The sequence below is a fragment of the Pseudomonas koreensis genome, from assembly GCF_024169245.1.
Taxonomy (GTDB): Bacteria; Pseudomonadota; Gammaproteobacteria; order Pseudomonadales; family Pseudomonadaceae; genus Aquipseudomonas; species Aquipseudomonas koreensis_F.
Genome location: NZ_JALJWP010000001.1, coordinates 1190473 through 1305815, shown reverse-complemented (window position 1 = coordinate 1305815; position 115343 = coordinate 1190473). Strand labels below are relative to the sequence as shown.

The following is a 115343-nucleotide window of genomic DNA, read 5'->3' as shown; positions in this document are numbered from 1 at the left end:
CAGGTCTGAGGCGTAGACCCGAAGAATCATAGCGGACGTCGACCACCGACGGGCCGCTTCTTTCATCGCGGCTGTAGAGTGGTTATTGTCGACATCCCAGCCCCAGCGACAAGGAACACCGCCGATGCGCGTTGCCATTCTGGACGACGAACCCGCCGAACTGCGCCGGGTTGAGCAAACCCTGGAACAAATGGCCGAAGCCGGCGAGCAGCCATGGTCACTGCACAGCTTCGAGCGCGGCGAAGACTTGTTGCGCCAGCTGCGTCGGGAGACTTTCGACCTGCTGATCCTCGACTGGCAACTACCGGACCTGACCGGCCTGGCGCTGCTGCGCTGGACCCGCGAACACATGGACGCGCCACCCGCTGCAATCATGCTCACCAGTCGCGATGGCGAGAACGATATCGTTCAAGCCTTGAATGCCGGCGCCGATGACTATGTCAGCAAGCCGTTTCGCCCCAATGAATTGAAGGCGCGGGTGGCAGCGGTATTGCGTCGGCACAGCCAACCGCGCAGCGCGGCGGGTGAAGTGCAGACGTTCCACGATCTGACTTTCGACGACGCCGAACTGACCGTCACCCGTGAAGGCAAACCGATTCTCATGACCGAGCGCGAATATCGCCTGGCGCGATGTCTGTTCAGCAACCTGGGTCGGCCGCTGTCGCGGGATTATCTGTATGAGCGCTTCTGGCCGAACGAAGAGACCACTTCCTCGCGACCGCTGGATACGCACATCTACCGGCTGCGCAACAAGCTCGGGCTGACGGCGGATCGGGGTTGGCAACTGCTGACGATCTATGGATATGGGTATCGGTTGGAGAGCGTGGCGACCGGGAATGAGTGAGCCACGACGGCCGGAAAATTATCAAAGATGAAAAAGGTCTGAGGGAATTGACTGCGTATTCCGAACAATCAAAAACCGCCGCCTCTATTGTAGTGTTCGAGGCCACCGTCATTTCGGGCGACTGTGCCGAGGCATTGCAGACTCTGGGTCTGCGCGTGACAACGCTCGCGCTGAACGAAGACAACGTCATGGGGCTGATGAGTTCGCGACCCGACTATGTGCTCACGATCAACTTCAATCAGTACATCAGTGAAGTCTGCGAGCTGCTGAAAATCCCTGACCTGGCCTGGGTGATCGATACCCCGTGTTACCCGATCTACGACAAGGCCATCAATCATTCCCACAGCTTTACCTTCATTTACGACGCGGCAGTGGCCCGGCGGCTGAGGCAGAGCGGGGTTCGTCAGGTCTACCATTTGCCGGTCGCGGCTAACCTGGAGCGCATCGGTCGGATCGATTTTGAAACGCCGGATTCACTGGCGGAATATGACATCAGTTTCGTTGCCAACCTGACCCGCACTGAGTATCGAACCTCGATATTGCCGCATCTGTCGGCGCAGACGCGCGAAGGTTGCAAGCGCCTGATCGACTCGCTGGATCGGCCCGACGGTTTCGCGAACCTGTCGACGCAGCTGGGTGATGAATTCATCAGCACCCTCAAGCTGGAGTCCAACTACCCGCTCGCGGGCGATCGCTATTTGTCGGTGGCGGAAAAACTGGCTTACCTGCTGGGCAGAGAGCATTCGTGGCAGGAACGCATTGACGTTATCCAACAGCTCGAAGAACGCTTTTGCGTTGCAGTCTACGGTAACGAGGAATGGCAGGCTCAGACAGGCAGCTACGTCGGACATGCCGACCACTTCACTGAGATGCCAAGAATCTTCCAGCGCTCGAAAATCAACCTCAACATCATTCGCTCGTTCGTCGAATCCGGCCTGCCGATGCGCGTGTTCGATGTGCTCAGCTGTGGCGGTTTCCTCGTCACCAACGACAAGGAGGATCTGCACAGGCTGTTCACCGACGGCAAAGATCTGGTGATCTACCGCGACATTCGGGATCTGATCGAAATCTGCGGCTATTACCTTGAGCATGATGAAGAGCGTAGAGCGATTGCCCAGCAGGGCAGGGCGACACTGGCGCAAAACCATACCTTCGTGCAGCGCATGAGCGACATGCTGTCCACGGTGCAGAGTGAGCTGCGCGGTGAGCCGGGGGCATTCAGCCGGTGGTATCGCTGAACTCGTTGCCTCAGGCATAAAAAAACCCCGGCGCACTGGCCGGGGTTTTTCATGAGCGAGCAAACAACCGGGATCAGAAATCCAGATTGGAAACCGCCAACGCGTTGCTTTCGATGAAGTCTCGGCGAGGTTCGACCGCATCACCCATCAGGGTGTTGAAGATCTGGTCTGCACCGATGGCGTCTTCGATGGTGACTTTCAGCATGCGCCGCACGCTCGGGTCCATGGTGGTTTCCCACAGCTGATCCGGGTTCATTTCGCCCAGACCTTTGTAGCGCTGGATGGTGTGGCGCTTGGTGCTTTCGGCCATCAGCCAGTCCAGGGCTTCCTTGAACTCGGTAACGGCTTTCTTGCGTTCGCCACGCTGAATGTATGCGCCTTCGTCGAGCAGGGTACTCAGTTGCGCGCCCAGGGTGACCACGGTTTTGTAATCATTGCTGCCGAAGAAGTCGCGGTTGAAGGTGACGTAGTTCGACAGGCCGTGGGAGATCAGCTCGACCTCTGGCAGCCAGACGCCACGTTCACGGTCTTCACGCAGGCTGGCCTTGTAGACCAGGCCGGACTTCTCGTTGGTACGCAGGCGAACTTCGTACTGGGCCAGCCACTCTTGCATCGCTGCGTGGTCGCCGAGGGTTTCGAGGCTGACGGCCGGCAGGTAGATGAAGTGCTCGGTCAGCTCCTGCGGGTACAGGCGCGACAGACGCTTGAGGGTCTTCATGACCATGCGGAAGTCATTCACCAGACGCTCGAGCGCTTCACCGGAAATGCCCGGGGCTTCTTCGTTCAGGTGCAGGCTTGCATCTTCCAGGGCCGACTGCGTCATGTACTCTTCCATGGCGTCGTCGTCTTTGATGTATTGCTCTTGCTTGCCTTTCTTGACCTTGTACAGCGGCGGCTGGGCAATGTAGATGTAGCCGCGCTCGATCAGCTCGGGCAACTGACGGAAGAAGAAGGTCAGCAGCAGGGTACGGATGTGCGAACCGTCGACGTCAGCATCGGTCATGATGATGATGTTGTGATAGCGCAGCTTGTCGATGTTGTACTCTTCGCGCCCGATGCCGCAGCCCAGCGCGGTGATCAGCGTGCCCACTTCCTGGGACGAGATCATCTTGTCGAAACGGGCCTTCTCGACGTTGAGGATCTTGCCCTTCAACGGCAAAATGGCCTGGGTCTTGCGGTTACGTCCCTGCTTGGCAGAGCCGCCCGCGGAGTCACCTTCCACCAGATAGAGTTCGGACAGCGCCGGGTCTTTTTCCTGGCAGTCAGCAAGCTTGCCCGGCAGGCCGGCGATGTCCAGCGCGCCCTTGCGGCGGGTCATCTCACGGGCCTTGCGCGCGGCTTCCCGGGCACGGGCGGCGTCAATCATCTTGCCGACCACCAGCTTGGCTTCGTTGGGGTTTTCCAGCAGGAAGTCGGAGAAGTACTTGCCCATTTCCTGTTCGACCGCGGTCTTCACTTCGGAAGATACGAGCTTGTCTTTGGTCTGCGAGCTGAACTTCGGATCCGGCACTTTCACCGAGATGATCGCGGTCAGGCCTTCACGGGCGTCGTCACCGGTGGTGGCGACTTTGTGCTTCTTCGCCAGACCTTCCTGCTCGATGTAGTTGTTCAGGTTACGCGTCAGCGCCGAGCGGAAGCCCACCAGGTGGGTGCCGCCGTCGCGCTGCGGAATGTTGTTGGTGAAGCACAACAGGTTCTCGTTGAAGCTGTCGTTCCACTGCAGGGCGATTTCCACGCCGATGCCGTCTTCGCGCTGGATGTTGAAGTGGAACACCTGGTTGACCGCAGTCTTGTTGGTGTTCAGGTATTCAACGAATGCTCGCAGGCCGCCTTCGTACTTGAACAGTTCTTCCTTGCCGCTGCGCTCATCCTTGAGGACGATGCCGACACCGGAGTTGAGGAAGGACAGTTCACGAATGCGCTTGGCGAGGATGTCCCAGCTGAAGTGAATGTTCTTGAAGGTTTCGCTGGAAGCCTTGAAGTGGATCTGGGTACCGGTTGTTTCGCTGTCGCCAACAATGGCCATCGGTGCCTGAGGCACGCCGTGGACGTAGGTCTGTTCCCAGATCTTGCCGCTGCGGCGAACGGTCAGCACCAGTTCTTCGGACAATGCGTTCACTACCGACACACCTACACCGTGCAGACCGCCGGAGACCTTGTAGGAGTTGTCATCGAACTTACCGCCAGCATGGAGGACGGTCATGATGACCTCGGCGGCGGAAACGCCTTCCTCTTTATGCACGTCTACCGGGATGCCACGACCGTTGTCTTTAACGGTGATGGACTCGTCCGGGTGGATGATGATGCTGATGTCGTCGCAATGGCCGGCGAGGGCTTCGTCGATCGAGTTGTCGACCACCTCGAACACCATGTGGTGCAGACCGCTGCCATCGTCGGTGTCACCAATGTACATACCGGGACGTTTGCGTACGGCATCCAGGCCTTTCAGCACTTTAATGCTCGTTGAGTCGTACGTATTTTCTTCGCTCAATGCCTTCACTCCCGGTGGTCGTGGGTCTGGGTGATACGGCCCTGTTCCACGTGGAACAAAGCGACTGGCGTTTCAGTCTGCCAGCCTTCCCTCAGTAATTCGTGATCTACACAGGTGATGAACACCTGGCAGCGTAAGTCTTCCAGCAAGCGGCACAGCGCGTGACGGTGACTCTCGTCCAGCTCGGACGGCAAGTCATCCACCAGATAAATACACTGACCGCGGCGGGCCTGGCTGACCAGGTGCCCCTGGGCAATCCGTAGCGCACAGACCACCAGCTTCTGCTGACCCCGAGACAAGATGTCCGCGGCATTGTGTGCGCCCAATCTGAGACGCAAATCAGCGCGTTGCGGGCCGGCCTGGGTATGCCCCATCTGCTGGTCCCGTTGCACGGATCCAGCCAGTACGGCGCTCAAATCGCGGTCCTTGTCCCAGCCTCGGTAATAGCTGAGCGTCAAACCCTCGAGCTCAACCAGTTCGCTCAAGGTCTGTTCGAAGACCGGTTTCAAGGCTGTGATGTAAGCGCGACGGTATTCATCGATTTCAGCGCTGGCCTGGCACAGTTCCCTGTCCCAAACCGCTTGCGAAACGGCGTCAAGTGTACCATGCCGCAGCCAGGAGTTTCTCTGGCGCAAGGCCTTCTGCAAACGCTGCCATGTCGCCATGAAACGCGGTTCGACGTGAAACACACCCCAGTCGAGAAACTGCCGGCGAATCTTCGGCGCACCTTCCAGCAGGCGGAAGCTGTCGGGGTTGATCAACTGCAGTGGCAGGATCTCCGCCAGCTGCGCGGCGCTGCGGGCGTTCTGGCCGTCGATGCGAATCTGGAACTCGCCCTGACGATCGCGGGAAATACCCAAGGCACTGTGCCCGCCTTCAGCCAGTTCAACCTGACCAAACACGGTACACGCGAGCTGTTCGTACTGAATCACCGGCAAAAGCCGCGTGCTGCGAAACGAACGGGCGAGCCCCAGCAGATGAATGGCTTCCAGAACACTGGTTTTGCCGCTGCCGTTGGCGCCGTAAAGAATGTTGATGCGGGGGGAGGGGGAGAAGGTCACCGGGTGCAGATTGCGCACCGCGGTGACCGAAACACGACTTAACGACATTCAGGATCAGCTGATTACAGACGCATCGGCATGACAACGTAAGCCGAGTCGTCATTGTCGGACTCTTGCACCAGCGCGCTGCTGTTGGAGTCGGACAGGATCAGGCGAACCTGCTCGGTGGTCATCACGCCCAGCACGTCGAGCAGGTAGCTGACGTTAAAGCCGATTTCCAGGGAGCCGCCGTTGTATTCAACGCCCACTTCTTCTTCCGCTTCTTCCTGTTCCGGGTTATTGGCTTGAATCTTCAACTGACCGCTGGCCAATTGCAGACGGATACCACGGTACTTTTCGTTGGACAGAATCGCGGTACGGCTGAACGCTTCGCGCAAGGCCTGGCGATCGCCCAATACCAGCTTGTCGCCGCCCTTCGGCAGCACGCGCTCGTAATCCGGGAATTTGCCGTCGACCAGTTTCGAGGTGAAAGTGAACTCGCCCGTGGTGGCGCGGATGTGGTGTTGGCCCAGCACGATGCTGACGTTGCCGTCCGGCTCGGTGAGCAGACGTGCCAGCTCAAGGATACCTTTGCGCGGTACGATCACCTGATGGCGATCAGGCTGGCCGATATCGGCTTTCATCGAGCACATGGCCAGACGGTGACCGTCGGTGGCTACCGCGCGAATGATGCCTTCAGACACTTCCAGCAGCATGCCGTTGAGGTAATAACGCACGTCCTGCTGGGCCATGGCGAAGCTGGTGCGTTCAATCAGACGACGCAGTTTGCTTTGTTCAAGGCTGCAAGTCAGCGAGCCCGGACCTTCTTCTACAGTCGGGAAATCGTTGGCCGGCAGAGTCGACAGGGTGAAGCGGCTACGGCCTGCCTTCACCACCAGCTTCTGCTCGTCGACCTTGATGTCGATCAGTGCATCGTTGGGCAGGCTTTTGCAGATATCCATCAGCTTGCGCGCAGGCACGGTGATGGAACCTGTTTCAGCCGGCTCTTCGAGTTGCACACGACCAACCAGTTCGACTTCAAGGTCGGTACCGGTCAGCGACAGTTGCTGGCCTTCGACAACCAGCAGCACGTTGGAGAGTACCGGCAAGGTCTGTCGGCGCTCGACGACGCCTGCGACCAGTTGCAGGGGTTTCAACAGGGCTTCGCGTTGAATGGTGAAATGCATGGTCTAGTCCCTTGCCTTAATAAGCTGCGCTGGTGTTCATCAAGTGGTCAGTGTACGCAGCAGGTTCTTGTAGTCCTCGCGGATGTCCGCGTCGGATTCCTTAAGTTCATTGATCTTGCGGCAGGCGTGCAACACGGTGGTGTGGTCGCGGCCGCCAAACACATCGCCGATTTCCGGCAGGCTATGGTTGGTCAGTTCCTTGGACAACGCCATGGCCACCTGACGCGGACGAGCCACCGAGCGCGAACGACGCTTGGACAGCAAGTCAGAGATCTTGATCTTGTAGTACTCGGCGACGGTGCGCTGAATGTTATCCACAGAGACCAGTTTGTCCTGCAATGCCAACAGGTCTTTCAGGGATTCGCGAATCAGCTCGATGGTGATGTCGCGGCCCATGAAGTGCGAGTGGGCGATCACGCGTTTGAGCGCACCTTCCAGCTCACGAACGTTGGAGCGAATGCGCTGGGCGATGAAGAACGCGGCGTCATGGGGCAACTCGACTTTGGCCTGATCGGCCTTCTTCATCAGGATCGCCACACGGGTTTCCAGCTCCGGCGGCTCGACGGCAACCGTCAGGCCCCAGCCGAAGCGGGATTTCAGGCGCTCTTCAAGGCCTTCGATTTCTTTCGGATAGCGGTCACTAGTCAGAATGACCTGCTGGCCACCTTCAAGCAGGGCGTTGAAGGTGTGGAAAAACTCTTCCTGGGAACGCTCCTTGCGGGCGAAGAACTGAATGTCATCGATCAGCAGGGCGTCCACCGAACGGTAGAAACGCTTGAATTCATTGATCGCGTTCAGTTGCAACGCCTTGACCATGTCGGCCACGAAACGCTCGGAATGCAGGTACACGACCTTGGCATTCGGATTCTTCTTTAATAGATGGTTGCCCACCGCGTGCATCAAGTGGGTCTTACCCAGACCAACGCCACCATAAAGGAAGAGTGGGTTGTAGCCGTGCTTGGGATTGTCGGCCACCTGCCAGGCCGCCGCACGGGCGAGCTGGTTGGATTTACCCTCAACGAAATTTTCGAAGGTGAACGTGCGGTTCAGGTAACTGGTGTGCTTGAGCGCACCCTCAACCTGCACAGTGCGTTGCTCGGCGCGAACCGGGGCCTGCTGCGAAGCGGCGCCGGCCATCGGATCGAAGCTGTCGCGGGACGGCTCTTCGCTGACTTCAGCGGTTTTCTGCGTGGAGCGCTTGGCCGGCGCAGGGGCCGGGTTGCTCGCCGGTACGTTATTGGCCTGCGCCTGGGAGACCTGCGCGGCCGCCAGTGGCGCATTCGGTGCGGCACGGGGTGCCGAGCTGCGCTTGCTGCCTATTAATAAGGACAGCGCCGGCGTCGAGCCATTGCCATGCTCATCCAGCAGTTCAAGGACGCGACCCAGGTACTTTTCGTTGACCCAGTCCAGCACGAAACGATTCGGTGCGTAGACGCGCAACTCGTCGCCTTCGGCTTCGACCTGTAGTGGACGGATCCAGGTGTTGAATTGTTGGGCAGGCAGCTCCTCGCGCAAAAGCTCCACGCACTGCTGCCAAAGTTCCACTGACACGGATATCCCCTAAGTTGAAAGCCGGTGAGGCAAAAACAAGCGGCCATTGTAGCGGCGAGCCGTTCACTTATCCACATGCAGGTAGAGCCATCACCATCATTTATCAATGCATTAACGCCTTTAAAGGCGACCAACGGCATGTGAATAAGCCCTGTGGATAACCGCCTGTGAGGGCACTGGACAACCGGGGGCGAAACTCGGTGGATAACCTGCCTGTGGATAACAGACCATTCCACACACAGCTTATCCGACAGCGCAGCACAGGCTGAACACGGTTTTCCACTGTAGTTGTCATTCTCTGTACACCACACAGAATAAGGCCTGGTAGCAGTTATCCACAGAAGATGGTGGGTCTAGCTTTTACAAGCTTTACAGAAAAGCTTTAAATAATTCCCTTCTTTATTTTTATATCTGGCTGACAGGCTTTCGAGCTCAGACCCTGTGCAGATCTATTTATAAGGAAACGCTGGTTGGAAATTGACCTGAGGGCTTGCTTTCTCTAGAATCCCCGGTCTCTTAAAACGGGGGCCATTCCGGCCCGTTGTGGACGAACCAGGTAACACGACATGAAACGTACTTTCCAACCAAGCACTATCAAACGCGCTCGTACCCACGGTTTCCGTGCTCGCATGGCTACCAAGAACGGCCGCGCAGTCCTGTCGCGTCGTCGCGCCAAAGGTCGTGCGCGTCTGGCAGTTTGATAATCCGGTACTGGAGGTGAGTCAGGACTTCAGTCGGGAAAAGCGTCTGCTTACTCCCCGGCATTTCAAGGCAGTCTTTGACTCCCCTACCGGCAAGGTTCCGGGGAAAAATCTCCTGCTCCTTGCACGCAACAACGATCTTGATCACCCCCGTCTCGGGTTGGTTATCGGGAAAAAGAGCGTAAAGCTCTCCGTTGAGCGCAATCGCCTCAAACGTCTGATGCGCGAATCGTTCCGTCTGCACCAGGATTCACTGGTCGGCTGGGACATCGTTATCGTCGCGCGCAAAGGTTTGGGTGATGTAGAAAACCCCGAATTGATTCAGCATTTCGGCAAGCTCTGGAAACGTCTGGCGCGCAACAAGCCAGTTCCGGCAGTCAAACCCGAAACTGTAGGGGTAGACAGTACCGATGCGTAAACTGGCCCTCGTTCCGATCCAGTTTTATCGCTATGCCATTAGTCCTTTAATGGCCAGCCACTGTCGCTTCTACCCCAGTTGTTCCTGCTACGCGTATGAAGCCATTGAAAATCATGGCCTTCTGCGCGGTGGCTGGCTGACCTTTCGTCGTTTAGGTCGCTGTCATCCGTGGAATCCCGGTGGTTATGACCCGGTTCCACCTGTCCCTACCTCCCGTTCTTCTTCGATGGCCGAGTAATCATGGATATCAAACGCACGATCCTGATCGTCGCCCTGGCAATCGTGTCCTACGTCATGGTTCTTAAATGGAACCAGGATTATGGTCAGGCTGCCCTGCCGACTCAGAATGTTGCTTCCAGTACGACTACATCCGGTTTGCCGGACACCGCCACTGGCACAAATGCCGCCAGTGACGATATTCCACGCGCCGCCAGCGATACCAGCGCACCTGCCGAAACGCCGGTCGCCGCCAGCAAGGACCTGATTCAGGTCAAGACCGATGTGCTCGATCTGGCGATCGATCCACAGGGTGGCGACGTTGCGCAACTGACTCTGCCTCTGTATCCACGTCGTCAGGATCGTCCTGATGTGCCGTTCCAGCTGTTCGATAATGGCGGCGAACGTGTGTATCTGGCGCAAAGCGGTCTGATCGGTACCAACGGCCCGGATGCAAACCCGGCCGGTCGTCCGGTTTATTCCTCGGAGAAGAAGGTTTACCAACTGGCTGACGGTCAGGATCAACTCGTCGTTGACCTGAAATTCAGCAAAGACGACGTCAACTACATCAAGCGTTTCACCGTGAAACGTGGCCTGTACGATGTTGCCGTTTCCTACATTGTGGATAACCAGAGCGCTCAGCCCTGGAACGGGGCAATGTTTGCCCAACTGAAGCGCGACGCCAGCGCTGATCCATCGTCGACAACTGCTACCGGCACCGCGACTTACCTGGGCGCCGCCCTGTGGACAAGTTCCGAGCCGTACAAGAAAGTGTCGATGAAGGACATGGACAAGGCGCAGCTCAAGGAAACCGTCACCGGTGGTTGGGTGGCCTGGCTGCAGCACTACTTCGTGACTGCGTGGATTCCGGCGAAGGGCGAAAACAATATCGTCCAGACCCGTAAAGACAGCAAAGGCAACTACATCATCGGTTACACCGGTCCTACCTTGACCGCTGCTCCGGGCGCCAAGGTTGAAACCAGCGCTGTGCTGTATGCCGGTCCGAAAAGTCAGGCGGTACTGAAAGAGTTGTCCCCAGGTCTGGAACTGACCGTCGACTACGGCATCCTGTGGTTCATTGCCCAGCCGATCTTCTGGTTGCTGCAACACATCCATGCCATCGTTGGCAACTGGGGCTGGTCGATCATCTTCCTGACCATGCTGATCAAAGGGATTTTCTTCCCCCTGTCGGCCGCCAGCTACAAATCGATGGCGCGCATGCGTGCAGTAGCCCCGAAACTGGCCGCGCTGAAAGAGCAACATGGCGATGACCGGCAGAAAATGTCGCAAGCCATGATGGAGCTGTACAAGAAAGAGAAGATCAATCCACTGGGCGGCTGCTTGCCGATCCTCGTGCAGATGCCGGTCTTCCTGTCGCTGTACTGGGTTCTGCTGGAAAGCGTGGAAATGCGCCAGGCGCCGTTCATGCTGTGGATCACCGACCTGTCGATCAAGGATCCGTTCTTCATTCTGCCGATCATCATGGGCGCGACCATGTTCATCCAGCAGCAGTTGAACCCGACGCCTCCGGATCCGATGCAGGCGAAAGTGATGAAAATGATGCCAATCATCTTCACCTTCTTCTTCCTGTGGTTCCCGGCGGGTCTGGTGCTGTACTGGGTTGTGAACAACTGCCTGTCCATTGCACAACAGTGGTACATCACGCGTAAGATCGAAGCGGCGACGAAAAAAGCCGAGGCGTAACTTGCACTGTGGATAACACCACTCAAAACGCCCCCTAGTGGGGCGTTTTGCTATCTGCCACTTTTGTCTGGATGCCGCTTTATGAGCACACCCCGTGAAACAATCGCCGCTGTCGCCACCGCTCAAGGTCGCGGCGGTGTGGGCATCGTCCGTATTTCCGGGCCGTTGGCCAGCGTGGCAGCAAAAGCCATCAGCGGCCGCGAACTGAAACCGCGTTACGCCCACTACGGGCCGTTTTTCAGTGACGATCAGCAGGTGCTGGATGAAGGTCTGGCCCTGTATTTCCCGGGTCCGAACTCGTTCACCGGCGAAGACGTTCTGGAATTGCAGGGCCACGGCGGGCCAATCGTGCTGGACATGTTGCTCAAGCGTTGTCTGGAACTGGGTTGCCGCCTCGCTCGGCCAGGTGAATTCAGCGAACGTGCTTTTCTCAATGACAAGCTCGATCTGGCCCAGGCCGAGGCGATTGCCGATTTGATCGAAGCCAGTTCTGCACAAGCTGCGCGCAATGCCTTGCGTTCATTACAGGGAGCGTTTTCCCAGCGTGTGCATAACTTGACCGAACAACTGATTGGTCTACGCATTTACGTCGAAGCCGCAATCGACTTTCCGGAAGAAGAAATCGACTTTCTCGCCGATGGCCATGTGCTGAGCATGCTCGACAAAGTGCGTAACGAGTTATCCACAGTGCTTCGCGAAGCCGGGCAGGGTGCGTTGTTGCGCGATGGTATGACCGTGGTTATCGCCGGTCGGCCGAATGCCGGCAAATCCAGCCTATTGAATGCGTTGGCGGGGCGCGAAGCCGCCATCGTCACCGAGATTGCCGGTACCACGCGGGACATTCTGCGCGAGCATATCCACATCGACGGCATGCCGTTGCACGTGGTCGATACCGCAGGACTGCGTGACACCGATGATCATGTGGAAAAGATCGGTGTGGAACGGGCGTTGAAAGCCATTGGTGAAGCGGATCGGGTCCTGCTTGTCGTCGATGCGACGGCACAGGAGGCACTCGACCCGTTTGCCCTGTGGCCGGAATTCCTCGAAACCCGACCGGACCCGGCAAAAGTGACGCTGATCCGTAACAAGTCCGACCTCTCTGGCGAAGCGATCGCTTTGGAAACCAGTGACGACGGTCACGTGACGATCAGTCTCAGCGCCAAGTCCGCCGAAGGCCTTGACCTGCTGCGTGATCACCTCAAGGCGTGCATGGGTTACGAGCAGACGTCGGAGAGCAGCTTCAGCGCGCGACGCCGACATCTGGAAGCACTGCGCCACGCCAGCGCGGCATTGGAACATGGCCGCGCGCAACTGACCCTGGCGGGCGCTGGCGAGTTGCTCGCCGAGGATTTGCGCCAGGCTCAGCATTCCTTGGGTGAAATTACCGGGGCGTTCAGTTCTGATGATTTGCTCGGAAGGATTTTCTCCAGCTTCTGCATCGGAAAATAAACAAAAGGGGCTGTGGATAATTCATCCACAGCCCCTTTTTTTGTTCACCAGTTATAAGAGACCGTACCGAGCAGGGTGCGGTCTTCACCCCAAGAACAGCGGCCTGCGTCGTTGCAGCCCGACACATATTCCTTGTCGAACAGGTTTTTTGCATTCAGATCGACACTCCAATGTGTATCGATCTGGTAACCGACGGCCGCGTCCACCAATGTCACGTCACCGGCATCCAGCTTTCCGTAAAGTGAAGGCGAGGTGTAGGCAAAGGCACTGTCGAAGTAACGCACGCCACCGGCAACATACAAGCCTTTCAGATCTCCATCGAGAAAGCGATATTTTGCCCATGCCGAAGCCTGGTTGCGCGGCACGCCGGTCATTTGATGACCTTTGACCAGCGACGTCGCCGCATCCTTGGTGATTTTTGCGTCGGTATAGGTATAAGCCGCCGTGACATTGAGGTTCTGCGTCAGATTACTGTTGAGTTCCAGTTCCACCCCTTTTGCGCGGCTTTCGCCCACCTGGCGATAGGTCGACGTCGTTGCGTCGAAATAGGTGTCGTCCTTCTTGCGCAGGTCATACACCGAAGCGGTGAAGGCAGTATCCCAGCCGATCGGCTCGTATTTGAGACCCACTTCGTACTGGCTGCTGGTAATCGGATCAAGTGGGGCGCCGGCATTGGAAATCTGCTGCACCGGCACGAACGCCGTGGAATAGCTGACATACGGCGTCATGCCGTTGTCGAACTGATACATCACGCCGCCCTGATAGGTGAACTTCTTGTCCTCGGAGCTGATGTTGCTGCCTCGGGCCACCTTGTCGCGGAAGTCACTGTCGACCCAGTCCTGGCGCCCGCCGAGCAGGAACAGCCAGTTGTCGTACTTGCTCTGAATCTGTGCATAAACGCCCTTCATCTGCTGCTCAAGCAAAGTGTTTTGTACGGCAATCGGCGTGGTCGGATCACGCAGGTAAACCGGGTTGTAGATGTCGATCGGCCCGACAATGCCGGCATTCCAGTCCTGGTTGAACGAGGTGCGATCGTAGCTGGCGCCAAACAGCACGGTGTTTTCCAGATCCCCCGCCTGGAACTTGCCTTCGAGCTGGTTATCCAGCGAATACACCATGGATTTGTTGAAGCGATCGTAGGCGGTCACGTTCAACCGCGTGCCGAAACCGGCGTTGTTCAGATTGCCCGGCCAGGTTTCGTGGCGAGTGATGCGCGACTGCATGTAGCGCGAGTTCTGGCGGAACTGCCAGTCATCGTTGAACGAGTGGCTGAACTCGTAGCCGGTGCTCCAGGTTTCCCGTTCGAAGGTATTCCAGTCCGGGTCACCGAGCATGGTGTCTTTGGATAGCTGGCCGTTGGGATTGCTCAGCAACGTGCCGGCGGCCGGCAGACCGAGCTCCATATTCGTATGGTCTTTCTGGTAGTTGGCCAGCAGCGTCAGCGTATTGAAATCGTCGAAATTCAGGGTCAGCGAAGGGGCGATATAAATGCGGTCGTCAGGAACGTGATCGGTCTGGGTATCGGATTTGCGTCCCAGCATCACCACGCGCCCGAGGACATTACCGCTGTCATTGAGCGGGCCGGAGACATCGACGCCGATCTGCCGGCGGTTGTTCGAGCCGTAGCCCAATTGCACTTCACCTCGAGGCGAGGCAGTCGGGCGCTTGCTGACCAGATTGACCAAGCCGCCCGGCGCGTTTTCGCCATACAACAGCGAAGAAGGGCCACGGAACACCTCGACCCGTTCAAGTCCGTACGGCTCGGTGCTGGTGTCATAGCGATTGCCCTGCACGCGCAGTCCATCCCGGAGCAGACCATAACCGTAATCGGTGGCGTTGAAACCGCGGATGTAAAACAGATCGCCGGCCAGACTGTCGCCGGCGGCGAAGGGCGGGGCGAAGATCCCCGGCACGTAGCCGAGGACGTCGGTGAGTGTCTGGGATTTCTGATCCTTGATGCGTTGTCCGGTTACCACTGACACCGAACGCGGCGTTTCCGACAGCGGTGTGCTGGTTTTCGTACCGATCCGGCTGTTTTGCGCTTTGTAGCCAACGTCGGCGTAATCCAGATCCATTGGATTGGCCAACTGTGCATTGATGTTGGTCGGTGCCAATTCCAGGGTATCTCCCTCGGGCAAGGGCTGCAGGATGTAGCTGCCGGGTGCTTGCGGCACCGCCTGTAAACCAGAACCTTGCAGCAACTGGGCGAAGCCTTGTTCGACGCTGAAGTCACCGCTCAACCCGGCGCTGCGCAGGCGGCTGGTCTGTTGCGGCGAGAACGACAGAATCACGTTCGCGGTGGAGGCGAACTGGCTCAACGCATTGTCCAGCGGGCCGGCAGCGATGGCATAGCGCTGGGATGCCGTCGCCGCGAAGGCGCTATGGCTGACCAGACAGGACGCAGCGCTGGCCAGCAATAAGCTGTAGGCAATGCAGTGAGGAGATAAACGCTGACGGAACGTGGGAAGACGCATGTGTGGATTAGCCCTGAAGTTGGCGAAGAGCCGCGTTGATCGCGATTACTTGTAGGGCCGGGTCAGGACGAAAAAAGATAACCCTGTGCGCAATTATTTTTCCCCGGGCCTTGTTTCAGTCAAACGCTGTGGCTGATCGACACCCAGTAACGGCTGAAATAGCGCACTTTGATTGGCAACGAAGCCTGAAGATTGGCCAGCACTGCGTCGGTCGAATCGAGTCGGAAGGTTCCGGAGACCCGCAGATCCCTTGCGCGGCGATCGCAGTACAATACGCCGCTGCGATAGCGACTCAATTCTTCGATGACTTCGCCCAAGCGTGCATCGAGAACGATCAACTGGCCGTTGGTCCAGGCCACTTCTGCTGGTTGGAAAGGATGAATGAGGCCGATATGCCGACTATCGAAATCCCCACCTTCGCCTGCTTTCAGGATGAGCGGGCCAGTGGATGACCGCGCAGGTTGAACGCTGACTCGATCTTCCAGCACCCCGACCCGTGTTGAGCTCGACATTTGATGCACCGAGAACCGGGTGCCCAATGCTTGAATCCGCCCGTCACGGGTTTGCACATAAAACGGCCGCTGATCACCGAGCTTGCCGGTTTGAACAAGAATTTCCCCCCCGCGCAGTCGAATCAGGCGTTGCGCTGCGTCGTAAGAAACATCGATCGCGGAGTCGGTGTTGAGCTGGATCTGACTGCCATCGGCCAGGCTGATGGTGCGACGCTGGCCCACCCCGGTTTTATAGTCGGCCCAGACGTTGCCAAGGGATGTGTGTCGTTGAGTATGCCAGCCAACGAAGCCTGTACCTGCGGCAAGCAGCAACAGCTTGAGTACCTGGCGTCGGTGCTGACCACTGTTGAGCGCACGTCGTTTCAGATCCTGCGGCAGCGTACCGAGTTGGCGCTGCAATTGTTCCATCTGGTTCCACGCCGCCAGATGCGCCGGATCGCTATCTATCCACAGCTGCCAGGCCTTTTGTTCGGCAAGGCTTGGTGGCTGGGATTGAAACTGCACATACCAACTGGCGGCAGTTTCGAATATCTGACGGTTTGAAGCGATGGCCATCATTGCTGCGCCATGATCAAGGCGCATTCAGTCAGGGCGCGGATCATGTGCTTTTTTACCGTGGTCAGCGAAACCTTCAATTGCACAGCAATCTGTTGATAAGTCAGTCCGTCGACCTGCGAGAGGATGAATATCTTTCGGGTTCGCGTTCCAAGATCCGCCAAGGCTTTGTCCACAGCGACCAGAGTTTCGATGATCAGCGCCTTGTCCTCTTCGCTGATAACCGCGGCTTCGGGCCGGCTTGCCAATGTCTGCAGGTAAGCAGTTTCAACGGCGCGCCTTCTATAGCGGTCGACGACCAGGCCGCGCGCCACGGTAGCCAGATAATCCCGTGGCTCACGAATCTGCGTAGCGTTACGCGCCGCGAGGATCCGCAAGAACGTGTCATGCGCAACATCGGCTGCATCGCAGGCGTTGTGCAGTTTGCCCTTGAGCCAGCCATACAGCCACGAATGGTGTTGCTCGTAGATTTGCTCGATCGCAGCGGTATGGGCGAGTAGGGGCATGGGGAAAACTGGTGGGTTAATGATAATGGCTATTATTAGCCTCTGTTACGTTCTCTCACAATAGCCTTTTGATGTCCTGCCGCAGGCTTTCCAAGCGTTACCGATCCTTCGGTGACGTTTTTTTTGCGCCTGGAAACATCCATCTAGCGGTTTTTTGCGGGTTAAGCCCTGTGAATAACTGGCGCTAAGGCCAGTTGATAACAGGGCCTGAAAACTGGATATAACCCGCCCTGTGGATAAGCAGCACATTAATCCACAGGCTTAAACCGGTTATCCAAGGGCCTCATCGCCACGTGGACACAGGGTTTTGAATCTCTGTACACAGCGTGAAATATGGTTTGCAGAGATCTATCCACAGAAAAGTTGCTCAGTAAGAATAAACATAAAAACAAGGTTTTATAAATTTCTCTCTTTTTTATTCTTTTAACCTCGAGTTCTCCACAGCTGGTTAAATTTTGTGCAGAGGGTTCTTTAGAAAGGGCGAAGTCCCTATACTTGCCGACCAGGTCCATAAACCTGATTTCAATATTTCCTGAATGACCTACTTAAGCAGGCACGAGGTGCGTGGTGGATTTCCCTTCCCGTTTTGAAGTGATCGTCATCGGCGGCGGTCATGCCGGTACCGAGGCAGCACTGGCGTCAGCACGCATGGGGGCAAAAACCCTGTTGCTGACGCATAACGTGGAAACCCTCGGTGCAATGAGTTGCAACCCGGCCATCGGTGGCATCGGCAAAAGCCATCTGGTCAAGGAAATCGATGCCCTCGGCGGCGCGATGGCTACGGCCACAGATTTGGGCGGCATCCAGTTCCGTGTGTTGAACAGTCGTAAAGGCCCGGCGGTACGGGCCACCCGTGCGCAAGCCGACCGGATTCTTTACAAAGCCGCTGTCCGCGAAATCCTGGAAAATCAGCCGAACCTGTGGATATTTCAACAGGCCGCTGACGACCTGATCGTCGAGCAGGAACAGGTCCGCGGTGTTGTCACGCAAATGGGTCTGCGGTTCTTCGCCGATTCCGTGGTGTTGACCACCGGTACGTTCCTCGGCGGACTTATCCACATTGGTTTGCAGAATTTTTCCGGCGGTCGTGCCGGTGATCCGCCGTCAATCGCGCTGGCTCATCGTTTGCGTGAACTGCCACTGCGTGTCGGTCGCCTGAAAACCGGTACGCCACCGCGTATCGACGGCAAGTCTGTGGATTTCTCGGTGATGACCGAACAACCAGGTGATACGCCGATTCCAGTGATGTCGTTCATGGGCAACAAGGAACAGCATCCGCGGCAAGTCAGTTGCTGGATCACTCACACCAATGCCCGCACTCACGAAATCATCGCGGCGAACCTTGATCGTTCGCCGATGTATTCCGCTGCCGGTGAAATCGAAGGCGTCGGCCCGCGCTATTGCCCGTCGATCGAAGACAAGATCCACCGCTTTGCCGACAAGGAAAGCCATCAGGTGTTCATCGAACCGGAAGGTCTGACCACCCATGAGCTGTATCCGAACGGGATATCCACAAGCCTGCCGTTCGACGTGCAATTGCAGATCGTGCAATCGATCCGCGGCATGGAAAACGCGCATATCGTGCGCCCGGGTTATGCCATCGAGTACGACTACTTCGATCCGCGCGATCTGAAGTACAGCCTGGAAACCAAGGTCATCGGCGGTCTGTTCTTCGCCGGGCAAATCAACGGCACTACCGGCTACGAAGAAGCCGGCGCCCAAGGTTTGCTCGCTGGTGCCAATGCAGCACTGCGCGCCAAGGGCAAAGAAGCCTGGTGCCCGCGTCGCGATGAAGCGTATATCGGCGTGTTGGTTGACGACCTGATCACCCTCGGTACCCAGGAGCCGTACCGCATGTTCACTTCCCGTGCCGAGTACCGCCTGATTCTGCGCGAGGACAACGCCGACCTGCGTCTGACCGAAAAAGGTCGCGAGCTCGGTCTGGTCGATGACGCGCGTTGGGCGGCCTTCTGCAAAAAGCGCGAAAGCATCGAATTGGAAGAACAGCGCCTGAAAAGCACTTGGGTTCGTCCGAATACCCCTCAGGGCGATGCGATTGCCGAGAAATTCGGCACGCCACTGACTCACGAATACAATTTGCTCAACCTGTTGAGCCGTCCGGAAATCGACTACGCCGGGCTGGTCGAAGTGACCGGGCAGGGCGCGGAAGATTCACAAGTCGCCGAGCAGGTCGAAATCAAGACCAAATACGCCGGTTACATCGACCGTCAACAGGACGAAATCGCTCGTCTGCGCGCGAGCGAAGATACAAAATTGCCTGTGGATATCGATTACACCAACATTTCCGGTCTGTCCAAGGAGATCCAGAGCAAGCTCGGCGCCACGCGTCCCGAAACTCTGGGCCAGGCCTCGCGGATTCCAGGCGTAACCCCGGCGGCGATCTCGCTGTTGATGATTCATTTGAAAAAACGCGGCGCGGGCCGTCAGTTGGAGCAAAGCGCTTGAGTGCCAAGGTCACTTCGCAACACGCCGAAGAGTTATCCACAGGAGCCCGCGCGCTCGGTGTCGAGCTCACTGAAACCCAGCACGAGTTGCTGCTGAGTTATCTGGCCCTGTTGATCAAATGGAATCAGGCCTACAACCTGACCGCCGTGCGTGATCCGGACGAAATGGTTTCCCGCCACCTGCTCGACAGTCTCAGCGTGATGTCGTTTATCGAAAACGGCCGCTGGCTCGACGTTGGCAGTGGCGGCGGCATGCCGGGGATTCCGTTGGCAATCCTGTATCCGGATTCGCAAGTGACCTGTCTGGACAGCAACGGCAAGAAAACCCGTTTCCTGACTCAGGTCAAACTCGAACTCAAACTGAATAACCTGCAAGTTATCCACAGTCGCGTCGAAGCGTTCCAGCCTGCCCAGCCTTTCAACGGGATCATTTCCCGGGCATTCAGCAGCATGGAAAACTTCACCAACTGGACTCGCCACCTCGGCGATGCCGATACACGCTGGCTGGCAATGAAGGGCGTTCATCCGGCCGATGAGCTGGTAGCATTGCCGGCAGATTTCAAACTCGATAGCGAACACGCCCTGGCCGTCCCCGGTTGCCAAGGCCAACGCCATCTGCTGATACTGCGCCGCACGGCATGATTGGGAACACAAGCAAGAATGGCTAAGGTATTCGCGATAGCGAACCAGAAGGGTGGTGTGGGCAAGACCACCACCTGCATCAACCTCGCAGCATCCCTGGTCGCGACCAAGCGCCGGGTGCTGTTGATCGATCTCGATCCACAGGGCAACGCCACCATGGGTAGCGGTGTGGATAAACATGGCCTGGAAAACTCGGTTTACGATCTGCTGATCGGCGAATGCGACCTGGGCCAAGCCATGCACTTTTCCGAGCACGGCGGTTACCAGCTGCTGCCGGCCAACCGCGACCTGACTGCCGCGGAAGTGGTATTGCTGGAAATGCAGATGAAGGAAAGCCGTCTGCGCAGTGCGTTGGCGCCAATCCGCGACAACTACGATTACATTCTGATCGACTGCCCACCGTCGCTGTCGATGCTCACGCTTAACGCACTGGTCGCCGCTGACGGCGTAATTATCCCCATGCAGTGCGAATACTTTGCACTGGAAGGTTTGAGCGACCTTGTGGATAACATCAAGCGCATCGCCGAGCTGCTCAATCCGAACCTGAAAGTCGAAGGCCTGCTGCGGACCATGTATGACCCGCGCCTGAGCCTGATGAACGATGTCTCGGCGCAGCTCAAGGAACACTTCGGCGATCAGTTGTACGACACGGTGATCCCGCGCAACATTCGCCTGGCCGAAGCACCAAGCTACGGCATGCCGGCGCTGGCTTACGACAAGCAATCGCGTGGCGCCCTGGCCTATCTGGCTCTGGCGGGCGAAATGGTTCGCCGTCAGCGCAAAAATTCACGCATTGCTGCTGCTCAGCCAACTTAAGGAATCCCCATGGCCGTCAAGAAAAGAGGTCTCGGACGTGGACTGGATGCTCTGCTGAGTGGTCCGACGGTCAGCGCGCTGGAAGAACAGGCCGCGCAGGCTGACACCCGTGAACTGCAACACCTGCCACTGGACCTGCTGCAGCGCGGCAAATATCAGCCGCGCCGGGACATGGACCCACAGGCACTGGAAGAGCTGGCGCAATCGATCAAGGCGCAAGGTGTGATGCAGCCGATCGTGGTGCGCCCAATAGGTGGCGGCCGCTTCGAGATCATCGCCGGTGAACGCCGCTGGCGCGCCAGTCAGCAGGCCGGGCAGGAAACCATCCCGGCAATGGTCCGCGATGTGCCGGATGAAACCGCCATTGCGATCGCACTGATCGAGAACATCCAGCGTGAAGACCTCAATCCGATCGAAGAAGCGGTGGCTTTGCAGCGCTTGCAGCAGGAATTCCAGCTGACCCAACAGCAGGTCGCCGAGGCTGTGGGTAAGTCGCGAGTGACTGTGGCTAACCTGTTGCGACTTATTGCACTGCCGGAAGTCATCAAAACCATGCTGTCGCACGGTGATCTGGAAATGGGTCATGCGCGTGCCTTGCTCGGTCTGCCGGACAATCAGCAGGTTGAAGGGGCGCGACATGTTGTCGCACGCGGGCTGACCGTGCGCCAAACCGAGGCACTGGTTCGCCAGTGGTTGAGTGGCAAACCGGAGCCTGTGGAAGCTGCAAAACCCGACCCGGACATCGCTCGCCTCGAGCAGCGCCTGGCCGAGCGCTTAGGCTCTGCAGTGCAGATTCGCCACGGCAAGAAGGGCAAAGGCCAACTGGTGATCGGTTATAACTCGCTCGACGAGCTTCAAGGTGTGCTCGCACACATCCGCTGAAACATTTCCTCATGTAGCGCGCAGTCGGAAATCACTACCTGACAGTTGAATAGGGGCAGAACCGCCCCTATACTCTGCGCGCATTTTGTCGGCACAAATTATGCCAAGTTATTGAATTCTGGCAGCCGACCATTGGAGAGCAAACGTGATGGAAACCCGCAAGCCAAACCGCCTGCCCTTCCATCGCCTGGCAGTTTTTCCGGTGTTGATGGCTCAATTTGTCATTTTGCTCATTGCCGCTTTGGCGCTCTGGCAATGGCATGGAGTCGTTGCCGGATACTCGGGACTTTGCGGAGGCCTGATAGCCTTGCTGCCCAATGTTTATTTCGCTCACAAGGCATTTCGGTTTTCCGGCGCCCGAGCAGCCCAGTCCATCGTCCGGTCTTTTTATGCCGGCGAGGCAGGCAAACTTATTTTGACGGCAGTGCTGTTTGCACTGGTGTTCGCAGGTGTGAAGCCACTGGCGCCGATCGCAGTATTCGGCGTGTTCGTGCTGACTCAGTCGGTCAGCTGGTTCGCTCCCCTGCTGATGAGAACAAGACTTTCGAGACCTTAGGGCGTTTGAGGCAACCATGGCAGAAACAACCGCTTCGGGCTATATCCAGCACCACTTGCAGAACCTGACTTTCGGTCAGCTACCCAACGGCGGCTGGGGCTTTGCCCACACCGCAGCAGAGGCCAAGGAAATGGGCTTCTGGGCTTTCCACGTCGATACCCTCGGCTGGTCGGTCGCGCTGGGTCTGATCTTCGTTCTTCTTTTCCGCATGGCGGCAAAGAAAGCGACTTCGGGTCAGCCGGGTGCCTTGCAGAACTTCGTTGAAGTATTGGTCGAATTCGTCGATGGCAGCGTGAAAGACAGCTTCCATGGCCGTAGCCCGGTGATCGCGCCGCTGGCACTGACCATCTTCGTCTGGGTGTTCCTGATGAACGCCGTCGACCTGGTACCGGTCGACTGGATTCCTCAGCTGGCCATCCTGATCTCCGGCGATGCACACATCCCGTTCCGCGCCGTGTCGACCACCGACCCGAACGCGACCCTGGGTATGGCGTTCTCGGTGTTCGCACTGATCATCTTCTACAGCATCAAGGTCAAGGGCATCGGCGGCTTCATCGGCGAACTGACCCTGCACCCGTTCGGCAGCAAGAACATCTTCGTTCAGGCGCTGCTGATCCCGGTGAACTTCCTGCTGGAATTCGTCACCCTGATCGCCAAGCCGATCTCTCTGGCTCTGCGTCTGTTCGGCAACATGTATGCCGGCGAGCTGGTGTTCATTCTGATCGCTGTGATGTTCGGCAGCGGCCTGCTCTGGCTCAGCGGCCTGGGCGTTGTTCTGCAGTGGGCGTGGGCTGTGTTCCACATCCTGATCATCACCCTGCAGGCGTTCATCTTCATGATGCTGACCATCGTCTACCTGTCGATGGCGCACGAAGAAAACCATTAAGACCAGTCTCGACTAGTCTGATGTTCCTCCCGGTCAAACGGGAGGGAGCTCCTTGCGGGGCAACTGAAACGATTTGTTTTACCGCTTTAATCTAAAAAACCTAAACCATACGACGTAAAAGTCGGGAGGAAAGATGGAAACTGTAGTTGGTCTAACCGCTATCGCTGTTGCACTGTTGATCGGCCTGGGCGCACTGGGTACCGCAATTGGTTTCGGCCTGTTGGGCGGCAAGTTCCTGGAAGGCGCAGCGCGTCAGCCAGAAATGGTTCCAATGCTGCAAGTTAAAATGTTCATCGTTGCCGGTCTGCTCGACGCCGTAACCATGATCGGTGTTGGTATCGCTCTGTTCTTCACCTTTGCGAACCCGTTCGTTGGTCAGATCGCTGGCTGATTACTCGGATCTTCCGGGTAATTTGGTGTGATGGACAACGTAACTGCGAGGTGTTGGCGTGAACATTAATGCGACCCTGATTGGCCAGTCCGTTGCGTTCCTGATTTTTGTACTGTTCTGCATGAAGTATGTATGGCCTCCGGTCATCGCTGCTCTGCACGAACGTCAAAAGAAGATCGCTGATGGTCTGGACGCTGCCAGCCGTGCAGCTCGCGACCTGGAGTTGGCCCAAGAGAAAGCGGGTCAGCAACTGCGCGAAGCGAAAGCTCAGGCAGCTGAAATCATCGAGCAAGCCAAGAAACGCGGTAACCAGATCGTCGAAGAGGCTGTTGAAAAAGCCCGTATCGACGCTGACCGTGTGAAGGTTCAGGCTCAAGCCGAGATCGAACAGGAACTGAACAGCGTCAAAGACAAGCTGCGTGCCCAAGTGGGCTTGCTGGCTGTCGGCGGCGCCGAGAAGATCCTGGGTGCCACAATCGATCAAAACGCGCACGCAGAGCTGGTTAACCAACTGGCTGCTGAAATCTAAGCGAGGGCGATCATGGCAGAACTGACCACGTTGGCCCGACCTTACGCTAAGGCGGCCTTCGAGCACGCTCAGGCCCACCAGCAACTGGCCAATTGGTCAGCCATGCTCGGCCTGGCAGCAGCGGTGTCGCAAGACGACACCCTGCAGCGCGTGCTCAAGGCCCCGCGACTGACGAGCGCAGAAAAGGCCGCCACGTTCATTGACGTGTGCGGCGACAAGTTTGATGAAAAGGCACGCAACTTCATCAACGTCGTTGCCGAAAACGACCGTCTCCTGCTTCTGCCGGAGATCGCCGCTCTGTTCGACCTGTACAAGGCCGAACAAGAGAAATCGGTAGACGTTGAAGTAACCAGTGCATTTGCATTGAACCAAGAACAGCAAGACAAACTCGCCAAGGTTCTCAGTGCACGACTCAACCGGGAAGTGCGCCTGCAAGTTGCGGAGGACGCTGCCTTGATTGGTGGTGTCGTGATCCGCGCCGGCGACCTGGTTATCGATGGCTCGATTCGCGGCAAAATCGCGAAACTTGCCGAAGCATTGAAATCTTGAGTTTGAAGGGGCAGCAGAGCAATGCAGCAACTCAATCCTTCCGAAATAAGTGAAATTATCAAGGGCCGCATCGACAAGCTCGATGTGACCTCCCAAGCCCGTAACGAAGGCACTGTCGTCAGCGTATCTGACGGCATCGTGCGGATTCACGGTCTGGCCGACGTCATGTACGGCGAGATGATCGAGTTTCCGGGCGGCGTCTACGGTATGGCCCTCAACCTGGAGCAGGACTCCGTAGGTGCCGTGGTATTGGGCTCCTACCAGTCGCTGGCTGAAGGCATGAGCGCCAAGTGCACCGGCCGCATCCTCGAAGTTCCTGTTGGTAAGGAATTGCTGGGCCGCGTAGTCGATGCTCTGGGTAACCCTGTTGACGGCAAAGGTCCACTGGGCAACACCTTGACCGACGCGGTCGAGAAAGTTGCTCCAGGCGTGATCTGGCGTAAGTCGGTAGACCAGCCTGTACAGACTGGCTACAAGGCTGTCGATGCCATGATCCCTGTCGGCCGTGGCCAGCGTGAGCTGATCATCGGTGACCGTCAGATCGGTAAGACCGCTCTGGCGATCGACGCGATCATCAACCAGAAAGACAGCGGCATTTTCTGCGTCTACGTAGCCATCGGTCAGAAGCAATCGACCATCGCCAACGTGGTTCGCAAGCTGGAAGAAAACGGCGCCCTGGCCAACACGATCATCGTGGCTGCCAGTGCTTCGGAATCTCCTGCGCTGCAATTCCTGGCTCCGTACTCCGGTTGCACCATGGGTGAATTCTTCCGCGACCGCGGTGAAGACGCGCTGATCGTTTATGACGATCTGTCCAAGCAGGCAGTGGCTTACCGCCAGATCTCCCTGCTGCTGCGCCGTCCACCGGGCCGTGAAGCCTACCCAGGCGACGTGTTCTATCTCCACTCCCGTCTGCTGGAGCGCGCATCCCGCGTTTCGGAAGAATACGTAGAGAAGTTCACCAACGGCGCAGTGACCGGCAAAACCGGTTCCCTGACCGCACTGCCGATCATCGAAACCCAGGCTGGCGACGTTTCCGCGTTCGTTCCGACCAACGTGATTTCCATCACCGACGGTCAGATCTTCCTGGAATCGGCCATGTTCAACTCGGGCATCCGCCCTGCAGTGAACGCCGGTGTTTCGGTATCCCGTGTGGGTGGTGCCGCTCAGACCAAGATCATCAAGAAGCTCTCCGGTGGTATCCGTACCGCTCTGGCTCAGTACCGTGAACTGGCGGCATTCGCCCAGTTCGCTTCTGACCTGGACGAAGCGACCCGCAAGCAACTTGAGCATGGTCAGCGCGTTACCGAGCTGATGAAGCAGAAGCAATACGCACCAATGTCGATCGCTGACATGGCGCTGTCGCTGTATGCCGCTGAGCGTGGGTTCCTGACTGACATTGAAATCGCCAAGGTCGGCAGCTTCGAACAAGCGCTGATCGCTTTCTTCAACCGCGATCACGCCGATTTGATGGCCAAGATCAACGTTAAAGGTGACTTCAATGACGAAATCGACGCTGGCATGAAAGCCGGTATCGAGAAGTTCAAGGCCACCCAAACCTGGTAAGCCGCAGCGGGAGCCGCGAGGCTCCCGCTTGCTAACCTGATAGGTGTTACATGGCAGGCGCAAAAGAGATTCGCAGTAAGATTGCGAGCATCAAAAGCACGCAAAAGATTACCAGCGCCATGGAAAAAGTGGCGGTCAGCAAAATGCGCAAGGCACAAATGCGCATGGCTGCTAGCCGTCCTTATGCGGAGCGTATCCGCCAGGTAATTGGGCATCTGGCCAACGCCAACCCGGAATACCGCCACCCGTTCATGATCGACCGTGCAATCAAGCGCGTCGGTTATGTCGTCGTGAGCAGTGACCGTGGTCTGTGCGGCGGCTTGAACACCAACCTGTTCAAGGCCCTGGTCAAGGACATGGCGGTAAACCGCGAAAACGGCGTCGAGATCGATCTGTGTGTAGTCGGTAGCAAGGGTGCGGCCTTTTTCCGCAACTTCGGCGGTAACGTCGTTGCAGCTATCAGCCACCTGGGTGAAGAGCCGTCGATCAATGATCTGATCGGCAGCGTGAAGGTGATGCTGGATGCCTACCTGGACGGCCGTATCGACCGCCTGTCCGTGGTGTCCAACAAGTTCATCAACACCATGACGCAACAGCCTACCGTGGAGCAGTTGATTCCACTGGTGGCAACCCCGGATCAGGATCTCAAGCACCACTGGGACTATCTCTACGAACCGGACGCCAAAGAGCTGCTTGACGGCTTGATGGTCCGTTACGTCGAGTCGCAGGTCTACCAGGCGGTGGTCGAGAACAACGCGGCTGAACAGGCTGCGCGGATGATCGCGATGAAGAACGCTACCGACAACGCCGGTGATTTGATCAGCGATTTGCAGCTGATCTACAACAAGGCGCGTCAGGCTGCGATCACCCAAGAGATCTCGGAAATCGTCGGCGGCGCTGCCGCGGTTTAACGGTTCAAATATTCAGAGGATCCAGCTATGAGTAGCGGACGTATCGTTCAAATCATCGGCGCCGTTATCGACGTGGAATTTCCACGCGACAGCGTACCGAGCATCTACAACGCGCTGAAAGTAGTGAGCGCGGCTGAAACCACCCTGGAAGTTCAGCAGCAGCTGGGCGACGGCGTGGTTCGTACCATTGCGATGGGTTCCACCGAGGGCTTGAAGCGCGGTCTGGAAGTCACCGACTCTGGCGCAGCCATTTCCGTACCGGTCGGTAAAGCGACCCTGGGCCGGATCATGGACGTCCTCGGTAACCCGATCGACGAAGCTGGCCCGATCGACACCGAAGAGCGCTGGGGCATTCACCGTCCGGCTCCTTCGTTCGCTGAGCAAGCAGGCGGCAACGACCTGCTGGAAACCGGCATCAAGGTTATCGACCTGGTTTGCCCGTTTGCCAAAGGCGGTAAAGTCGGTCTGTTCGGTGGTGCCGGTGTAGGCAAAACCGTAAACATGATGGAACTGATCCGTAACATCGCCATCGAGCACAGCGGTTATTCCGTGTTCGCCGGTGTGGGTGAGCGTACTCGTGAGGGTAACGACTTCTACCACGAGATGAAGGACTCCAACGTTCTGGACAAAGTGGCACTGGTTTACGGTCAGATGAACGAGCCGCCGGGAAACCGTCTGCGCGTAGCACTGACCGGCCTGACCATGGCCGAGAAGTTCCGTGACGAAGGTAACGACGTTCTGCTGTTCGTCGACAACATCTATCGTTACACCCTGGCCGGTACCGAAGTGTCCGCACTGCTGGGCCGTATGCCTTCGGCAGTAGGTTACCAGCCGACCCTGGCCGAAGAGATGGGCGTTCTGCAAGAACGTATCACTTCGACCAAGGAAGGTTCGATCACCTCGATCCAGGCGGTATACGTACCGGCGGACGACTTGACCGACCCGTCGCCAGCGACCACCTTCGCCCACTTGGACGCCACCGTCGTTCTGTCCCGTGACATCGCTTCCCTGGGTATCTACCCGGCGGTAGATCCACTGGATTCGACTTCGCGCCAGCTGGACCCGAACGTGATCGGCCAGGACCACTACGACACCGCTCGCGGCGTCCAGTATGTTCTGCAGCGTTACAAAGAGCTGAAAGACATCATCGCGATCCTGGGTATGGACGAGCTGTCGGAAGCCGACAAGCAGTTGGTTAACCGTGCTCGTAAGATCCAGCGCTTCTTGTCGCAGCCGTTCTTCGTGGCTGAAGTCTTCACCGGTGCTTCGGGTAAATACGTTTCCCTGAAAGACACCATTGCTGGCTTCAAAGGTATCCTCAACGGTGACTACGACCACCTGCCAGAACAAGCGTTCTACATGGTTGGCGGCATCGAAGAAGCGATCGAGAAAGCCAAGAAACTGTAATCCCGGCGCCCGGCAACGGGCGCTAATTTAGGTTGAGGCAATCAGATGGCTATGACAGTCCATTGCGATATCGTCAGCGCGGAAGGGGAAATCTTTTCCGGCCTGGTCGAGATGGTGATTGCGCACGGTGCACTGGGTGATCTTGGTATCGCTCTGGGTCACGCGCCGCTGATCACTAATCTCAAGCCGGGTCCGATCCGCCTGATCAAGCAAGGCGGGGAAGCCGAGGTGTTCTACATCTCCGGTGGTTTCCTCGAGGTTCAGCCGAACATGGTCAAGGTACTTGCCGATACCGTGCAACGTGCCGCCGACCTGGATGAAGCTCAGGCTCAGGCAGCTCTCAAGGCTGCCGAGAATGCCCTGAACGAAAAAGGCGCGGACTTCGATTACGGCGCCGCTGCCACACGTCTGGCCGAGGCTGCAGCCCAGCTGCGCACCGTCCAGCAGATCCGCAAGAAGTTTGGCGGTTAATCCGTCAGCCGCTTGTTGTGCGATTGATAAAAAAGGGTAGCCTCGGCTACCCTTTTTTCTTTTCCGAATTCAAACCCCGGTCGCAGTCGCTGACCACCCAGGATTGGTAGCCAGTCATGTCTCTCGAAATCGTTATCCTCGCGGCCGGTCAAGGCACTCGTATGCGCTCGGCGCTGCCCAAGGTCCTGCACCCGATTGCCGGCAACTCCATGCTCGGCCATGTTATCCACAGCGCTCGTCAACTTGATCCCCAGCGCATTCATGTGGTGATCGGTCACGGCGCTGAAGTGGTGCGTGAGCGCTTGGCGGCCGATGACTTGAATTTCGTGCTTCAGGACAAGCAACTGGGCACCGGCCACGCCACCGCTCAGGCCGTGCCGTTCATCGATGCCGACACCGTGCTGATCCTTTACGGTGACGTGCCACTGATCGAAGTCGAAACGCTGCAGCGCCTGCTCAAGCATGTGGTGCCGGGACAAATGGGCCTGCTCACCGTAGAGCTGGATGACCCGACCGGTTATGGCCGCATTGTCCGCGATGCCGACGGCAAGGTTGCTGCGATCGTCGAGCACAAAGACGCCAGCGAAGCACAACGTGCGATCACCGAAGGCAACACCGGCATCCTCGCCGTGCCGGCCAGTCGACTGGCGGACTGGATGAGTCGCCTGTCGAACAACAACGCGCAGGGCGAGTATTACCTCACCGACGTGATCGAAATGGCGGTCAGCGATGGTCTGGTGGTTGCCACCGAACAACCGCATGATCCGATGGAAGTGCAGGGCGCCAATGATCGCAAGCAATTGGCCGAACTCGAACGTCATTACCAGTTACGTGCCGGACGTCGACTGATGGCTCAAGGCGTAACCCTGCGTGATCCGGCGCGTTTCGATGTGCGCGGCGAAGTTACCGTGGGGCGCGATGTACTGATCGATATCAACGTGATCCTTGAGGGCAAGGTGGTCATCGAAGACGACGTAGAGATCGGTCCGAACTGCGTGATCAAGGACAGCACCCTGCGCAAAGGCGTGGTGATCAAGGCCAACAGTCATATCGAAGGCGCAATTCTCGGTGAAGGCAGCGATGCCGGTCCTTTCGCACGATTGCGCCCGGGTACTGTGCTCGAGGCACGTGCGCATGTGGGTAACTTCGTCGAGCTGAAAAATGCGCACATGGGCGAAGGGGCCAAGGCTGGCCACCTGACTTATCTGGGCGATGCCGAGATTGGCGCACGCACCAACATCGGCGCCGGCACCATCACCTGCAATTACGACGGCGCCAACAAGTGGAAAACCGTGTTGGGTGCCGACGTGTTCATCGGCTCGAACAATTCGCTGGTGGCGCCTGTGGATATCTCCAACGGTGCGACCACCGCAGCCGGCTCGACCATTACCCAGAATGTGGATAACGCTCAATTGGCGGTAGGTCGTGCGCGGCAGAAGAATATCGATGGCTGGAAACGGCCGGAGAAGATCAAGAAATCCTGACTTATCCACAGTCCCCCAGTAGGAGTGAGCCTGCTCGCGAATGCTCTATCTCAGTGACGTTGCCACTCACTGACACACCGCTTTCGCAAGCTCGCTCGCTCCCACAATAATTTCAACCTTTCTGAATTTTTCTCCTCGCGTCTTGACGGCAACCTTTCGATAGAGTTTCATTGCTTCACGTTATCTTTCGAATCGAAACTTAAGCCGCCATGTCCAAGCGCAATACACCCCAGCGTCGCCATAACATCCTCGCCTTGCTCAATGAGCAGGGCGAAGTCAGTGTGGATGAGCTGGCCAAACGCTTCGAAACTTCGGAAGTTACGATTCGCAAGGATCTCGCTGCGTTGGAAACCCATGGTTTATTGTTGCGTCGCTATGGTGGTGCGATCACCATGCCGCAAGAGCTGGTCGCGGACACTGCGCAGAGTATCTCCAAATACAAGCAGGCGATCGCCCGCGCGGCGGTCCAACGTATCCGCGAGCACGCACGCATCATCATCGACAGCGGCAGCACCACCGCCGCGATGATTCCCGAACTGGGCCAGCAACCCGGCCTCGTGGTGATGACCAACTCGCTGCACGTCGCCAACGCCTTGAGCGAACTCGAACACGAGCCGGTGCTGCTGATGACCGGCGGCACCTGGGATCCGCATTCTGAATCCTTTCAAGGCCAGGTCGCCGAGCAGGTACTGCGCTCTTACGACTTCGATCAGTTGTTCATCGGCGCCGACGGCATCGATCTGGTTCGCGGCACCACGACTTTCAACGAATTGCTCGGCCTTAGCCGGGTGATGGCCGATGTCGCGCGGGAAGTCATCGTGATGGTCGAGGCCGACAAGATCGGCCGCAAGATTCCCAACCTGGAGCTGCCCTGGAGCAGCATCCATACCCTCATTACCGATGATCGCCTGCCAGTCGAGGCGCGCGATCAGCTTCAGGCCCGCGGGATCACTTTGATCTGTGCGGCTGTCAGTCAGGAGAAATAACCATGTGTGGCATTGTTGGCGCTGTAGCTGAACGTAATATCACCGCCATCCTCCTCGAAGGCCTGAAGCGCCTCGAATACCGCGGCTACGACAGCGCCGGTGTGGCGGTTTACACCAACGACGAAACCCTGGAGCGCATGCGCCGTCCGGGCAAGGTCAGCGAGCTGGAAACTGCGTTGGCCGAACACCCGCTGGCCGGCCGTCTCGGTATTGCCCACACCCGTTGGGCGACCCATGGTGCGCCTTGCGAACGCAACGCCCACCCGCATTTTTCCGGTGATATCGCGGTGGTGCACAACGGCATCATCGAGAATCACGAGGCCCTGCGCGAACAACTGAAAGCATTGGGTTATGCGTTCAGCTCGGACACCGACACCGAGGTCATCGCCCATCTGCTGACGCACAAGCTCAAGGAACAACCGGACCTTACGGCCGCCCTCAAGGCTACGGTGAAGGAGCTGCATGGCGCTTACGGTCTGGCGGTGATCAATGTGCAGCAACCGGATCGACTGGTCGCCGCGCGCAGTGGCAGTCCATTGGTGATCGGCCTGGGGCTGGGCGAGAACTTCCTCGCCTCCGACCAATTGGCCCTGCGTCAGGTCACTGACCGTTTCATGTATCTGGAAGAGGGCGATATCGCTGAGATCCGCCGCGACAGCGTGCAGATCTGGGACGTCAACGGCAACGCCGTCGAGCGCCAGACTGTGCAGTACACCGATGGTGCCGAAGCCGCCGACAAGGGCGAGTTCCGCCACTACATGCTCAAGGAAATCCACGAGCAACCGACCGTGGTTCAGCGCACCCTCGAAGGTCGTCTGGGCAACAATCAGGTGCTCGTTGAGGCCTTCGGTCCGCAAGCCGCCGAACTGTTTGCCAAAGTGCGCAATGTGCAGATCGTCGCCTGCGGCACCAGCTATCACGCCGGCATGGTCGCGCGGTATTGGCTTGAAGAACTGGCCGGTATTCCGTGCCAGGTCGAAGTCGCGAGTGAATTCCGTTATCGCAAAGTGGTAGTGCAGCCGGACACGCTGTTCGTGACCATCTCGCAGTCCGGTGAAACCGCTGACACCCTCGCGGCCTTGCGCAATGCCAAAGAGCTGGGTTTCCTCGCCAGCCTGGCGATCTGCAACGTTGGCATCAGCTCGCTGGTACGCGAATCCGATCTCACCTTGCTGACCCAGGCCGGTCGCGAAATCGGCGTGGCCTCGACCAAAGCCTTCACCACGCAATTGGTCGGTCTGTTGCTGCTGACGTTGTCGCTGGGTCAGGTCCGCGGGACTTTGACTGACGGCGTCGAGGCGACGCTGGTCGAAGAGCTGCGTCGCCTGCCGACCCGTCTGGGCGAAGCGCTGGCGATGGACAGCACCGTGGAGAAAATCGCCGAGCTGTTCGCCGAGAAAAACCACACTCTTTTCCTCGGCCGTGGCGCGCAATTCCCGGTAGCAATGGAAGGGGCCTTGAAGCTCAAGGAAATCTCCTACATTCACGCCGAAGCCTACCCGGCCGGTGAGCTGAAACACGGCCCACTGGCCCTTGTGGATAACGACATGCCGGTGGTTACTGTCGCGCCGAATAACGAACTGCTGGAAAAGCTCAAATCCAACCTGCAGGAAGTCCGCGCCCGGGGCGGTGAATTGATCGTGTTTGCGGATGAGAAGGCCGGAATGACTAACGGCGAAGGCACCCACGTGGTGCAGATGCCGCACATCCACGACATTCTCTCGCCGATCCTTTATACGATCCCGTTGCAACTGCTGTCGTACTACGTGGCCGTGCTCAAAGGCACTGACGTCGATCAGCCGCGCAACCTGGCGAAATCGGTGACCGTGGAATAAGTTATCCACAGTTGATCTACGCTTCCCCAATCGCAGCCTCGGCTGCGATTGTCGTATCCGCCGCCGAGGAATCCCATGGACCGCTTTCAGGAAATGCAGATCTTCGTTGTCGTCGCCCAGGAGCAAGGCTTTTCGGCGGCGTCGCGGCGTCTGGGTTTGTCGGCGGCGAGTGTCACCCGCGCGGTGGCGGCGCTGGAACAGCACATCGGTACGCAATTGCTCGTGCGTACTACGCGCACCGTGCATCTCACCGAAGCCGGGCAACGTTACTGCGATGACTGCCGGCGGATTCTCGCCGAAGTGCAGGAGGCCGAGGATTCGGCGGCAGGCAGCCACGCCTTGCCGCGCGGGCAGTTAACGATTACTGCGCCGGTGTTGTTCGGCGATCTGTTCGTGACGCCAGTGATGGCCGATTACCTTTGTCGTTATCCGGATGTGTCGATCAACGCGCTGTTGCTGGACCGGGTCGTCAACATGGTCGAGGAGGGCATTGATGTCGCGGTGCGTATCGGTGAGCTGCCGGACAGCAATCAGCATGCGATCCGTGTCGGCGAAGTGCGGCGAGTGATCTGCGCCTCGCCGGATTTTCTCGCCAGGCATGGCCGACCGGATCATCCACAGGCGTTGGCCGGGCTGCCGGTGGTGGCGACATCGGCGATCGGGCAACAACGCAACTGGCCGTTTCTCGATGGCGATGAAGCACTCAGCGTGCGCACCGAACCGCGCTTGACGGTCACGGCCAATCAGTCGGCGATCACCGCCGCGCGCAAAGGCCTGGGCCTGACGCGAGTGCTGTCCTACCAGGTGGCGGACAAGGTCGCGGCGGGCGAACTGGAAATCGTCCTCGCCGAGTTCGAACTGCCGCCGCTGCCGATCCATGTGGTCTACCAGGGCGGGCGCAAGGCGCCGGCGCGGATCCGCAGTTTTGTCGACTTCGCCGTCAAAGCACTGCGCGAGCATCCGGCCTTGAACGCAGCGGCGTTATTGCACGAGATGAAATAATCGATTGCAGCGGCAGGTGATTCTGTTGTTTTCGCGATCCGTGGATGATGACTCCATCGGCGCGCTCATCCCCGAGCGACGTCATTGTTCAGCGGAGTCGACCATGCAAGCGATCAAACTCTACAACTTCCCCCGTTCCGGCCACGCCCACCGCGTCGAGTTGATGCTGTCTTTGCTGCAACTGCCGACCGAGCTGATCTTCATCGATCTGGCCAAGGGCGAGCACAAGCAACCGCAGTACCTGGCGATCAACAGTTTCGGCCAGGTGCCGGCGATTGATGACAACGGCGTAGTGCTGGCCGATTCCAATGCGATTCTGGTGTATCTGGCGCAGAAGTATGGCAACGGTCGCTGGCTACCCAGCGACCCGGTGGGTGCCGCGCAGGTGCAGCGCTGGTTGTCGGCAGCGGCGGGGCCGATTGCTTTTGGCCCGGCGGCAGCACGCTTGATCACGGTGTTTGGTGCGCAACTGAACGCTGAGGAAGTCATTGGCCGTGCGCATAATCTGCTCAAGGTCATGGAGCTGGAGTTGGGCAAGACAGCCTATCTGGCAGGCGATGAGCCAACCATCGCTGACGTGTCTGCCTACAGCTACATCGCGCATGCGCCGGAGGGCAATGTCTCGCTGGATGACTACGCCAACGTTCGCGCCTGGCTGGCGCGAATCGAAGCCTTGCCCGGTTTTGTCGCGATGCCGCGCACGGTGGCGGGGTTGCAGAAGACGGCGTGATGTCCCGCGTTCAAGCGTAGGACAGCGCCTTCTCTGCCAACAGTTCCTGATACAACTCGGTCCACTTGCGGCCCATTTCATCGGCAGTGAATAACTGCCGATAGCGCGCTTCGGCTTTGACGCCCATGGCGGCGGCACGCTCTGGGTTCTCCCACAAGGTGCGCATGGCTTCGCGGAACGCTTGTGGATTGCTCGGCGGCACCACCAACCCGGTTTCATTGTGAATATTGATGAAACTCGTACCGGTGCCGATTTCGCTGGAGATCATCGGTTTACCGTACATCGCGCCTTCGAGCAACGAAATGCCGAAGGCCTCCGAACGCAGGTGTGAAGGGAACACGATCGCGTAGCTCAATTGCAGCAACGCCACCTTGTCTTCGTCACTCAGGCGTCCGAGGAAATGGATATTGCGCAGGCCCAGCGCGGCGGCCTGTGCATGCAGTTCCTGCTCCAGGGGACCAGCGCCGACGATCACTACCGGATAATCGACGTCTTTCAGTGCGTCGAGCAGGATGTGCAAGCCCTTGTAATAGCGCATGACTCCAACGAAGAGAAAGAACTTATCCCCAAGCTGTTTGCGCCAGCGGTTCATCCGTTCGGCATCGGGCTGTGGATAACCTGCTTTGTTCAACCCGTACGGAATAACCCGAGTCTTGTCCTGAAACTGCTGCAGCACATCACTGGTGTGCAGATAGTTCGGCGATGCGGCGACGATGCGGTCGGCGCTGGCGAGGAAGCGGTTCATCAGGGGCCGGTACAGCTTGAGCAAATGCTTCTGACGAATGATGTCCGAGTGATAGGTAACCACCGTCGGTTTATCAAGGGCGCTGGCGAAATGCACCAGATCCATGAACGGCCACGGGAAGTGGTAGTTGATCACGTCGGCCTCGGCAGCCAGCGCGCGGAACTGCTTGAACACACTCCAGGAAAACCCGGTGGAGGCGAACTGGATATCCAGTTTCGCCCGGTGCACTTCATGCTGGCCCAGCTGCATCACCGGCGGTGTCGGGTCCGTGCTGAGGGTCAGCACCTGCGCGTCGATGCCATGCTGGGCACCGCTTTCGCACAACTGGAAAATGACTTGTTCGATGCCGCCGACCGAATCGGGCAGGTATGTCTTGAAGAAATGAAGAACGCGCATTCAACCTCCCATCGCCTGGCGGTAGGCACCGGCCGTAGCCTGTGCACAACGCTTCCAGGAAAAAAGCCTTGCCCGCAGCAATCCTGCGTCGCGGCATGCCTGCCAATGCTGCCGGTCGTCGATCAGACGAATCAGCGCATCGCGCAGTCCCTCGGCATCGTCCGCATCAATATAGTTGCCCGCGTCGCCAGCCACCTCCGGCATCGCCGAAGAGCGAGTAGTCACCACCGGCGTGCCACTGGCCATGGCTTCCAGCACCGGCAAGCCAAAGCCCTCATACAGCGATGGAAATATCAGTGCCCGGGCGCCGGCCAGCAGTTGCGCCAATTGCTCATCGGGCAGATAGCCGAGCAGACACACATGGCCGCTCGCCAAGGCCTGGCGCAGTGGCTCGTTGAACTGCTCGCGCTGCCAGCCGGCCATCCCCGCAATCAACAAGGGAAAGCGCTGGCGCACAGCGTCGGGCAGCAGGGCGTGGGCCTGTAATGCCAGACTCAGGTTCTTGCGCGGCTCAAGGGTGCCGACACAGAGCAAATATTCCCCTGCCTGGACGGCGTGAGCCTTGAGCACACTGTCGATTTCATGGGGTTGCCGAGGACGAAATCGCTCGGCCACACCTAACGGCGCCACCACGAAACGATGCGCAGGAAGATTGAAATATGCCTGCGCCTCGTCGGCGATTGCCTGTGAGTCGGTGAGAATTACCCGCGCTTGCTCCATGCCGGCGGCCAGACGACGTTCGATCTCCCTCAGACGCGCCGGCGGCTGGGTTTGCGGAAAGTGCAGGTGTGTCAGGTCATGCAGGGTGATCACGGTCGGGCCGTCGAAGGCCAGCGGCCACAGGCTCGGCTCGTGATAAAGATCGATTCCTTGCGCACGCCCCTGATCGAAGCGTTTCTGCTCCAGCCAGCGCCGGGCCTGATAAGCCCCGGGAATTTGCCGCAGCAGCGGCGTCATGCGCGAATAGCCGGGTACTGCGGCTTCCGGCAGGGCCGAACTCCAGCCCCAGCCGTGAAACAGGCTCACGTCCAAGTCGGATTCGCCGCGCAAGGCTTTGACCAATTCGGCGACGTAGTGGCCGATACCGGTGCGCGGCGCTTGCAGGATGCGGGCGTTAAGAGCAATGCGCATGCGGCCTCGCTTGCAGGCGCGGGGCCTGCAGAACATGGTGCAGGCTGCGTGTCGCCAGTTGCTCGCTGGCCTCGCGCCAGCCGATCCAGCGCCAGTCGGCGACATCGCGGGCGGCGGGAAAATGCCCGCTGCGCTGATACGTCTCGATCAGATCGACGAGGCTCTGCGGATCGTGCAGATCAAAATAAGCCATGAACTCGCCGCCAATCTCGCGAAACACGGCGATGTCGCTGCCCATCGCCGGCAAGCCACGCTGCATGGCTTCTACCAGCGGCAGGCCGAAGCCTTCGACAAACGAGGGAAACACCAGTGCACTGGCGTGGGCGTAGGCGTATTCCAGGCTGGTATCGCTCAGGTCGTTGAACATGAACAGGCGCCGGTTCAATTGCGGGTGATTGCGGATGCGGGCGAGCAGGGCGTCGCATTTCCAGCCAATGCGCCCGGCGATGCACAAGCGTGCCGTTGAGCCAGCGGTCCAGGCACGTTCGAAGGCGTCCAGCAGGTACGCGTGGTTCTTGCGCGGCTCGATGGTGCTGACCATCAGAAAAACCGCTTCGGGCGCAGCGAACACATCTTTCAGGCGCGGTTCGACCGTTGCTGTGCTGTGATGCAGATCGAGCTCGGAACCCAGATGGAAGAAATCGAACCAGCGCTTGTCGGTCTGCGCTGCACCGATTCTGCGCTGCAATTCGTCACGCACCTGATCACGCACCGTGGCGGAGATCGCCATGTAGCCGTCGGCCGTGCGGGTGACCCAGTCGAACCATTCGTTGAAAACCTCGACCAGACGCGTGTCGTAAAACTGCGCATGCGTCAGGGGAATCAGGTCGTAGATCACCGCGATCACGCCCACGCCCTCGCGTTTGAGCTGTTCGACGTGGGCGAAGAAATCCGAATGCCAGGACGAATCCAGCAGCACCAGTTGATCGCCGGGCTGGTGCTGCAGCGGCGAACAGCGTTTAAGCAGCTGCCTGCGATTGATTCGCCGGATCAGCCGAATCGGCAAGCCGAACACTGCAAACTGGGTCAATCGATAGCCCACATAAAGCACCCGACGCGCCAGTTTCGAAGCGCACTGTGCATCGCGGCGCTGATGCCATTGCCAGAAACGGTGAGCAAGGCGCTGCAAGCGTTCGCCAAAGGTTTCCAGGGTGTTCCAGAACGGTGTATCGAACGGCGCCAGGCGCAGAACGCGGTACAGCTCGCCATTGAGCACGACCACCGGCATGCATTCGACACCTTCAGCGCTGGCGGGCAGTTGCTTGATGACGTTGCGCACCACGCGCTGGATACCCGAATTGACCGTCGGGTGTTTGAACACGTGGGTACATTCGACCAGCAGGCGGGTCATGGCGCGCGCTCGACAGTCCGGGCCTCGGTGTCGCGGGTGACCGTGGTTTTCGCGCCCAGCCAGGCGCAGCCGACGAAGTCTTCCTGGCGGTTGTTGATCACGTGGAACACCAGCCCGTAGTCACGCCATTCGAAGTTTCGATCCAGATGCGAGTCCAGACGCGACAGGCTCAGCGACACCGAATAATTGCCCTTGCCCAGGCCCATGACGAAGGCAAAGCGGTAGGTGATGCGCTCGCCGGCGTTCAGGTCGGTCAGCGCCTTGTCCAGGCGGTGGGTGTTGATGCCGTACATCATCTGGCCCAGACGATCCTTGAGAATAAAGCCCAGTACCAGCCGTTCGATGTCCTTGCGCACTTCCACCTGTACTTCGAGGACCACCGGTTGGCCGACTTCGACGGCATCGATGCTGCGCTCGTTCTCATCGAGCAGGCGTACGCTCAGAATCGCCGCTTCGCCGGTGCCAGACACCGTTTGCACCTCGCCGCCGGCAAGCATTTGCTGGCGCACGACTTGCCCTTCGCGTTCGGCCATCAGCGCGTTGTAGTAGTCGAGCACCGGTTCCGGTTTGCCGCGCATGGCCATGCGGCCATCCTTGAGCAGGATCGCCGAATCGCAGATCGACTGAATGGCCGAGCGGTCGTGGGAGACAATCAGCAACGTCGTGCCGGATTTGCGGAAGCTACGGATGCGTTCGAAGCTCTTGTGCTGGAAATAGGCATCGCCCACCGACAGCGCTTCGTCGACGATAAGAATGTCCGGGCGCCGCGCCGTAGCGACGCTGAAGGCCAGGCGCATCTGCATGCCGCTGGAATAGGTCCGCACCGGGTGGTCAATGGCATCGCCGATTTCGGCGAAGTGCTCGATGTCGGGCATCAGGGCTTCGATTTCTTCGAGCTGCATGCCCAGCAACTGACCGGCCATGATTGCGTTCTGCCGACCAGTGAAGTCCGGATGAAAACCCATGCCCAGTTCCAATAGCGCCGCAACGCGCCCCTGCAGTTCGATCTTGCCGCTGGTGGGTTGGGTGGTGCCGGTAATCATCTTCAGCAAGGTGCTTTTCCCGGCACCGTTGGCGCCAACGATGCCCACCGCTTCACCGGGGGCGACCTCGAATTCGACATCTTGCAGGACCCAGTGCTGGTGATGGCGGATCGGCGCAAAGGGGATCAGCCACTCGGCCAGGCGGGCCCAACGGTTGGGGTATTGCTTATAGGCCTTGCTCAGACCGGTGACGCGAATATGTCCCATCAGAGTTCATCCACCATTTCGCCGACGCGCTGACGAAACAGCCTTAGCCCGATCAGACAAAACACCACGCCGGTGATGAAAATCGGCAACAGCGAACTCCAGAGCGGCCACTGACCGTAGAGAAACAGGTTCTGATAACTGCTGAACAGGTTGGTCAGCGGGTTGAGTTGCAGCAGGCGCTGTACCCATTCCGGGAGGATGGCGATCGGGTACACGATGGGGGTCAGCCAGAACCAGAATTGCAGGCAAATGCCGAACAACTGACCGACGTCGCGAAAGAACACATTCAACACGCCGAGCACCATGCCCAACCCGGCGCAGAACATCATTTGCAGAGCAATCAGTGGAATCAGCCCCAGCAAGGCCATGCCCGGCCAGCGCCCGGTGATCAGCAGAAAGCCGAGAAACAGGCTGATGATGATCGCGAAATTGATCGCGGCGTTGATCAACACGATCACCGGCAGGCAGATCCTCGGGAAGCTGATTTTCTTCAGCAGGTTGGCGTTTTCCAGAAACATGTTCTGGCTGCGCAGGGTGATTTCCGAAAACAGTCCCCACGCCAGCAGGCCAGCGCACAGATAGACGCTGTAGGCCATGCTGTCGTCCACACCCGGCAGGCGCGCGCGCATGATCTGCGAAAAGATCACCGTGTAAACGATGATCATCGACAGCGGATTGAAGATCGGCCACAGCGCGCCGAACAACGAATTGCGATACCGCGCTTGAAACTCTCGCTGCACGCTGCCGAGGATGAATCCACGGTAGCTGCGCAGCGAGCGGTACAGGGAAAGCAGCATTCAAACCGTCCTGCCGTATTGATCTTCGAAGCGAACGATATCGTCCTCGCCCAGGTATTCGCCGCTTTGCACTTCGATGATCACCAGATCGATCACTCCGGGGTTCTCCAGGCGATGCTTGTGGCCGGCAGCAATGAACGTCGATTCGTTCTTCGCCACCAGTGTCGTGCCGGAGCCATTGTTGGTGACCTTGGCCATGCCTTCGACCACCACCCAGTGTTCGTTGCGGTGATGGTGCATTTGCAGCGAGAGCTTGCCACCGGGTTTGACCACGATGCGTTTGATCTTGAAGCGCGGGCCTTCTTCCAGAACGGTGTAGGTGCCCCACGGACGACTGACCGTACGATGCAGGCGATAGGCTTCGTGGGACTTGTCCTTGAGTTGCCTGGCCACCCGGCGTACGTCTTGTGCACGGTCGGCATGGGCCACCAGCACCGCGTCGGCGGTGTCGACAATGATCAGGTTATCCACACCGACGGTCGCCACCAGCCGGCCTTCGCTCTGCACGAAGTTGTTATGGCTGTCGATGAAAATCGCTTCGCCGCTGGCGCGGTTGTTGTCGGCATCGGCGGGGATCAGCGCAGCGACCGCGCTCCACGAACCGATGTCGCTCCAGTCGAAACCAGCGGGTACCACGACGACTTTTTCCGAGCGTTCCATCAATGCGTAATCAATGGAGATGTCAGTGATTTCGGCAAACAGCGTCGGCGACAACTCCTGTTGCAGGCAGCCAACCGTTTCGACCGGCGCGCTGACGGCCATGCAGGCTCGAGTCTGCTCCAACAACTCGGGCGCATGCAGTTGCAGTTCGGCGATAAGCGTAGCGGTGGTGAAGCAGAACATCCCCGAATTCCACAGGAAATTGCCGCTCTCCAGATAATGCGTGGCGGTCTGCAGATCGGGTTTCTCGACGAAGCGCTGCACCTTGGCCGCGCCTTTGGCGTCCAGTGGTGCCCCGGTTTCGATATAGCCGAAGCCGGTTTCCGGTGCGTTGGGGACCACGCCGAAGGTCACCAGATAGCCATCCTTCGCCAGATTGACTGCGTGTTCGACGGCACTTTTCAGCGCGTCCTGATCGACGATCAGGTGATCGGCCGGCATCACCACCATGATCGCGTCGTCGCCATGCAGTGCCTGCAACGACAGGGCCGCAGCCGTGATCGCCGGTGCGGTATTGCGCCCGGTCGGCTCGAGCAGGAAGTGTCCGCGATGACGCGAGACCTGCGCTGCGCAATAGTGATCCTTGCTCTGGAAGTAGTACTCGCGATTGGTCACTGTGACGATGTCGCCCCAGCCGTCGAGCAAGGCTGCCGCGCGCTGGTAGGTCTTGCCCAGCAACGACTCGCCATCGGGCAAGGTCATGAACGGTTTGGGGTGGCCCTCGCGGGACACCGGCCACAAACGGGTGCCGGCACCGCCGGACAGGATCACTGGAATCAGCATGGCCTACTCCTTGGCGACGCGTTTCATGTCCGCATCCATCATCATGCGGATCAGGCTGTCCAGATCGGTTTTCGGTTTCCAGCCGAGCACGCGCTGGGCCTTGGCCGGGTTGCCGAGCAGCACTTCGACTTCGGCAGGGCGGAAGAACGCCGGGTCGATCTTCACGTAATCACGATAATTGAGGCCGACGTGATCGAAGGCGATGCGGCACATCTCGCGTACGGTGGTGGTGACGCCGGTGGCCACCACGAAATCGTCCGGTTTGTCCTGTTGCAGCATCAGCCACATGGCTTCGACGTAATCGCCGGCAAAACCCCAATCGCGCTTGGCGTCGATGTTGCCCAGCGCCAGCTCCTGCTGTTTGCCCTGTTTGATCCGGGCAGCAGCGTCGGTGACCTTGCGCGTGACGAACTCGATGCCGCGCAGCGGGGATTCGTGGTTGAAGAGGATGCCGCTGTTGGCGTGCAGGTTGAAACTTTCGCGGTAGTTGACGGTGATCCAGTGGCCGTAGAGTTTGGCTACACCGTAAGGACTGCGTGGGTAGAACGGCGTGTTCTCGTCCTGCTGCTCGGCCTGGATCAGACCGAACATTTCGCTGGTCGAGGCCTGATAAAAGCGCGTGTGCGGGCTGAATTGGCGAATGGCTTCGAGCAGATGTGTCACGCCCAGACCATCGACGATCCCGGTGGTCACCGGCTGGTCCCAGGACGCGGCGACAAAACTCTGTGCGGCGAGGTTATAGACCTCGTCCGGTGCCGATTTGATTACCGCGCGCTGCACCGAGCAGGCGTCAGCCATGTCACCGTCGAGGTAGACGATATCGGCTTCGACACCCATCTCGCGCAGGCGCCAGCGTGAATCGCTGCTGCGTCGGGCGACGAGGCCGTGAACCTTGTAGCCCTTGTCCAGCAGCAGTTTGGCCAGATAGGCGCCGTCCTGGCCCGTAATCCCGGTAATCAGTGCACTTTTTGTCATTATTGTCGTACTCGCGTCTCCCAGTCGGACAGGATCGCCCGCAGGGATTGTTGTGTGGTGGTGACTGGCGCCCATCCTGTGGCGTTGGCCAGTTTTGCGTGGCTGCCGCAGACGCGGCGCTGGTCGGCGCGGCGCATGCGCGCCGGGTCCTGCACCAGCTCTACGTCGACCTCGGCCAGATCGGCCAATTGCTCGATCAGGCTGCGGATGCTTTGCTCGCGGCCCGAGCAAATGTTGTAGACCTGCCCCGGTGTGCCGTTTTCCAGCAGCGCGAAGTAGGCCGAAATTACATCGCCGACATCGAGAAAATCCCGTGTCACGTCGATATCGCCGACTTGCAGTTGCGGCGCTTGCAGGCCCTGTTTGATGCGGCAGATCTGCCGGGCGGCACTGGCGATGACGAAGCTGTCTTTCTGCGCCGTGCCGATGTGGTTGAAGGGGCGGGCGACCAGTACCGGCCAGCCTTCGCTCAAGCCCCACTGCAGACTGAGAAATTCTGCCGAGAGTTTGCTCACCGCATAAGGATTGCGCGGCAGCGGCGGTTGTTGCTCGGTGATCGGCAAATCCTGTTCGCCGACCTGACCGTAGACGTCGCCTGAGCTGACGTACACAAACGTGCCGGCAAAGCCGCGGGCTTTCAAAGCCTGCAGCAGATTGAGGGTGCCCCGCAGATTGATGTCGAAGGTGCGCGCCGGGTCACGAAAGGCTTCCGGCACGAATGTCTGACCGGCCAGATGAATCACCGCATCGGGTAATTGTGGCCACAGATCGATGAGGCTGTCCGCGTCAGTGAGGTCGTAGCCCGAAGCGGCAGGCATCAGCGCCCACGGCGAATCCGGCATGGCCAGACGCGATTGAATGTGTTGTCCCACGAAGCCATTGAGGCCGGTGACGAACAGACGTTTTTTCAAACAGCGACCCCTTGGTCTGTGACTTGCGCCTTTTTCCCACATGCGTTGGGGGATAAGTCTGTCAGACCGGGGCGAATATCCGGAGAAACAGCAGGCGTAGCCGTTGTTGTAGTTGTTTGGTTGCCAATCTGTGCCAATTGCTCGGCAATTTCAACCGGGCAAACCGTGACCGGTGAGTTCTCATCAGCTTAGCCCTGTTTATTATCGCCGGGCGGTTCCCGGAGTCGCGACGGATGTGTTTAGAATGGCCTTCGTCGCGAGTTGGCCGGTTATTTTCAGGGAGCCGCGACGCAGGGTGAAACTGACCACTAAAACAAGAACGAAGACGTGCCCGATGATGAAGGACGAGTGCCGGCCCTGCCGCGCCGATCCGACGCCGGCCGTCATAGCATGGAGTAGCCGGGACGGCGCTTCATCGTGGGATGCCATGAATTTCATTCTTTACTCGGACGTCAACGACCATTCCATCTGCGCCAGCCTCGGGCGTCCGGAATACAGCTATTACTTTGTCCTCAAAGCCTATCGCCCGGTGATGGAAAGCCTGGGGCGCGTGCACGTGGCAGCTGCTGTCGCCGACGTCGATGTGCTTTACCGGCAATTGCTCGCCGCGGGTGAAGACAGCGTATTCCTGTCCTTCACCCCACCGCAGAAAACCCCGGTTGACCTGGAATGCCCGACGATTTGTGTGGTGGCGTGGGAATTTGATTCGATCCCGGATGAACAATGGGACGACGATCCGCGTCACGACTGGACGCAGATGCTCGCTCGTCATGGCCGGGTGATCACGTTGTCGAGCCATACAGCCCGGGCGATTCGTCGGGCCATGGGCGAGGAATTTCCGGTGCTGGTGCTGCCCACACCGCTGTGGGAAAACTTCACGGCGATTCGTCAGCAACATGTATCGATGCCGATCAATGCGGGAACCACGCTGACGATCAAGGGTTGCATTTTCGATTCACGCACCTTGGAGCTGTCCGCCGATGCGCTGATTCCGACGCCGATTACGCCTGAAGAGGAGGCCGCGCTGGCTGCAGCGATCGAAGCCGCGCGCCCGCCACCGCTGACGCTCAAACGCCGATGGGTTATTGCTCGACATTACCTGCGTTTGTGGGCGCTCAATCCCCGGCACTCGCAGACGGAAGCGGTGCCACGGGTCAGATTTCTCTACAACTGGTACTGGGAGGGCATTCGCGATCTGGTTCCGGACGTGTTGCATGGCTGGCTTGAAAAACGTCTGCCTGCCGTGTGCGGCGCATTGCCGGTGCCGATGGTCGAACCGCTGGAAGTGGAGCTGCCGGACACTTCATCGGTCGTTGAAACCACGGTCGACGGCGTGGTTTACGTCAGCGTGTTCAACCCTCGGGATGGGCGCAAGAACTGGCATCACCTGGTAACCGCATTCTGCTGGGCATTTCGCGAAACGCCCGACGCGACGCTGGTGCTGAAGATTACCCAGAATGATCTGGCGTCCTATTACAGCGAGTTGATGACGCTGCTGGCGCAACTCACGCCGTTCGCCTGCCGGGTGGTGGTGATGCACGGTTACCTCGACGACGCGCAGTACGCCAGGCTCTATCAGGCAGCCAGTTTTTATGTGAACGCGTCACGCTGCGAAGGGCTGTGCCTGCCGTTGATGGAGTTCATGTCCAGCGGCAAACCGGCGATCGCTCCCGATCACACAGCGATGCAAGATTACATCGATGAATCGGTGGCGTTCGTGGTCAAGTCCAGTGAAGAACTGACGATCTGGCCGCAGGACACGCGGATCATTTACCGCACGTTGCGTCACCGTCCCGATTGGGGCTCGCTGAAAAACGCTTACGAAGACAGCTATCGGATGGCCAGGACCCAGCCGCAGCAATATCGGCAGATGTCGGACGCTGCCGTCGAGCGCATGCGCGAGTACTGCGCGTTCGCGCCGGTGCAAAAACGCCTGGCGGATTTCTTTGCCCTGGCCCCACGCGCTGCGGACGCTGCACCCGTGACGGATAACGCCTCATGCTGATCATCATTCATTCGGAAACCAACCAGCACACCATCGCGCAGAATCTCGGACGTTCGGAGTACAGCTACTACTTCGTGCTCAAGGAGTATCGTCCGGTACTGGAACGCATTGGTCGCGTGGTGGAAGTGGCCGATCCGCAGACCGAAGTCGATGCGCTGTACCTGGAATGCCTGAGCCGAGGCGAGGCTTGTGTATTTCTGTCGTTCTCACCGCCGCACCGCACCCCGGTGCACCTGGCGTGTCCGACGTTGCCGGTGTTCGCGTGGGAGTTCAGCACCATTCCCAACGAACCGTTTGCGGGTGAACCGCGCAATGACTGGCGCACCGTGCTGGCGGCCTGCGGGGCGGCGGTGACTCATTCCAGTTACACGGTCAATGCCGTGCGCGAGGCGATGGGGGCCGATTACCCGATTGTCGCGGTGCCGGCACCGGTCTGGGACCGCTTTGCCGCCCGTGGCGCGCTGTTGCCTGAGCAGCCGCTGTCTGCCGCCTACAGTCTGACCATCAAGGGTCTGGTCGCGGACAGTCGTACCTTGAACCTCAACGCGTTCGGACCTGCTCACCTGCGTAGCGGCGAGGGCATCGACTTCGCCGCGCCCGCCAGCGAGCAGACGCTGTTGCTCGATGGCGTGGTGTACACCTCGGTGTTCAACCCCGGTGACGGGCGCAAAAACTGGGAAGACATGCTCAGCGCGTTTTGCGTGAGTTTTCGTGACATCGAAGATGCGACTCTGGTGCTCAAGCTCACGCACCATGACGCCGAAGAGGCACTCAGCGACATCCTCCATCATTTGTACAAAAACCAGTCCTATCGCTGCCGCATCGTCCTGATCTACGGTTACCTCGCCGATCCGGACTACGAGCAGTTGGTGCAGGCTACGCGCTATGTGGTGAATACCTCCTACGGCGAAGGCCAGTGTCTGCCGTTGATGGAGTTCATGTCCTGTGGCAAACCGGCGGTGGCACCGCGCACCACGGCGATGATCGATTACCTGAGCGCCGATAATGCTTTCCTGATCGAGTCTACCGACGAGCTCACGGCATGGCCGCACGACCCGCGCCGGGCATTTCGCACCTTGCGTTACGTCACTGACTGGGCATCGTTGTGCCAAGCCTACAAAGCCAGCTATGAGGTAGCGAAAAACCATCCAGCGCGTTATGCGCAGATGTCAGCACAGGCAGTTCGCAGCTTGCAGGGCTTCTGCAGTCAGGCCGTGGCCGAGCAGCGGTTGCGGCTGTTCATCGCGCAGTTGTTCGAACAGCGCGGGGTTGCCATGGACGTCCCGCAAGCATGAGCAACAAACGGATCATGGACATTGAGGTCCTGCGCGCGGTTGCCGTGCTGGGCGTGCTGTTCCATCACCTGCAAGGCAGTCTGTTCACCGATCCGGTGCCGTTGCTGGAGAACATTCATTGCTGGGCGCAGCCGTGGTGGGGCGTCGATCTGTTTTTTGCGATTTCCGGATTTGTTATCGCTCGCAGCCTGATCCCGACACTGCAAGGCTGTACGACCCGCCAGGAGTATTGGCAGCAGACGCGCAACTTCTGGCTGCGACGGGCCTTTCGTCTGCTGCCCTCGGCGTGGCTATGGCTGGCGCTGATGCTGTTGGCCTGCCTGTTTCTCAACCGCTCCGGGGCCTTCGGCACTTTATCCGCCAACCTGCAGGCGACGTTGGCCGGGGTGTTGCAGTATGCCAATTTCCGCTTTGCCGACAGCTTCTTTCATTACGAGTACGGCAGCAGTTTCGTCTACTGGAGCCTGGCGCTGGAGGAGCAGTTTTATCTGCTGTTTCCGCTGCTGATCCTGCTGTTGCGCCGGCGTCTGGTCTGGGCGTTGCTGGCCCTGGTTGCGGTGCAGATTCTGACCGTGCGTACACCGTGGCTGATGGTGGTGCGCACCGACGCGCTGGCCCTCGGCGTGCTGTTGGCAATGTGGAGCCAGCAGCCGGATTATCAGCGCTGGCAGCCAGGATTTCTGCGGCGGCCGTGGGCCGGGGTCGCAACATTGATTGCCATCGGAGCATTGCTGAGTTTCATGGCCACCGACCGCTTCACCTTTGCCCCTTACCGCATCGGCTCGATCGCCGTGCTCAGTGCGGTGCTGGTGTGGATCGCTTCATACAACCGCAACTACCTGATGCCTGCCGGTGCCGTGCAACGTTGGCTGGCATGGGTCGGCAGCCGCTCGTACGGCATTTATCTGATCCACATTCCAGCCTATCAACTGGTGCGTGAACTGATCTTTCGCTTGCAGAGCAGTGGCTTGCCCAGTCCGGCGGGGCATCCGATCGTCACGCTGTTGCTGGCGTTCGGGCTGATCGTGCTGCTCAGTGAACTCAACTACCGCTTGATCGAAATGCCCATGCGCAACCGTGGCGCCGCGCTGGTCAAGCGCCTCGGCGCATCCCGATCCGCCATCCCGTCCTCTGGAGCCACCTCATGCTGAGCCTTTTGAAGAAACTCACGACAGCTACGCCGGCACAGGCTGTTGCGCCGGCTGCCGAGAAGACCGATCCGTACATGCTCGGCCTGCACGATGCGATGCTCAGTGGCTGGTTCAATCAGCAAACCGGCGAGCTGTTCAAAGACTTTCCGGTGAGCGCCGATGACATCTTGCTCGACGTTGGCTGTGGTGATGGCGGCAACGTGCATTTCTGTGGCATGCGCGGAGCGAAGATCATCATCGCCGACATCGATGCGGCCAAGGTCGAAGCGACTCGTCAGCGCCTGAGCGATACCCCGGCCCGCGATGTCGAATGTCACGTCACCGATTGCAACCCGCTGCCGATTGCCGACGCCACGGCGACACGCGTGGTTTCTACGGAGGTGATCGAACATGTCGACGATCCGGCACAGTTTCTCGCTGAACTGGTGCGCGTCGGCAAGTCAGGTGCGTTGTACCTGCTGAGCGTGCCGCATCCGAGCTCCGAAGATCTGCAGAAGGGCATCGCCGCGCCCGAATATTTCCAGAAGCCCAACCACATTCGCGTCATCAGCGAAGAGCAGTTCAAGGCGCTGGTCAGCGACGCCGGACTGGAGATCGTCAGCCATAGCCAATACGGCTTTTACTGGTCGATGTGGATGCTGCTGTTCTGGGAAGCCAAGGTCGAATTCAGCAACCCCGACCACCCGTTGCTCAATCACTGGGCCAATACCTGGCAGGCCGTACTGGATTCTCCGCGGGGCGCGCAGATCAAGCAGGCGCTGGATGCGGTGGTGGCGAAGAGTCAGGTGATCATTGCGCGTAAACCTGCGGCATCCCTGTAGGAGCTGCGGCACGCTGCGATCTTTTGATCCTGATTGTTAACGCACGATCAAAAGATCGCAGCCTCGTTTCACTCGTCAGCTCCTACGGGGTTTTTGTGTAACCTTGCAGCCCTGTGGTCTCAGGGATTTTCAAGGTATGCGGTTTATTTTGGGTCTGTTCCTTGGCCTGTTGCTCGCGGGTTGCGAGCAACACGTCGCGCCTGCCCTCGACCAGCAACTCTATGTCTGGCAACGCCAGTGGACGCCCGCGCACGAGCCGGCATTGCGCGCCAGTCGCAGTGACTTCTCGACGTTGCGGGTGCTGGCATTGCAGGGTTTTCCGGGCACTCGTTGGAGCAGGGCGCAGGTCGATCCAGGATTACTGAAAGCCGATGGCCGACCTTTGATCGCGGTGATTCGCCTCGATGGCCAGCTCCAGTCGCTGGACGATGAACAGGTCACTGCGCAGATTCTGCAGGTCATCGCCGACTGGCAGGCGCAAGGTCTGACCCTGAGGGGTATCGAGATCGACCATGATGCCGGCAGTGCACGGCTGGCCGCGTACGCTGAACTGCTCGAACACTTGCGCACGGCCTTGCCGCCATCGCTGCCTTTAAGCATCACCGCGCTGCCGGCATGGCTCGATAGCGCGCAATTGCCGGCACTGTTGCAGAGCGTCGACAGCAGCGTGCTGCAAGTCCACGCCGTGAGCGATCCGCGACGCGGTCTGTTTGATCCGCAGCAGGCTTTGAAGTGGGCCAAGGCCTGGGCCCGCGTCAGCGACAAACCGTTCTATCTGGCGCTGCCGGCCTATGGCGTTGCGCTGTTGAATACTGACGGTGGCGCGCCGGTGGTGGAAAGCGAAGTACAACTCGAGCGCGGCGGGCAGCGCCGGGAATTGCTTGCCGATCCGCTGCAACTCAGCCAATTGGCCAACACCTTGCGCGAGGATCCGCCCGAGCATCTCGCCGGGCTGATCTGGTTTCGTCTGCCGCTGGCCAACGACCGTCGCGCCTGGAGCCTGACGACTTTACGCGCCGTGGCTCGAGGTGATTTGCTCAGCAGTCATCTGGGCCTGTCGTTCAAAGAGCAGGAAGGACTCTACGACATCCAGCTCGAAAACCGTGGCAATCTCGACAGCCCGTGGCCCGCGCGAATCACGCTGAAGGCGCAGGACTGTGCTGGCGCCGATGCGCTCGCCGGTTATGCATTGCAACAACACGCCGATCTGCTTACCTTCACCCGCCTGCGTGACGGCCGCTTGCCGGCGGGCGGGCAGCGCGCTATCGGTTGGGCGCGCTGTGCACATATTGATCAAGGAGGTTCGCATGTTGACCCGTAACTGGCCCCGCCATCTGCTCTGCCTGAGCCTCAGCCTGCCATTGGGTTCGGCGCTGGCCTGCGGCCCGGACTTCCCGTTGCGCCTGCTCGACAATCGCGCGCAGACGCTGGCCGATCTGCCTGAGGGCAGCTTCAGCTTCGAAATCAGTCGCCTGGGAAAAACCATTGCCGGGCTGAAAAACGTCACTGCAGCCACCCACAACCCCAACGACTACGCAGAAGACAATGCGTCTGAACTGGCTCGCGAGCAGGCTGAACAAGTTGGCCTGAGCGCCGAGCAATACGCGGTGGTCAAGCGGCTGCGCGGGCTCAGCGATGCACGTCAGGCCGAGGAGCAGGGCGCCAGTCTGCCGGCGGAACTCCGCTTGTACGTGGCGGGCGCGGTAGCCTTTACCACTGGCGATCATCAATTGGCCACGGAGTATTTCAACAAGGTGCTGGCGCTGCCGGCGGACCAACGTCCGTTGCGCAGCACTTGGGCGGCGTATTCCCTTGGGCGCATAGCCTTCGCCATGAGCAATGAGGCGCACGACCGCATCGAAGCGCTGGAGCAGGCGCGCGCTGCCTTTCGCCAGGCTCGGCAGTTGAGCATCGACGGCTTCAGCGATCCGCTGGAACTGGGCGTTGCCAGCCTCGGTGAAGAGGCGCGAGTGTTGCGCAGCGCTGGCGACTGGAGCGGCGCGATCCAATTGTACGAAGCACAGAACCTGCACGGTTCGGCCGTGGGTTACACCTCGCTCAAGCAAGTGATGAATGAACTGGCCGAGTTGCCTGAGGCGCAGCTGGCAAAACTGCTGCAGCAGCCAGCGGTGCAGCAACTGGTTACGGCGTCGCTGGTCAGTCGTCAGGGCTGGTCATTTGGCGAGCAGCCGCCGAACGAAAAGAAACTGGTGACGCTGCTGCAGAACAGCACTCGTGGCAGCCTCGACAATGCCGATCGATTGGCGGCAATGAGTTATCAACAGGGCGACTATGCGTCTGCCAAGGCCTTCCTCGACAATGCCGGGGACGGCGGGCTCGCTTGGTGGTTGCGGGCAAAACTGGCGGTGCGTGATGGCGACACGACTGCCGCCGCGGCAGCCTACGCCAAAGCCGCCCAGGCTTTCCCGCAGAACGAAGACTGGGGTTATCGCCGCACACCGGACTGGGCGTTTGAAACCGTGCAGCCGAAATGCCGGGTCGAGGGCGAAAGCGCGATCCTCGCGTTGCAACGCGGCGAATACCTGCAAGCGTTCGTGCAGCTGTATCGCAGCAACAGCATTTACTGGTTCGATGCCGCCACCGTTGCCGAGCGGGTGCTGACGGTCGACGAGCTCAAACAGTATGTCGATGAGAACGTGCCGGCGCCGCCGCCATTGACTCAGCAGGAGCGCGATAACTATGTGCCGCTGTCGGTGGCCGCCAATCTGCGCAATCTGCTCGGCCGACGTTTACTCCGTGAGGGCCGTTACGAGGAAGCGGTCGGTTACTTCGCCAGTGACGATTTGCAGCACAAGGCCCGACTCTATGGCGAGCAACGCCTCAAGGCCGAGTCGGCATGGTGGCCGAGCAAACGCGCCAGTGCGTTGTACAACGCCGCATGGACAGCCCGGGAGTGGGGCATGGACATCCTCGGTTATGAGATGGCGCCTGATTACGCCACTTTCGGCGGCAGCTACACGCTGGAGAGCACGAAGCTGGATGTCGGCCCGCTGATTTCCACGGCGGAAGTGCAGCGCCAGCAGGCCAGCGCCGCACAACCGGATCAGCGTTATCACTATCGTTTTGTCGCCACGGCGCTGGCCAGTCGCGCCGCCGATAACCTGCCGCACACCAGTCAGGCGTTCGCCGCCGTGTTATGTAATGCCGCCGGCTGGAACAGCAGCCTTGCAGACCAGAGTGCGCTGTATCAGCGCTACGTCAAGGAAGGCCCTTATGTGCCGTGGGCGCAGGACTTCGGCAATCAATGCCCGTACCCGGACTTCGAGAATGCCGACAAGCGCTACGTCATGCAGGTGACCGATGCCGTGCGGGCTGCACTGCGCCCATACAAGTGGCCAGTGCAGATTGGCGTGGTGGCGCTTGTCGCTGTTGCCGCGCTTGTGTTGATCACCCGTCGTCAACGCAAGGTACGCCAGGCTTAAGCCTGCTGAAGGAAGCTCAGGCGTACGGCGAAGCCGATCAACAGGCTGCCGAACAGCCATTGCTGAACGCGTTGGGCCGTAGGACTGTGTTGCAGCCAACGGCCCAATGCCGCGCCGGTCAGGGCGACAACACTGTCGAAAAGCAGGCCGACGCTGACCAGCACCACGCCGAGTACGGCGAACTGGGCCAACACCGACGCGCCGTGACTGACGATGAATTGCGGCAGCAGCACCGAGCAGAACAGCAACGCCTTGGGGTTGAGCAGGTTGGTCAGCAGGCCGCGCCGTATTGCCTCGCGCCACTGGCCCTTGGCAGATGTCTGCGCTTGCGTTTGCAGGCTCGGCACCAGCGAGCTGCGAAAACATTGAATGCCGATCCACAGCAGGTACGCCGCACCGGCGATGCGCACCACGTCAAAGGTCCACGGTGCCGTTTTGAACAGCGCCGCCAGGCCCAATGCTGCCAGTACCACATGGCAGGCGCGGGCGATGGCCAGGCCCAACGCCGTGGCCAGCGCCGCAGCGCGACCTTGCCGCGCACCGGTTTGCAAGAGCAGGATCATGTCCGGTCCCGGCAATAGCAGAACCACAGCCAGGGTCAGGATAAACAGCCAGAGACTTGCCACGTCGCGCCCTCTTTCGTTGGTGATTTGCACGCGCCAGTCTAGTGCGAGAGGGCAGGGCAGGTGCTTGCGTAGTCAGCTTCAAAATCCTGCGTGTTTGGCATAACCTGCTGGTTTTCCACCGTGTAACTATCGGGATCTGCCAAAGATGAAACTCGACGCCTATGACCGCAAGATTCTCGCCGCGCTGCAACGCAACGGCCGCTTGAGCAATGTCGAGCTGGCGGAGGAAATCGGCCTGTCGGCCTCGCCGTGCCTGCGGCGGGTGCGCATGCTGGAAGAGGCGGGAGTGATTCGTGGCTATCAGGCCAATCTGGATCGCGACGAAGTCGGACTGGGGCTGACGGTGTTTGTCGGCGTCAAAGTCGAGCGGCACAACGAAGAACGCGCCGAGGCTTTCTATGCCGCTGTCACTGCGTTACCCGAGGTGATCTCGGCCTTTCTGGTGTCCGGGGAGTCGGATTTCCTGTTGCAAGTGGTGGTGCCGGATCTGCGTGCGTATGACCGCTTTGTCAGTGGCCATCTGCTGAAACTGCCGGGAGTGAGCGATATTCGCAGCAACTTTGCCATTCATACGGTGAAGGCGCCGGGCGCGTTGCCGTTAGGGCATCTGCCGCTGTAGATCGGGTGGCGCCATTCGCGAGCAGGCTCGCTCCCACAGGGGTAACGCATTCCAAGTGGGAGCGAGCCTGCTCGCGAAGGAGCGCGCAAGGCTTGGAGATTTACATCTGCGTCGCCATCCCCTCGACATTCATCGCCGCCTGACGCAGCGCTTCCGAGCGCGTCGGGTGCGGATGGCAGGTCAGGGCAATATCCTCGGCCGATGCGCTGAATTCCATTGCCACGCAAAACTCGCCGATCATTTCGCTCACGCTCGGCCCGACCAGGTGCACGCCGAGCACTTCGTCCGTGCGTTCGTCGGCGAGAACTTTGGCAAAGCCTTCCGTTTCGTGATTGATCTTCGCCCGGCTGTTGGCGCTGAAGGGAAACTTGCCCACTTTGTAGGCACGGCCCTCGGCCTTGAGCTGTTCTTCGGTCTGGCCAACGCTGGCCAGTTCCGGTTGGGTGTAGATGACGTTGGGGATCAGCGCGTAATTGACCTCGCCGGCCTTGCCGTGGATCTGCTCGACGCAGGCCATGGCTTCGTCCTCAGCCTTGTGCGCGAGCATCGGCCCTGACGTGACGTCGCCGATGACCCAGACCCCGGCGGCTTCGGTGCGATGTTGCTTGTTCGCCAGCATGCCGCGTTGGTCGGTGCTCAGGCCAACGTTCTCCAGCCCCAAGCCTTGGGTGTACGGCCGGCGACCGATGGCCACCAGCACATAATCGGCTTCAATCAGCTCGGCAGCGCCGCCAGCGGCAGGCTCGACGCTGAGCTGCACGCCTGTAGCGGAGCTGGTGGCGCTGGTGACCTTCGAGCTCAATTTGAAGGCAATGCCCTGTTTGCTCAGCGCGCGCTGCAAGGTTTTGCCGGCCTCGCCATCGACGCCGGGGCAGATGCGATCAAGATATTCGACCACGGTGACCTGCGCGCCGAGTCGGCGCCATACCGAACCCAGCTCCAGGCCGATCACCCCGGCGCCTATCACCACCAGATGCTTGGGCACTTCGCTCAGCGACAGCGCGCCGGTGGAATCGAGGATGCGCTGGTTGTCGATCTCGACGCCGGGCAGGGGACTGGGCTCGGAGCCGGTGGCGATGATGATGTCCTTGGCGCTGAGCTCGGTCTTGTTGCCCTGAGCGTCGGTCACCGAGACTTTGCCCGGGCCGTCGATATGGCCCCAACCCTTGATCCAGTCGACTTTGTTCTTGCGAAACAGAAACTCGATGCCTTTGGTCAGGCCGGCGACGCTTTCGTCTTTCTGTTTCATCATTTGCGCCAGGTTCAGCGTCGGTTTGACTTCGATGCCGAGGTTGGCGAACTCGGTGCCCACCGCAGCGGCATAGAGCTCGGAGGCGTGCAACAAGGCTTTGGACGGCATGCAACCAACGTTCAGGCAGGTGCCGCCAAGGGTCGAACGCCCTTCGACACAAGCAGCCTTAAGGCCGAGCTGGCCGGCGCGGATCGCTGCGTTATACCCGCCGGGACCACCGCCCAGAATCACCACGTCATAGTTGCTCATGCGCTTGCTCCATATTGCTCGATGGGGGATAGCCAAGATTAGTCGCGATAAAAATTACGTGCGTAATATGAGCCTCGCCGAACATTTCGGTCAAGGCTTCAGGCAAGCGACAGCTGCTGCGTCTTTGAATAAGTGCAATTGTGTACGAATATTTCACAGTCTCCGTTATATCGTAACGCTATGAACGCAGGGCCTACATTTTCGGGGTGATATGCAAGTCGATCTTGAGTTGGACGCCACGCCAGTCACCGGGCTGCCGCGCTTTCAGCAGGCAGCCGCGCAGTCACGCAAATTGCGTCGGTTGGCGTATGGACTCGGCGCAGTGGCCGTGTCGGGCTGGGTGCTGGCGTTTTTCGTCGGTCTTTTTGCGCCGCAATCGCTGTGGTTGCCGATGCTGATCAATCAGAGCGCAGCTTTGCTGGTGCTGGTCGCCGGTCTGCAATCAGCCTGGTGCGTGACGCAATGGCGCGCACGGGTGATGCATCCGCCAGTGTCGCAAAAAGCAGTCGCTGAGGAGGGCGCCGCAGTTGATGGCTGGTACGAAAGGCTTCTGGAGCGCTTGAGCCAGCGCAGCCGCCATCTGCTCGGGCAGATCGGCGCGCCGACGTTATGGCTCGGCGGCTGGGCGTTGCTGGTGATACTCAGTATTGAGCAGGTGTGGAATCTCACTTTACCTGCGGCGGCGTTGGGTATTTCGGCGAGCATCGGTGCCGCCCTGGCGCTGTTGCTGGCGTTTGTCTTGCTGGTGCTGGAGCGGCAGCTGGCCCAGGAGCCGCCGGCGCAATGGCCTGAAGCGGCGACACTGGCGCAACTGACCCGGGTGGCGATCATCACCCTTCTGATCGGCGCATTGTGCCTGTTGTTTGCCAGTGAGCACGCGGTCTGGCCGGTTCGCGTGGCGGTGCTCAGCGCCATCCTGCCGATGCTGGTTGCCATCGAACTGTTGTTGCGCGCGCTGCTGTCAGTCTTCAGCCCGCGCCGCGAGCAACTGGAACCGACCCTGCTGGCGCGCAATTTTATCGCCGATATGCTGCGCTGGCCGCCGCAGCCGTTGCTCGCGTTGCAGGATGAAATGCACAACCGCTTTGGTATCGATCTGCGCCAGATCTGGGCCTTCAGTTACATGCGCCGGGCCCTGTTGCCAGTGATGGCAGTGGTCGCACTGGTGGGTTGGCTGCTGACCGGCTTACATGAAATCCCTCTGCAAGGTCGCGGCATCTATGAGCGCTTCGGTAAACCGGAACAGGTGTTCGGCCCAGGTTTGCACGCCGGATTGCCTTGGCCGTTGGGGCGTGTGCTGAGCGCCGAAAACGGCGTCGTCCACGAACTGGCAACCAGCGTCGGCGACAAGCCGTTGGCCGTGCAGTCCGCTTCCGCTGAAGGCCCGGCACCGCTGACCGCCAACCGTTTGTGGGACGCCAGCCACGTCAACGACAAATCCCAGGTCATCGCCAGCAGCCGAGGCGCGCAACAGGGCCTGCAGATCGTCAACATGGACGTGCGCTTTGTTTATCGCATCGGTCTGAACGACGAAGCGGCGCTCGCCGCGACCTATAACAGCGCCAACGTACCGACACTGATTCGCAGCACTGCCAGCCGCATCCTGGTTCACGATTTTGCCTCGCGCACCCTCGACGGTTTGCTCGGCGACGACAGGGCAGGGCTGGCCGAGGAAATCGGTCGCGCGGTGCAAAGCGATCTGAACAGACTGAACAGTGGTGTGGAAATCCTCGCCACCGTTGTCGAAGCGATTCATCCACCGGCCGGCGCGGCGAATGCCTATCACAGTGTCCAAGCGGCGCAGATTGGCGCGCAGGCGTTGATCGCTCGCGAACGCGGGGCGGCTGCGCAGGCCAGCAACGAAGCGCAGTTGCAGGCGAGCACGGCGGGCGACCAGGCAACGGCAAACGCCCGGGAGATCAATGCCGCCGCGCAAACCGCCGACCTGAAATTCAGTGCCGAACAGAAAGCCTTCGCCAGTGCCGGTCAGGCCTTCGTGCTGGAGCGGTACTTCGATCAGCTCCATCAGGGCTTGAGTAAGGCCAGGTTGCTGGTACTCGACCATCGACTCGGCGGCAGCGCAAATGCGCCAACCATCGATCTGCGTACTTTCACACTGCCGACTGATCCGTCGTCCGCACGTACCACCGCGCAACCAGGAGCCACCCATTGAGCCAGTCGCCTGTTCATGACGTTCACGACCACAGCGGCCATCACCATCATCATGGTCATCATCACCATCATGGCGATTCGCAAGTGTCCGGACCATTTCCTTGGCGACGTATGAGCTGGGCTGCGTTGCTGGTGGCGTTTGCCATTGCCGCCGCGAGTCTGGTGCAAGTGCGCTCCGGCGAAGCCACAGTCATCGCCCGTTTCGGAAATCCGTCGCGGGTCTTGCTCGATCCCGGTCTGAGCTGGCGCTGGCCGGCGCCGTTCGAAGCGGCGATCCCGGTGGACTTGCGTCTGCGCACAACCTCCAGTGGTTTGCAGGACGTCGGCACTCGGGACGGTTTGCGCATCATCGTTCAAGCGTATGTGGCGTGGCAGGTGCAGGGTGATCCTGAACACGTACAGCGTTTCATGCGTGCCGTGCAGAATCAGCCGGATGAAGCGGCCCGGCAGATTCGCACCTTTGTCGGATCAGCCCTGGAGACCACGGCCAGCAGTTTTGACTTGGCCAATCTGGTCAACACCGATGCGAAACAAGTGCGCATCGCCGATTTTGAAGCGCAGTTGCGTCAGCAGATCGATCAACAGTTGCTTGCCACTTATGGTGTGCGCGTGCTGCAGGTCGGTATCGAGCGGCTGACTTTGCCGTCGGTCACGCTTAGCGCCACGGTCGATCGCATGCGCGCCGAGCGTGAAACCATTGCCACCGAACGTACTGCAATCGGCAAGCGCGAAGCGGCGCAGATCCGTTCTGCCGCCGAGCGTGATGCGCGAATCGTCCAGGCTGACGCAACGGTGAAGGCCGCCGACATCGAAGCGCAGTCCCGGGTCGAGGCTGCGCAAATTTACGGTCGCGCCTACGCCAGCTCGCCGCAGCTGTACAACTTGCTGCGCTCGCTCGATACCCTCGGCACCATCGTCACGCCGGACACCAAACTGATTTTGCGCACCGATGCCGCGCCGTTCCGCGTGCTGGTCGATGGCCCGCCGACTCTCGGCAGCAAATCCGGATCGCAACCATGAATGAACAAGTTCCACGTGGAACACATGCGTTGAACAGTCCGTGGATCCAGGCGGGGCGTCTGGCGTTTATCGCCCTTTACGCGGTCACCGTGTTGGCCGCCTTGGCTTGGGCGTTCTCGAATGTGCGCCAGATCGATCCGCAGAACCGCGCTGTGGTGTTGCACTTTGGCGCGCCGGATCGCGTTCAGAGCGCCGGGTTGTTATGGGCGTGGCCGCAACCCTTTGAGCAGGTGGTTCTGTTGCCGGCGCCGGACAGGGTGATCGAGCGTCGAGTGGAAAATCTGTTGCGCAGTGACGAGGCGCTGAAGGCTGACCGGGTGGCGTCCTTCGCCACGCCGTTGAGCGACGCACTCGCCGGCTCTGGTTATTTATTGACCGGTGACGCCGGTATGGTGCAACTGGACGTGCGAGTGTTTTACCAAGTCTCCGATCCCTATGCGTTCGTGTTGCAGGGCGAGCATGTGCTGCCAGCGCTCGACCGGGTGGTGACACGCAGTGCGGTGGCGCTGTCCGCCGCGCGGGATCTCGACACCATTCTGGTCGCTCGCCCGGAATTGATCGGCGCCGACAATCAGGCGGCCGAGCGTCGTGAGCGATTGCGCGGCGATCTGGTGCAAGGCATCAACGCGCGTCTCGCTGAACTGAAGGCGAGCGGGCAGGGCATCGGTATCGAGGTGTCGCGGGTCGATGTGCAATCGAGTCTGCCGGAGCCAGCGGTCAGTGCCTTCAATGCGGTTCTGACCGCCAGTCAGCAGGCTGACAAAGCAGTGGCTAACGCGCGCACCGATGCCGAGAAACTTACCCAGTCCGCCAACGAACAGGCAGACCGCACGCTCCAGGTGGCTCGCGCGCAGGCAGGCGAGCGTGTTGCAAAAGCCTCGACCGATACCGCAACCGTCTCGAGTCTGGCCTCGTCTGCCGACCCGCAAATGCTCCTGCGTCTGTATCGCGCGCGCATGCCTAAGATCCTCGGGCAGGCCGGCTCGGTCACCACCGTCAACCCGAGAGACGATTCCCGGTTGATCATTCAAGGAGCCAGTCAATGACGGCGACTACCGTTGCTCCGAGTCTGTTGTCCTCGGCCGAACAAAGGCGCGCCGCGCGGCAATTGACTCTGGCGATGCTCGCGCTCGGGCTGCTGGGTCTGGGGTTGATCTGGCGCTGGTTGCTCCCGGAGCAAATCGGTGTCAGCCAATTGCTGCTCGGTTTCGCCTCGTTGCTGGTGGCGGTTCCGGTGATGCGTTCGGCGTGGTACAGCCTGCGCTACCCAAGCCTGCACGGCATCACCGATCAGTTGATCGCGCTGGCCATGCTGGGTGCCTGGGCGACCGGTGATCTGCTCACCGCTGCGTTGTTGCCGATCATCATGATCTTCGGCCACGTGCTGGAAGAGCGCAGCGTCATCGGTTCTCAGGAAGCGATTAACGCGCTCGGCCAGTTGACCCGCAGCCACGCGCGCAAGCTGCAAGCGGACGGGTCGATCCTTGAAGTGGACAACGGCACGCTCAGCGCCGGCGATATTGTCGAGGTGCGGGCCGGCGATCGGGTGCCGGCGGATGGTCGGGTGTTATCCGGCCAGGCGAGTCTCGATACTGCGTCGATTACCGGTGAGTCGGTGCCGGTGGAGGCTGTCTGCGGCATGCTGGTATTCGGTGGCGCGATCAACCTCGATGGATTGCTGCGCATCGAAGTCACCCGCACCGGCGAGGAATCTACCTTGGGCAAGGTCATTGCCCTGATGCAAAACGCCGAACGCTCGAAACCGCCGATCACCCGATTGCTTGAACGTTACGCCGGTAGTTACATGGTGCTGGTCTTGCTGCTGGCGGCGGTGACCTGGTTCGTCACCAACGATGCGCAAGCAATGCTCGCGGTGTTGGTGGCGGCGTGTCCATGTGCGCTGGTGCTGTCGGCCCCGGCCACAGCGATTGCCGGTGTCGCCGTCGCCGCGCGTCACGGGATTCTGATTCGCAGCTCGGCGTTTCTCGAAGAACTCGCCGATCTGACTTCGCTGGTGGTCGACAAGACCGGCACGCTGACTTACGGCACCTTGCGTTTACAGTCGATCGACAGCCTCAGCGCGGAAACCGAAGACGTGCAGGCGCTGGCCGCCAGTCTTGGCGCGGCGAGCAGTCATCCGGTCAGTCGGGCGCTCTCGGGGCTGGTCAATCAGGACGCCTATTGGCCGTTATCAGATATCCATGAGCGCCAGGGCCTTGGTGTCGTCGCGGTGACAGAGAAGGGCAAGGCGGCGCTCGGTCGGCCAGAGTTGTTCGCGCAACTGGGCGTCATCACGACTGCAGTTCCTGAACACGACGGCCCGATCGCCGGGTTGGCCCTGAACGGTGAATTTCGCGCCTGGCTGTTGCTCGCCGACAGCGTCAAACCCGAAGCACGCTTTGCCCTGAGCGAGCTGCGCGAACTGGGTCTGGGACGACAACTGCTGCTGACCGGTGATCGTCACAGTGTGGCCCGAACCCTGGCGCAGGAAGTCGGACTGAACGAAGTCCACGCGCAAGCGCTACCCGAAGACAAACTCAATCGAGTGCTCCAGGAAATCGATCGCGGCTTTCGCCCGATGGTGGTGGGCGACGGCATCAACGATTCCCTGGCGCTCAAGGCCGGCGTGGTCGGTGTGGCGATGGGCGCCGGGGGTGCCGACATTGCCTTGGCGTCAGCAGACATCGTCTTGATCGGCAGTGACTTGCGTCGCCTCGGTACCTGCGTGCGCCTGAGTCGTCAGTGCCGGCGCACTTTGCAGGTCAATGTGGTGATCGGTCTCGGCTGGACCCTGGCCATTGTGGTCTTCGCGGCTTTCGGCTGGCTCGGCGCCGCCGGTGCGATGATCGCGGCGTTGCTGCACAACCTCAGCACTCTGCTGGTGTTGGGTAACGCCGGGCGTTTACTGCGCTTTCAAGAGCCGTTGCTCAAGCTCGGTGCTGAGGAAAAATGAAAGAAAATTCATGAACCGCGGGCTGAACAGGCAGTCATCTATCGTAAGGCGCGTGTTATCTGCGGTCCAGCCGATGCGCCGGTGGCGATAGTCCAGGCCAATCGAATCGATAGCCTGCTATTTTTCAAGGTTGGTCTACCCTCAGATCAGACGTCTGAAACAAGGGGGGATTTTCCATGCTCGCGCAACTTCCACCGGCCTTACAGAATTTGCAGCTCCCACTGCGCCTGCGACTCTGGGACGGCCACGAGTTCAATCTGGGCCCGGCGCCCAGCGTAACCATCGTGGTCAAGGACCCGCAGATGGTCACTCAGTTTACCCACCCGAGCCTGGACGCATTGGGTGCGGCATTCGTCGAGGGCAAGCTGGAGCTGGAGGGCTCGATCAGCGAGGTCATTCGCGTCTGCGACGAACTGAGCAGTGCGCTGCTCGACGAAGACGAAGGCAGTCAGCCGGTTCGTGCACATCACGACAAGGACACCGACGCCAAAGCCATTTCCTACCATTACGACCTGTCCAATGCGTTCTACCAGCTCTGGCTGGACAGCGACATGGCGTATTCCTGTGCGTACTTCGAAACTGGCAGCGAAACCCTCGAACAGGCGCAGCAAGCCAAATTCCGCCATCTGTGTCGCAAGCTGCGCTTGCAGCCCGGCGAGTATCTGCTGGATGTCGGCTGTGGTTGGGGCGGCCTGGCGCGGTATGCGGCGCGAGAGTTCGGCGTGAAAGTGTTCGGTATTACCTTGAGCAAGGAACAATTGGCGCTGGCGCAGGAGCGGGTCAAAGCCGAAGGGCTGGACGATCAGGTCGAATTGCAGTTGCTCGACTATCGCGATCTACCGCAGGACGGCCGTTTCGACAAAGTCGTCAGCGTCGGGATGTTCGAACACGTTGGCCACGCCAATCTCGCCGAGTACTGCAAAACGTTGTTCGGTGCGGTGAAGGAGGGTGGGCTGGTGATGAACCACGGCATCACCGCCAAGCACACCGATGGCCGCCCGGTTGGGCGCGGTGCAGGAGATTTCATCGAGAAGTACGTATTCCCCAACGGTGAGTTGCCGCATCTGGCGATGATCTCCGCCCAGATCAGTGAAGCGGGTCTGGAGATCGTTGATGTCGAAAGTCTGCGCCTGCATTACGCACGCACGCTCGATCACTGGAGCGAGCGGCTGGAAGACAACCTCGAAGCCGCCGCGAAACTGGTCCCGGAGCAAGCCCTGCGGATCTGGCGCCTGTACCTGGCCGGTTGCGCATATGCGTTCGCCCGTGGCTGGATCAATCTGCATCAGATCCTCGCCGTCAAAGCGCACCCGGATGGCAGCCACGAATTGCCCTGGACCCGGGACGACATCTACCACCCGTAATACACCGCGCTTTCAGAGTATCGGCGAAATGAGCCGGGCGATCCGCATGCCGACCTGTTGCAGGCGGTGGATCTCCCGGCTTTCTTCTTTGGCCACTTCGTCGGCCTGCGCGAAGTCGTCGTTGAGCATGTGCTCCACGGCAGCGGCGAATTCAGCGTCGACGGTGAGCAGCATCACTTCGAAATTCAAACGGAACGAACGATTGTCCAGATTGGCGCTGCCAATGGCGCTGATCTCGTTGTCGACCAACACCACTTTCTGATGCAGGAAACCGGGTCGATAGCGGAACACCCGAACGCCGGCACGCACCGCTTCAAACGCATACAGGCTGGACGCGGCGTAGACGATGCGGTGATCGGGCCGCGACGGCAGCAGCAGTCGCACATCGACGCCGCGTAATACTGCCAGCCTCAGTGCAGAGAAAACGGCTTCGTCTGGCACGAAATAGGGACTGGTAATCCACACCCTTTGCGTCGCCGCGTGGATGGCTTCGACGAAAAACAGTGAGCAGGTTTCGTAGGCATCGGCCGGGCCGCTGGCGAGCAATTGGCAGAGCACGCCGTCCGCGGGGTACTCATCCGGCAGAATCAACGGCGGCAAAGTGCGTGCGGCCCAGAACCAGTCTTCGGCAAACGATTCCTGCATGCACGCGACCACCGGGCCACGTACTTTGACATGGGTATCGCGCCACGGCGCCAGCGGCGGTTTCTCTCCCATGTATTCATCGCCGACGTTGTGGCCGCCGACAAAGCCGACCACGCCATCGACCACGACGATTTTGCGATGGTTACGGAAGTTGACTTGAAAGCGGTTCAGCCAGCCGCTGCGCGTGGCAAAGGCTTTGACTTCGACACCGCCATCGCGCAGTGCCTGGACGTAATGATGGGGCAGGGCGTGGCTGCCAATGCGGTCGTAGAGCAAGTGGATGGACACGCCTTCGGCAGCCTTCTTGAGCAGCAAATCACGCAAGCGTTGACCGAGTCGGTCTTCGTGAATGATGAAGAACTGGATAAGCACCGCTTCTTTTGCTTGTTCGATCGCCTGAAAAATCGCCTCGAAGGTCGCCGCGCCGTTCACCAGCAGTTGCACTTCGTTATTCGCCAGACACGGCATGCGCCCCAGTTTGGGCATCGCGCGCAGTGACGCGTAGGCACTCGATGCGCGAGCGGCCAGGGCTTCTTCTACCCACGGGCGCCAGTTCAGTTCAGAGATGGCCAGGCGCATTTGTTCATTGGCCTGGCGGCGGGCCTTGATGTAGCCATCGAAGGTGCTGCGACCAAAGACCAGATAAGGAATAAGCGTGAGGTAGGGAATGAAGATCAGCGACAATGCCCAGGCGATCGAGCCTTGCGCGGTGCGTACGGTGAGCACTGCATGGATCGCAGCGATCGAACCGAGTGTGTGCAGCAGGGCAATCAGGTAACCGAAAATGTGCGGTCCGAAAAAATCCATGGGGCAGCCTTGCTCCGCGATATGCAATGCTTAACAGACCATGTTCTGCTGCGAATGTCTCTATTTAATCGGTGCATGAACCGACGCAACCGGCCGGCGTCTAACGGCCACAACTGATCAGGAGTTTCTCGATGAACGTTCGTCTGCTGGGTTTGGCGCTGGGCCTGGGTTTGGCATTGCCGGTGGTTGCGCAGGCGCAAATGCTGCAGCCGGGGTTGTGGGAGATGACGTCGAGCAATCTGAAGGTCGATGACCAGGCCATGGATGTGCAATCGATCCTTGGCCAGATTCAGGGCCAGATCACCCCGCAGCAGCGCGCGGCGCTGGAAAAGAACGGCATCAATATCGGCGGTAAAGGCATCCGCGCCTGCCTGACGCCACAGCAAGTGGCGACCAACGACATCCCGCTGGCCGATCCGCAATCGGGCTGCAAGCAGCAGATCACCGAGCGCACCGGCAACCAATGGAAATTCCGCTTCAGTTGCCCGAAGGCCCAGGGCACCGGCGTAGCGACATTCCTCAGTGACCGCGAATTCACCACCGTCGCCAATGGCACCTTCAACGCTATCGGCATCAATCAGAAGGGCAGCCTGGAAACCCGTGCGGTGTGGCTGGGTCAGGATTGCGGCACGGTAAAACCCCGCGCTTGAAACCTTCGCAGCGCTCCCACAGTTGAAACCGTTTCACTGTGGGAGCGAGCCTCCTCGCGAATCGCCAGAACACCACGCAACTCATGGCTGGCTCAACGCCTTGTACAGCGTATTGAGGTTGTATTCGAACAGTCCGGTAAAGGTGCTCGCCGGTCCACTCGCCGCCAGTGCATCCGAATACAGCGTGCCGCCGATGTGCGCACCGCTTTCATCCGCGATCTGCTTGAGCAGGCGCGCGTCCTTGATATTTTCCATGAACACCGCTTTCACCTTGGCTTGGCGAATCTGCGTGATCAGCGCAGCGACTTCGGCGGCGGACGGTTCGCGTTCGGTGGACAAACCCTGTGGCGCGATAAAGTCGATGCCATAGGCCTGACCGAGGTAGCCGAACGCATCGTGGCTGGTAACGATCTTGCGGTTGCCTGGCGGCAGCGCACCGAGTTTGCTTTTGGCTTCGGCGAGCAGGGCGTAGATCTGTTTCAGATAGGTCTGGCTGTTGCGCTCGTAGTCAGCCTTGTTGGCCGGGTCGGCGGCGATCAGTGCCTTGGTGATGTTGGCGACGTACAACTCGGCGTTCGCCAGATTGTGCCAGGCGTGGGGATCCGCAACGGTTTCGCCGTCTTCATCGAGTGAACGTGGAATCACCCCGCGGCTGGCACTGATCACCGTGGCCTTGCTGTCAGTGCTGGTGACCAGACGATCCAGCCAAGGCTCGAAACCGAGGCCGTTCTTGATGATCACGTTGGCTTTGAGCAAGGCCTTGGCATCCTCCGGGGTCGGCTCGTAGGTGTGCGCATCGGCGTCCGGGCCAACCATGTTGGTGATTTGCACGTGCTCGCCGCCGACCTGATGAACCATGTCGGCAAGGATGCTGAAGCTGGTGACCACCGGCAGTTTTTCGGCGGCCGACAACGACATCGAGAGCATCAGGCTGAACAGCACGAGTAGAACGCGCATCGGGAAACACCTCATTGGGATGTGAGCAAAGGCGGGCGGCGCAGCAACCCGTGGACCGGTCCGAACACCACCGAGATCAGATAGCCGGCCCCGGCGACCAACACGATGGCCGGGCCGCTGGGCAGCGAGTAGTAGAACGACAGCAGCAAGCCGAGCCACACCGACAGGCAACCCATGATGGCGGCGACAGCAATCAGTACCGGTAGGCGGCGGCTCCAGAATCTGGAGGCAGTCGCAGGAAGCATCATCAGCCCAACCACCATCAGTGCGCCGATGGCTTGAAAGCCGATCACCAGATTCAGCACGACGAGGGTAAGAAACACGCCGTGGGCCAGAGGTCCGAGACGGCTGACCGTGCGCAAAAAAAGCGGGTCTAGTGTGTCCAGCAGCAGTGGTTTGTAGATCGCGGCCATGGCTACGAGGCTGAACGCCGAGACCCAAAACATGCCGGTCAGCGTCGGCCCGTCCACAGCCAGCGCAGAGCCGAACAGCAAATGCAAAAGGTCGAGACGTTTGCCGGCCATGCCGAGAATCAGCACGCCGCTGGCCAGTGAGATCGGATAGATCGCAGCGAGGCTGGCATCCTCTCGCAGACCCGTACGCCGGGTGATCCAGGCCGCAAGTCCGGCCATGCTCAGACCGGCGCCGAGGCCACCGAGAGTAAGGGCAGGGAGACTCAAACCGGCGAACCAGAATCCCAATGCGGCACCGGGGAGAATGCCGTGGGCCACCGCGTCACCGATCAGACTCATCCGCCTGAGAATCAGAAATACCCCCAAGGGCGCCGTGCTGCATGCCAGCACCAAGCCGCCGAGCAAGGCGCGGCGCATGAACACGAATTCGCTGAAGGGCTGCCAGAAATGGCTGACGGTGGCGAGCATCAGGCTACCCGCATGGAGGGTGTCGGCTGGATCAATTCTCGGCTGGTTCCGTACACGCAGTGGCCGTTTCTGATCAGCAGCGTATGCGGAATATGTTGTCGCACTGCGACCAGGTCATGGCAAACCACAACCAGTGTTCGGCCCTCGGCATGCCAGTGGTGAATGTGCTGCCAGAGCAATTGCTGGCCGAGTTCATCGAGTGCGGCGTGAGGTTCATCCAGCAACAGCACCGGGGCATCAGCGAGACTCAGTCGCGCGAGCAGGGCACGTTGTAACTCACCGCCGGACAGGGCCATCAAAGGACGCTGTTCGAGTCCACTCAAATGCCAGTCTTCCAGCGCGTTTTTCAGTCGCTGCGTGCGCAGTTGTGTCGACAGCCGCCGGCCCCAGAAACCTGCTGCGATGAGCTCTTCGAGGCTGATCGGGAACTGTCGATCCAAGTGTTGCTGTTGCGGCAGAAAGGAAATACCGCTTTGCCGTGGAACAGCCATTTCCACCTTGCCAGCCAAGGGCTTTTGCAATCCGGCGATGACTTTCAACAGACTGCTTTTGCCGCAGCCGTTGGCGCCGATGATGGCGGTCAGGCTGGCGCTTTCGAGTTCAAGGCTCAGTGGGGTCGTCAGTGGTTGGCCGGGAGCGCCCCAGACCAGCAATTGGCAGCGGATCATTGTTGCTCCCGATGCCAACTGCTCTCGGCAACGGCGTCGTGGGCGTGCAGGCTTTCGGCGTGGATCACCCGGATATGGAATCGGTTGATGCCCGGCGTGCGTTGCAGTGCCAGGTTGAGGCGGCGCGCGGCGTCTTCGCAGAACATCAGGTTTTGCCCGTTGGCGAGAGCGAAGGCCTGCTCGTCCGGGCGCTTTACTGCGGTCTGAACGGCGGTGCCAAGGGCGGCTTCGGCGTCATTGATGATCGCGGTCAGCGGTAACTCATCGATGAATTCGTCGAGATGCACGTGCAGTTGCGCATAGCTGCGTTGGCTGTGCGGGGTCGCTACGATTCCTCTGGGTGAGCCGAGCCATGCCAACACCCCAGCGTGCTGCAGAGACTTGTTGGCGAAATCATCGACAAATTGCTGCTGGATCAATTGCCTTGCCAAGGCTGCGGAGCACGGGCATGTCGAGGAATAGGGCACTTCGATTTTTAGTTCCACGTGGAACATTTGTTGTTTCAGGCTTGCTGAAATGGTTGTCGGATAGGATTTCCAACCCGCCAAGGGGCTGATAAGCGCGGGTCGCTTAAGCAGCAAGTCGGTGTGGATGTTCAGATAGGCGCGCGCGGATAAGCCTTGGTGACTCACCAAAAATCGTGCGAGCACTTGACGCAGCAAAGCTGAGGAAAGGTTCTCCTCTTCGAGCGCTTCCAGTGCCAGATACAGCCGCGACATGTGTATTCCGCGCGAATTTCCATCATCGAGACTCACGCCAGCGTCTACTTTGGCACTGAGGCGTTGGCCGTCGAGCAAAACGGGTAGGGCAATCCCGCACATTCCGACCCAATCGAGTGGCAATGCCTGGCGTGCAGATTGGTTGGCGATATCCGGTAGCGTAAAAGCGTTCATGGTTGAGACCGTCGTGTTGATCTCTTTTTACGTTACATTATAACAATCCATTCAGCGATGCTTTTTTCATGAAAAGGTTTTCATTAGCAGCCCGTCATCCGGCTGCAAGTGAACCTTGCGCTGCTCCCTCCCGAGCTGGAAAAACGGTTGATGGTCGTCCAGCCGACACGACGGGTATAGCCAACCCAAGCCTCGCCATCGGAGGCGACGCCGGTAAAAAAGGTCAATTGGCCGAACCGGCTATTGGTTTGCGCCCAATAGCGATTTCCATCCTTCTCGAAACCCCTCAGATACAGCGTGGTGCCGACCGTATTGACGCTATAGGCGTTGCCTTCGGCGTCCACGCAAGCCAGCAGGTTAGGGCTACGTGTGCAGTGCGCCAGACCGGGAACTTGCGCTTCGATCTGGCCGGCGAGCGCCATGCCGAAGCTCAAAAGCAGATATTTCAGCGGATTTTTCATTGCGCTTTTCCAGGTTCTTTGACGCGACGAATCGCGAATTCTTCCGCGATGGGCTAGTACGGCTGACTTGTTATACTATAACATTAATTGCGAACTAGTCTGATCTGCCGATAACAACCGTTTGCCTTCATCAACCCCAGTGCAGGTAGCGCAATACGCCAAGCGCGATCAAAAAAGCGCAAGTCGGCCGCGATTTATGAGGATTATCCAATGTCAGCCAAATTGCCCGTTACCGTACTTTCAGGATTTCTCGGCGCCGGAAAAAGTACGCTTTTGAATTACGTACTACGTAACCGCGAAGGTCTGCGCGTTGCGGTAATCGTCAACGATATGAGCGAAATCAATATTGATGGTAGCGAAGTCCAGCGTGATGTCATCTTGAACCGCGCAGAAGAAAAACTCGTTGAAATGAGCAACGGCTGTATCTGTTGTACGTTACGTGAAGACCTGCTTGAAGAGGTCAGCAAGCTCGCAAGGGAGGGACGTTTCGATTACCTGCTGATCGAATCCACCGGCATCTCCGAGCCTCTTCCCATCGCCGAAACCTTCACCTTCCGGGATGAGCAAGGGCAAAGTCTCGCCGACATCGCTCGTCTGGATACCATGGTCACAGTCGTCGACGGTGTGAATTTCCTGCTCGATTACCAGGCCGCCGAAAGTCTGGCCTCTCGCGGCGAAACGCTCGGTGAAGAAGACGAGCGTTCCATCACCGATCTGTTGATCGAGCAGATCGAATTCGCCGACGTCCTGTTGATCAGCAAAATCGACCTGATCAGCCAGCATGAGCGCGAAGAACTCACCGCTATCCTCAAGCGCCTCAATGCCCAGGCTGAAATCATCCCAATGGTGATGGGCGAGGTGCCGCTGGAGGAAATCCTCAACACTGGTCGTTTCGATTTCGACAAAGCCGCGCAAGCGCCCGGCTGGCTCAAGGAATTGCGCGGCGCACACATTCCGGAGACCGACGAGTACGGCATCGCCTCGACGGCCTACCGCGCCCGCCGGCCATTTCACCCGCAACGCTTCTTCAGCTTCATTGATCGGCCTTGGCTGAACGGCAAGCTGCTGCGCTCCAAAGGCTTCTTCTGGTTGGCCAGCAAACCCACCGATGCCGGCAGCTGGTCGCAGGCCGGCGGCTTGATGCGCCATGGATTTGCCGGTCGCTGGTGGCGTTTCGTGGCAAAGAATCAATGGCCTGAGGATCAGGAAAGCGTCCAGGCGATCATGGGAAACTGGACTCCGAGCGTAGGAGATTGCCGCCAGGAACTGGTTTTCATCGGTCAGAACATCGATTTCCTACAACTCACAGCCGAGCTGGATGCTTGCCTGCTGACCGATGAAGAAATGGCAATGGGTGTCGAAGGCTGGCGCTTGCTGCCTGATCCCTTCGGCCCTTGGCACGAAGAGGCCGCCTGATGCTCGCACTCAAAGATCAGCAGCAGCTTACCCGCCATCAGCACCAGGGCCTGACCCCGCAAACGCTGACGCGAATCCTTGAGGACGGAACCAATCTCGCCGTCTGGCAACGCCAGCTGCCTTTGCACATCGCCGATTTCGCACAATTAGTGCTGTCGCTCAACGAGCCCTTGGCCGAGTCGCTCTGCCTGGAGTTACCTGACGAAGACGCCGAACCGGATCTCGGCGGGCTGGCTTCAGGGCTGCGTGATCTGCAAGGTTTCGAAGGTTTCATTAGCGACCTGAAATGGCTGATCAGTGCCTTCGCCTGCCTGCTCGGCGCGCGGCGTATCGGCTTGCGTCTGCGCGTGCTGGATAAACCCATGTGCCCGCGCTTCCACGTCGATCACGTGCCGGTGCGCCTGATTACGACCTATGCCGGAGTCGGTAGCCAATGGCTGGAAGAGGGCGCGATGGATCGCACGCAACTTGGCCAGGCCAATGCCGAACCGCTAGATTCAGGGTCGATTCGCCAGCTCAACAGTGGCGACGTCGCGCTGCTCAAAGGCGAAAAGTGGCATGGAAACGAAGGCTTCGGCCTGATCCATCGTTCGCCGCAACCGGCACCCGGTGAGCGCCGCTTGCTACTGACCCTCGACTGGCTCGGCTGACAGTCAGGGCTTGCGCCAGACGCCCTGGCTCTGCCCTTCGCAATACGGCTTGAGATATGCCGCATCAGTGGCCACGCCGTAATAGTGGATATCCTGGCGATAAGGCATATTGGCGACTTGCGCGTTGCTGCACACGCCGAAAGCCCCGCTCGGGCACTGATCGACGTATTTGACCTCGACCTTCTGTCCGGCCAGCGTCGGTTGGCAGAAGCCGTCATTGAACAATTTCTGCGGAATCGTTCTGTTCTGCTGACAGACTTTGACGTCGAGCCGTTCGCCCTGTGTGTGCACCACGCAGGCCTGGGCCCACGCCTCACTCGACAGCAGCGCCAACAGCAACGACCATCCCAACCAGCGCATCATCAGTCTCCTCAATAACTGTCCGCAGAAAAGTGCCCGCCATGTTGCAGAACATTCCGACCCACGTCATCGCCGGCCCGTTGGGCGCCGGCAAGACCAGCCTGATTCGCCACTTGCTGGCGCAACGGCCGGCCGATGAACGCTGGGCGGTCCTGATCAACGAGTTCGGCCAGATCGGTCTGGACGCCGCGTTGCTCACTCGCGACGACGATGGTATCGCACTGGGCGAGGTGGCCGGTGGCTGCCTGTGTTGCGTCAATGGCGCGCCATTCCAGATCGGCCTCGGCCGCCTGCTGCGCAAGGCCAGACCGGATCGACTGTTTATCGAGCCATCCGGGCTCGGCCATCCGGCGCAGTTACTCAAGCAATTGAACGAGGCGCCGTGGCTGGGCGTGCTGGCGATGCAGCCGTGTGTTCTGGTTCTGGACGCTCAGGCACTGCAAGCAGGCAAAGCCTTGCCGGACGCTCAGCAGCAAGCGTTGGCCAGCGCGGGGTTGCTGCTGCTGAACAAGGCGGAAAATGTTGATGCAACGGCTCGGGAGAACATTGCCAGCCAGTTGCCACCGGTCAGGATGATCTGGACGCAGCAAGCCCGGTTGCCTCTGAATCAGCTGCCGGGGATGACAGAAAAAGCAACCGAAGGCGAGGGCAATCTGCCGCTGCCCACGGGATTGGCGCAGCTGCCGGCCGTCTGGAGCGACCCGAGCGTGCCGATTTGCCTGAGCCAGGCGCAGGAGGATGGCTGGAGCATCGGGTGGCGCTGGCATCCTGGACAGATATTTGACCAAGGACGCATCGCTGATTGGCTGGCCGCTCTCGAGTGGAAGCGGGCCAAACTGGTCATCCACGGCAGGGATGGCTGGGTTTCAGTCAATGCGCTGGAAAATGCAGATCTGATTTGGCAGGCAAGTGAATGGCGGAGAGATTCGCGGATCGAGTTGATTTTCAGTGATATTGCAGAAGTTGAAGCGCTTCAGGAGGGGTTGGCCGCTTGCCGGAAGCTTTAAAAGCAAAGGATCGCAGCCTTCGGCAGCTCCTACGGGACGCGCATAGAGCCTGTGATTTTAGGGCTCTCAGGGTTTCCACTTGGTATGTTCCTGCCGCCACTGGCTCAGCTCGATGACTTCCGCGCGAGGCTTGTGCACTTCGACCACCGGCGGCGTATCGTCGAACGGCGCCGGGTAGGGTGCCAGCTCAATCTGCGCACTGTGCGCGCCGAATTGGGTCACGGTGCCGTTGTGGCGGCTCTCGCCAGTCACGGTGAATTCGAAGTTGTACACCCGCGCCAGTCGGCGGCGCCCGTTGGCATCCTTGATCAAACCGATCTTTTTCAGCGCGACGTTACCGTCCAGCAATTCGACGCCGACATTAGTGCAATGCTGTTTGACCCGTTCCAGCGCACGCTCGCGCAAGCCGTGGTTGTGCCATAGCCAGGCACCAGCGGCGGCGAACAGCATCAGCACGAAGATGTTTTCCAGGGTCAGCATCTACATCGAACTCCAAAAGATGGCGTCAGCTTAACTGTCTCGCCGGTCTGTCGTACAGGCTGTGTTTCGTCGCATACTGCGCGGCTTGAATTTCATCGTTTTACGGAATGACCCGAATGAAACGTACGCCTCATCTGCTCGCCATCCAGTCCCACGTGGTGTTTGGCCACGCCGGCAACAGTGCTGCGGTTTTTCCGATGCAGCGCGTCGGGGTCAATGTCTGGCCGCTCAACACCGTGCAGTTTTCCAATCACACCCAGTATGGTCAGTGGGCCGGTGAAGTGCTGGCGCCGCAACAGATTCCCGAACTGATCGAAGGCATCGCCGCGATTGGCGAGCTGGGCAACTGCGACGCGGTGCTGTCCGGCTATCTCGGCAGTGCCGCGCAGGGCCGGGCGATTCTCAGCGGTGTGGCGCGGATCAAAGCGGTCAATCCGAAGATGCTGTACCTGTGTGATCCGGTCATGGGCCATCCCGAGAAGGGCTGCAGCGTGCCCACCGAGGTCAGCGATTTCCTGCTCGATGAGGCCGCGGCCGTGGCGGACATCATGTGCCCGAACCAGTTGGAGCTGGACAGTTTTTCCGGGCGCAAGCCGCAGTCGCTGTTTGATTGCCTGGCGATGGCGCGCGCACTGCTGGCGCGCGGGCCGAAAGCGGTGCTGGTCAAGCATCTGGATTACCCGGGCAAACCGGCGGATGGCTTTGAAATGTTGTTGGTGACGGCTGAGGGCAGTTGGCATTTGCGCCGTCCATTGCTGGCGTTTCCGCGTCAGCCGGTGGGCGTGGGCGATCTGACATCCGGCCTGTTCCTGGCGCGGATACTGCTGGGCGACACGCTGTTGGCGGCATTCGAATTCACTGCAGCGGCGGTGCATGAGGTGTTGCTGGAAACCCAGGCGTGCGCCAGTTACGAGCTGCAACTGGTGCGGGCGCAGGATCGCATTGCGCATCCGCGGGTGAAGTTTGAGGCGACGGCGATCAGTCTCTGAGACCGGGTCGTCTTTATTCGCGAGCAGGCTCGCTCCCACAGAAGAATGCATTCCAAATGTGGGAGCGAGCCTGCTCGCGAAAGCTATCTGCCAGGCAACATCAATCAAGGTTGATCAGGCGTCGCCCTTGATCTCCTGATAACGCTTCTCCAACTCCTGGCGAATCTGCCGGCGCTGTTGCGCCTGCATGAAGCGGCGCTTGTCTTCGCTGTTCTGCGGTTGCAGCGGCGGCACCGCGGCTGGTTTGCGCTGATCATCCACCGCGACCATGGTGAAGAAGCAGCTGTTGGTATGGCGCACCGAGCGTTCGCGGATGTTTTCGGTGACCACTTTGATGCCGACTTCCATCGACGTGTTGCCGGTGTAGTTGACCGAGGCGAGGAAGGTCACCAGTTCGCCGACATGAATCGGCTCGCGGAAAATCACCTGATCCACCGACAGGGTCACCACGTAGCGGCCGGCATAACGGCTGGCGCAGGCGTAGGCCACTTCGTCGAGATATTTGAGCAGGGTGCCGCCGTGGACATTGCCAGAGAAGTTGGCCATGTCGGGGGTCATCAGTACCGTCATCGACAGCTGGGCGTTTCCGGGTTCCATAACGTTCTCACGGATCAAGGCTGATTGCAGAAAGCGCCTCTGCGGGCGCCTGGTGGCTTTTCAAAAAGTACCGTTATCGGGACGCCGGGCAGTGGGCTGCCGTCACGCCGGTAGCGATCTGTTTCCATATATTGCATCGGCTTCCAGAGCGAAGGGGCGGTGTTAACCTGCAAAAGCCCTGCCCAAGGGCAATTCTTACATCAAAAGCGGATTTTTACCCTGCTCGCGCAGAACGTTCTGACGTCTGTCCGCGCGCCTCGTCATCAAGGAGCCCTCGCCATGCATGCCATCAGCTTTATTCAGGACCTGGCAGTGATCATGCTGGTCGCAGGCGTGGTGACCGTGCTGTTCCACCGCTTCAAGCAACCGGTGGTGCTCGGCTACATCGTCGCCGGCTTCATCATCGGCCCGCACACCCCGCCGTTCGGCCTGATCCACGATGAAGAAACCATCAAGACCCTGGCCGAACTCGGGGTAATTTTCCTGATGTTCTGCCTCGGCCTGGAATTCAGCCTGCGCAAGCTGTTCAAGGTCGGGGCGACGGCGTTTATTGCCGCATTTCTCGAAATCATCCTGATGATCTGGATCGGTTACGAGATCGGCCGCTGGTTCGACTGGAGCACCATGGATTCGTTGTTCCTTGGCGCGATTCTGGCGATCTCCTCTACCACCATCATCGTCAAAGCGCTGAACGACCTGAAGATGAAGAACGAGCGCTTCGCCCAGTTAATCTTCGGCGTGCTGATTGTCGAAGACATCCTCGGCATCGGCATCATCGCACTGCTGTCGAGCATCGCGGTCAGCGGCACGGTGAGTTCGGGGGAAGTGTTTTCCACGGTCGGCAAGCTGTCGCTGTTCATGATCGTCGCGCTGGTCATCGGTATCCTCCTGGTGCCGCGCCTGCTCGCCTACGTAGCGAAATTCGAAAGCAACGAGATGCTGCTGATCACCGTGCTCGGCCTGTGCTTCGGCTTCTGCCTGCTGGTGGTCAAGCTCGAATACAGCATGGTCCTCGGCGCCTTCCTGATCGGCGCGATCATGGCCGAGTCGCGGCAATTGCTGAAAATCGAGCGACTGATCGAGCCGGTACGCGACTTGTTCAGTGCGATCTTTTTTGTCGCGATCGGGCTGATGCTCGACCCGCTGATCCTTATCGAATACGCCTGGCCGATTGCGGTGATCACCGTCGCCGTGGTGTTGGGCAAGATGTTGTCCTGCGGCCTCGGAGCATTTATCGCTGGCAACGACGGCCGAACCTCACTGCGAGTCGGCATGGGGCTGTCACAGATCGGCGAATTTTCCTTCATCATCGCTGCGCTGGGCATGACCTTGCAGGTGACCAGCAACTTCCTCTATCCGGTCGCGGTGGCCGTGTCGGTGATCACCACGCTGCTGACGCCGTACTTGATTCGCGCGGCGGATCCGCTGTCGATCAAGCTCTCGGCAGTCGTGCCCAAACGTCTCGGCCGGGTGCTCGGCATGTATGGCGAATGGTTGCGCAGCATTCAGCCGCAAGGCGAGGGCGCGATGCTGGCGTCGATGATCCGGCGGATTCTGTTGCAGGTCGGGGTCAATCTGGCGCTGGTGATTGCGATCTTCTTCGCCGGCGCGTACTTCGCCGAGCGCATGTCGTTGTGGCTGCAGGACTGGATCAGCGATCCGAGCTGGCAGAAGGCACTGATCTGGGGCGGTGCGTTGCTGGTCTCGCTACCGTTTCTGATCGCGGCATATCGCAAGCTCAAGGCACTGTCGATGCTGCTGGCGGAGATGGGCGTCAAGCCGGAGATGGCCGGGCGTCACACGCAGCGAGTGCGCCGGGTGATCGCCGAAGTGATCCCGATTCTCTCGCTGCTGGTGATTTTCCTGCTGTTGGCAGCCTTGTCGGCCAGTATCCTGCCGACCAACAAGCTGCTGGTGCTGATCGCCGTAGTCGCCGCTGCGGTAGCGGCGCTGCTCTGGCGCTGGTTCATCCGCGTGCACACGCGCATGCAGGTGGCGCTGCTGGAAACCCTCGACAACCACAAGGAATCGTCGGGGCACTGACCACTGGGGGCGTGTGGCGGATCAGCTTTCCAGCCAGACGTCCCGCGCCCAGTGCCACACCGATTCCCAGGTTTCCTCAGCGATCAATTCTTCTTCGGCCTGCCACAGCACCACGGTGCCGTCTTCTTCGACACAGTAGTAGTCGTCGCCGTCCTGACAAATCGGGATCAAGCTGCGATCAACACCCACGTCCCATGCATTGGCTGCCACGTCCGGCAGATAGGTGTGCGATTGCGGATCGGTGACGGTCACGGGTTCAAGGCTGCCGTAGACCACATCGCTGACGGTCAGCAAAAATTCCTTGAAGACGAACGGAATGTCGATGAAGAGTTGTTCTTCGATTTCCACCAGCAGGTCTTCGTCAGGCAATTCCAAAGGAACCGGTACGGGTTCATTGGCTTCGCGCAGTTGTTCGATGATTTCTTCCACGTCCGGGATCCTCTTGCTTGAATGGCGCGGTTTATATGGGCCGGTTTATACAGTAGCTCGCTATAGATGCAACCGTGAAATGAAAAACCCCGGCCGGGGCCGGGGTTCTGTTACCGCAAGTGAAGCGCAGCAGGGATCAGCCGTTCTGGCGGATACCGGCGACCAGCCAAGGCTGGTTGTCGCCCTGCGGACGTTCCATGTTCCAGCTTTCGCTGAACACTTCGCCCTGGTCGAAACGCGAGGTTTTCGACACGCCGGTGAAGGTCAGGGTGGCGATGGTCTTGTCGGCACGATCATCGACGCCGTCCAGCTGCACCTGCAGGTTGTCGATGTAGGTCGACTGGAAGCCGTCGCCCAGGTCCGCACGCTCACGCTTGAGGAACTCGAGCATTTGCGGGGTCACGAACTCGGCGATCTTGTCCATTTCGTTGGCGTCCCAGTGCTGCTGCAGCGACTGGAAGTGGCTGCGTGCGGCTTCAAGGAAGCGCTGTTCGTTGAACCAGGCCGGTGCGTTGATCACCGGACGGGCGGCAGCCGGAGCAGCCGAACCACCGAAGATCGAACCCATGGCGGCTGGCTTCTGCTCGAACACTTCACGCTGCATCGGCGCGCCGGCCGGAGCGAATTGCTCCTGCTGCTTGCGACGACGGGCGGCAATGAAGCGGAAGATCACGAACGCGATCAGGGCCATGATCAGGATGTCGAAGATCTGCATGCCCTGAAAGCCGTCGCCCATGAACATCGACGCGAGCAGGCCACCGGCGGCGATGCCCGCCAGAGGGCCGAGCCAGCGTGAAGCACCGCCGGCCTTGGCCGCGGCGCCAGCAGCACCGGCAGCGCCAGCGGTCGCTGCTGCACCGCCCACGCCTGGAGAAGAAGGAGCCATCTGGCTGGTCTGGTGCGTCGGCGCAGCGCCGGCGCTTTTGCCACCACCAAAGCGCTTGGCGTTGGCGTCGAGGCTCATCGTCAGGCCGATGCACAACGCCATGGCGATGCTAAGAAAACGTTTCATAAAGGGTATTCCCGTTTTGTGGAGACACGCGCGCCATGTTGCACAGCTGAAGTGTTACTGGCTAGCGAGAGAGTGTTTCGGGCTTTTGCCTGACAGGTTGCGTTCAGCTTGGCGAGGCAATCAGCCGATGTACTTTTGTCTGTAGGAAAAGGCGTTAGGTTCAGAAGGATTGTGGGTCAGAACACCGAACACTGTGGGAGCGAGCCTGCTCGCGAAAGCTGCACCGCGGTGTATCAGATCAACCGCGGTGATTTCATTCGCGAGCAGGCTCGCTCCCACAGAAAAAACAAACCGGGGTCAGATGGCTTCCAGCTTGGCATAGCCGAGCATCAGCCATTTGCTGCCTTCGCTGAAGTTCACCTGTACCCGGGCCTGGGCGCCGGAACCTTCGAAGTTGAGGATCACGCCTTCGCCGAAGATCGAGTGACGTACGGCCTGACCCAGCACAAAACCGGTTTCCGGAATCTCGCTGCCGCTGAACAGGCTGCTGCCGCTCATCGACTGGTTGCCGCCGAACGGTCGGCTGACGCTGTTGGACAGACGAACTTCCTGAATCAGGCCTTTCGGCACTTCCCGTACGAAACGCGAAACCTTGTTGTAGGTTTCGCTGCCGTACAGACGCCGGGTTTCTGCATAGGTCATGACCAGATTCTGCATGGCCCGAGTGATACCGACGTAGGCCAGACGCCGTTCTTCTTCAAGACGCCCGGGCTCTTCCAGGCTCATCTTGTGTGGGAACAGGCCTTCTTCCATGCCCACCAGGAACACGTAAGGGAATTCCAGACCTTTGGCGCTGTGCAGGGTCATCAGCTGAACGCTGTCTTCGTGCTCGTCGGCCTGAGTGTCGCCGGCCTCCAGAGATGCGTGGCCGAGGAATGCCGCCAGTGGCGTGAGTTCTTCGTCCTCTTCGGTGTTCTCGAAGTTGCGCGCGGCGCTGACCAGTTCCTCAAGGTTTTCTACCCGGGCCTGGCCTTTCTCACCTTTTTCCGCCTCGTGATAAGCGATCAGGCCGGACTGCTCGATGACGGTTTGCGTCATCAGGTGCAGCGGCATCTCGGCGCACTTGGCGGCGAGGTTTTCGATCAGCTCGATAAACGCACCAAGCGCACTCGCGGCGCGGCCGGTCAGGCCTTTATTCGCCACCAGTTGGCGCATCGCTTCCCACATCGACACATCGCTGTGTCGTGCATGCTCGCGAATGGCTTCGACGGTTTTCTCACCGATGCCTCGGGCCGGCACGTTGATGACCCGCTCCAGCGCCGCATCGTTGCCGCGACCTTCAAGCAAGCGCAGGTAGGCCATGGCGTTCTTGATTTCCGCGCGTTCGAAGAAGCGCTGACCACCATAGATGCGGTACGGAATGCGCTCGCGCAGCAGCGCTTCTTCGAGCACCCGCGACTGGGCGTTGGAGCGGTACAGAATCGCGATATCGCTACGGGCCAGGCCGGTTTTAAGCGCGCTTTCGATGGTTTCCACCACGTAACGCGCTTCGTCATGTTCGTTGAACGCGGCGTAAAGGTTGATCGCTTCGCCGTCGCTGCCGTCGGTCCACAGCTCTTTGCCCAGACGCCCGGTGTTGTTGGCGATCAGCGCGTTGGCGGCTTTGAGGATGCCGGCGGTGGAGCGGTAGTTCTGCTCCAGACGAATCGTCTCGGAATCCGGGAAGTCGGAAGAATACTGATGAATGTTTTCGATCTTCGCGCCGCGCCAGCCGTAAATCGACTGGTCGTCGTCGCCGACCACCATCAAGCTGTCGCCGCCCTTGCCGAGCAGGCGCAACCAGGCGTACTGCACGGCGTTGGTGTCCTGGAACTCATCGACCAGAATATGGCGGAAACGCTTTTGGTAGTGCGCCAGCAGGCCCGGGTGATCGCGCCACAGGTCGAGGGCGCGCAGCAGCAGCTCGGAGAAATCGATCACGCCGGCACGCAGGCACGCCGCCTCGTAGGCTTCGTAGATGCCGCGCATAGTAGCCAGGAACAGGTCGCCGCTGGCCTGGATGTGTTGCGGCCGCAGACCTTCGTCTTTCTGGCCGTTGATGAACCACTGCGCCTGCCGCGCCGGCCAGCGTTGCTCGTCCAGGCCCAGCTCGCGGATCACCCGCTTGACCAGCCGTTGCTGGTCATCGCTGTCGAGGATCTGGAAGGTCTGGCTCAGGCCCGCTTCCTGCCAGTGCGCCCGCAGCAAGCGGTGCGCGAGGCCGTGGAAGGTGCCGACCCACATGCCGGCCGGGTTGATGCCCAGCAACTGCTCGATGCGATGACGCATCTCGGCAGCGGCCTTGTTGGTGAAGGTCACCGACAGGATGGAGTGAGGCGAGGCGTTCTCGACCTGGATCAGCCAGGCGATACGGTGCACCAGCACTCGGGTTTTACCGGAACCGGCGCCGGCCAGGACCAACTGACGGCCAACGGGGGCCGCTACGGCCTGGCGTTGGGCATCGTTGAGGGAGTTCAGCAGAAGGGAGAGATCATCGCGCATCGGGGCATTCTAGGGTGCGCCGCGGGCCCGGGCAAACCGCGCGTTGCATTAGCCGATGAAAGTGCTGCCGATGACGACCGGTCGGTCACTGGCTGCAGGCTTCGGCCCGTCTCGCCTGAGGGGTTGCAGCGGTGCGTTTGCTGCGGAAAATTTACCGGCAATTGTGCTCGGCAGCAGTTTGGCAACGGGATCGGCTTGTGTATGCTCCGTCCACGTTTCGGGCGCACGCCCTCCTATAAGAACAAGAACGTTGCCCATGATCCTCAGCGCCGAACTGTCGGGGCCCTCCGTGGACCCCCGGGTGATCCGCAAGCACTATGCCGTCGAAATGGCGGTGGAGCGCACGCGTCTGCTGTATCAGGGCTCGTTGTTGCCCACGCTGTTCATGTTGATCAACGGTCTGGTCTGCGCCGCTTTGCTCTGGAGCCCGCAGCGCTACTTCGTGGTCAGCGTCTGGCTGGTGTGGCTGCTGTCGCTGGTTGCGCTACGGGTGATTCAGGTGGCCGCGTTCGATTCAGCGATTCCCGATCGCCAGGCCCAGCCGATCTGGTTCCGCATGTTCCTGCTCGGTTCGACCATGACCGGCCTGACCCTCGCCGGCGCCGGCATCGCCTTGGTACCCGCTGACAATTTCATACAGCAGGCCTGGGTGTTCGGCCTGATTGGCGCGGCTACGCTATCGGCCAGCGTCGCTTATGCCGTGAGCCTGCCGGCGTTTCTGTCGTTTACCTTGCCCTGTCTGCTGCCAGCGATCGGCTACCTGTTCTGGGGTGGCGACGATCAGGCACGAGGCTGGGGCTGGCTGGGTCTGATCCTGCTCGGTTCGTTGAGCGTGGTCGCGTGGCAGGTCAATCGGCTGATCGATCGCGGTTTGCTCCGGCGTTTTCAGAATCAGCATCTGATCGAGCATTTGCAACAAGCGCAAACCCGTAGCGAACAGCTCAATCTTGAACTTGGCAAAGAGATCGAACAGCGCCGCTGTGCCGAGGCGCAGTTGCGTGAAGCGCAGGTCGACCTCGAAGATCGCGTGGCCCAGCGCAGCCGCGAACTGGATGCCGCCAATCAGGCCCTGAGCAAAAGCGAAGCGCGTTTGGCGCTGGCGCTCAAGGCCAGCGAACTCGGCTTATGGGACTGGAACCTGCAGACCGACGAAGTCCACCACACGCAGGTTCAGGAACTGTTCGGCCTCGCCCCGGAATACGTAACTGCACTGCTGCGCGATCTCAAACCGCGACTGCACCCCGAAGACGTGCCGTCACTCCAGTTCGCGCTGGTCGAGCATTTGAAGGGGCGCACCGAGGATTATCAGGTCGAATATCGCTTGCGCCACGGCGACGGCCACTGGGTGTGGATCGAGGACCGTGGCCGCGCCGTGGAGCGCAGCGCCAACGGCCGGGTGATCCGCATGGTCGGTACCCGCCGCGATATCAGCGCCAGCAAAAGTCTCGAAGAACAGCAACGGCTGGCGGCGACGGTGTTCGAGGCGGCCAGCGAAGGCATCGTGATTCTCGATCCGGACTACGCGCTGATCGCGATCAACCAGGCTTTCAGCCGCGTCACTGGTTATGAGATCGATGACATGCTCGGACGCAACGTCGTCGAATTGCCGTGCAGTCGCGATGCTCGCCGTCACTATGTTGCAATCCGTCATGCGCTGGAGCAGCACGGCAGTTGGCAGGGTGAGCTGGTGGAAACCCGCAAGAATGGCGAACTGTATCCGCAATGGCTGCAACTCAACGCCGTGCGCGACAGCCGCGGCAATGTCAGCCATATCGTCGGCTTCTTCGCCGATCTCTCGGCGCGGCGGGCGTCGGAAGAACGCCTGCGCTATCTGACCCATTACGACGAGCTCACCGGTCTGGCCAACCGTTCGCTGTTCCGCGAGCGCCTGCATGAAGCCCATCAGCGGGTTCGCCAGGGCGGGCGCCGGAGTCTGGCGTTGCTGCACATCAATCTGGATCGCTTCAAGTTACTCAATGACAGCCTCGGCCATGAAGTCGCCGATCAGCTGCTGCAGAAGATGGCGCGGCGGCTGGTCAATGCCTTGCCGGAAGCCGACACCATTGCGCGCTTGTCCGGCGACGAATTTGCCGTGCTGTTCGATGCCTACGGCAACCTGTCGAGCCTGGCGCGGGTGGCGACGCGGCTGTCGGCCAAGCTGCGTTTGCCGCTGAGTGTTGACGGGCATGAGCTGGTGGTGAGCGCCTCGATGGGCATCAGTCTGTTGCCCGACAACGCGCGGGAGATCTCGGCGCTGGTCAGCCAGTCGAATATGGCCATGCAACATGCCAAGCATCTGGGCGGCAACAACTTCCAGTTCTACACCGACAGCCTGCAAGCCAGCACCCTTGAGCGGTTGCAGCTGGAGAACCACTTGCGCCGAGCCATTGAAGAACGGCAACTGACGGTGTTCTACCAACCGAAACTGTGCCTGCAAAGCGGTCGTTTGAATGCTGCCGAGGCGCTGGTGCGCTGGGATCATCCGAGCATGGGCCAGGTGCCACCGGCGGATTTCATCGGCCTCGCCGAAGAGACCGGGCTGATCGGGCCGATCGGCGAATTCGTCCTGCGTCAGGCGTGCTGGCAAGCGTGCGAATGGCAGCGTCAGGGCCTGGCGCCGATCCGTGTGTCGGTGAACCTGTCGGTGCATCAGTTGCGCCAGGGCAAACTGGTCAGTCTGGTGCGGCAGGTGCTGGAAGAAACCGGGTTGGCGCCGCATTACCTTGAACTGGAACTGACCGAAAGCCATTTGCTCGACAGCGTTGAACACATCATTGCCACTTTCCAGCAACTGCGCGATCTGGGGGTGAAACTGGCGATCGATGATTTCGGTACGGGGTATTCGTCGCTGAGTTACCTCAAGCGCATCCCGGTGGATTACGTGAAGATCGATCAGGCGTTCATCCGCGGTTTGAGCGAGGGCAGTGCGGACGCCGCGATCACTCGGGCGATCATTGCTATGGCTCACGGGCTGGCCTTGAAAGTGGTGGCCGAAGGCGTCGAGCGGCAGGATCAGCTGGAATTTCTCCGCGTCGAGCGCTGCGACGAGGTGCAGGGTTATCTGATCAGCCGGCCGGTGGACGCTGCCGGTCTGGCCGGGCTTTTGCGCGATCAGGCAAATCCCCAGTAAGGGCTACATGCAGCTCAGCAGGCCTGATACAGGGACATTGAGTTACGCATTGAGCAGGCAAAATGCCCATTCATGTAGTATAACTACAAGCGTGCTACATCCTTGCCCACGAGAAGAGTCCAGCCCCTTGAATCTGCTGCAACACATCGCCCAGTCACGTCACCTGTTACGCAAGTCGGAGCTCAAGGTCGCCGACCACGTGCTGCTTGACCCTGCGGCAGTGATGCACAGTTCCATGGCCGACCTGGCTCACAGCGTCGGCATCAGCGAGCCAACCATCGTGCGCTTCTGCCGCGCCATCGGTTGCTCCGGCTTTCAGGATCTCAAACTTAAACTGGCGCAAAGCCTGGCCGCCGGCGCCAGCTTCGGTCAGTTCGCCATCCACGAAGACGACTCCGTCGCTGATTACAGCCTGAAGATTTTCGACACCACGCTGCACACCTTGATGGAGGTGCGCGAGAAGCTCGATCCGGTGGAATTGCAGCGCGCGGTGACGCTGATGTCGCAGGCGCAACGTGTCGAGTTCTACGGCTTCGGGGCCTCGGGCGCGGTGGCGGCGGATGCGCAGCACAAGTTCTTCCGTTTGCTGCTGACTGCGGCGGCGTATTCCGATCCACACATGCAGGCGATGTCGGCGGTAACGCTGAAGCCCACCGACGTGGCGATCTGTATTTCCCAGTCGGGGCGTTCCAAGGATCTGCTGATCACCGCCAACCTCGTTCGCGAGAGCGGGGCGTCGCTGATCACTCTGTGCCCGAGCCAGACACCACTGGCGGAGTTGTCGACGGTGAACCTGGCGATCGATGTGCACGAAGACACCGAAATCTATACACCGCTGACCTCGCGCATCGCTCACCTGGTGGTGATCGACGTGCTGGCGATGGGCGTGGCCATGGCGCGGGGGCCGAGCCTGGTCAACCACCTCAAGAGCGTGAAGCGCAGTCTGCGCAGTTTGCGCTTGTCGCCCAAGGCCGTGAAAGCGCTGGACGATTAAGATCAAAAGATCGCAGCCTTCGGCAGCTCCTACATTTGGAATGCGTTCCCTGTAGGAGCTGCCGAAGGCTGCGATCTTTGCTTTTTGACGGAAACTTTCATCAAACCGTCATCCCCCACGCCTATCGTAAAACTCCCGTACTCGCCCTGGGAGACTCGAAATGGCTCAGCCCTACGAAGAACGCAACAGCGCCGCGAAAACCCGTCGTCAGCAGGAAGATCAGCGCCGCATGGAATTCCGCCGTGCGATTGAAGATCGCTTCGAACTCCGCCAGCTTCAGGCCGAAATCGGCGACTTTCCCGAGATCACTCACTGGCAGGCAGCGCCCGCAGCTTCCCGTCGAAACGCTCAACCAACGCAATAATCTGCGCCCGCTCGCTGCGGATAAACGCCAGGAACGCATGCGCAACCGGTGACAACCGTTTGGCTTTGGCCTGCACCAGACACCAGCTGCGCATCAGCGGCAACTCTTCGACCGGCAGCTCGACCAGGCCGCCGGTCGCCAGCTCCAGGTTCAGGGCGTGGCGCGTCAGCAGCGCCAGGCCCAGACCCGCCACCACGCATTCGCGCTGGGCTTCGGCGGACGCTACTTCCTGGGTCTGGGTGAAGTGCACGCGCTTTTCCTTGAAGTATTCTTCGCAGGCCAGACGCGTGCCCGAGCCCGGCTCGCGGATCAGCAGCGTATACGGCTCCAGATCCTGCAAGCGCAACGGGCCCATGTGCGCCAGCGGGTGATCCGGGCGCGCCACGGCGACAATCGGGTTATTGAGAAACGGCAGAAATTCCAGGCCCATGTCCTGCGGCACCATCGACATGATGACCAGGTCGTCGCGGTTGTCCGAAAGGCGACGGATAACCTGGCCACGGTTGACCACCGTCAACTGCAAATTGACTTCCGGATGCTGGCGCTTGAACGCGGCGAACAGATGCGGGACAAAATATTTTGCGCTGGATTCCACCGCCAGTTTCAACTGACCCTGCAGTGAGCCCTGCATGTCCGACAGCTGCATATCGAGATTTTCCAGCCGTCCGAAGATGTCGCGGCTGGCACGTTGAAGCGCTTCCGCCGCCTCGGTCATGTAGAGTTTTTTGCCGACGTAGTCGAATAGCGGCTGGCCAATCAGCTCTTCGAGCTGCCGAATCTGTAGGCTTACGGCCGGTTGAGTGAGCGACATTTCCTCGGCGGCGCGACTGTAGGAACGTAAATCACACACCTCATTGAAGATCTGCAATTGACGCAATGTCATACGCATCAATGACTTACGCATAGGGTTCGGGCTCGGTCGGCAGGCAGATGCTTCAACTATAAGTGTTTACTTATGTCTGACCCAATTTTTATTCATTTTTGTTAATCCCTTGGCAGCGCTAGTGTGGACCTGCGACTGAATTGAAACATTTGGTCACGCGTCGACCTGGGTCTAGCAGGTCGTGGTGCCACCGGCTTAAGGGAACCTCCAAGTGATAAAAAAGATCCTGATCGCCAACCGTGGTGAGATTGCCGTACGCATCGTACGAGCCTGCGCCGAAATGGGCATTCGCTCGGTTGCGATTTTTTCCGACGCCGATCGCCATGCCTTGCATGTGAAGCGTGCGGACGAGGCCCACAGCGTCGGAGCCGAGCCACTGGCCGGCTACCTGAACCCGCGCAAGCTGGTCAACCTGGCCGTGGAAACCGGCTGCGATGCGTTGCATCCCGGCTACGGCTTCCTTTCGGAAAACGCCGAGCTGGCGGAAATCTGCGCTGAGCGCGGCATCAAATTCATCGGCCCGTCGGCGGAAGTCATCCGACGCATGGGCGACAAGACTGAAGCACGGCGCAGCATGATCAAGGCCGGCGTACCGGTGACGCCTGGTACCGAAGGCAATGTCTCCGGCATCGAAGAGGCTTTGGTCGAAGGCGACCGTATCGGTTACCCGGTCATGCTCAAGGCCACCTCCGGTGGTGGCGGCCGCGGTATCCGTCGCTGCAACAGCCGCGAAGAACTCGAACAGAACTTCCCCCGTGTCATATCCGAGGCCACCAAGGCGTTCGGTTCGGCGGAAGTGTTCCTGGAAAAATGCATCGTCAATCCCAAGCACATCGAAGCGCAGATCCTTGGCGACAGTTTTGGCAATGTCGTGCATCTGTTCGAGCGTGACTGCTCGATTCAGCGGCGCAACCAGAAGCTGATCGAGATCGCGCCGAGCCCGCAACTGACCCCGGAACAGCGCGCCTACATCGGCGACCTGTCGGTGCGCGCCGCCAAAGCCGTGGGTTACGAGAACGCCGGCACCGTGGAGTTCCTGCTCGCCGAGGGCGAGGTGTACTTCATGGAGATGAACACCCGGGTCCAGGTGGAACACACCATCACCGAAGAAATCACCGGCATCGACATCGTCCGCGAGCAGATCCGCATCGCTTCCGGCCTGGCGCTGTCGGTGAAGCAGGAAGACATTCAGCACCGGGGCTTTGCGTTGCAGTTCCGTATCAACGCCGAAGACCCGAAAAACAACTTCCTGCCCAGCTTCGGCAAGATCACTCGTTACTACGCCCCCGGCGGACCGGGCGTGCGCACTGATACGGCGATCTACACCGGTTACACCATTCCACCGTTCTACGACTCGATGTGCCTGAAGCTGGTGGTCTGGGCACTGACCTGGGAAGAGGCGATGGATCGTGGCCTGCGCGCCCTCGACGACATGCGTTTGCAGGGTGTGAAAACCACCGCTGCTTATTACCAGGAAATCCTGCGCAACCCGGAATTCCGTAGCGGCCAGTTCAACACCAGCTTCGTTGAAAGCCACCCGGAACTGACCAACTACTCGATCAAGCGCAAACCCGAAGAGCTGGCCCTGGCCATCGCCGCCGCCATTGCCGCCCACGCAGGCCTGTGAGGAATACAAGAATGAGCAAGAAGATCTTTGTCACCGACACCATCCTGCGCGACGCTCACCAATCGCTGCTCGCCACCCGCATGCGCACCGAAGACATGCTGCCGATCTGCGACAAGCTCGACAAGGTCGGCTACTGGTCGCTGGAATGCTGGGGCGGCGCGACGTTTGACGCCTGCGTGCGCTTCCTCAAGGAAGATCCGTGGGAGCGCCTGCGTCAACTGCGTGCGGCGTTGCCCAATACCCGTCTGCAAATGCTCCTGCGCGGGCAGAACCTGCTCGGCTATCGCCACTACAGCGATGACGTGGTCAAAGCCTTCGTCGCCAAAGCCGCGGTGAACGGCATTGACGTGTTCCGCATTTTCGACGCGATGAATGATGTGCGTAACCTGCGCGTCGCCATCGAAGCGGTGAAGGCTGCCGGCAAACATGCGCAAGGCACCATCGCCTACACCACCAGCCCTGTGCACACCATCGACGCCTTCGTTACCCAGGCCAAGCAAATGGAGTCCATGGGTTGCGATTCGGTAGCGATCAAGGACATGGCCGGTCTGCTGACTCCATACGCCACCGGTGAACTGGTGCGCGCGTTGAAAGCCGAACAGTCGCTGCCGGTGTTCATCCACTCCCACGACACCGCTGGCCTGGCCGCCATGTGCCAGCTCAAGGCGATCGAAAACGGTGCCGATCATATCGACACCGCGATCTCCAGCTTCGCCTCGGGCACCAGCCACCCGGGCACCGAGTCGATGGTCGCCGCGCTCAAAGGCACCGAATACGACACCGGTCTGAACCTCGAACTGCTCCAGGAAATCGGCCTGTACTTCTATGCCGTGCGCAAGAAGTACCACCAGTTCGAAAGCGAATTCACCGCCGTCGACACTCGTGTGCAGGTCAACCAGGTGCCGGGTGGGATGATCTCCAACCTCGCCAACCAGTTGAAGGAGCAGGGCGCCCTGAACCGCATGGGCGAAGTGCTCGCAGAAATTCCGCGCGTACGCGAAGACCTCGGCTTCCCGCCGCTGGTGACGCCGACTTCGCAGATCGTCGGCACCCAGGCGTTCTTCAACGTGCTGGCCGGCGAACGTTACAAGACCATCACCAACGAAGTGAAGCTTTATCTGCAGGGCGGCTACGGCAAGGCACCGGGCGTCGTGAATGAAAAACTGCGGCGTCAGGCGATCGGCAGCGAGGACGTCATCGACGTACGTCCGGCCGATCTGCTCAAACCGGAAATGACCAAGCTGCGTGCCGATATCGGCGCACTGGCGAAGTCCGAAGAAGACGTACTGACCTTCGCCATGTTCCCGGACATCGGCCGCAAGTTCCTCGAAGAGCGCGCCGCCGGCACCCTTACCCCTGAAGTGCTGCTACCTATCCCGGAAGCGGGCGCCGTTGCCTCGGCGGGTGGCGAAGGCGTGCCGACCGAGTTCGTCATCGACGTCCACGGCGAGACTTACCGCGTCGACATCACCGGCGTCGGCGTCAAGGCCGAGGGCAAGCGCCACTTCTATCTGTCCATTGACGGCATGCCGGAAGAAGTGGTGTTCGAGCCGCTCAATGAATTTGTCAGCGGCGGCAGCAGCAAACGCAAACAGGCCTCGGCACCGGGCCATGTCAGCACCACCATGCCGGGCAACATCGTCGATGTGCTGGTCAAGGAGGGCGACACCGTCAAGGCGGGCCAGGCCGTACTGATCACCGAAGCGATGAAAATGGAAACCGAAGTCCAGGCTGCCATTGCCGGCAAGGTCACCGCGATTCACGTGGCCAAGGGCGACCGGGTCAACCCGGGCGAAATCCTCATCGAGATCGAAGGCTGAGATAACAGTCGCGATCCAATGCTTTAAACCTCGGGGGAGCAGGTGCTCCCCTTTTTTTTGCCTGTGATTTTGCGCGATGACGAAGATCCCTTGTAGGAGTGAGCCTGCTCGCGATGGGGTCGTGTCAGTCAATGATTCCTCGTCTGACACTGCTATCGCGAGCAGGCTCACTCCTACACAGGAACGCGTTCCGTCAGAACGCCATGCGCCACTGACCCGCTACGCCATACGTCCGGCTGTCATTGCCCAGCTCACCCGTTAAGCCCACGCCCAGGGTGTGCGCCGCCGACAGACCAATATCCAGCCCCGCATCCACTGACAGACTGTTTCGATCCAGCGCCGCGCCGGTCACTTCGAAACGCTTGCCGCCCTTGAGCAGTTGCTGGCGGGTGTCGCTGTCGATCTCGCCGAAGGTATGTTTCCACCCTGCGCTCAATCGCGGGGTCAAATGCATGCCGTTATCCAGCGTGTTGACCTGCGCAACCCGCAGGCCAAGAGTGCTGCTGAAGTTGTCGCGGGTCTGCCCATAGACTTTCAGCGCCGCGTCGCCCCCTTTTTCGTTGTAGCTGTCGCGTTGATAGCGCTGATAGCCGAGGCTGGCGTAGGGCTCGAGGGTTACGCTATCGCGGCCCAAATTGAACCCGGCTTCGGCGAATGCCTGTTGAGTATTGGCGTCGTAGTTGCCTTTCAGACGATCACCGAAACCCCTGAACGCGACCCGCCGTGTGCTGCTGCCGTCATGGCTGGCGTAGGTGGCGCCGAGACGCAAAGACAGTGGGCCGTCCTGACGCACGGCGTAGGCGCCCAAGTGCCAACTGTCGAGATCGCCGTCGTACTGTCGTGCATCGAGTTTCGTCTGTGATTTGCCACCGAGCAGGCCGACATGCCACTGCTCGTCGAGTCGCCAGTCTGCGCCCACGACCAGACCTTGCGTGGCATGTCGGAGGATGCCGTCGGCCTCGCGGTCAACCTTGCCGCCGTGGCCCAGCGCCTGAACCCACACCCGCCCGGAGTCTTCACTGCCTGCCGCCTGACGAGGTGAACTGCGCGGACCGAAAGTCGAACCGGAACGGTTGTCGAGTTGCCGCATCGCCGAGAGCATGCTTGCACTCACCGGCGTGACACTGCTCAGTGTGGCTTTGGCGAGGTTGGCATTGCTGCCGCCGGCGAGTTGGTCGAGCGCGATGGGCGCGGTGGTTTTATCGCTGGTCAGCAGTGCGGCGACGGCTGTGTTGGTGGGCTTTGCAAGCTCAGGCGCGGGCGGTGTGGCGGCTTCGCTGGTTTGTGCAGTCGCGATTTCGTTTGATATCGATGATGCCGCTGGTGGGGTGTCGTCAAGGGGGGCCGGATCTGAGTTCAGAACTTGCGCTGACGTTGCGATCGCCACCGCAATTGAAGCAGGAGCGGGTTCTGGCGAAGTTGGAGCTAATATCGGTACCGCCGGAGACGTTGAATTTTCTTGCTCGATAATACTGGCCCCAAGCGAGCCCCCGTTTCCTGTCGTGGCAAGATCCTTAAGCGGAACATCGTTGCGAGCGTAAGTCAGCCCAACCGATTTCTTGTTGTATTGAGCCGTGGCCGTCATATACGCCAGCTCGTTCTCGATCCTGCCAAACTGGCCCTTAACCTCACGGGCTTCGATGATTTTGTACTGGCTGCTCAGCGGAAACTCGCCCGCAGCTGCGACGACTTTGAGGGTGGCGCCGTCAAGCTGGGCTGTGCCATCAACCTTGATTATAGGGCTACCGGTGGGTGTGACCTCGTAAGCCAGTTCGGCACCAGGCGCCAAGTGCAAATTGCCTTTTACTCGGGGAGCGCCAAGCGCCGCATTGACGGTGAGCAGGCCGTCCACTTCCAGATTGCCTACCGTGCCTTTACCTGCGAAACCGCCGCCGGTCTGGACATACACATCACCCTTGATGCTGCCGAGGTTGGTCAACGCTCCACCGCTGTCGACCATAACGCCTTCATGGAAATCGCCTTTGGAGCTCAGCGTCCAGTTTCCTTGGGCGACGAATAACCCACTGAAGTTGCGCGTGTCGTTCAACGTGCCGCCATCCGCAGCATTCAGGAACAACACGTTATCGCCCTTGCCGCCATCCAGCCGGCCAGTGAAGCTTGCCCCGTCTGCAAGGGTGATCAAGTCGTTGACGTCAGTCCCTTTGAACACGGTTTCCGGTGTCGTAAAGGTAATCGGCACTGTGCTCGCATCGTTGAGAAAACCCTGGAGCCGTTCCAAAGCCTGTTGCTTGGGGTTGGCTTCGGGCTGCTCCGTCGTTTCCATGCTTGGGGTCTGCTCGATTGCTTCAGTGGATTGCTCGGCGTTAGCCAGCGCTACGCAACCCAGTGCCAATGAAATAGCCAGAGCCAGGTGTTTTGGTGCGAATAGGTGTTGAGTGGGCATCAAGTTCGACCTCCTTATCGAGAAGACCCAACTCTATTGCTGCCTGAAAAAAATCGATGTCGGCCGCTTCCCACATCCATGCAGGCGACATCGGATCGTTCTGTGGAAAATCCTCACTGGATTTCGCAAACAATTCTTTTTGCGCGGCGCCAGTTGTTCTTTTTCCTACAGCTTTCGCTTGAAGAAGGCATTTTTATCAGCGTGATGTTAAATGCTTTTCTGCATTATTTTGCACTTGGTAAGTCAATAGCGAGGACTGATGTGCATTTTGTTGCAGATTCACAGCGTGTTTAGCTGCAAGAATGCACTATATTGCAATTATCGAAGATTTCGCTTTCTTGAAACGCATTAAAATGCACACGGAATCAACATGTATAACCTGACACTCCAGATCTTCACCGCCGGGCAATGGCACGATGCGATGATTCTTGACTTCGATGATCCGGAAAAAGGCTTCGAAAGCCGCTGCAGTTTTGGCTATGAAGCGGACTATCTGGTGGAAAACATCGAGTTGATCGGGTCGCCTTTTTCCCAAGCCGTGAGTGCCCTGTATCCGCTGGATTGGGAAGGTCGGCGCGCGAAGACGCCGGCCTTTGTCCATGACATCGCACCGGCAGGCGCAGCCAAGCGGTTTCTGCTCGCCCGCCTGGGTCAGGAAAGACCCGCCGAGATCAGCGCCGATCTGTTTCTGCTGGGCCGCAGTACACCGGCTCCCATTGGCAACATGCGAATAAAGGAATCGGCGGAAGCAGTCGATGAGAGGAAGCCGATCGGATTCATGCGCGAGGAGGTCATTAGCCGCGACAACCGCTTTCTTGAATATGCCTGCGAGCTGGGCGCGGCCATCGGTGGCGCGACGGGGGCAGGTGGTGAAGCTCCGAAGCTGTTACTGGCAGAGAACAGCGCCGGGCTTCTGTATCCCGATGCGGTATTGGACGATGAAGAAGTGCGACAGCACTGGTTCGTGAAATTCGCCAGAAACAGGGGCGGGCAGACCGACCAGGACATCCTGCGCAGCGAATTCCATTACTACAAAGCGCTGCAGACATTGGGCATCGAGACGGTTGCGGCAGAAGGCCTGGCCTTGGAAGAGGCGACCAAACCGAGTTTGTGGATGCGGCGTTTTGATCGACAAGTGAAAGATGGGGCGGTGTCGCGTTTCGCCGTCGAATCGATTTATTCGCTGGCTGAAGTGACGACGCCAGGGAGCGCCATGAATCATCTGGAAGTGATCCGCATGCTCGCCGGGCTCTGGCGCAAAGCGGGTCAGGCCAGCCGGATTCCCGGCCTCGTCGCCGATTATCTGCGTCGCGACCTGATCAATAAAATCCTCGGAAACTCCGATAACCACGGTCGTAACACGGCGATCATCCGGCAAGAGAACGCTTTCCAGCTCGCGCCGATCTATGACCTCGCCCCGATGGTCATGGATGACGAAGGCGTGACTCGTACGACCAAATGGCCAAGAGAGTTGGAGCGGGCGGGAGACGTAGATTGGCGAGGTGTCTGCCGCGTACTGGCCGATAGCACAGATCCGGACGAACCGTTGGCGGGGCTGGATGCCTCGGTGCTCTTCGAAGGACTGCGCGCGGATGCCCGCCGTCTGGCCGCACTGCCGGATATTCTTGCGGCCAGCGGTTTGCCCGCCAGAACCATGAATCACCCGAGCGTTCATCTGAAAAACCTCGAGCAACGTTTGAAAGAGTGGGACCTGCAATGAGTCTGACCGTCCTCGAGCGCACGGCGCTCATCGAGAGCATTCAGCAATCACTGGCCGAAGGCACTCTGGAAATCGGTGACGCCGTGCGCCGTTTACGGGTCGAAGTCACCGGTCTGCATCAGGTCCAGTTCGCGAAGATGTGCAAGATTTCAGTGCGCACGCTGGTGCATATCGAACATGGCGAAGGCAACCAGACACTGAAGTCGCTGAACGCGGTGTTTCGCCCGTTCGGCATGAAAATGGGCGTTGTGCGAATACGCCGGGACACCGTTTGAATACGCTTCAGCCACGCCGCACATACGCCTTGCCGTAATGCCGCTCCATCCGTGCCTGAATCAGCTCCAGTCCGATCGACATCAGCCAGTAGATGATCGCCGCCGTGGTGAGCATTTCGATGTAGCGATAGCTTGAGCGCCCGTAGGACTGGGCGAGAAACATGACTTCCCAGACACCCATCACCGAGATCAGCGACGAGTCCTTGAGCATCGAGATGAACTGGTTGGTGGTCGGCGGGATAATCGTGCGCATGGCCTGGGGCAGGGTGATGCGCCAGAAGATCACGCTTTCGCGCAGGCCCAGCGCCAGCGATGCTTCGCGTTGGCCGTGATCGACACCCAGAATGCCGGCGCGGAAGATTTCGCTCAGGTAGGCGCCGTAGTTCAGCGACAGGGCAATGATGCCGGCGACGATGGCGCCGGGGACGATGCCCAGTTGCGGCAGGCCGAGGTAGATCAGCAGGATCTGGATCAGTAACGGCGTGCCACGGAAGAACGAGGTGTAGAAACTGGCAATGCCAAACGCCACGGCGCTGTTCGACAGGCGCGCCAGCGCGGTAATGAAACCGAGCAGCGACGAGGCGATGATCGAGCAGGCGCAGAGGAACAGTGTCAGCGCTGCGCCTTGCAGAAAGCCGTTGGGCGCGAGCTTCAGGCCGACCAGGTTGGGCAGTTTGTCGAGGATGATCGCGAACTTCAGGTCGAAGCTGAGGAAAAATCCGGCAAACAGACAGAACAGCGCAGCCCACGTCAGGTACAGGCGCGTACGGAACCCGAAAAGCTTTTGCAGGCGGGTTTCAGCCACCGGTTGCGGTGGCTGTGGCGGGGTTGGAAAAGAACTCATTGGCTGATGTCGGCGCCGATCCATTTCTGCGACAGCTTGCTCAGGGTGCCGTCCTGTTTCAGTTGGGCGAACACTTTGCGCACCTTGGCGTCCCACTGCGGATCACCCTTCTCGATGGCCACCGAATTGGGCTCCGAGTAAAGCGGTTCGCCGGCCAGTTTGAAGCGCTGGTCCTGGTTCAAACGCGGTTGTGCGGTGACCAGATTGGTGAGGATCGCATCCAGACGCACGCCGGCGCCCAGGCCCAGATCCTGGAAGGCGACGTTGTCGGTGTCGTACGGAGCGATCTGCACATCCTCGAACGGATACTGCAACTGCGTATCCTCGGCGCCTTCGATCACCAGATTCTTGTTCAGATAACTTTCATAGCTGGAGGCGCTGGTCAGGCCGACTTTCTTGCCGCTCAGGTCCTTGGCACTGTGGATGCGATCGTCCTTGGCGTTGACCACAATTACCGCCGGCGAAGCGTAGTACTCGACCGGGAAGTCGAACACTTCGGCGCGGGCCTTGCTCGGGGTCATCGAGCAGATGCAGATGTCGTAGCGCCCGCTCCAGCGGCCGGCGGCGATGACGTCCCAGGACGGGGTTTCCAGACGAAGTCTGACGCCGAGTTTATCCGCCACCGCTTTGGCAACGTCGACATCGAAACCGTCGAGTTGATTCTGCTCATTGAGAAACGAGAAGGGCGGATAGCTTTCCATCAGCACGCCGACCAGCTCTTTTTTCTGTTCGACGCGGTCCAGCGTCGCGCCGCCGAAGGCTTGGGTGGAGGAGGCCAGAATGGTCAGGCCCAGGGCCAATAGCGGTTGGAATTTCACAGTCGATCCCTGTTGAAAAAAGAGGTTGTTATTAACCGAGTGGTGCGTATTAAATAGTTATAAGAACGACTCTGATAGTGAGTTATTTTCATAAGCATATGAGTGAAAAGCATATGGGCGCAGCAGGAACGGTCATTCTCGATGGCGGCATGGGCCGTGAGTTGCAACGCGCCGGAGCGCCATTCCGTCAGCCCGAGTGGTCGGCGCTGGCGCTGAGCGAAGCGCCGCAAGCGGTTGAAGCGGTGCATGCCGCTTACATCAGCAGTGGCGCCAATGTGATCACCAGTAACAGTTACGCGGTGGTGCCGTTCCACATTGGCGAGGCACGCTTTGCCGCTGAGGGGCAGGCCTTGGCAGCCTTGGCGGGGGAGTTGGCGCAGCGTGCAGTGCAGGCTTCGGGCAAAGCCGTACGGGTGGCCGGTTCGTTGCCGCCGTTGTTTGGCTCGTACCGTCCGGATCTGTTTGAAGCCGATCGGGTAAGCGAATTGCTGACGCCGTTGGTCAACGGTCTGGCCCCGCACGTTGATCTATGGCTGGCGGAAACCCAGAGCTCGATCGTCGAGGCGCGGGCCATTCACGCCGGGCTGCCGCAGGATGGCAAACCGTTCTGGCTGTCATTCACCCTCAAGGATGAAGATACCGATGAAGTGCCGCGCCTGCGCTCCGGTGAGCCGGTGGCTGAAGCGGCGGCGGTGGCGGCTGAACTGGGTGTCGAGACGTTGTTGTTCAACTGCAGCCAGCCTGAAGTGATTGGCGCGGCCATCGACGCGGCGCGCGCAACGTTCGAGCGTCTCGGCGTGAACATCAACATCGGCGCGTATGCCAATGCGTTTCCTCCGCAACCGAAGGAAGCCACGGCCAACGATGGGCTTGACCCGTTGCGTGATGATCTTGATCCGCCAGGGTATCTGCACTGGGCGCTGGACTGGCAACAGCGCGGCGCCAGCCATCTCGGCGGCTGCTGCGGGATCGGGCCGGAGCATATTGCGGTGCTGGCGCAGGAACTGCGTCGATAAGCCTGACCCCGGCAATTGTGGGAGCGAGCCTGCTCGCGAAAGCGGTCAGTCAGTCAACATTTGCAGTGACTGACACACCGCTTTCGCGAGCAGGCTCGCTCCCACAGGGTATTTGAGAAATTCAGCTACGGCACTCGGCCAAGCCTATCACTTGGCCATCGGGAGTCTGGTTTTCATCGCTCAGCCAGCGCTCGAACCCGGCAGCAATCGCCGGCCATTCCGAATCCAGAATCGAATACCACGCGGTATCGCGGTTCTGCCCCTTGACCACCATGTGCTGGCGAAACACCCCTTCAAAACTGAAGCCCAGGCGCTCGGCCGCATATTTGGAGCGGGCGTTGCCGTTGTTGCACTTCCATTCCAGGCGCCGATAACCCAGCTCGAACGAATACTTGGCCAGCAGATACACCGCCTCGGTGCTTTTCGGCGAGCGCTGCATCGGCGCGCCGAACGTGACGTGGCCGATTTCGATGCGGCCCTGCGCCGGGACGATCGACATCAGGCTGAGAATGCCCTGGACCTGATTGGTCGAACGGTCGATGACGCTGAAGAAATACGGGTCGCTGTTGGCCGCATGGTTGTTCAGCCAGGCGTTGAACGCATTGCGCTCGCGAAACGGCCCGTAAGGCAGATAATCCCAGAGTTTCGGATCGGCCCCCGGCCCTTCGAGGGCAGCGTAGAGTTGATCGCCATGGCGCGCCGGGTCGAGTTTCTCCAGACGAATGAAGCGGCCGTCGAGCAGGGTGGTGGAGGGGGCGGGGACGCCTTTCCAGTCAGCGAGTGAAGCGGTCATGTGCGCGTCTCCTTAAAGGGCTTGGCGAAACTGAATGAGGCCTGGGCGTTCGGCGATGCGCTCGTAGAGCTGGATCGCGGTCGCGTTGGTTTCGTGGGTCAGCCAGTGGACTTTGCAGCAACCATCGGCCTTGGCGGTAGCGTAGACATGTTCGATCAACAGGCGGCCGACGCCGCTGCCCCGGGACTCCGGCACCACCAACAGATCTTGCAGGTAGCAGGAGTTTTCGATGCTCCAGTTCGAGCGATGGTAGATGTAATGCACCATGCCCAACGCTTTGCCATCGGCCCAGGCGAGGGCGGCGTGGGTCGGTTCATTCGGGTCGAGAAAGCGCTGCCAGCTGCTCTGGGTGACGGCGTCCGGCAGCTCGGTGTTGTAGAAGCGCAAATAGGCTTGCCACAACGGCAGCCAGGCATCGTGGTCGTCGGCGCTGACCTGGCGAATGTCGATCTCAGTCATGGTGATTTCCTTAGCGCATCAAGCGGGCGAGGGTTTGATCGTTGGCGTCGGAGCTGGCGGCGAGGCCTTCGCGCACGCCGGCAATGTCTGCGGCGCTGCGGTTCTGGCTGAGCTTGCGTTTGCCTTCGAGGCGGTCGATGGGAATGGCGAAACCTACGATGGCCTTGAGCATGCCGTCGATGTAATCGGCTGGTGCATCGTTGACCGACCACGGCTGAGCGCGGCCCGCTTCATGGCGGTCGGTGAGGGTGCTGACGATGTCGAGCAGGCGCCCACCATCGCTGAACGTTTCGGCATGGCCATAGGCGTGCACGGCGATGTAGTTCCAGGTCGGCACGACTTTGCCGTGTTCGGCTTTGCTCGGATAAAAGCCCGGGCTGACGTAGGCGTCTGGGCCGGCAAAGATCAGCATGGCCTCGGCGCCGTCACGCAGGTCTTTCCACTGCGGATTGGCCTTGGCCAGATGCCCATAGAGCGTGCCGTATTCGCCTTGTTCGCGATGCAGCAGCACCGGCACGTGACTGGCTTGCAGTCCGCTCTCACCATGGCTGACGAGAATGGCCAGGCGCGTGGCGAGGATCAGTTCGTGCAGCTGGGACAAGTCTTCGATGGCAAAGGCGCGTGGTGTGTACATGGACAGATTTTCCTTGGCGAATGCCTGCATCCTAGGCAGGCTATTGGTCTGTTGTAAGAGCCATTGCCGAGCCATTTCACAGGTCCATTTGCCATGCCTGATCTGCCAATGTTGTCGATGCCGTTCAATCCGGCCGGAATCGAGCTCGATCGGCACCAGGGCTTGAGCCGCCAGCTCTATCAGGCCCTGCGTCTACGCGTGCTCGACGGACGTCTGGTCAGTGGCACGCGCTTGCCGGCCAGCCGCGACCTGGCCTCGGCCCTGGGAATTTCCCGCAACAGCGTGGTGCGCGCCTACGATCAGTTGTATGCCGAAGGCTTTATCGAAGGACGCGTGGGCGACGGCACCTATGTCGCGCAATTGGCTCAGGGAACCACGCCGAAGGAAAAACTATCCACAAATTCATCCACAGGCTTGTCAACAGGCTTACCCACAGCCTTATCCACAAATTGGTTGGATTTACCTGTGAATCCATCCAGCAGAGTTATCCACAGTGGCGGATTTTCCCGTATCGAAAAGCATCATTTGCCCCGACCTCCGAGCGGTCCACCGCGGGCATTTCGGGTGGGCGTTCCAGCGTTCGATCTGTTCCCTTTCGAGGTCTGGGCCAGGCTGAACGCGGCTTTCTGGCGCAAACCGGATATGCAGCAACTGTGTTACGGCGATCCGGCCGGTGACGCGCGACTGCGCACCATGATCGCGGCCTATCTGCGTAGTTCACGGGGCATGCACTGCACGGCTGAGCAAATTGTGATCACCAGCGGTGCGCAGCAGGGCATCAGCCTTTGTGCACAGCTACTGGTCGAGCCGGGGGATGGCGTCGCGATCGAGAATCCGGGCTATCGCGCGGCCGGGCATGCGTTTGCGGTGGCGGGGGCGCGCTTGCACGGTATTGCTGTGGACGCAGAGGGCATGGACTGCTCGGCGTTGTCGACCATCGGGGACTGTCGGGTGGCCTATGTGACTCCTTCTCATCAGTACCCGACCGGGGTGGTGATGAGCCTTGCGCGGCGCCTCGAACTGCTCGCCTGGGCCGAGCGCAGCCAGGGCTGGATCGTCGAAGATGATTACGATGGCGAATACCGCTACACCGGTGCGCCGCTGGCGCCGTTGGCGGCGCTCGATCGGCAAGGGCGAGTGCTGTATGTCGGTACCTTCGGCAAGGTTGCTTTTCCGGCGTTGCGCCTCGGTTATCTGGTGCTGCCTGCGGCCCTGGTCGATGCGTTCTCGCAGCGCCGGGCGGTGGATGTCCGGCATTCCGAAGTCAGCACCCAGGCAGTGATGGCCGAGTTCATGGCGGCCGGGCATTTTCAGCGGCACATCCGCCGGATGCGGCGTGCCGCGCTGAGCCGCCGTAATACCTTGCTAGACGGTTGGCCGGCGCAGATCCCCGGTGTGGGCCCTCTGCCTGCCGTCTCTGCCGGATTGCACCTGACTGTGGCGGTGGACGGCATCGCACGCGAGCAGCAGTTGATCGAGCAGGCTGCCGGCGTGGATGTCGAAATCAACGGGCTGAGCAATTACTGGCTGCCCGACTCTTTGACGTCACCCGACCAGCGCGCCGGTCTGGTGCTGGGCTTTGCGGCTGTGCCGGAGGTTGCGATCAAAGCGGCGCTGACTCGGTTACAACAGGTGTGGCGGCCGTGAAGAATACGGTTTCGGCCAGCTGACTTGAAAGAATCTCGCTGCGATGAATTTCGATCACCTGCTGATTATTAAGGCCGCGCAGGTCGTGCGCACCGCCGAGGCGACGCTGTGCCACGGTTTTCATATGTGCGGCGCCGATGGGTGTCAGCGGTGCATCGACACTGGGATAGTGAAAATGCGCATAGCACAGTACTTGCCTGGTTTTCGCGTCGCGTACTTCATATTCGTCGAGGAAGTCGTTGGCGTGTTTGCTCAGCTTGCGTCGAGTAACGGTTTTGGTGATCTGGACCTCGCCCTGGTTTTTCAGCCACTCGACCCCCGCTGCCGTCGGAGGTTGCTGTTTGATCATTTGACTGCGCAGGCTGGTGCCTTTCTTGTAGAGGCGGTTCGCGGTTTCGGTGAGGGTGTGACCGAGGGTTTCCGTCCCGGGCGACGAGCCGGCAGTGAGATTGCTGACCGTCAGCGCTTCATCGATTGCAGCGTTTGCCTTGCGCAGGCGAGCAGCGTATTTGTGATAGGCCTCTTCAATCTCCACCGGAAGTCGTTGGGCGCGTTTGATGCGGGCCTGGGTAAGCTGTTCGAATGCGGGCAGGTCATCGATCAGAGCCTGCGCCTGCTCGATGCTTTTTTTAAGATTCGGCCTCGCCCCGGCAGGTGTCGATTGCGTCTTGCCGTGTTCGACCCATTCCCCCGGTGACTTCTCATGAAACGTGGCGATCACCCCGGTCAGCTCGCTGCGCACTTCGACCAGATCGGTGTCCTGGCCATCAATACTCTTTTTTCGTTCGCCGACCAGGGTGCCTTTGAATCGGGTCTTGATGATTTTTCGGTTGGAGGCAGAGCCTGAAGAAGGTCTCGACGGGCCGGGCTGTGGATCGAGCAAGTGTTTGTTACGTAACAGATCGGCCAGCCGCCTGTCTGTTTGGGCCTTGAACTCCATCACTCGAGTGCGCACGTGCCCCAGTCGAGCGGTCTGAATCTGCTCGGGAAACTCCGCGGCGAAATCGGCAAAGCGTTGATCCACAGAGGTAAATTGCTGCGAGACGTTGCTCAGGGCGTCGATTCGTTCGCGCAGATTACTGAGGCTCTCGTCGGCAGTCAGATTCAGCGAACTCTGAATATTCAGCGCAGCGTCTTCAATAAGACGTTCCAGTGTCTGCTGCGCATCGGCGCGCTTCGCTGTTTCGCCGGGCTTGATGCAAATCTCCTGACCAAAGCTGATCTGCAGCAGTTTGAGATCATTCAAATCGTAGGTCGGCAGCGCCTTTCGATAAGTGGCAAGGGTTTCTACGGCGTCTTTGCCAAGCAGTTCGAGCTCCCCAAAGCGGCTATGCGCCGACTCGATCTTGTCGATGATGCTCTGGGTCTGATCGGTCATTTGTTCACAGGTCTGGACAAAGGCCTGTCGCTCGACGCGGGGGTCCTGCGCAATCATCGCCATCGCCTTCGCTACATTGGCCTGGTAGTCGGTGGAATGCTGGCTAAGCCATTCCTGGCCAAGAAACAGCTGCATCTCCAGCCGCTGGATCATTGTCGTGCGGTAGTTGGGTATGTCCTGCAGGAGGTTCAATGCCTTGATTTTCTCGATGTTCGCGCCGTAGTCGCTGTTTTGCGCATCGAGGGTGTCCAGATAGGCTTGGCGTGCCGCGGCAAGGTCTTGTGGCTGGGCATTGAGCATTGCGCTGTGGGCCTGATCGAGTCGGGTCTGTTTGTCCTCCATGGTCAGGTCGAAAGCGTGGAGTTCGACGCCCAGCTTTTTCGCCTGCCTGTCGTTTTTGCTCTTGGCTTCCTTGCGCCGATTGCGCAGCCCGCCTCCGCGCAGACGCAAGCGCATGTCGATGATCCATTGACCGCCTCGGGTTCGGCTCAGCAAAGGACCTGCCCGTGGCGGTTGCTGACGCGAGTCGATGATCTGCACGTCTTCGTTGTCATTGATCTCCACTTCAAACCAGCGTTTGCCGACCGGCGCATACCACTTGTTCTGATCTGCATACAGGTGCTGATGCCGACCGGTGCTGGCGGCTTCAGCGAGCCCTTCGGGTTTGGCGACCATGAAACGATCCAGCAAGGATGCCAGCGCCAGGGGCGAGCGCATCAGCGCGGCCATGGCGTTGACAGAGGACTCATGGGCAGCGGGCAGTTCGGTGTTGGTGATGTCCGGCAAGCGCAGCGGTTTGACCGGCGCAGGACGCGGGGTTGTTGTCGGCGGCGCTTGCTCTGATTCGACAAAGGCCGATTCGGCGGGGGGCGTGTCGCCCACCGCCGCGCGATGAGCGAGCACCATGCCCAGCGCGAGGAAAATATCGGCCAGCGCCGTCCAGGCAAACTTGCCGGACTCTTGATTGGCGACGTCGCTGATCTCCTGCAAGTCGTCCATGATCTGCCAGATCCATGCCGCCGTGCCGACACTGCGACCCAGAAACGGCAATGCTGCATTGAACAGCATCCAGCCGCCGCTTTTGAGCGTGGCCCAACGTGATTCGGCATTGGAGACGGACTGGCGGTCGGCTTGAGTGATGACAGCCTGAACGTTAGTGGTGTGCAGGGTCGCCAGAGTGTCGCCTTCGAGGACGGCAGTGCCCAGAGCAACGGGGCCGGACATATCCAGGGAGGCAAGCGGGTTGACCAACAGTTGCGGGATCGTCCAGATCGACGGCAATTTGGCGGTAAACACGAATTGGCTGTAGTTGAATCGCACATCGTCCGGTAACCAGGCCAGTACCGATTCACGCAGTTGTCGCGAATGCCGGATCGAATACAGCAGGTTGGCATGACTGGGGTACTGCATCAGTGCGGTGTCGAACAGTGGCCGATAAAGCACACAGGGTCCTTTGCTGGCGTCGCGTGGGCCGATGATGAACATGTTGGTCACGGTGTCGACCGCTGAGCTCATGCGATGGGCTGCGAACGCCAATGGCCGGATGACGATTTCCTGCCCGTCGACCTGACGCCCCTCGGCACTGTTGTCGAGGGCGGCGACGACGTATCGGTAACCCTGCTCATCAATACCTGCTGTGCCACGGATCTTGTTTTGCAGTGCCAGCAGCGGCAGTTCGAGGACCAACTGACGGGTGTAGAGCGTCTGCAACGCAGCCGCCTGCACGGCATCGTCGACCAGCAGCTTCTTCAAGTGCGCAGGGTAGGTTTTGCCAATGTCTACGCTCCTCACCAGTTGCTCGACATAAGCCACGGTCATCCAGTCCGGCAGTGCACTGTCGTCCTTGTAGCGCACGGTTTTATTGCCCAGCGGCAGACCTGCCAGGTTTTGCAGGGCGAGCTCGGTCAGCGACAGGTTCCTGGTTTGAATATGGCCCGGCAAGACGAACGTGCCCCATACCTCGAGACTGGCGATGCTGATCTCGATGTTATCGACCTTCACGTCGCTCGCGGTCGGGTGGTCCTGGAGAATCTGCCGCGTCAGGGCCTCTCGAGTGAAGGTTTGCAGACTGGCGACCTGTGCCTGAAACGACCGGCCCTTGTTTGCATGCTGCAGTATCGTCAAGTCCAGCAGATAACGACTGAAAGTGGCCTGATCGTCGGGCGCGGCGTTGTCCAGCCAGGCTGGCAGCATCGGGCGCAGACGGTCGACATGGGATTTGATGGCGGGTGGCGGTTGCCGGGGGCGACCGGTGTGAGGGTAAAGCAGATCAAACGATGGCTCTTCAAAGAAATTGATCTCGCCGAGAGCATCGCCTTCCAGTGCGATCAGCGTGCAGGCCTGATGATCGAAGAAGTCGCCTTGCGGTTCCACCAGCCGCCACTTGAGCTTGTGGGCAGAGGTGCGTTGCCAGTATTTGCGCGGCAATGCTTTGCCGAGCTCATCCAGCGAGTCGAATTGCTGGAAGCCATGGATCACTGAATACGTCAGGATCATCGTGCGCTGTCCGACGGTCCCGATCACTACGGCGCTGTCCAGCAAGGTCAGGTGCCTGCCTTCCTTGCCGGCGGCTTCGCTCTGATCGAGGTCAATCAGGCAGGCACGGGTCTTGTAGGGATCGGCGAGCAAGCGCTGTTCCTTGTCCGGAGCCTTGAAAACGGCCTTGGCCATGGCCACTTGATCGGTATCCCAGCCGGGATGGGCGCCGACGTTCCACACGTTCCGCAGGGCGTCCGACATTTGCTGCCAGCGTGGCTGATTCGCCGCGGTGAATGCGCCCCAATAAGCGATATGTTGTTCTTTGAAGGACACGAACATCAGGGGCGCGAGTTCGTTGAGCAGGCGGCCGACGGCGTCGATCTTCACCGGTATCTGGATGGCCAGTTTGCCGGGCTGCAACGTCAGAAAATGCTCCGCATCGAGGTAGGTCACAGTGGTTCCGTTCAGCGAGAGCCGGACCAGAGCATCGGTCAGTGATTCGATCTGCTCGCGGCCGGGGACGATGCGCTGGTTTTCAATGACCCAGGACGGTGTCACCACCATGGCTTGCTGCGGATCGATGTCCAGCGAGGGGTACAACTCCTTGAGTGCCGGTTTCAGCGTTTTCGAGGCGACCTCGCGCAATGAAGGGCCGGTCATCAATTGAGTCACGACATCAACGGTATTGGGTTGGAGAAAGTCGGGCACGGGCAATTCCTGATCTGACGATAGAGATTCATGTCAGGGCAAGGTAGAGGTCACCTCGTGGCGGTGTGCGGTAGATAAATCTTGCGGGCAAAAAAAGACCCGCGAGTGCGGGTCGTCGCAGAGTTGCGCAGTTACTCAGCGCTTTCGAAACCTTCAAGGACGTTCACTGCGTTGATCCCGATTTCCTCCACCGCGTAACCGCCCTCCATCACAAACAGCACGGGTTTGCCAAGGGCGGCAATGCGTTTGCCCATCGCCAGGTAATCAGGGCTGTCGAGTTTGAACTGCGAGATCGGGTCGTCCTTGAACGTGTCGACACCGAGCGAAACAACGATGATGTCCGCGCCATAGCGCGCGATCTCTTCGCAAGCCTGATCGAGCGCCGCGCTCCACACCTCCCAACCGGAACCGGCCGGCAGTGGGTAGTTGAAGTTGAAGCCTTCACCGGCGCCTTCTCCGCGCTCGTCTTCATAGCCGAGGAAGAACGGAAATTCCGCTTCCGGGTGGCCGTGGATCGAGGTGAACAGCACGTCGCTGCGTTCATAGAAGATCGACTGGGTGCCGTTGCCGTGGTGGTAGTCGACGTCGAGAATCGCGACCTTCTGGTGGCCCTGATCGAGGAACGCCTGGGCAGCGATGGCGGCGTTGTTGAGGTAGCAATAACCGCCCATCAAATCCCTGGCGGCGTGGTGTCCCGGCGGACGGCACAGGGCGAAGGTCGCGCGTGCGCCACGCTGGATTTCAGCCTGCGCGGTAAGCGCCACTTGCGCCGCGCTGTAAGCCGCTTGCCAGGTGCCGGCAGTAATCGGTGCGCCGCCGTCGAAGCTGTAGTAACCAAGCTGGCCATGCAGGCTGGTCGGTTTGATCGCACGCAGTGTGCGCGCCGGCCAGGTGTAGGGCAGCAGATCGCCGTCGGTATTGAATTCGGTCCAGCGATCCCACGCGCTCTTGAAGAAGTCGAGGTAGTCGCGGCTGTGCACGCGTGCGATCGGCTCGAGACCGAAATCCTTCGGCGCTTCGACCGCTCCGAGGTTCTGCTGTTTTACCCGCTGCAGCACGTGATCGGCGCGGGACGGCATCTCGAAGCACGGCTTGAGCTGGCCATCGATGAGTTCGCAGCGGCCATGGTGCAGGTGGTGATCGTCCGAGTAGATCGTCAGCATATGTTGTTCTCCGCAGGGCTGATTCGGTTGCATCAGTGTTGCGGCGCGAAGTGAATCGGAGAACGTCGGGTGCGGCCAAAAGGGGATCGATATGGCCGAAACCTGTGTCCGCAATTCGCCCCTTGATAACGCGGGTCCAGGCATGGAATACGAACCCTTGCAGGAGTGAGCCTGCTCGCGACACCGGTCTGTCGGCCGCCCGAAGCGTTGGATGATAAATGGCTATCGCGAGCAAGCTCACTCCTAGAGGGGGAGCATCAATGCGGGCGAAACTGACTCGGCGCCACGCCGCTCCAGCGCACAAACGCATGGCGGAAACTCGCGGTCTCGCTGAAGCCCAGCGTTTCGGCGATCCGATAGATCGGCAACTGATCCTCGCACAACATCTGTTTGGCCCGCTCGAAGCGCAGTTCATCGAGCAGTTCCTGGTAGCTGCTGCCCATGTCTTTCAAATGTCGGCGCAAGGTCCGCGGCGAGCATTTCATTTGCTGCGCAAGGCCTTCGAGCCCCGGCGCAGCGTTCAACTGCGCGCTGAGCAACTTACGAATCCGCCCCAGCCAGGCCTGACGTCCGGTGAACTCCAGATTCTGCTTGCGGCAGCGTTCGGCCATGGCCTGATGGGTAATGGCGTCGGCCAGTGGCAACGGCTGATCGAGCCAATGGCGGTCGAAGGCGAACGCATTGTCTTTGGCTAAGAAATGCAGCGGCGAGTTGAAAGGTTCGGCATAGCTGTCGCGATAGTCCGGCGCGGCATGTTCGAAGCGCGTAGCGCGCAGCGGCAACCGATGGCCGAGCAAGTCGTCGCAGATGACTTTCAGCGACACCAGGCAAAACTCGGCGTTGAACACCGCCATGGCCGGGCTTTCGCGGTAATCGGCGGCGACGAACCAGACCTGCTCGCCATCGTCTTCCAGGCTCAGTTCGAACAGCGTGCCCAATAGCGCCGGATAACGGATCGCCAGACGCAAAGCGTCACCGAAGGTGGCACAGGTCAGCAGGGCGTAACCGAGCATGCCGTAACAGGACACATGCATGCGCCGGCCCAATTCGAGGCCGATGTCACGCTTGAGCGCGACCGCGTTGGTGCAGACCTGCATCTCCTGATGGGTGGTGATGCGCGTATCGGCACGCTGCAGATCCGCCGCAACAATGCCGCTGCCTGCCAGCAATGCCTCGCTCGACAGGCCTTCGGCCTTGAACGTGTTGAGGATCAGCGAGACCGCGTTGAGGGTGGTGAGGTGGGAGTGGAGCATGGGATCTTCCAGCCTGGGGGTGGCTGGAACGCAGCAAATTGCATGCCGTACGAGATCGAAATGTAGGAGTGAGCCTGCTCGCGATAGCAATGTATCAATAAACATTTATGGCGACTGACACACCGCCATCGCGAGCAGGCTCACTCCTACAGGGTTTTGCGGAGTGTCAGATCAGCTCACCACACAAATCCAGTTCGATCAGCCGACGCACTTCAACATTTTCCAGCCCGGCACCCAGCAAACCATGCAACTTGCCGAACGCTGCCTCACGGGTCATTCCGCCACCGGACAACACGCCAACACCGCGCAAACGGCTGCCAGCCTCGTAGACATCCAGCTCAACGCCGCCCTCATGGCACTGTGTGACGGCCACGACCACCACGCCGTTGTCCCGCGCGCGGCCAAGGCTGGCGAGGAACTCTGGGTTATCGCTCGGCCCGGTACCGCTGCCATAGCACTCCAGCACCAGACCTTGAACGCCGCTGTCGAGCAGGCCGTCGAGGACTTCGGCGCTGATGCCGGGGAACAACGGCAACACCGCAACCTTGGCCAGTTGCCTGGGCTGGTTGTAGTTCAGTGCGGCTGGAATCGAAGGCGCTTTCACGCCGCCGCCCTGACGCTCCAGGCGTTTGAACGGATGACGGCCAAGACTGCGCACTTTCGCGCAACGGGTCGGCGCAAGCAGTTCGCCGTGAAAGTACAGATGCACGCCCGGCGCCAGGCCTTGGCCGAGGGCGACCAGCGCGCCGCCGAGGTTTTCCCAGGCATCGCTGTCGGTCACGCCTGCCGGCAGCATCGAACCGGTGAAGCACACACGGGCGTGCAGGCCGAGCAGCTGGAAACTCATCGCCGCGGCGCTATAGGCCAGGGTGTCGGTACCGTGCAGGATCAGCACGCTGTCGCAGCCTTGCCCGTCCACGGCATCGACCACCGCTTCGCGCAGTTGCTGCCAGTAGGCCGGGGTCATGTTGGCGCTGTCGATCAGCGGCGACATCTCGCGAAATTGCCACTGCGGCACCACCAGCTCAGGCTGGCTGTGCAGGTAGTCACGCATCCGCGCTTCGAAACCGGACGCCGGGGCCAGGCCGTTGGCGCTGGCCTGCATGCCGATGGTGCCACCTGTGTAAAGCACCATGACGTGTTGAGCGGCGGGATAGGTCGACGAACTCATAGGATTCTCCGAAACGATGAGGGCCCTGTGGGGGCGAGCCTGCTCGCGATGGCGTCGTGTCAGTTAATCAAATGAAACTGACCAATCGCTATCGCGAGCAGGCTCACTCCTACAGGTTATTGCATCACAATAACCGACGGGCGCAGGGGATGCGCCCGTCATCCACCTGTCAGCGTTGCGCTGCAGGTACGCCTTGCGGCGCAGTTTCAGTCTGGCCCGCCGCTGCTGGCGGGTTCACCGGCCAGGCGTTGCGATCCAGATCCAGATCGGCGAATTTGCTCGAATCAAATACTGGCTGTTTGACGCCGGCGCGGCGCTGCTCGTCGTAGTCGCGCATCACGCGCAGGCCGACCTTGAACAGCATGGCCAAGGCCACGAGGTTGACGAACGCCAGGCAGGTCATGGTGATGTCGGCGAAGGCGAACACCGTCGTCAGGTCCTGCATCGAACCCCACACCACCAGCGCGAGCACCAGGCCACGGAAAAGCATCAGCAGCGCGCGGTTGCGGCTGAGGAACTGCAAGCTGTTCTCGCCCAGGTAGTAGTTGTAGAGGATGCAGGTGAAGACGAACAGCGACAGCGCGACGCTGACGAACATGCGACCCCAGTCACCCACCACGGCAGCCAGCGAGTTCTGGGTCAGCACGATGCCGTCACCTTCGAAGCCCGGGGTGTAGAAGCCCGACAGCAGGATCAGCAGTGCGGTGCAGGTGCAGATCACAAAGGTGTCGAGGAACACGCTGAAAGCCTGGACCACGCCCTGCGCGCCCGGGTGCTTCACGGCGGCCACGGCAGCGACGTTCGGCGCACTGCCCAGACCCGCTTCGTTGGCGAACACGCCACGCTTCACGCCCATGACAATCGCGCTGCCGAGCAGACCGGCAAAGGCCGGGTCGAGGCCGAAGGCGCTCTTGAAAATGGTTTCCAGCATGGACGGCACATGTTCGATCTGGGTGCCGATCACGTACAGGGTCACGCCGATGTAGGCCAGGGTCTTGATCGGTACCAGCAGGTCGGAGACCGAAGCGATGCGCTTGATGCCGCCGATAAAGGTGATGGCCAACAGCACCGCCAGGACGATCCCGGTGTGGCGCGGATCGAAGTCGAAGGCGTTCTGCAGCGAGTGGGTCACGGTGTAGGACTGCAGGCCGATGAAGGCGAAACCGTAGGTGACCAGCAGCAGAACGGAGAACACTATCGCCATGCCTTTGAGCTTGAGCCCGTGCTGGATGTAGTAGGCCGGACCGCCACGGTACAGGCCGTCGCCATCGGCGCGCTTGTAGACCTGGGCCAGGGTGCACTCGAAGAAGCTGCTGGACATGCCGACCAGTGCGGTCACCCACATCCAGAACACCGCACCCGGACCACCGAGGGTCACGGCGATGCCGACACCGGCGATGTTGCCCGCACCGACGCGGCCGGCGAGGCTGAGCATCAAGGCCTGGAACGAGCTGAGTTGCCCGGCGCTGCCTTTGAGGCTGTCGCGGAACACCGCGAACATGTGGAAGAAATGACGCAGTTGAACGAAACGCGAGCGAATCGTGAAGTAGCTACCGAGCCCGACAATGAGCACGATCAGTACTTTCCCTGAGAGGAAGTCGTTGATGACTTCGAGCATGGATTTTTCCTCGCTGTTTTTTGTGGGTGCAAATGCTGGATCGGAGAAACATCGTGTTACACCGGTCTGCGCGCGGCACGACGGGTGAGGCGAAGGTTTCGTCCCGGATCCATATCGCGGGTTTTGTTATTAGTTCGGGTTTCGCATGGGTTATGGCCTCGTTCCCGACGACCGCTCACGCGAAGAGGGGCGGCACTATACCGATCAGTGGCGCGCCCGTCTGCACGGTAGTGGTGCAAGCGACGAAACGAAGCGTTGAAGCACCCGGCGTTACCGGCGCCGGGCTTTTGTAGGAGTGAGCCTGCTCGCGATGCAGGCGCTGCGGTTCTAATGGCACACCGCGTCATCGTTCATCGCGAGCAGGCTCACTCCTACAGAAGACGTTTGTCCTTCAAACAGTTAAAAAAAAGGGCTCGGGGACAAAATCCCCAAGCCCTCAAAAGGTGAGAGGTGTCTAGTCCCTCGACCTGGTGAGCGGTGCTGCAAGTTCGCGTCGGCTCAGGCTTTGAGCGGAACCAGACGCGGGGCGATCATGTTTTCCGGGCGCAGGATGTCGGCGAGCATGGCTTCGTCGAGCAGACCTTCTTCGCGCACCAGTTCCAGCACGCCACGGCCGCTTTCAAGGGCGATACGGGCGATGCGGGTGGCGTTCTTGTAGCCGATGTACGGGTTCAGTGCGGTGACCAGACCGATCGAGTGCTCGACCAGTTCACGGCAGCGCGCTTCGTTGGCGGTGATGCCGACGATGCAGTGCTCGCGCAGCATGTCCATGGCGCGTTGCAGCAGGCGGATCGAGTCGAGGATCTTGAAGGCGATCAGCGGCTCCATCACGTTCAACTGCAGTTGGCCGCCTTCGGCTGCCATGGTCAGCGCCAGATCGTTACCGATGACCTGGAACGCTACCTGGTTCACGGCCTCCGGGATCACCGGGTTGACCTTGCCGGGCATGATCGAGCTGCCTGGCTGACGCGCCGGCAGATTGATTTCATTGATGCCGGTGCGTGGGCCGCTGGACAGCAGGCGCAGGTCGTTGCAGATCTTCGACAGCTTGACCGCGGTGCGCTTGAGCATGCCGGAGAACAGCACGAAGGCGCCCATGTCGGAGGTCGCTTCGATCAGGTCGGCGGCCGGTACCAGCGGTTGGCCGCTGATCAATGCCAGACGTTGAACAGCCAATGCCTGATAACGCGGGTCAGCGTTGATGCCGGTGCCGATCGCGGTGCCGCCCAGGTTGACCTCGGTCAGCAGTTCCGGGGCCAGCGTCTTCAGACGCGCCAGGTCTTCGCCCATGGTGGTGGCGAAGGCACGGAATTCCTGGCCGAGGGTCATCGGCACGGCGTCTTGCAACTGGGTACGGCCCATTTTAAGGACATGATCGAACTCTTTGCCCTTGGCCGCAAAGGCCTGAATCAGGCTGTCGAGGCTGGCCAGCAGCGCATCGTGACCGAGCAGCAGACCCAGACGGATCGCCGTCGGGTAGGCGTCGTTGGTCGACTGCGCCATGTTCACGTCATCGTTCGGGTGCAGGTACTGGTATTCGCCTTTCTCGTGCCCCATCGCTTCCAGAGCAATGTTGGCGATCACTTCGTTGGCGTTCATGTTGGTGGAAGTACCGGCGCCACCTTGAATCATGTCGACCACGAATTCTTCGTGGTAATCGCCGCGGATCAATCGCGCACAGGCTTCGCTGATGGCAGCGTGCTTGGCTTCGCTCAGGTGACCCAGCTCGCGGTTGGCGTCAGCGGCGGCCTGTTTGACCATCGCCAGGCCCACAACCAGTTTCGGGTAATGCGAAATCGGAACGCCCGAGAGGCGGAAGTTGTTCACCGCTCGCAGGGTCTGGATGCCGTAATACGCATGGGCCGGGACTTCGAGGGCGCCAAGCAGGTCGGTTTCTGTGCGGAAAGATGCAGCGGAGGACATGATAGAAATCATCTCGATAAGGACCCGGTCTGTGCCGGAACGCTGCGAATGCTAGGCTTGTGGGGATTTTTGGGCCAATGCTGTTCAGCACTGCCCTATGCACATTCGGCATAATGCCCATGTGACGCCGTCTGTGCGGCAGACGTGTGACCTGTTTTGGTGCGTGCCCGGGAGGACGTGATGAATCTGGAAAGCAAATGGCTCGAGGACTTCAGTGCCCTGGCCGCCACTCGCAGCTTCTCGCAGGCGGCCGAACGGCGCTTCGTGACCCAGCCGGCGTTCAGTCGGCGGATCCGCAGCCTCGAAGCGGCGCTGGGGCTGACCCTGGTCAATCGCTCGCGCACGCCGGTCGAACTGACGGCGGCGGGGCAGTTGTTTCTGGTGACTGCGCGCACGGTGGTCGAACAGCTCGGTGAAGTGCTGCGCCATCTGCATCATCTGGAAGGCGGGCAGGGCGAGGTGATGCAAGTCGCGGCGGCGCACTCGCTGGCCCTGGGCTTTTTCCCGCGCTGGATCGCCCAGTTGCGCAACGAAGGACTGAACATCGCCACGCGGCTGGTGGCAACCAACGTTGGCGACGCCGTGCATGCGCTGCGCGAAGGTGGCTGCGATCTGATGCTGGCGTTCTACGACCCGGATTCGGCGATGCAGATGGACCCGGAAATCTTCCCCTCGCTGCACTTGGGCCAGACCGAGATGCTGCCGGTGTGCGCAGCGGATCTGGATGGCAAGCCGTTGTTCGATCTGGAAGGCGAGGCGAGCGTGCCGTTGCTGGCTTACAGCGCTGGGGCGTTTCTCGGTCGTTCAGTGAACGGCTTGCTGCGCCAGCGCCAGTTGCGCTTCACCACGATCTACGAAACCGCCATGGCCGACAGCCTGAAGAGCATGGCGCTGGAAGGCCTCGGTATCGCTTGGGTGCCGCAGCTGAGCGTACGCGCCGAACTGGCCCGCGGTGAGCTGGTGGTGTGCGGCGGCCCGCAGTGGCATGTGCCGCTGGAGATCCGCCTGTACCGCTGCGCCCTGGTGCGCAAGGCCAACGTCCGTCTGCTTTGGCGCAAGCTCGAAGGCGGCGCTGCACAAAACTCTTGAACACACCCGCAGCCCTGTGGGAGCGAGCCTGCTCGCGAAAGCGGTGTGTCAGACAACATAAATGCTGACTGATACTCCCTCTTCGCGAGCAGGCGCGCTCCCACAATGGAATTTGTGGTGTGTCTGTGCTGACCTTCAAGTCAATAAAACCGGGCCTTTCGCTCATTTGACAGATGGTCGTTTCGGGGGCTGTTTATTGCCTTCTTTGCGGTATACTGCGCGGCCTTCGGCCGGCACGTCCGGCCATTTTTCGTACAATCAAGCCACGCAACCTGCGTGGCTTGTTGTTTTATGACGCGCCTGCGGGCGCTCCAGAGAGAAGAGGCGCGACGATGAGTGCACTGGTTGGCGTGATCATGGGCTCCAAGTCCGATTGGTCCACCCTTAGCCACACCGCCGATATGCTGGAAAAGCTCGGCATCCCGTACGAGGTCAAGGTGGTTTCCGCCCACCGCACCCCGGATCTGCTGTTCCAGTACGCCGAAGAGGCTGAAAGCCGCGGCATCGAGGTGATCATCGCCGGTGCCGGTGGCGCAGCCCACCTGCCAGGCATGTGTGCGGCCAAGACGCACCTGCCGGTGCTGGGCGTGCCCGTGCAATCGGCGATGCTCTCGGGCGTCGATTCGCTGCTGTCGATCGTGCAGATGCCAGCGGGCATTCCGGTCGCTACCCTGGCCATCGGCAAGGCTGGCGCGATCAACGCAGCCCTGCTCTCGGCGAGCATCCTTGGCGCCAAGCACCCGCAGTTCCACGCGGTACTGAAAACCTTCCGTGCCGAGCAGACAGACAGCGTCCTGGACAATCCAGACCCACGTATTGCCTGAGGTTGTTGAGATGAAGATCGGTGTAATCGGTGGCGGCCAGTTGGGTCGCATGTTGGCCCTGGCGGGCACTCCGCTGGGGATGAACTTCGCTTTTCTCGACCCTGCGCCGGACGCCTGTGCGGCCGCACTGGGCGAACACCTGCGGGCCGATTACGGCGATCAGGATCATCTGCGCCAACTGGCCGATGAAGTCGATCTGGTGACCTTCGAATTCGAAAGCGTCCCGGCCGAAACCGTGGCGTTTCTTTCGCAATTCGTGCCGGTCTACCCGAGCGCCGAAGCCCTGCGCATTGCTCGTGACCGCTGGTTCGAAAAAAGCATGTTCAAGGACCTCGGCATTCCGACCCCGGCCTTCGCCGACATCCAGTCGCAAGCCGATCTGGAAGCCGCCGTCGCTTCCATCGGTCTGCCGGCCGTGCTGAAAACCCGCACCCTGGGTTACGACGGCAAGGGCCAGAAAGTCCTGCGCAAACCTGAAGACGTGGCGGGCACTTTCGCCGAACTGGGTAGCGTCGCCTGCCTGCTGGAAGGCTTCGTGCCGTTCACCGGCGAAGTGTCGCTGATCGCCGTGCGTGCCCGCGATGGCGAAACGAAGTTCTATCCACTGGTGCACAACACCCACGACAGCGGCATCCTCAAGCTGTCGGTGGCCAGCACCGATCACCCGTTGCAGGCGCTGGCGGAAGATTATTCCAGCCGTGTGCTCAAGCACCTCGACTACGTCGGCGTGATGGCTTTCGAGTTCTTTGAAGTCGACGGTGGCCTGAAAGCCAACGAAATCGCCCCGCGCGTGCACAACTCCGGCCACTGGACCACCGAAGGCGCCGAGTGCAGCCAGTTCGAAAACCACCTGCGTGCCGTGGCCGGCCTGCCGCTGGGTTCGACCGCCAAGGTCGGCGAGAGCGCGATGCTCAACTTCATCGGCGTAGTGCCGCCGGTGGAAAAAGTCATCGCCATCGAAGACTGCCATCTGCATCACTACGGCAAAGCTTTCAAGGCCGGACGCAAGGTCGGCCACGCCAACCTGCGTTGCGCCGACATGGCCACGCTGCAAGCGCAGATCATCAAGGTCGAAGCGCTGATCGCCGAGTAAAAGCGGTTTCATGTGGCAGCGGCGGAACCATTCAAGGGCCGCCGTTCTCTCATGGCAGGATGCCAAAGTCTGTCTAGGCTTTCGCATATCTACCAAATCAGAGGGAAATGCCATGGGAATTATCGGAACCATCTTTATCGGCTTGATCGTCGGCCTGCTGGCTCGGTTCCTGAAACCGGGCGATGACAGCATGGGCTGGATCATGACCATCCTGCTCGGTATCGGCGGTTCGCTGGCAGCCACCTACGGCGGCCAGGCTCTGGGCATCTATCAGGCGGGCGAGGGCGCGGGATTCCTCGGCGCACTGGTTGGCGCTGTCGTGTTGCTGGTGATCTACGGTCTGATCAAAAAGAACTGATCGAAAGCGACAAAGCCCTCTCGGCCATCGCGGCCGGGAGAGCTAGAATGCGCGGCAACTCACCGTTCATTCCTTTGCCTGCCGAGCACTTCATGCGCCGTCTTTTGTTGACTCTCCTCTTGCTGGGCAGCTATCTCGCCCACGCCGGCGAACTGCCGGAAACCGACTGGCTGGAACTGATGCCCAAGTCGGACCAGAAGGCCCTCGAGGCCATGCCGGAAATCGACCACAACTCCCCCGAGGCCACTGGCACCTTCACCGAGAAGGGCGGGATGAAGCAGGCCAAAGGTCTGCCGGCGGTGATGTATTCGACGAAAACCGTGGCGTCGATGAACGACAAGCACATTCGCATCGGCGGGTACCCGGTGCCGCTGGAATCCGATGCCAAGGGCCGCAGCACGCTGTTCTTCCTCGTGCCGTATCCGGGCGCCTGCATCCACGTGCCGCCACCGCCGCCGAATCAACTGGTG

The 115343-nt window shown here is 59.8% G+C and carries 99 protein-coding genes (1 of these 99 running past the window's edge); 57 read left to right on the top strand and 42 right to left on the bottom strand.

Going from position 1 to position 115343, the window contains the following annotated elements:
- Positions 1 to 124: 124 nt before the first annotated feature.
- Together J2Y90_RS06065 and J2Y90_RS06060 are read left to right on the top strand one after the other, a co-directional pair.
- Positions 125 to 844 carry a response regulator transcription factor gene (locus tag J2Y90_RS06065; protein ID WP_253497477.1) on the top strand — a complete coding sequence of 240 codons (720 nt, stop codon included), beginning with the start codon at positions 125 to 127 and terminating at the stop codon, positions 842 to 844.
- Between the two features lie 47 nt (positions 845 to 891).
- Positions 892 to 2082: a CgeB family protein gene (locus J2Y90_RS06060; RefSeq protein ID WP_253497474.1), complete on the top strand. Its 1191-nt coding sequence runs from the start codon at positions 892 to 894 to the stop codon at positions 2080 to 2082.
- Between the two features lie 73 nt (positions 2083 to 2155).
- Here the strand turns inward: J2Y90_RS06060 and gyrB are convergent, their stop codons facing one another.
- Genes gyrB through dnaA form a run of 4 tightly spaced genes read right to left on the bottom strand, consistent with a single transcriptional unit; the run spans position 2156 to position 8351 of the window.
- The gene (gyrB, locus tag J2Y90_RS06055; protein WP_024014948.1) at positions 2156 to 4573 is read right to left on the bottom strand and encodes a DNA topoisomerase (ATP-hydrolyzing) subunit B; all 2418 of its coding nucleotides are present in this window, start codon (positions 4571 to 4573) and stop codon (positions 2156 to 2158) included.
- Between the two features lie 5 nt (positions 4574 to 4578).
- The gene (gene recF, locus J2Y90_RS06050; RefSeq protein ID WP_253497472.1) at positions 4579 to 5682 is read right to left on the bottom strand and encodes a DNA replication/repair protein RecF; all 1104 of its coding nucleotides are present in this window, start codon (positions 5680 to 5682) and stop codon (positions 4579 to 4581) included.
- A gap of 14 nt (positions 5683 to 5696) precedes the next feature.
- Positions 5697 to 6800: a DNA polymerase III subunit beta gene (dnaN, locus tag J2Y90_RS06045; RefSeq protein ID WP_007911887.1), complete on the bottom strand. Its 1104-nt coding sequence runs from the start codon at positions 6798 to 6800 to the stop codon at positions 5697 to 5699.
- 39 nt (positions 6801 to 6839) lie between these two features.
- The gene (gene dnaA / locus J2Y90_RS06040; protein WP_253497470.1) at positions 6840 to 8351 is read right to left on the bottom strand and encodes a chromosomal replication initiator protein DnaA; all 1512 of its coding nucleotides are present in this window, start codon (positions 8349 to 8351) and stop codon (positions 6840 to 6842) included.
- A 566-nt stretch (positions 8352 to 8917) separates the two neighbouring features.
- On the opposite strand from dnaA, the gene rpmH reads away from it, so the two are divergent.
- The 5 genes from rpmH to mnmE all read left to right on the top strand — a co-directional run bounded on the left by rpmH (position 8918) and on the right by mnmE (position 12839).
- Entirely contained in the window at positions 8918 to 9052 is a 135-nt protein-coding gene (rpmH, locus tag J2Y90_RS06035; protein ID WP_003213577.1) for a 50S ribosomal protein L34, read from the top strand.
- 16 nt (positions 9053 to 9068) lie between these two features.
- Positions 9069 to 9470 carry a ribonuclease P protein component gene (gene rnpA, locus J2Y90_RS06030; protein ID WP_253505072.1) on the top strand — a complete coding sequence of 134 codons (402 nt, stop codon included), beginning with the start codon at positions 9069 to 9071 and terminating at the stop codon, positions 9468 to 9470.
- The gene (yidD, locus tag J2Y90_RS06025; protein ID WP_027901580.1) at positions 9463 to 9708 is read left to right on the top strand and encodes a membrane protein insertion efficiency factor YidD; all 246 of its coding nucleotides are present in this window, start codon (positions 9463 to 9465) and stop codon (positions 9706 to 9708) included. The genes rnpA and yidD overlap by 8 nt, the downstream gene beginning before the upstream one ends.
- A gap of 2 nt (positions 9709 to 9710) precedes the next feature.
- Entirely contained in the window at positions 9711 to 11390 is a 1680-nt protein-coding gene (gene yidC, locus J2Y90_RS06020) for a membrane protein insertase YidC (RefSeq protein WP_253497468.1), read from the top strand.
- Between the two features lie 81 nt (positions 11391 to 11471).
- The gene (mnmE, locus tag J2Y90_RS06015; RefSeq protein WP_253497466.1) at positions 11472 to 12839 is read left to right on the top strand and encodes a tRNA uridine-5-carboxymethylaminomethyl(34) synthesis GTPase MnmE; all 1368 of its coding nucleotides are present in this window, start codon (positions 11472 to 11474) and stop codon (positions 12837 to 12839) included.
- Positions 12840 to 12883: 44 nt separating this feature from the next.
- Here mnmE and J2Y90_RS06010 read toward each other — a convergent pair whose 3' ends face one another.
- The 3 genes from J2Y90_RS06010 to J2Y90_RS06000 form a co-directional block, all read right to left on the bottom strand.
- Positions 12884 to 15313 carry a TonB-dependent siderophore receptor gene (locus J2Y90_RS06010; RefSeq protein WP_253497464.1) on the bottom strand — a complete coding sequence of 810 codons (2430 nt, stop codon included), beginning with the start codon at positions 15311 to 15313 and terminating at the stop codon, positions 12884 to 12886.
- A gap of 119 nt (positions 15314 to 15432) precedes the next feature.
- Positions 15433 to 16380, bottom strand: coding sequence for a FecR domain-containing protein (locus tag J2Y90_RS06005; protein WP_253497462.1), 948 nt, complete (start codon positions 16378 to 16380; stop codon positions 15433 to 15435).
- Entirely contained in the window at positions 16380 to 16886 is a 507-nt protein-coding gene (locus J2Y90_RS06000) for a sigma-70 family RNA polymerase sigma factor (protein WP_253497459.1), read from the bottom strand. Before J2Y90_RS06000 ends, J2Y90_RS06005 begins: the two co-directional genes overlap by 1 nt.
- A 567-nt stretch (positions 16887 to 17453) precedes the next feature.
- Here J2Y90_RS06000 and mnmG point away from each other — a divergent pair.
- The 18 genes from mnmG (at position 17454) to J2Y90_RS05910 (ending at position 34994) form a co-directional block, all read left to right on the top strand.
- Entirely contained in the window at positions 17454 to 19352 is a 1899-nt protein-coding gene (mnmG, locus tag J2Y90_RS05995) for a tRNA uridine-5-carboxymethylaminomethyl(34) synthesis enzyme MnmG (RefSeq protein WP_253497455.1), read from the top strand.
- Entirely contained in the window at positions 19349 to 19993 is a 645-nt protein-coding gene (gene rsmG, locus J2Y90_RS05990; protein ID WP_253497452.1) for a 16S rRNA (guanine(527)-N(7))-methyltransferase RsmG, read from the top strand. Before mnmG ends, rsmG begins: the two co-directional genes overlap by 4 nt.
- Before the next feature lie 18 nt (positions 19994 to 20011).
- Complete coding sequence (locus tag J2Y90_RS05985; RefSeq protein ID WP_016772400.1) at positions 20012 to 20809, top strand: ParA family protein; 798 nt, start codon at positions 20012 to 20014, stop codon at positions 20807 to 20809.
- A 9-nt stretch (positions 20810 to 20818) separates the two neighbouring features.
- Entirely contained in the window at positions 20819 to 21691 is an 873-nt protein-coding gene (locus J2Y90_RS05980) for a ParB/RepB/Spo0J family partition protein (protein WP_007960777.1), read from the top strand.
- A gap of 148 nt (positions 21692 to 21839) precedes the next feature.
- Positions 21840 to 22247: a F0F1 ATP synthase subunit I gene (locus tag J2Y90_RS05975; protein WP_008084411.1), complete on the top strand. Its 408-nt coding sequence runs from the start codon at positions 21840 to 21842 to the stop codon at positions 22245 to 22247.
- A gap of 16 nt (positions 22248 to 22263) precedes the next feature.
- The gene (gene atpB, locus J2Y90_RS05970) at positions 22264 to 23133 is read left to right on the top strand and encodes a F0F1 ATP synthase subunit A (RefSeq protein ID WP_016772402.1); all 870 of its coding nucleotides are present in this window, start codon (positions 22264 to 22266) and stop codon (positions 23131 to 23133) included.
- 133 nt (positions 23134 to 23266) lie between these two features.
- A complete protein-coding gene (gene atpE / locus J2Y90_RS05965) occupies positions 23267 to 23524 on the top strand; it encodes a F0F1 ATP synthase subunit C (RefSeq protein WP_003097235.1) in 258 nt (85 codons plus the stop codon).
- 58 nt (positions 23525 to 23582) lie between these two features.
- Positions 23583 to 24053: a F0F1 ATP synthase subunit B gene (locus J2Y90_RS05960; RefSeq protein WP_016772403.1), complete on the top strand. Its 471-nt coding sequence runs from the start codon at positions 23583 to 23585 to the stop codon at positions 24051 to 24053.
- 12 nt (positions 24054 to 24065) lie between these two features.
- Positions 24066 to 24602: a F0F1 ATP synthase subunit delta gene (locus tag J2Y90_RS05955; RefSeq protein WP_016772404.1), complete on the top strand. Its 537-nt coding sequence runs from the start codon at positions 24066 to 24068 to the stop codon at positions 24600 to 24602.
- A gap of 21 nt (positions 24603 to 24623) precedes the next feature.
- Positions 24624 to 26168 (top strand): F0F1 ATP synthase subunit alpha, encoded by a 1545-nt coding sequence (gene atpA, locus J2Y90_RS05950; RefSeq protein ID WP_253497449.1) that lies wholly within the window; start codon positions 24624 to 24626, stop codon positions 26166 to 26168.
- Between the two features lie 50 nt (positions 26169 to 26218).
- Positions 26219 to 27079: a F0F1 ATP synthase subunit gamma gene (gene atpG, locus J2Y90_RS05945; protein WP_008084419.1), complete on the top strand. Its 861-nt coding sequence runs from the start codon at positions 26219 to 26221 to the stop codon at positions 27077 to 27079.
- Positions 27080 to 27106: 27 nt separating this feature from the next.
- The gene (gene atpD / locus J2Y90_RS05940) at positions 27107 to 28486 is read left to right on the top strand and encodes a F0F1 ATP synthase subunit beta (protein ID WP_007911961.1); all 1380 of its coding nucleotides are present in this window, start codon (positions 27107 to 27109) and stop codon (positions 28484 to 28486) included.
- A 45-nt stretch (positions 28487 to 28531) separates the two neighbouring features.
- The gene (locus tag J2Y90_RS05935; RefSeq protein ID WP_016772407.1) at positions 28532 to 28957 is read left to right on the top strand and encodes a F0F1 ATP synthase subunit epsilon; all 426 of its coding nucleotides are present in this window, start codon (positions 28532 to 28534) and stop codon (positions 28955 to 28957) included.
- A 116-nt stretch (positions 28958 to 29073) separates the two neighbouring features.
- Positions 29074 to 30441 (top strand): bifunctional UDP-N-acetylglucosamine diphosphorylase/glucosamine-1-phosphate N-acetyltransferase GlmU, encoded by a 1368-nt coding sequence (gene glmU, locus J2Y90_RS05930; protein WP_253497447.1) that lies wholly within the window; start codon positions 29074 to 29076, stop codon positions 30439 to 30441.
- 209 nt (positions 30442 to 30650) lie between these two features.
- Positions 30651 to 31427, top strand: a complete 777-nt coding sequence (locus tag J2Y90_RS05925; RefSeq protein ID WP_253497445.1) for a DeoR/GlpR family DNA-binding transcription regulator — start codon at positions 30651 to 30653, stop codon at positions 31425 to 31427.
- A gap of 2 nt (positions 31428 to 31429) precedes the next feature.
- Positions 31430 to 33262, top strand: coding sequence for a glutamine--fructose-6-phosphate transaminase (isomerizing) (gene glmS, locus J2Y90_RS05920; protein ID WP_253497443.1), 1833 nt, complete (start codon positions 31430 to 31432; stop codon positions 33260 to 33262).
- Positions 33263 to 33337: 75 nt separating this feature from the next.
- The gene (locus J2Y90_RS05915) at positions 33338 to 34264 is read left to right on the top strand and encodes a LysR family transcriptional regulator (RefSeq protein ID WP_253497441.1); all 927 of its coding nucleotides are present in this window, start codon (positions 33338 to 33340) and stop codon (positions 34262 to 34264) included.
- Positions 34265 to 34367: 103 nt separating this feature from the next.
- Positions 34368 to 34994, top strand: coding sequence for a glutathione S-transferase family protein (locus J2Y90_RS05910; RefSeq protein WP_253497439.1), 627 nt, complete (start codon positions 34368 to 34370; stop codon positions 34992 to 34994).
- A 10-nt stretch (positions 34995 to 35004) separates the two neighbouring features.
- On the opposite strand, the gene J2Y90_RS05905 is transcribed toward J2Y90_RS05910, so the two are convergent.
- Genes J2Y90_RS05905 through J2Y90_RS05870 form a run of 8 tightly spaced genes read right to left on the bottom strand, consistent with a single transcriptional unit; the run spans position 35005 to position 43993 of the window.
- Positions 35005 to 36135, bottom strand: coding sequence for a glycosyltransferase family 4 protein (locus J2Y90_RS05905; protein WP_253497437.1), 1131 nt, complete (start codon positions 36133 to 36135; stop codon positions 35005 to 35007).
- Positions 36136 to 37266 (bottom strand): glycosyltransferase family 4 protein, encoded by a 1131-nt coding sequence (locus tag J2Y90_RS05900; RefSeq protein ID WP_253497434.1) that lies wholly within the window; start codon positions 37264 to 37266, stop codon positions 36136 to 36138. It lies immediately after the preceding gene.
- Positions 37250 to 38617 carry a glycosyltransferase family 4 protein gene (locus J2Y90_RS05895; RefSeq protein WP_253497431.1) on the bottom strand — a complete coding sequence of 456 codons (1368 nt, stop codon included), beginning with the start codon at positions 38615 to 38617 and terminating at the stop codon, positions 37250 to 37252. The genes J2Y90_RS05900 and J2Y90_RS05895 overlap by 17 nt, the downstream gene beginning before the upstream one ends.
- The gene (locus J2Y90_RS05890) at positions 38614 to 39867 is read right to left on the bottom strand and encodes an ABC transporter ATP-binding protein (RefSeq protein ID WP_253497428.1); all 1254 of its coding nucleotides are present in this window, start codon (positions 39865 to 39867) and stop codon (positions 38614 to 38616) included. Before J2Y90_RS05890 ends, J2Y90_RS05895 begins: the two co-directional genes overlap by 4 nt.
- Positions 39867 to 40664, bottom strand: coding sequence for an ABC transporter permease (locus tag J2Y90_RS05885; protein ID WP_253497425.1), 798 nt, complete (start codon positions 40662 to 40664; stop codon positions 39867 to 39869). Before J2Y90_RS05885 ends, J2Y90_RS05890 begins: the two co-directional genes overlap by 1 nt.
- Positions 40665 to 42107, bottom strand: coding sequence for a mannose-1-phosphate guanylyltransferase/mannose-6-phosphate isomerase (locus J2Y90_RS05880; protein WP_253497422.1), 1443 nt, complete (start codon positions 42105 to 42107; stop codon positions 40665 to 40667).
- Between the two features lie 3 nt (positions 42108 to 42110).
- A complete protein-coding gene (gmd, locus tag J2Y90_RS05875; RefSeq protein WP_253497418.1) occupies positions 42111 to 43082 on the bottom strand; it encodes a GDP-mannose 4,6-dehydratase in 972 nt (323 codons plus the stop codon).
- Positions 43082 to 43993: a GDP-mannose 4,6-dehydratase gene (locus J2Y90_RS05870; protein ID WP_253497415.1), complete on the bottom strand. Its 912-nt coding sequence runs from the start codon at positions 43991 to 43993 to the stop codon at positions 43082 to 43084. Before J2Y90_RS05870 ends, gmd begins: the two co-directional genes overlap by 1 nt.
- A 427-nt stretch (positions 43994 to 44420) precedes the next feature.
- On the opposite strand from J2Y90_RS05870, the gene J2Y90_RS05865 reads away from it, so the two are divergent.
- The 6 genes from J2Y90_RS05865 to J2Y90_RS05840 all read left to right on the top strand — a co-directional run bounded on the left by J2Y90_RS05865 (position 44421) and on the right by J2Y90_RS05840 (position 52708).
- The gene (locus J2Y90_RS05865) at positions 44421 to 45998 is read left to right on the top strand and encodes a glycosyltransferase (RefSeq protein WP_253497412.1); all 1578 of its coding nucleotides are present in this window, start codon (positions 44421 to 44423) and stop codon (positions 45996 to 45998) included.
- Positions 45992 to 47293, top strand: a complete 1302-nt coding sequence (locus tag J2Y90_RS05860; protein ID WP_253497409.1) for a glycosyltransferase — start codon at positions 45992 to 45994, stop codon at positions 47291 to 47293. The genes J2Y90_RS05865 and J2Y90_RS05860 overlap by 7 nt, the downstream gene beginning before the upstream one ends.
- A complete protein-coding gene (locus J2Y90_RS05855; RefSeq protein WP_253497406.1) occupies positions 47290 to 48444 on the top strand; it encodes an acyltransferase family protein in 1155 nt (384 codons plus the stop codon). The genes J2Y90_RS05860 and J2Y90_RS05855 overlap by 4 nt, the downstream gene beginning before the upstream one ends.
- Positions 48438 to 49265 (top strand): class I SAM-dependent methyltransferase, encoded by an 828-nt coding sequence (locus J2Y90_RS05850; protein ID WP_253497403.1) that lies wholly within the window; start codon positions 48438 to 48440, stop codon positions 49263 to 49265. The genes J2Y90_RS05855 and J2Y90_RS05850 overlap by 7 nt, the downstream gene beginning before the upstream one ends.
- A gap of 136 nt (positions 49266 to 49401) precedes the next feature.
- Positions 49402 to 50586 (top strand): DUF3142 domain-containing protein, encoded by a 1185-nt coding sequence (locus J2Y90_RS05845; protein WP_253497400.1) that lies wholly within the window; start codon positions 49402 to 49404, stop codon positions 50584 to 50586.
- Entirely contained in the window at positions 50573 to 52708 is a 2136-nt protein-coding gene (locus J2Y90_RS05840; RefSeq protein WP_253497397.1) for a hypothetical protein, read from the top strand. Before J2Y90_RS05845 ends, J2Y90_RS05840 begins: the two co-directional genes overlap by 14 nt.
- Here J2Y90_RS05840 and J2Y90_RS05835 read toward each other — a convergent pair.
- Positions 52705 to 53334 carry a LysE family translocator gene (locus J2Y90_RS05835; RefSeq protein ID WP_253497395.1) on the bottom strand — a complete coding sequence of 210 codons (630 nt, stop codon included), beginning with the start codon at positions 53332 to 53334 and terminating at the stop codon, positions 52705 to 52707. The two genes, J2Y90_RS05840 and J2Y90_RS05835, sit on opposite strands and share 4 nt — an antisense overlap.
- Before the next feature lie 145 nt (positions 53335 to 53479).
- Between J2Y90_RS05835 and J2Y90_RS05830 the strand changes: the two genes are divergently transcribed.
- Complete coding sequence (locus tag J2Y90_RS05830; RefSeq protein WP_253497391.1) at positions 53480 to 53953, top strand: Lrp/AsnC family transcriptional regulator; 474 nt, start codon at positions 53480 to 53482, stop codon at positions 53951 to 53953.
- Between the two features lie 100 nt (positions 53954 to 54053).
- Here J2Y90_RS05830 and lpdA read toward each other — a convergent pair whose 3' ends face one another.
- Positions 54054 to 55454 carry a dihydrolipoyl dehydrogenase gene (gene lpdA, locus J2Y90_RS05825; protein WP_253497388.1) on the bottom strand — a complete coding sequence of 467 codons (1401 nt, stop codon included), beginning with the start codon at positions 55452 to 55454 and terminating at the stop codon, positions 54054 to 54056.
- Between the two features lie 211 nt (positions 55455 to 55665).
- Between lpdA and hflK (J2Y90_RS05820) the strand changes: the two genes are divergently transcribed.
- The 5 genes from hflK (J2Y90_RS05820) (at position 55666) to cfaB (ending at position 62963) form a co-directional block, all read left to right on the top strand.
- Entirely contained in the window at positions 55666 to 57627 is a 1962-nt protein-coding gene (gene hflK, locus J2Y90_RS05820) for a protease modulator HflK (RefSeq protein ID WP_253497385.1), read from the top strand.
- Positions 57624 to 58646 carry a protease modulator HflC gene (gene hflC, locus J2Y90_RS05815; protein WP_253497383.1) on the top strand — a complete coding sequence of 341 codons (1023 nt, stop codon included), beginning with the start codon at positions 57624 to 57626 and terminating at the stop codon, positions 58644 to 58646. Before hflK (J2Y90_RS05820) ends, hflC begins: the two co-directional genes overlap by 4 nt.
- Positions 58643 to 59692: a protease modulator HflK gene (hflK, locus tag J2Y90_RS05810; protein ID WP_253497380.1), complete on the top strand. Its 1050-nt coding sequence runs from the start codon at positions 58643 to 58645 to the stop codon at positions 59690 to 59692. Before hflC ends, hflK (J2Y90_RS05810) begins: the two co-directional genes overlap by 4 nt.
- Entirely contained in the window at positions 59689 to 61599 is a 1911-nt protein-coding gene (locus tag J2Y90_RS05805; RefSeq protein ID WP_253497377.1) for a heavy metal translocating P-type ATPase, read from the top strand. Before hflK (J2Y90_RS05810) ends, J2Y90_RS05805 begins: the two co-directional genes overlap by 4 nt.
- Positions 61600 to 61775: 176 nt before the next feature.
- Positions 61776 to 62963, top strand: a complete 1188-nt coding sequence (gene cfaB / locus J2Y90_RS05800) for a C17 cyclopropane fatty acid synthase CfaB (protein WP_253497375.1) — start codon at positions 61776 to 61778, stop codon at positions 62961 to 62963.
- A gap of 12 nt (positions 62964 to 62975) precedes the next feature.
- On the opposite strand, the gene cls is transcribed toward cfaB, so the two are convergent.
- Positions 62976 to 64415: a cardiolipin synthase gene (cls, locus tag J2Y90_RS05795; protein ID WP_253497372.1), complete on the bottom strand. Its 1440-nt coding sequence runs from the start codon at positions 64413 to 64415 to the stop codon at positions 62976 to 62978.
- Positions 64416 to 64546: 131 nt separating this feature from the next.
- On the opposite strand from cls, the gene J2Y90_RS05790 reads away from it, so the two are divergent.
- The gene (locus J2Y90_RS05790; RefSeq protein WP_042608032.1) at positions 64547 to 65065 is read left to right on the top strand and encodes a DUF3617 domain-containing protein; all 519 of its coding nucleotides are present in this window, start codon (positions 64547 to 64549) and stop codon (positions 65063 to 65065) included.
- An 81-nt stretch (positions 65066 to 65146) separates the two neighbouring features.
- On the opposite strand, the gene J2Y90_RS05785 is transcribed toward J2Y90_RS05790, so the two are convergent.
- The 5 genes from J2Y90_RS05785 to J2Y90_RS05765 all read right to left on the bottom strand — a co-directional run bounded on the left by J2Y90_RS05785 (position 65147) and on the right by J2Y90_RS05765 (position 68925).
- On the bottom strand, positions 65147 to 66022 hold the full coding sequence (locus J2Y90_RS05785; protein ID WP_253497369.1) for a metal ABC transporter substrate-binding protein: 876 nt from the start codon (positions 66020 to 66022) through the stop codon (positions 65147 to 65149).
- A gap of 11 nt (positions 66023 to 66033) precedes the next feature.
- Positions 66034 to 66903 (bottom strand): metal ABC transporter permease, encoded by an 870-nt coding sequence (locus tag J2Y90_RS05780; RefSeq protein ID WP_253497366.1) that lies wholly within the window; start codon positions 66901 to 66903, stop codon positions 66034 to 66036.
- A complete protein-coding gene (locus J2Y90_RS05775; protein WP_253497363.1) occupies positions 66903 to 67571 on the bottom strand; it encodes a metal ABC transporter ATP-binding protein in 669 nt (222 codons plus the stop codon). The genes J2Y90_RS05780 and J2Y90_RS05775 overlap by 1 nt, the downstream gene beginning before the upstream one ends.
- Positions 67568 to 68464 carry a GTP cyclohydrolase FolE2 gene (folE2, locus tag J2Y90_RS05770; RefSeq protein ID WP_253497360.1) on the bottom strand — a complete coding sequence of 299 codons (897 nt, stop codon included), beginning with the start codon at positions 68462 to 68464 and terminating at the stop codon, positions 67568 to 67570. Before folE2 ends, J2Y90_RS05775 begins: the two co-directional genes overlap by 4 nt.
- Positions 68465 to 68547: 83 nt before the next feature.
- The gene (locus J2Y90_RS05765; RefSeq protein ID WP_253497357.1) at positions 68548 to 68925 is read right to left on the bottom strand and encodes a glutamine synthetase; all 378 of its coding nucleotides are present in this window, start codon (positions 68923 to 68925) and stop codon (positions 68548 to 68550) included.
- Positions 68926 to 69135: 210 nt separating this feature from the next.
- Between J2Y90_RS05765 and zigA the strand changes: the two genes are divergently transcribed.
- Positions 69136 to 70341, top strand: coding sequence for a zinc metallochaperone GTPase ZigA (zigA, locus tag J2Y90_RS05760; RefSeq protein WP_253497355.1), 1206 nt, complete (start codon positions 69136 to 69138; stop codon positions 70339 to 70341).
- Entirely contained in the window at positions 70341 to 70991 is a 651-nt protein-coding gene (locus tag J2Y90_RS05755; protein WP_253497353.1) for a DUF1826 domain-containing protein, read from the top strand. The genes zigA and J2Y90_RS05755 overlap by 1 nt, the downstream gene beginning before the upstream one ends.
- 3 nt (positions 70992 to 70994) lie before the next feature.
- Here the strand turns inward: J2Y90_RS05755 and J2Y90_RS05750 are convergent, their stop codons facing one another.
- A complete protein-coding gene (locus tag J2Y90_RS05750; RefSeq protein WP_253497351.1) occupies positions 70995 to 71351 on the bottom strand; it encodes an NADH:ubiquinone oxidoreductase in 357 nt (118 codons plus the stop codon).
- A 41-nt stretch (positions 71352 to 71392) separates the two neighbouring features.
- Between J2Y90_RS05750 and J2Y90_RS05745 the strand changes: the two genes are divergently transcribed.
- Positions 71393 to 72358, top strand: coding sequence for a CobW family GTP-binding protein (locus tag J2Y90_RS05745; protein ID WP_253497349.1), 966 nt, complete (start codon positions 71393 to 71395; stop codon positions 72356 to 72358).
- 66 nt (positions 72359 to 72424) lie between these two features.
- On the opposite strand, the gene J2Y90_RS05740 is transcribed toward J2Y90_RS05745, so the two are convergent.
- Complete coding sequence (locus tag J2Y90_RS05740) at positions 72425 to 72838, bottom strand: DUF3301 domain-containing protein (protein ID WP_076564658.1); 414 nt, start codon at positions 72836 to 72838, stop codon at positions 72425 to 72427.
- Between the two features lie 116 nt (positions 72839 to 72954).
- Between J2Y90_RS05740 and pdxY the strand changes: the two genes are divergently transcribed.
- Positions 72955 to 73827 (top strand): pyridoxal kinase PdxY, encoded by an 873-nt coding sequence (gene pdxY / locus J2Y90_RS05735; RefSeq protein ID WP_083353861.1) that lies wholly within the window; start codon positions 72955 to 72957, stop codon positions 73825 to 73827.
- A 114-nt stretch (positions 73828 to 73941) separates the two neighbouring features.
- On the opposite strand, the gene J2Y90_RS05730 is transcribed toward pdxY, so the two are convergent.
- Positions 73942 to 74424, bottom strand: coding sequence for an acyl-CoA thioesterase (locus tag J2Y90_RS05730; RefSeq protein WP_016772447.1), 483 nt, complete (start codon positions 74422 to 74424; stop codon positions 73942 to 73944).
- Between the two features lie 279 nt (positions 74425 to 74703).
- On the opposite strand from J2Y90_RS05730, the gene J2Y90_RS05725 reads away from it, so the two are divergent.
- The gene (locus J2Y90_RS05725) at positions 74704 to 76467 is read left to right on the top strand and encodes a cation:proton antiporter (protein ID WP_253497347.1); all 1764 of its coding nucleotides are present in this window, start codon (positions 74704 to 74706) and stop codon (positions 76465 to 76467) included.
- A 21-nt stretch (positions 76468 to 76488) separates the two neighbouring features.
- Here J2Y90_RS05725 and J2Y90_RS05720 read toward each other — a convergent pair whose 3' ends face one another.
- From J2Y90_RS05720 to uvrD, 3 genes are all read right to left on the bottom strand, one after another.
- Positions 76489 to 76896 carry an SMI1/KNR4 family protein gene (locus tag J2Y90_RS05720; protein WP_038359443.1) on the bottom strand — a complete coding sequence of 136 codons (408 nt, stop codon included), beginning with the start codon at positions 76894 to 76896 and terminating at the stop codon, positions 76489 to 76491.
- 136 nt (positions 76897 to 77032) lie between these two features.
- Entirely contained in the window at positions 77033 to 77908 is an 876-nt protein-coding gene (locus J2Y90_RS05715; protein WP_122506273.1) for a Tim44 domain-containing protein, read from the bottom strand.
- A 297-nt stretch (positions 77909 to 78205) separates the two neighbouring features.
- Positions 78206 to 80389, bottom strand: a complete 2184-nt coding sequence (uvrD, locus tag J2Y90_RS05710) for a DNA helicase II (RefSeq protein ID WP_253497345.1) — start codon at positions 80387 to 80389, stop codon at positions 78206 to 78208.
- 256 nt (positions 80390 to 80645) lie between these two features.
- On the opposite strand from uvrD, the gene J2Y90_RS05705 reads away from it, so the two are divergent.
- From J2Y90_RS05705 to J2Y90_RS05695, 3 genes are all read left to right on the top strand, one after another.
- On the top strand, positions 80646 to 83519 hold the full coding sequence (locus J2Y90_RS05705; RefSeq protein ID WP_253497343.1) for a putative bifunctional diguanylate cyclase/phosphodiesterase: 2874 nt from the start codon (positions 80646 to 80648) through the stop codon (positions 83517 to 83519).
- A gap of 127 nt (positions 83520 to 83646) precedes the next feature.
- Complete coding sequence (hexR, locus tag J2Y90_RS05700) at positions 83647 to 84513, top strand: transcriptional regulator HexR (RefSeq protein WP_007962240.1); 867 nt, start codon at positions 83647 to 83649, stop codon at positions 84511 to 84513.
- A 160-nt stretch (positions 84514 to 84673) separates the two neighbouring features.
- A complete protein-coding gene (locus J2Y90_RS05695) occupies positions 84674 to 84877 on the top strand; it encodes a PA3496 family putative envelope integrity protein (RefSeq protein WP_080769340.1) in 204 nt (67 codons plus the stop codon).
- Here the strand turns inward: J2Y90_RS05695 and J2Y90_RS05690 are convergent.
- Positions 84819 to 85781, bottom strand: a complete 963-nt coding sequence (locus tag J2Y90_RS05690; RefSeq protein ID WP_253497340.1) for a LysR family transcriptional regulator — start codon at positions 85779 to 85781, stop codon at positions 84819 to 84821. The genes J2Y90_RS05695 and J2Y90_RS05690 overlap by 59 nt on opposite strands.
- 190 nt (positions 85782 to 85971) lie before the next feature.
- Between J2Y90_RS05690 and J2Y90_RS05685 the strand changes: the two genes are divergently transcribed.
- Both J2Y90_RS05685 and oadA read left to right on the top strand, forming a co-directional pair.
- On the top strand, positions 85972 to 87387 hold the full coding sequence (locus J2Y90_RS05685) for an acetyl-CoA carboxylase biotin carboxylase subunit (protein ID WP_253497337.1): 1416 nt from the start codon (positions 85972 to 85974) through the stop codon (positions 87385 to 87387).
- An 11-nt stretch (positions 87388 to 87398) separates the two neighbouring features.
- On the top strand, positions 87399 to 89207 hold the full coding sequence (oadA, locus tag J2Y90_RS05680; protein ID WP_253497334.1) for a sodium-extruding oxaloacetate decarboxylase subunit alpha: 1809 nt from the start codon (positions 87399 to 87401) through the stop codon (positions 89205 to 89207).
- A gap of 193 nt (positions 89208 to 89400) precedes the next feature.
- On the opposite strand, the gene J2Y90_RS05675 is transcribed toward oadA, so the two are convergent.
- A complete protein-coding gene (locus J2Y90_RS05675; RefSeq protein ID WP_253497331.1) occupies positions 89401 to 91611 on the bottom strand; it encodes an autotransporter outer membrane beta-barrel domain-containing protein in 2211 nt (736 codons plus the stop codon).
- 370 nt (positions 91612 to 91981) lie between these two features.
- Here J2Y90_RS05675 and J2Y90_RS05670 point away from each other — a divergent pair, with 370 nt between their 5' ends.
- The gene (locus tag J2Y90_RS05670) at positions 91982 to 93331 is read left to right on the top strand and encodes a HipA domain-containing protein (RefSeq protein ID WP_253497328.1); all 1350 of its coding nucleotides are present in this window, start codon (positions 91982 to 91984) and stop codon (positions 93329 to 93331) included.
- The gene (locus J2Y90_RS05665; protein WP_253497326.1) at positions 93328 to 93606 is read left to right on the top strand and encodes a helix-turn-helix domain-containing protein; all 279 of its coding nucleotides are present in this window, start codon (positions 93328 to 93330) and stop codon (positions 93604 to 93606) included. The genes J2Y90_RS05670 and J2Y90_RS05665 overlap by 4 nt, the downstream gene beginning before the upstream one ends.
- 7 nt (positions 93607 to 93613) lie before the next feature.
- Here the strand turns inward: J2Y90_RS05665 and J2Y90_RS05660 are convergent, their stop codons facing one another.
- Both J2Y90_RS05660 and J2Y90_RS05655 read right to left on the bottom strand, forming a co-directional pair.
- Positions 93614 to 94450, bottom strand: coding sequence for an amino acid ABC transporter permease (locus J2Y90_RS05660; RefSeq protein WP_083353854.1), 837 nt, complete (start codon positions 94448 to 94450; stop codon positions 93614 to 93616).
- Positions 94447 to 95268 carry an ABC transporter substrate-binding protein gene (locus J2Y90_RS05655; RefSeq protein ID WP_253497324.1) on the bottom strand — a complete coding sequence of 274 codons (822 nt, stop codon included), beginning with the start codon at positions 95266 to 95268 and terminating at the stop codon, positions 94447 to 94449. Before J2Y90_RS05655 ends, J2Y90_RS05660 begins: the two co-directional genes overlap by 4 nt.
- Positions 95269 to 95381: 113 nt before the next feature.
- On the opposite strand from J2Y90_RS05655, the gene J2Y90_RS05650 reads away from it, so the two are divergent.
- The gene (locus J2Y90_RS05650) at positions 95382 to 96284 is read left to right on the top strand and encodes a homocysteine S-methyltransferase family protein (RefSeq protein WP_253497322.1); all 903 of its coding nucleotides are present in this window, start codon (positions 95382 to 95384) and stop codon (positions 96282 to 96284) included.
- Between the two features lie 121 nt (positions 96285 to 96405).
- On the opposite strand, the gene J2Y90_RS05645 is transcribed toward J2Y90_RS05650, so the two are convergent.
- Genes J2Y90_RS05645 through J2Y90_RS05635 form a run of 3 tightly spaced genes read right to left on the bottom strand, consistent with a single transcriptional unit; the run spans position 96406 to position 98170 of the window.
- Entirely contained in the window at positions 96406 to 97077 is a 672-nt protein-coding gene (locus J2Y90_RS05645; protein ID WP_253497320.1) for a GNAT family N-acetyltransferase, read from the bottom strand.
- A gap of 12 nt (positions 97078 to 97089) precedes the next feature.
- Positions 97090 to 97536, bottom strand: coding sequence for a GNAT family N-acetyltransferase (locus tag J2Y90_RS05640; RefSeq protein ID WP_253497318.1), 447 nt, complete (start codon positions 97534 to 97536; stop codon positions 97090 to 97092).
- Positions 97537 to 97546: 10 nt separating this feature from the next.
- Positions 97547 to 98170: an FMN-binding negative transcriptional regulator gene (locus tag J2Y90_RS05635; protein WP_253497316.1), complete on the bottom strand. Its 624-nt coding sequence runs from the start codon at positions 98168 to 98170 to the stop codon at positions 97547 to 97549.
- Positions 98171 to 98263: 93 nt separating this feature from the next.
- Here J2Y90_RS05635 and J2Y90_RS05630 point away from each other — a divergent pair, with 93 nt between their 5' ends.
- On the top strand, positions 98264 to 99817 hold the full coding sequence (locus J2Y90_RS05630; protein ID WP_253497314.1) for a PLP-dependent aminotransferase family protein: 1554 nt from the start codon (positions 98264 to 98266) through the stop codon (positions 99815 to 99817).
- Here the strand turns inward: J2Y90_RS05630 and J2Y90_RS05625 are convergent.
- From J2Y90_RS05625 to aspA, 6 genes are all read right to left on the bottom strand, one after another.
- Positions 99774 to 104381, bottom strand: a complete 4608-nt coding sequence (locus J2Y90_RS05625; RefSeq protein WP_253497312.1) for a dermonecrotic toxin domain-containing protein — start codon at positions 104379 to 104381, stop codon at positions 99774 to 99776. The genes J2Y90_RS05630 and J2Y90_RS05625 overlap by 44 nt on opposite strands.
- 131 nt (positions 104382 to 104512) lie before the next feature.
- On the bottom strand, positions 104513 to 105544 hold the full coding sequence (locus tag J2Y90_RS05620) for a histone deacetylase family protein (RefSeq protein ID WP_253497310.1): 1032 nt from the start codon (positions 105542 to 105544) through the stop codon (positions 104513 to 104515).
- 257 nt (positions 105545 to 105801) lie between these two features.
- Positions 105802 to 106797, bottom strand: coding sequence for an AraC family transcriptional regulator (locus J2Y90_RS05615; protein WP_253497308.1), 996 nt, complete (start codon positions 106795 to 106797; stop codon positions 105802 to 105804).
- 166 nt (positions 106798 to 106963) lie between these two features.
- Positions 106964 to 107968 carry an asparaginase gene (locus J2Y90_RS05610; RefSeq protein WP_253497306.1) on the bottom strand — a complete coding sequence of 335 codons (1005 nt, stop codon included), beginning with the start codon at positions 107966 to 107968 and terminating at the stop codon, positions 106964 to 106966.
- Between the two features lie 169 nt (positions 107969 to 108137).
- A complete protein-coding gene (locus J2Y90_RS05605) occupies positions 108138 to 109586 on the bottom strand; it encodes an alanine/glycine:cation symporter family protein (protein WP_253497304.1) in 1449 nt (482 codons plus the stop codon).
- Between the two features lie 498 nt (positions 109587 to 110084).
- A complete protein-coding gene (gene aspA, locus J2Y90_RS05600; RefSeq protein ID WP_016772472.1) occupies positions 110085 to 111509 on the bottom strand; it encodes an aspartate ammonia-lyase in 1425 nt (474 codons plus the stop codon).
- A 180-nt stretch (positions 111510 to 111689) separates the two neighbouring features.
- On the opposite strand from aspA, the gene J2Y90_RS05595 reads away from it, so the two are divergent.
- The 5 genes from J2Y90_RS05595 to J2Y90_RS05575 all read left to right on the top strand — a co-directional run.
- Positions 111690 to 112598, top strand: coding sequence for a LysR substrate-binding domain-containing protein (locus J2Y90_RS05595; RefSeq protein ID WP_123417696.1), 909 nt, complete (start codon positions 111690 to 111692; stop codon positions 112596 to 112598).
- A 332-nt stretch (positions 112599 to 112930) separates the two neighbouring features.
- Complete coding sequence (gene purE / locus J2Y90_RS05590) at positions 112931 to 113422, top strand: 5-(carboxyamino)imidazole ribonucleotide mutase (RefSeq protein WP_007920220.1); 492 nt, start codon at positions 112931 to 112933, stop codon at positions 113420 to 113422.
- A 10-nt stretch (positions 113423 to 113432) separates the two neighbouring features.
- Positions 113433 to 114515, top strand: a complete 1083-nt coding sequence (locus tag J2Y90_RS05585; RefSeq protein WP_042608067.1) for a 5-(carboxyamino)imidazole ribonucleotide synthase — start codon at positions 113433 to 113435, stop codon at positions 114513 to 114515.
- 112 nt (positions 114516 to 114627) lie between these two features.
- Positions 114628 to 114873: a GlsB/YeaQ/YmgE family stress response membrane protein gene (locus J2Y90_RS05580; RefSeq protein ID WP_016772475.1), complete on the top strand. Its 246-nt coding sequence runs from the start codon at positions 114628 to 114630 to the stop codon at positions 114871 to 114873.
- Between the two features lie 92 nt (positions 114874 to 114965).
- Positions 114966 to 115343, top strand: partial view of a DUF3299 domain-containing protein gene (locus J2Y90_RS05575; protein WP_253505070.1) — the 5' portion only. Its footprint extends 159 nt past the window's final position; the window shows 378 of its 537 coding nt (coding positions 1-378); the start codon lies at positions 114966 to 114968; its stop codon lies off the right edge, out of view.

Bases quoted from the DNA above. Each gene is read 5' to 3' on its own strand.
- J2Y90_RS05675 (WP_253497331.1), bottom strand. From the start codon at position 91,611: ATGCCCACTCAACACCTATTCGCACCAAAACACCTGGCTCTGGCTATT.
- zigA (WP_253497355.1), top strand. From the start codon at position 69,136: ATGTCAGCCAAATTGCCCGTTACCGTACTTTCAGGATTTCTCGGCGCC.
- cfaB (WP_253497375.1), top strand. From the start codon at position 61,776: ATGCTCGCGCAACTTCCACCGGCCTTACAGAATTTGCAGCTCCCACTG.
- J2Y90_RS06065 (WP_253497477.1), top strand. From the start codon at position 125: ATGCGCGTTGCCATTCTGGACGACGAACCCGCCGAACTGCGCCGGGTT.
- oadA (WP_253497334.1), top strand. From the start codon at position 87,399: ATGAGCAAGAAGATCTTTGTCACCGACACCATCCTGCGCGACGCTCAC.
- J2Y90_RS05585 (WP_042608067.1), top strand. From the start codon at position 113,433: ATGAAGATCGGTGTAATCGGTGGCGGCCAGTTGGGTCGCATGTTGGCC.
- J2Y90_RS05635 (WP_253497316.1), bottom strand. From the start codon at position 98,170: ATGTACACACCACGCGCCTTTGCCATCGAAGACTTGTCCCAGCTGCAC.
- J2Y90_RS05730 (WP_016772447.1), bottom strand. From the start codon at position 74,424: ATGGAACCCGGAAACGCCCAGCTGTCGATGACGGTACTGATGACCCCC.
- J2Y90_RS05985 (WP_016772400.1), top strand. From the start codon at position 20,012: ATGGCTAAGGTATTCGCGATAGCGAACCAGAAGGGTGGTGTGGGCAAG.
- J2Y90_RS05610 (WP_253497306.1), bottom strand. From the start codon at position 107,968: ATGAGTTCGTCGACCTATCCCGCCGCTCAACACGTCATGGTGCTTTAC.
- J2Y90_RS05905 (WP_253497437.1), bottom strand. From the start codon at position 36,135: ATGCGCGTTCTTCATTTCTTCAAGACATACCTGCCCGATTCGGTCGGC.
- J2Y90_RS05925 (WP_253497445.1), top strand. From the start codon at position 30,651: ATGTCCAAGCGCAATACACCCCAGCGTCGCCATAACATCCTCGCCTTG.
- J2Y90_RS05580 (WP_016772475.1), top strand. From the start codon at position 114,628: ATGGGAATTATCGGAACCATCTTTATCGGCTTGATCGTCGGCCTGCTG.
- hflK (WP_253497380.1), top strand. From the start codon at position 58,643: ATGAATGAACAAGTTCCACGTGGAACACATGCGTTGAACAGTCCGTGG.
- hflK (WP_253497385.1), top strand. From the start codon at position 55,666: ATGCAAGTCGATCTTGAGTTGGACGCCACGCCAGTCACCGGGCTGCCG.
- mnmE (WP_253497466.1), top strand. From the start codon at position 11,472: ATGAGCACACCCCGTGAAACAATCGCCGCTGTCGCCACCGCTCAAGGT.
- J2Y90_RS05595 (WP_123417696.1), top strand. From the start codon at position 111,690: ATGAATCTGGAAAGCAAATGGCTCGAGGACTTCAGTGCCCTGGCCGCC.
- atpA (WP_253497449.1), top strand. From the start codon at position 24,624: ATGCAGCAACTCAATCCTTCCGAAATAAGTGAAATTATCAAGGGCCGC.
- J2Y90_RS05935 (WP_016772407.1), top strand. From the start codon at position 28,532: ATGGCTATGACAGTCCATTGCGATATCGTCAGCGCGGAAGGGGAAATC.
- J2Y90_RS05975 (WP_008084411.1), top strand. From the start codon at position 21,840: ATGGAAACCCGCAAGCCAAACCGCCTGCCCTTCCATCGCCTGGCAGTT.
- dnaN (WP_007911887.1), bottom strand. From the start codon at position 6,800: ATGCATTTCACCATTCAACGCGAAGCCCTGTTGAAACCCCTGCAACTG.
- J2Y90_RS05695 (WP_080769340.1), top strand. From the start codon at position 84,674: ATGGCTCAGCCCTACGAAGAACGCAACAGCGCCGCGAAAACCCGTCGT.
- J2Y90_RS05765 (WP_253497357.1), bottom strand. From the start codon at position 68,925: ATGAAAAATCCGCTGAAATATCTGCTTTTGAGCTTCGGCATGGCGCTC.
- J2Y90_RS05865 (WP_253497412.1), top strand. From the start codon at position 44,421: ATGAATTTCATTCTTTACTCGGACGTCAACGACCATTCCATCTGCGCC.
- J2Y90_RS05670 (WP_253497328.1), top strand. From the start codon at position 91,982: ATGTATAACCTGACACTCCAGATCTTCACCGCCGGGCAATGGCACGAT.
- folE2 (WP_253497360.1), bottom strand. From the start codon at position 68,464: ATGAACGCTTTTACGCTACCGGATATCGCCAACCAATCTGCACGCCAG.
- J2Y90_RS05955 (WP_016772404.1), top strand. From the start codon at position 24,066: ATGGCAGAACTGACCACGTTGGCCCGACCTTACGCTAAGGCGGCCTTC.
- uvrD (WP_253497345.1), bottom strand. From the start codon at position 80,389: ATGCGCGATGATCTCTCCCTTCTGCTGAACTCCCTCAACGATGCCCAA.
- J2Y90_RS06000 (WP_253497459.1), bottom strand. From the start codon at position 16,886: ATGCCCCTACTCGCCCATACCGCTGCGATCGAGCAAATCTACGAGCAA.
- purE (WP_007920220.1), top strand. From the start codon at position 112,931: ATGAGTGCACTGGTTGGCGTGATCATGGGCTCCAAGTCCGATTGGTCC.
- aspA (WP_016772472.1), bottom strand. From the start codon at position 111,509: ATGTCCTCCGCTGCATCTTTCCGCACAGAAACCGACCTGCTTGGCGCC.
- J2Y90_RS05885 (WP_253497425.1), bottom strand. From the start codon at position 40,664: ATGCTGCTTTCCCTGTACCGCTCGCTGCGCAGCTACCGTGGATTCATC.
- J2Y90_RS05660 (WP_083353854.1), bottom strand. From the start codon at position 94,450: ATGAGTTCTTTTCCAACCCCGCCACAGCCACCGCAACCGGTGGCTGAA.
- recF (WP_253497472.1), bottom strand. From the start codon at position 5,682: ATGTCGTTAAGTCGTGTTTCGGTCACCGCGGTGCGCAATCTGCACCCG.
- J2Y90_RS05830 (WP_253497391.1), top strand. From the start codon at position 53,480: ATGAAACTCGACGCCTATGACCGCAAGATTCTCGCCGCGCTGCAACGC.
- J2Y90_RS05855 (WP_253497406.1), top strand. From the start codon at position 47,290: ATGAGCAACAAACGGATCATGGACATTGAGGTCCTGCGCGCGGTTGCC.
- cls (WP_253497372.1), bottom strand. From the start codon at position 64,415: ATGGATTTTTTCGGACCGCACATTTTCGGTTACCTGATTGCCCTGCTG.
- J2Y90_RS05910 (WP_253497439.1), top strand. From the start codon at position 34,368: ATGCAAGCGATCAAACTCTACAACTTCCCCCGTTCCGGCCACGCCCAC.
- J2Y90_RS05860 (WP_253497409.1), top strand. From the start codon at position 45,992: ATGCTGATCATCATTCATTCGGAAACCAACCAGCACACCATCGCGCAG.
- J2Y90_RS05605 (WP_253497304.1), bottom strand. From the start codon at position 109,586: ATGCTCGAAGTCATCAACGACTTCCTCTCAGGGAAAGTACTGATCGTG.
- J2Y90_RS05630 (WP_253497314.1), top strand. From the start codon at position 98,264: ATGCCTGATCTGCCAATGTTGTCGATGCCGTTCAATCCGGCCGGAATC.
- atpB (WP_016772402.1), top strand. From the start codon at position 22,264: ATGGCAGAAACAACCGCTTCGGGCTATATCCAGCACCACTTGCAGAAC.
- atpD (WP_007911961.1), top strand. From the start codon at position 27,107: ATGAGTAGCGGACGTATCGTTCAAATCATCGGCGCCGTTATCGACGTG.
- J2Y90_RS05715 (WP_122506273.1), bottom strand. From the start codon at position 77,908: ATGAAACGTTTTCTTAGCATCGCCATGGCGTTGTGCATCGGCCTGACG.
- pdxY (WP_083353861.1), top strand. From the start codon at position 72,955: ATGAAACGTACGCCTCATCTGCTCGCCATCCAGTCCCACGTGGTGTTT.
- J2Y90_RS05705 (WP_253497343.1), top strand. From the start codon at position 80,646: ATGATCCTCAGCGCCGAACTGTCGGGGCCCTCCGTGGACCCCCGGGTG.
- J2Y90_RS05895 (WP_253497431.1), bottom strand. From the start codon at position 38,617: ATGACCCGCCTGCTGGTCGAATGTACCCACGTGTTCAAACACCCGACG.
- J2Y90_RS05725 (WP_253497347.1), top strand. From the start codon at position 74,704: ATGCATGCCATCAGCTTTATTCAGGACCTGGCAGTGATCATGCTGGTC.
- lpdA (WP_253497388.1), bottom strand. From the start codon at position 55,454: ATGAGCAACTATGACGTGGTGATTCTGGGCGGTGGTCCCGGCGGGTAT.
- J2Y90_RS06010 (WP_253497464.1), bottom strand. From the start codon at position 15,313: ATGCGTCTTCCCACGTTCCGTCAGCGTTTATCTCCTCACTGCATTGCC.
- J2Y90_RS05650 (WP_253497322.1), top strand. From the start codon at position 95,382: ATGGGCGCAGCAGGAACGGTCATTCTCGATGGCGGCATGGGCCGTGAG.
- J2Y90_RS05745 (WP_253497349.1), top strand. From the start codon at position 71,393: ATGTTGCAGAACATTCCGACCCACGTCATCGCCGGCCCGTTGGGCGCC.
- J2Y90_RS05690 (WP_253497340.1), bottom strand. From the start codon at position 85,781: ATGCGTAAGTCATTGATGCGTATGACATTGCGTCAATTGCAGATCTTC.
- atpE (WP_003097235.1), top strand. From the start codon at position 23,267: ATGGAAACTGTAGTTGGTCTAACCGCTATCGCTGTTGCACTGTTGATC.
- J2Y90_RS05805 (WP_253497377.1), top strand. From the start codon at position 59,689: ATGACGGCGACTACCGTTGCTCCGAGTCTGTTGTCCTCGGCCGAACAA.
- J2Y90_RS05915 (WP_253497441.1), top strand. From the start codon at position 33,338: ATGGACCGCTTTCAGGAAATGCAGATCTTCGTTGTCGTCGCCCAGGAG.
- glmU (WP_253497447.1), top strand. From the start codon at position 29,074: ATGTCTCTCGAAATCGTTATCCTCGCGGCCGGTCAAGGCACTCGTATG.
- J2Y90_RS05840 (WP_253497397.1), top strand. From the start codon at position 50,573: ATGTTGACCCGTAACTGGCCCCGCCATCTGCTCTGCCTGAGCCTCAGC.
- J2Y90_RS05790 (WP_042608032.1), top strand. From the start codon at position 64,547: ATGAACGTTCGTCTGCTGGGTTTGGCGCTGGGCCTGGGTTTGGCATTG.
- J2Y90_RS05850 (WP_253497403.1), top strand. From the start codon at position 48,438: ATGCTGAGCCTTTTGAAGAAACTCACGACAGCTACGCCGGCACAGGCT.
- J2Y90_RS05740 (WP_076564658.1), bottom strand. From the start codon at position 72,838: ATGCTGACCCTGGAAAACATCTTCGTGCTGATGCTGTTCGCCGCCGCT.
- J2Y90_RS05620 (WP_253497310.1), bottom strand. From the start codon at position 105,544: ATGCTGACGATCTACTCGGACGATCACCACCTGCACCATGGCCGCTGC.
- glmS (WP_253497443.1), top strand. From the start codon at position 31,430: ATGTGTGGCATTGTTGGCGCTGTAGCTGAACGTAATATCACCGCCATC.
- J2Y90_RS05980 (WP_007960777.1), top strand. From the start codon at position 20,819: ATGGCCGTCAAGAAAAGAGGTCTCGGACGTGGACTGGATGCTCTGCTG.
- gmd (WP_253497418.1), bottom strand. From the start codon at position 43,082: ATGACAAAAAGTGCACTGATTACCGGGATTACGGGCCAGGACGGCGCC.
- J2Y90_RS06005 (WP_253497462.1), bottom strand. From the start codon at position 16,380: ATGGCCATCGCTTCAAACCGTCAGATATTCGAAACTGCCGCCAGTTGG.
- J2Y90_RS05750 (WP_253497351.1), bottom strand. From the start codon at position 71,351: ATGCGCTGGTTGGGATGGTCGTTGCTGTTGGCGCTGCTGTCGAGTGAG.
- J2Y90_RS05615 (WP_253497308.1), bottom strand. From the start codon at position 106,797: ATGCTCCACTCCCACCTCACCACCCTCAACGCGGTCTCGCTGATCCTC.
- J2Y90_RS05640 (WP_253497318.1), bottom strand. From the start codon at position 97,536: ATGACTGAGATCGACATTCGCCAGGTCAGCGCCGACGACCACGATGCC.
- J2Y90_RS05880 (WP_253497422.1), bottom strand. From the start codon at position 42,107: ATGCTGATTCCAGTGATCCTGTCCGGCGGTGCCGGCACCCGTTTGTGG.
- yidC (WP_253497468.1), top strand. From the start codon at position 9,711: ATGGATATCAAACGCACGATCCTGATCGTCGCCCTGGCAATCGTGTCC.
- J2Y90_RS05755 (WP_253497353.1), top strand. From the start codon at position 70,341: ATGCTCGCACTCAAAGATCAGCAGCAGCTTACCCGCCATCAGCACCAG.
- J2Y90_RS05890 (WP_253497428.1), bottom strand. From the start codon at position 39,867: ATGGGACATATTCGCGTCACCGGTCTGAGCAAGGCCTATAAGCAATAC.
- J2Y90_RS05775 (WP_253497363.1), bottom strand. From the start codon at position 67,571: ATGATCCGCTGCCAATTGCTGGTCTGGGGCGCTCCCGGCCAACCACTG.
- J2Y90_RS05645 (WP_253497320.1), bottom strand. From the start codon at position 97,077: ATGACCGCTTCACTCGCTGACTGGAAAGGCGTCCCCGCCCCCTCCACC.
- rpmH (WP_003213577.1), top strand. From the start codon at position 8,918: ATGAAACGTACTTTCCAACCAAGCACTATCAAACGCGCTCGTACCCAC.
- J2Y90_RS05780 (WP_253497366.1), bottom strand. From the start codon at position 66,903: ATGCTCGCCACCGTCAGCCATTTCTGGCAGCCCTTCAGCGAATTCGTG.
- atpG (WP_008084419.1), top strand. From the start codon at position 26,219: ATGGCAGGCGCAAAAGAGATTCGCAGTAAGATTGCGAGCATCAAAAGC.
- J2Y90_RS05845 (WP_253497400.1), top strand. From the start codon at position 49,402: ATGCGGTTTATTTTGGGTCTGTTCCTTGGCCTGTTGCTCGCGGGTTGC.
- yidD (WP_027901580.1), top strand. From the start codon at position 9,463: ATGCGTAAACTGGCCCTCGTTCCGATCCAGTTTTATCGCTATGCCATT.
- J2Y90_RS05785 (WP_253497369.1), bottom strand. From the start codon at position 66,022: ATGCGCGTTCTACTCGTGCTGTTCAGCCTGATGCTCTCGATGTCGTTG.
- J2Y90_RS05665 (WP_253497326.1), top strand. From the start codon at position 93,328: ATGAGTCTGACCGTCCTCGAGCGCACGGCGCTCATCGAGAGCATTCAG.
- J2Y90_RS05900 (WP_253497434.1), bottom strand. From the start codon at position 37,266: ATGCGCATTGCTCTTAACGCCCGCATCCTGCAAGCGCCGCGCACCGGT.